Raw genomic sequence first — 109,516 nt, forward strand, 5'->3', positions numbered from 1 at the left:
GCAAGCTCGGTGATCCGCGCGGCGTGCTCGGGGGCGACGTCGTCGAAGAGTTCGATGTGGAAGGTGCCATTGGCGCCCTCGCCCTCAACCTGCACGTCAAGCCCCGCCGCAAGCGCGGGCGACGCGACAACCGAAAGCAGCAGTACCAGCTTACGCATCTGCGGCCACCTTCACCGAGATCATCCGGTCGGGCTCCGCAGGCGGCTCGCCGCGGGTGATCGCGTCCACATGCTCCATGCCTTCGACGACCCGGCCATACACGGTGTACTGGCCGTTGAGGAAGTGGTTGTCCTTGAAGTTGATGAAGAACTGCGAGTTCGCCGAGTTCGGGTTCATCGAGCGCGCCGCGCCCAGCGTGCCGCGGTCATGCGGCAGCTTCGAGAACTCCGCCGGCAGGTCGGGCAGCTGCGAACCGCCGGTGCCGGCGCGGCGCAGGTTGAAGCCGTCTTCCATGTCGCCGTGCTCGACGTCGCCGGTCTGCGCCATGAAGCCGTCGATCACCCGGTGAAAGCAGACGTTGTCATATTCGCCCGCGCGCGCCAGTTCCTTCATGCGCTCGGCGTGCTTCGGCGCCACGTCGGGCAGCAGTTCGATGGTGACGGTGCCGCCCTTCAACTCGATGAGGATGGTGTTTTCGGGGTCCTTGATCTCGGCCATGTCGATACTCCCTATGGCAAGTGCTGCGCGAGATTTAGTCCGCCCCGCCGCGAATGCCAAGCCGCGCGCCGCCCAGAATCCTGCAACGCACCGCGCAACTCCTTGTGCGGGCAGCCTTGTGCAGACAGTGCCGCATTGACCTCTGGCCCGGCACGGGGCAGACCTTTGGCCAAGAACGAGATCAGGAGGACCCAGATGGCCTGGAAGACACTCGACGACATGGACCTGAGCGGCAAACGCGTGCTGACCCGTGTCGACATCAACGTGCCGGTGGACGGCGGCGTGGTCACCGACGCAACCCGGATCGAGCGCGTGGCGCCCACCGTGCAAGACGTCCTGTCGCGCGGCGGCACGCCGGTTCTGCTGGCGCACTTCGGCCGTCCCAAGGGCAAGGTGGTGCCCGAGATGTCGCTGAAGACGCTGGTCCCGGCGCTCGAGGCCGCCTTCGGCACGACGGTCAATTTCGCCACGCTGGATGACGCCGCCGCGGTGATCGACGGCTGCGCCGAGGGCCAGATCGTGCTGCTGGAGAATACCCGTTTCGAGCCCGGCGAGGAAAAGAACGACGAGGCGCTGGCGCAGCGCTACGCCGCGCTTGGCGATGTCTACTGCAACGATGCCTTCTCGGCGGCGCACCGCGCCCACGCCTCCACCGCCGCGCTGGCGCATCTGCTGCCGGCCTGCGCCGGGCGTCTGATGCAGGCCGAGCTTGAAGCGCTCGAGGCCGCTTTGGGCAATCCCAAGCGCCCGGTGCTGGCGGTGGTCGGCGGCGCCAAGGTCTCGACCAAGCTCGACCTGCTCGGCAACCTCGTGGAAAAGGTCGACATGCTGGTGATCGGTGGCGGCATGGCCAACACCTTCCTCGCCGCGCAGGGTGTCGACGTGGGCAAATCGCTCTGCGAGCATGAGATGACCGGCACCGCCCAGCAGATCGCCGAGAAGGCCGCCGCGGCGGGCTGCGAGATCCTGCTGCCGCGCGACGTGGTGGTGGCCCGCGAGTTCCGCGAAAACGCGCCGTCGGAAGTGGTAGCCGCCGAAGCCTGCCCCGCCGACGCGATGATCCTCGACGCCGGCCCCGACAGCGTGGCGCATGTGGAGCAGGCCATTGGCCGCGCCGAGACGCTGATCTGGAACGGCCCGCTCGGCGCCTTCGAGATCGCCCCCTTCGATGCGGCCACCAATGCCGCGGCCAAGTTTGCCGCCAAGCGCACCGCGCAGGGCGAGCTGGTCTCGGTTGCCGGTGGCGGCGACACGGTGGCGGCACTCAACAAGGCCGGCGCTTCGGAGGATTTCACCTATATCTCCACCGCCGGCGGCGCGTTCCTCGAATGGATGGAAGGCAAGACCCTTCCCGGCGTCGCCGCCCTCGGCTGAGCGCCGCGGTAACCGGGCACCGCAACTGCGCTTTTCCCGGCACAGCCGCCGGGAAAATGCGAGTTTTTCGCGCCGAGCATCGCCATAGGCGGATCCGGGCATTCCCATGTCGATTCGCCTGTGGCATAGTTTTACAGCCCAACGGCCTCCACACACACGAGGGGTCGCGGCAGCAGACGGCACGATCATTGAGCAGGACCGAATTTTCATGACGGGCAGACGCAAACCGGCCATCGGCGGCCTGATCTTCGCGGCCATCGCGGTGAGCCTTGCCGGGTATTTCACCTTCGCCGCCGTTCAGGGCGATTATGGCGTTTTCCGCCGCGCCGAGATCGAGGTCGAAGGCGCCCGACTGAGCGCCGAGCTTGACCGCCTCAACAGCGAGGTGGCGCATCTGGAAAACCTCACCCGCCGGCTGTCGGACGATTATCTCGACCTCGACCTGCTCGACCAGCAGGCGCGCGATGTACTCGGGATGATCCGCTCGGACGAGATCGTCGTGCGCTGAGCCGGCGCGCTGGCTCTCAGATATCTCCTGACGGTGCCTTTCGCAGCCGACACGGCGCAGCCATCCATGGGTGAAAGTTTTGAGGGGGCTCTGCCCCCGCACGCCGCTGCGCGGCGCACTCCCCCGGCGTATTTTTGAAGAGAAGAAGGCCTGCGGGCGCTGCCTCTGCGCGCTTCTTCTCTTTGCAAATACGCACGGCGCGGCGGGCCGTCCGGGCGCCGCGATGGATGCGGCGCGCACCGGCGAGGTTCCGCCGCCCCCTTGCCTTGCACTGCCCCTGCGCCACTTTTTCCCCGAACACGGCCCGCCGCCCTTTGACACTGGCGTGTGAGGGCTTTACTGTGTGAGAAAGTTTAACACTAAACTAAGTTGGGAGGAGCGCTTATGGCCGCCCGGAAACCAGCCGCCAAGCCGAACGTCTCGCCCGAAGAGCTCAAGCAATACTACCGCGACATGCTGCTCATCCGCCGCTTCGAAGAGAAGGCGGGTCAGCTTTATGGCATGGGGCTCATCGGTGGGTTCTGTCACCTTTACATCGGTCAGGAAGCCGTTGTCGTCGGCCTCGAGGCCGCGGCAGAGGAAGGCGACAAGCGCGTCACCTCCTATCGCGACCATGGCCACATGCTCGCCTGCGGCATGGACCCGAACGGCGTCATGGCCGAGCTCACCGGCCGCGAAGGCGGGTATTCGAAGGGCAAAGGCGGCTCGATGCACATGTTCAGCCGTGAGAAGCACTTCTACGGCGGCCACGGCATCGTTGGCGCGCAGGTGCCGCTTGGCGCCGGCCTCGCCTTCGCCGACCGCTACCTCGAGAACAACCGGGTGACCTTCACCTACTTCGGCGACGGCGCCGCCAACCAGGGCCAGGTCTACGAGACCTTCAACATGGCCTCGATCTGGAAGCTGCCGGTGGTCTTCGTGATCGAGAACAACCAGTACGCCATGGGCACCTCGCAGAAGCGCTCGACCTCCACCGACGAGATCTACACCCGCGGCGCGCCCTTCGGCATCCCCGGCGAGCTGGTCGATGGCATGGACGTGCTGGCGATCAAAGAGGCCGGCGAGAAGGCGGTCGAGCACTGCCGCGCCGGCAAGGGTCCCTACATCCTCGAGATCAAGACCTACCGCTACCGCGGCCACTCGATGTCGGACCCGGCCAAATACCGGACCCGCGAGGAAGTGCAGAAAATGCGCGACGAGCGCGACCCGATCCAGAACGTGCGCGACCTGCTGCTGCAGGGCAAGCACGCCTCGGAAGATGACCTCAAGGCCATCGACAAGGAAATCAAGGACATCGTCAACGCCTCGGCAGAGTTCTCGAAAGAGAGCCCGGAGCCCGCTCTGGACGAGCTGTGGACCGACATCTACGCCGACGAAGTGCCGCAAGGCGACGCGGTAGAGGCCTGAGGCAGAAGGACTAGACGCATATGGCAACCGAAATTCTCATGCCCGCGCTCTCGCCGACCATGGAAGAGGGCACGCTGGCCAAATGGCTGGTCAAGGAAGGCGACACCGTCACCTCGGGCGACATTCTCGCCGAGATCGAGACCGACAAGGCGACGATGGAATTTGAGGCCGTCGATGAAGGCATCGTCGGCAAGATCCTCGTCGAGGAAGGCACCGAAGGCGTGAAGGTCAACACCCCGATCGCGGTGATGGTCGAAGAGGGCGAAGACGCCTCCGACATCGATGTGTCCTCCGGCGGCGACGACGCCTCCACGAGCGAAGAGACCGCCGAAGAGACCCCGGACGCACCGGTCGAGGCGGCCCCCGCCTCTGCCCCCGCGACCCCCAAGGCCAAGGCGGTCGAACCCGACTGGCCCGAAGGCACCGAGCTCAAGCAGCAGACCGTGCGCGAAGCGCTGCGCGACGCCATGGCCGAAGAAATGCGCTCGGATGCCAACGTCTTCGTCATGGGCGAGGAAGTGGCCGAGTATCAGGGGGCCTATAAGGTGACCCAAGGCCTTCTCGACGAGTTCGGCGACAAGCGGGTGATCGACACCCCGATCACCGAGCACGGCTTTGCCGGCATCGGCGTCGGCGCGGCCTTCGGCGGGCTCAAGCCCGTGGTCGAATTCATGACCTTCAACTTCGCCATGCAGGCGATTGACCAGATCATCAACTCGGCAGCGAAAACGCTCTACATGTCCGGCGGCCAGATGGGCGCCCCCATGGTCTTCCGCGGCCCGAACGGCGCGGCGGCCCGCGTCGGCGCGCAGCACAGCCAGGACTACGCGGCATGGTACGCGATGGTGCCCGGCCTGAAGGTGGCGATGCCCTACTCGGCTTCCGACGCCAAAGGTCTGCTGAAGAGCGCCATCCGCGACCCCAACCCGGTGATCTTCCTCGAGAACGAGATCCTCTACGGCCGCTCCTTCGACGTGCCGGTGATGGATGACTTCACCGTGCCCTTCGGCAAGGCCCGCATCTGGCGCGAGGGCGAGGACGTCACCATCGTGTCCTTCGGCATCGGCATGACCTACGCGCTCGAGGCGGCGGAAAAGCTGGCGGAAGACGGCATCTCGGCCGAGGTCATCGACCTGCGCACCCTGCGCCCGATCGACTATGGCACCGTCATCGAGTCGGTGAAGAAGACCAACCGCTGCGTGACCGTGGAAGAAGGCTGGCCCGTCGGCTCGATCGGCAACCACCTGTCGTCCTACATCATGCAGAACGCCTTCGACTGGCTCGACGCCCCGGTGATCAACTGCACCGGCAAGGACGTGCCCATGCCCTATGCGGCGAACCTCGAAAAGCACGCGCTGATCACCACCGCAGAGGTGGTCGACGCGGTCCGCCAAGTCACCTACCGGTAAGGAGAGCGCGTCATGCCCACAGAAATCCTGATGCCCGCGCTGTCGCCGACCATGGAGGAAGGCACGCTGGCCAAATGGCTGGTGAAAGAGGGCGATACGGTCAACTCGGGCGACATCCTCGCCGAGATCGAGACCGACAAGGCGACGATGGAGTTCGAAGCCGTCGACGAAGGCACCATCGGCAAGATCCTCATCGAGGAAGGCAGCGAAGGGGTGAAAGTGAACACCCCGATCGCCGTGCTGCTCGAAGAGGGGGAAAGCGCCGACGACATCGACACCAGCGCCTCCGCCAAGGAAGCGCCGGCCGAAAGCAAGGCCGAGGCCCCCGCGCCCAAGGACGAGGGTGCCAAGGCAGCCGCCGCCACCCCGGCGGCCGCATCGGCAACCCCTGCCCCGGCAGCGCCCAAGGGTGAGGATGGCAAGCGCATCTTCGCCTCGCCGCTGGCCCGTCGCATCGCGGCGGACAAGGGGCTGGATCTGGCGCAGGTCAAAGGCACCGGCCCGCACGGTCGCATCGTCAAGGCCGACGTCGAGGCTGCCAAGCCCGCCGAGAAGGCTGCCAAGTCCGAGGCTGCTCCCGCCGCCGAGAAGAAGGCCGCAGACGCCGCCGTCATGCCCGCCGGTCCGTCCACGGACGCGGTGCGCAAGATGTACGACGGGCGCGAGTTCGAAGAGGTCAAACTCGACGGCATGCGCAAGACCGTGGCCAGTCGCCTCACCGAGGCCAAGCAGACCATCCCGCACTTCTACCTGCGTCGCGACATCAAGCTCGACGCGCTGCTGAAGTTCCGCAGCCAGCTGAACAAGCAGCTTGAATCGCGCGGCGTGAAGCTGTCGGTCAACGACTTCATCATCAAGGCGAGCGCGCTGGCGCTGCAGTCGGTGCCCGACGCCAACGCCGTCTGGGCCGGCGACCGCATCTTCAAGCTCAAACCGTCCGACGTGGCGGTGGCCGTGGCGATCGAAGGTGGCCTGTTCACCCCGGTGCTGAAAGACGCCGAGATGAAGTCGCTGTCGGCGCTTTCGTCCGAGATGAAGGATCTTGCGGGCCGCGCCCGCAACAAGAAGCTCGCACCGCATGAATATGTCGGCGGCAGCTTCGCGATCTCCAACCTCGGCATGTATGGCATCGACAACTTCGACGCGGTGATCAACCCGCCGCACGGCGCGATCCTTGCCGTGGGCGCGGGCGTCAAGAAGCCGGTCGTCGGCGACGATGGCGAACTGACCGTGGCCACAGTGATGTCGGTGACGCTCTCGGTCGACCACCGGGTCATCGACGGCGCGCTTGGTGCCGAGCTGCTGTCGGCGATCGCCGACAACCTCGAGAACCCGATGGTGATGCTGGCCTGATCCGGCCAGCACGCCGAGGAAACAAGCGGCCCCTGCCTCGCGGCGGGGGTCGTTTTCTGTTTTGCGGCAGATCGTTACCGCGCGACAGCGCGCCTACCAGTGCCCTCCCGCGTCCCGCCGATCACCCTGATCCGCTGCCCGGCGAGATACCGCGCCGCCGGATTTCCCCGGCATGATTTCCCCGGCATGATTTCCCCAGCGTCATGCAACCGCTGCATGCCGAGCTTGCGCAGCCATCAGTTGTGAAGATGTACGTGTCGCGTAAGTTACGGGCATGCTGCGACGCGGCGGGTTTGGCATGTCTGCATGTTTGCCACCGCGCCAACGCTCCCCGACATTCGACGACCCACGTCCAACCCAACATCCGACCATCGGAGCTGTGACATGGCTACCCAAGACCGTCAGGCCGTTCTGACGATCCTCTCGCTGGCGCTTGGCGCCTTTGCAATCGGCGTCTCCGAGTTCGCCGCAATGGGGCTGCTGCCCTATTACGCCGCCGATCTTGCGGTCTCCGAGCCCGACGCCGGCCATGCGGTCAGCGCCTATGCGCTTGGCGTGGTGGTCGGCGCGCCGGTGCTGGCGGTGCTGGGCTCGATGATCCCGCGCAAGCTGCTGCTGATCCTGCTGATCGCATTCTTCGGCCTCGGCAACCTGCTCAGCGCCATGTCCACCGACCTTACCACTCTGATCATCGGCCGCTTCGCCTCGGGGCTGCCGCATGGTGCCTTCCTTGGCATCGCGATGCTGTTTGCCGCCGAGTTCTCGCCCGAGGGCCGCAAGGCGCGCGGCGTGGCGCAGGTGCTGATGGGGCTGACCATCGCCAATGTCATCGGCGTGCCGCTGGCCGGTGCCGCCGGTCAGGTGTTCGGCTGGCGTCTGTGCTTCGTGGTCACCGCCGCGCTCGCCGCCGCCTCGGCGCTGATGATCATCCGCGTCGCCCCCAACGCGCAGACCGGCCCGAGGCCAAGCCCCCTGCGCGAACTGGGTGCGCTGGCCAACCGCGCGGTCTGGAGCACGCTGCTGATCGGCGCCATCGGCTTCGGCGGGGTCTTCGCCGTCTATGCCTATTTCTCCGCTGCCATGCTCGATGCCACCACCGCGCCGGCTTGGGCGATCCCGGCGGCGCTGTCCGGGTTCGGCCTTGGCGGAGTTGTCGGCAACCTCATCGGCGGACGCCTCGCCGACTGGTCGCGGCTTGGCGGCGCGCTGCTGCTGCTGATCGGCATGGTCGCCATGTCGCTGCTCTACACCGTGGTGATCGGCGACTGGCTGATGATGAGCCTGTCGATCTTCCTGCTCGGCGCCACCGCCAGCCTCGCCATCCCGCTGCAAATGCGCCTGATGGACGTCGCCGGAGAAGCGCAGACGCTGGCCGCCGCGCTCAACCACGCGGCCTTCAACGCCGCCAACGCACTGGGACCGTTCCTTGCCGGGCGGGCGCTTGCCGCCGGTCATGGCTGGGGGTCGACGGGACAGGTCGGCGCGGCGCTGGCGGCGGGCGGCATCGTAATGCTGGCGCTGGCATGGCTGGAAAGCCGCAGCCGCGCCCGCCGCGTCATGCCCGCTGTCATGCCCGCGGAGTGACACGCACTCGCCGGAACAAGGCGCGCAGCGCCGCCGGCCAGCGGCCGACCGCCCCTTGGGCGGCCGCTTCGGTCAGCACAGCGCGCGCACGGGCGCAGGTCGGTGCGGCGCGATAAAGCGCAAGCCACGATCGCTGGAAGCGGCAGCCCGCGGTCGTCCACTGGCCTCTGTAGCGCTCTTGCGACTCCACCTATGGCGCTCTGCTCGATAGCAAAAAGGCGCGGACCCCGAGGTCCGCGCCTTTCTCTATTCCGCAATACTGAAGCCGCTCACTCGCTGCAGTTGCAGCCGGTCAGCTTCTGGTCCATCGAGCGCGACGGCTGATCGCAGCCCGCCTCGCCGACGATCTTCGCAGGCACCCCCGCAACCGTCTTGCACGGCGGCACCTCTGCCAGCACCACCGACCCGGCGGCGATGCGCGAGCCGCAGCCCACCTTGATATTGCCCAGCACCTTGGCGCCCGCGCCGATCAGCACGCCATTGCCGATCTTCGGGTGCCGGTCCTCATCCTCTTTGCCGGTGCCGCCCAGCGTCACCGAATGCAGGATCGACACGTCGTCGCCAACCACCGCCGTCTCGCCGATGACGATGGAATGGGCGTGGTCGATCATGATGCCCTGCCCGATCTTCGCCGCCGGGTGAATGTCGACGCCGAACACCTCGGACGAGCGCATCTGGAAGAAATACGACAGATCGCGCCGCCCCTGACGCCACAGCCAGTTGGCCACGCGCTGGCTCTGGATCGCCTGAAAGCCCTTGAAGTACAGCAGCGGCTGCAAAAAGCGATGGCAGGCCGGATCACGCTCAAAGGTGGCACGGATATCGGCCCGCGCCTTCAGCGCCAGCGCCGGGTCCGAGCTATAGGCCTCGTCGCAGATCTCGCGCAGGATTTGCTCGGACATCTCGCCATTGGCAAGCTTCAGCGAAATCCGGTAGGCCAGCGCCCGCTCTATGGTCGGGTGGTGCAGGATCGAGTAATGCACCGAGCCCCCAAGCAGCGGCTCGGCGGCCACGACCTCTTCGGCTTCGTGGATGATCCGGGCCCAGACAGGGTCGAGTTCGGCGATCTTGGCGCGGGTCTTGGCCATTGGAATCCTCCGTGCGGTTGCCCAGCAGTCTAGCAGATAGGCGCGATGCGTCGAAATGCAAAACCGTGATGTAGAGGATCGCAAACGCAGATGGAAGCGCCGAATGGCCCGCCCCTCAGGCGGTCAGTCAGGCGGTCAGTCAGGCGGTCAGTGCCAGCGCCGCAAAAGGCCCCGGCCCGTAACGCGCCGAAACCTGCGCAACGCGCAGCTCATAGCCGCCGGTCACGCCGTCCTGCGCCGGGTCGTACTGCCATGCCGGAACATCGGAAAACGCCTCGCGGATCAGGCTTTGCCCCTGAACCACCCGCAGCAGGTAACGCTCGCGCTCCTCGCCCAAGGGCACCTCTGGCAGATCCCAGCCATCGCCCTCGATCCGCGTGCGCCGGGTCCAGCTGATCGACAGACCGCCAACGCCGGGCACGGCGCGCAGATGCGCCGGGCGATAAGGCCGCAGCCCGTTGCCGTCGAAGGCCAGCACGCGGTGAACGTAGCTTGGATCGTCATAGGAGCGCCGCGCCGGGCCAATGCGGTAGTGCCGCGCCTGCCGCCGCTGCGCGGCGCTCAGCGCGATCTGCTGCGGCGCACCATCCAGAAGCACCACCCATGATCCGGCGGGCCAGACCGCGGGCATCAGCCCGTCGCTGCCCGCCTGTCCGCGCAACCGGTGTGACACGAACCAAACGCCCGGCTCGGCCATCTGCGCATCGCGGAACTGCAGCACCTCCCAATTGCCCGCGCTGCCGTCGCCAATGGCGATCAGGTTGCCGCCCGCCAGAAACGCCGCGTCGCCGATGGATTGCAGCGCGCCGGAACTGAGCCGCAACTGCAGTGGCGCACCGCGGTCGATCCGCCCGGCCGGCGCCGCGAAGAGCGCGGTTTCGGTCCGCCCCACGGTGGCCCGCGCCGCAAGCACCTCATTCAGCACGTAATCGGCGTCACTGGCGGCATCATAGACCGCCACGCTGCCCGGCCAGGGCTCGGCGGTCAGCGCCAGATGCGGCGCATGCGGCACTTCCTCGCCGTGCATCAGCGGCAGATCGAGGAACAGCGGCAGCACCGGCACCGGTGCAACGTACGGGCGCAGCAGCGGCGCATCCTCGGGTCCCGCGGTGGGCAGATAGGTATCGGGTTCGATCCGCACCGCCTCGATGCGCTGACGGCTGCCGATCTCGACCCGGTCGATGCGCGCCCGCATCTCGCCCGCTGGCGACGGCAGTGCCACGACGTCTCCTGCGCCCAGCCCGATCTGCGACGGCGGCAACGAAAACTCCAGCGTATCGCGGGCGATGCGCGCCTCGGCCAGCCAGCGTTCGAGGATCATCCGCGCCTCCGACCGGCTCAGCACCATCGGCAGTTCGCTTTCGGACACCGCATGGGTGCCTTCGTCGGGCAACACCACTTCCTCGGCGGCGACCGCGTGATCGCCCTCGGCCTCGACAAAGCGCAGGCGCAGGCGGCCCGAGATCTCGGCCTCCGCCGCCCGGATGTGCCGCAGATCGCCCGCGTCCTCATCGTCACGCACCAGCCCCGCCGGATCGAGCGGCACCGCCGCGCGCCCGCGCCGCGGTAGGAACTGCAGCACGCCGTCACGCTCGACGGCGTCGACGCCATGCGCCAGCAGCAGCGGCTGCAGCGCGCTGCGCGCGTCCGACACCCGGTCGATCTGGTAGCCGCGCACCCAGCCCCAGAGGCGGCTGACGTCGAACGCCTGCAGCCCCGCCCGGCGACAGACCTCGGCCACCACAGAGGCCAGCGTCCGCGCCGAACAGCGCCCGTTGAGCCAATGCCCGCGCCGGTAGTTGCCGCCATCACTCCACAGGTTCTCGAGCCCCGGAAACCACGGAAACGGCCGCGCGTCCCACGCCCAGACCAGCGCCTTGGACATGTCGAGCATTGGCCCGCCATAGACCTCGGACACCGGGTTGTTGCCCGGATCATTCCAATGCGCATGGATCGCGCGCAGGTATTGCCGCTGCATAAGATCATCGCGCAGCCCATTGGAATAATGAGGCAAAAGGCTTTCCGAGCTTTTCGGATCGAGGAACTTGTTGGGCTGGTTTGCCCCCTTGTCGATGGCGGCGCAGCCCAGTTCGGTGAACCAGATCGGCTTGCTCTGCGGCGCCCAGTCGGTGGGCATTTCCTGCCGCACGCCGCCGATCCGCTCGTGGTGCAGATTCGACCACCAGCCGCGCAGGTCCTTGTAGCGATAGACCCACGGCTCGCCATGCGCGCCATCGGTGATCGGCACCCGGCGCTGCGCGTCCCGCGCCTCGGCGCTTGGGTAATACCACGCAAAGCCTTCGCCGCCCTCGACGTTCGACATCAGGTAGTCCGGCGCGTAGATCGCGCCCCAAGCGGCATCCGCGTGATCGTCCCCCTCGCGCCAGTCGGCCAGCGGCATGTAGTTGTCGATGCCGATGAAATCGATCTGCGGATCGCTCCACAGCGGGTCGAGGTGGAAATACACATCGCCCGAGCCATCCTGCGGGTGATAGCCGAAATACTCGCTCCAGTCGGCGGCATAACCGATCTTCACCTCCGGCCCCAGCAGCGCGCGGCACTCAGCCGCCAGCGCGCGCAGCGCGGCCACCGCCGGAAACCCCGCCGCGCCGCGGATCTGCGTCAGCCCGCGCATCTCCGAGCCGATGCAAAACGCCGCCACACCGCCCGCCACGGCGCAGAGCGCCGCCTGATGCAGCACGAAGCGGCGGAACGACCATTCGTCCGGCCCGCTGTAGGTGACGCTGCCGTCACCAACGCTGAAATCCGCCGCCGACGCGCTGCCAAAGAATGCCGCCACCTCGGCCTCCGCCGCCGCGCTGCCATCGGGCGAGCCGTCGCGCCCCGGCGCCGCGCTGAGGGTGATCCGCCCGCGCCACGGCAGCGCCGGCTGCTCTGCGCCGCCAGTCCATGGGTCGGGCCGCGTGTTGCCGGCCATCTGCTCCATCAGGATGAACGGATAGTAGACCACCTCCAGACCGCGCCCCGCCATTTCGCGCAGCGCCTCGATCACAGAGGCATCCGCCGGGGTGCCGCCATAGACCGGGCGCCCGTCCACCTGCGGCACCAGCCCGGCGTCGCTGCGCGTCAGCCCCGAGACCTGCCATGGCATCTGTGCCGAGTCCCATTGCGCCTGCTCCAGCTTGGGCCGGATGGCGCAGTGCCCGCAGCGCAAATCATCCCCGAACCAGCTGACCACCAGCGAGGCCGCCCGGCAGTTCGGCAACTCGTCCGTCAGTTGATCGAGCGAGACAAGGAAATCCGGCATCTCGGCAGGGGTGTTGAGGTTCACCGCCCCCTGCGCGCCGCCGCCGTAGTCGAGATAGACCGGGCGCGTCGCCAAGGAATATTCGCCGGTGCCGGGGATCATCGCCACGCCGCGGATCGCCTGCGGCACGTCCTGCGCGTCCGACAGTTCGGGGCGCGTGACCTCGAAGCTTAGTTGCGGCACGCGGTTGCCGAAGCGCTCCAGCATCAGGTCCTCGATCACCACATAGGCGGTGCCGCGATACGCCGGGACCAGCCCGGCGCCCTCCACCGCCTCCATCTTGGGGTCGGGCATCTGATCGGCGCTGCCCGGATAGACGCGCATGTTGAGATCGCGCAGCGCGATCTCGGCGCCATCGGCCCAAACCCGGTTCACCCCGGTGATCTCTCCCTCGCAGAGCGCCAGCGCAAGGCTCACCGAATAGCTGTAGCGTTTCACCGTGGTCTCGCTGCGCGGGCTGCCCTTGCCACTGCCGTTTGACACCGTCTGGCGCTGCACATGCTCCTGAAACTCGCTGGCCCAGATCACCTGTCCCCCCAGCCGCATACGACCATAGACCTGCGCCACCGCCGCGCCTTCGCCCGCGCCGCTGAGGCGAAACCGCTCGATCCGGCCGGTTTCCACCGTCTCCGAGCCCGCGCCCATCAGCCGCTGATCCACCGCGCGCCCGAGCCCGGCCCCGATGAACCGGCCCACCGCCGTCATCGACAGCCCAAGAAACGAGCCGCCGACCGCGCTGCCAAGCGCCGCCCCGGCGGCAGAAAGAACGATTGTCGCCATCACGCGCACTCCATCGGAAAGGCAAAACGCGCCGCCACGCGGCGGCGCCAAGGCCGGCTCAGCGCGCTTTCGACCACGCCGTGCCCGCTGTAGGCATGCACAAAGCTCGGTGCGGCACCGATCTGCGCCTGCAGTCCCAGATGCTTGGCCACCGCGCCTTCCCGCATGCGGAACACCAGCACGTCACCGGGCGCGGCATCGGCGCGGTCCTTTGGCACCAGATGCCGCAGCGCCGCCGCCAGCACCGCCTCTTCGCCCTGCGGCTCGGCCCAATCCATGCTGTAGGGCGGCACCGTCTCCGGCTCGGGCCCGACGACCTCGCGCCAGACGCCGCGCAGCAGCCCAAGGCAATCGCATCCCGCGCCGCGCACCGACCCCTGATGCAGATAAGGCGTGCCGATCCAGCGCCGCGCCTCGGCCACGATGCGCGCGCTGGTCATCGCCGCGAGCCGCCGCTTGTGACCGTGGCACTGGCCGCATGCGCCATCAGCCAATCATCCTCCGGCACATCAGGAAAGCCGGAAAAGTTTCTGATATTGCTAAATTTCAAGCGGCACTCTTCAAACGTTTTGTCGCAGCCTGCGGTAAGCCGCACCCGGTCTCCGGCCGCCAGATCGGCGCGCAGCGGCTGCCACAGATCGATTAGCCGGGCCCCGTCGCGCGCCATATCCCGTTTGATCCCGGCAGTCAGGCCCGCGCCCTGACCGCTCAGCACTTCCAGCTTGCCGCGTGTGAACCATGAAGGCGCGAACCCGGCCATCTCGGCAAACCGGAAGTGACGCCCTTCGGTGACGGAAAGTATCGTCTCATCAGTGGAATAACCGGCATTCTTAAGATTGAACCGACAGGCTCCATCTCCCAGAACCGCGGCACAGGACTTGTGGTAGACGCGCCCCAGCGGGCGGTTCAGCCGCTCGGTCAGCCCGCGCAGCTCGGCATGGAAGGCAGACGGCCCACGGCGGATCTGCCCGAGCGTGCCGCGAAACAGGAGGCGGCGCTGGCGCACGTCGGACCAGTTGACCAGCCACGCCACCACCTCGGCATCGTCAAACCGTCCGGCCTCAATGTCCGCCTCCGAGATCGTCGCGTCCGAAAGCGCGCCCATGGCTTCGGAATTGTCGACCGAAAGCCCGGTGGCCTGCTGCAAGGCCATGGCGCTGAGACCACTGTCGGCGCGGAACTCCAGCCCGTCGAAGCGCAGCGCCCGGTCGTGGTCGGTAAAGCCAAGCCGCAGGCCGTCGCGCCGGGTGAGCGCCCAGCAGCGCACCACCGTGGTCAGCCCGCTGGCAAGATGCGTATGAAGCTTCTCCGCACCCATCAGACCCGCACCTCCACCACCGGCACGTCGGGCACCTGTCCGGCCTGAAAGCTGGCGACCGAGACGCTGATGCGGTCGGTGTCGAAGCGCACCGGCACATCGAACTCGAACCCGGCGCTGATCTCGGCCCCGGCGAGCGGCGGTTCGGCGAAGCTGATCCGCCCGGTGGTGGTGTCGATCTCAAAGTGGACGCCCTGACGCATCTCGACGTCCTGCACCGCGGCCAGCACCGTCCCCTCGACGGGCTTGGTGATCGGCCGCGCGTAGCTGGCCCCGCCCGAGCGGTAGGTTTTGGCAAGCTGGAACACCCGGGTCGCGCCATCGCCGCGTGCAATCACCTGATCCCCGGCCGAGACGGATTGCGACGGCAGGCAGGATCGGTCGTCGGCCCAATCCTTCCAGCGAAACCCATAAAGCTGCCCCCGCCGGGCCTCGAAAAACGCCAGCAGTTGCGAGATATGATCCAGCGAGCGCAAGCCGAGCCCCGCATCGAAACGCCGACGCGACTGTGCCCAGGGCGTGTTGCGCTCTTCGAACCCTGAACTCAACTCGACGACCTCGGTGCGGCGCTCGGGCCCGCCCATGGCGCCAAAGCTCAGGTCGGCGGGAAACCGTACTTCGTGAAAACTCATGCTCGCTCCTCCGTCAGCGGTTGCGCGCGCCCTGACCCAGCACGCGGCTCATCTGCGCGGCGATCTGCGCACGGCTGCGCTGAAAGCCCTGTACGTCCGGCGTCTGGATGTTGATCACCACAGAGACCGGCTGGCCGCCGCCCTCGCTGCGCACGCCAAGCCGGCCATCCGCCCCGCGCGACAGCGGCAGGATCGCCTCTGGCCCGGCCTCGCCCATCAGACCGGTGCCGCCGCGCATGGGAAAGCGCACCGGCCCGCTGACCACGCCGCCTTGCGCGAACGGCGTGACCCGGCCATCGGTGAAGGCACCGCCCCGCGCGAAGGGGGAAAACGCACCGAGGAGTTGCGTCAGCCCCGCAGACAGCGCACCGCCCAGATGATCGGTCACCGGCCGCACCGCCGCGCGGTAGGCACTGTCACGCACGCTGCGCGCCACCTGCTCGAGCGCGTCCGAGGCGCTGCGGCCGCCGAACACCACACCATCGAACGCCCGCGCCAACGACCGGCTCAGCGTGCCTTCCAGCTTCGCGGCGCTGCGGCCCGTGGCGGAAAACGTCTGATGGATGCGCTTGAGCTCGGCGTCGAACCCAGCCGCCATCGCACTGGCCCCGCCCAAGCTGCTCTCCAGCCCGTCAAGCGCCCGATCAAGATCATCGCTGTCGGTCATCGCCATCTCCCTCTTGCGCGTCCGGAAAGGCCGCGATCAATTCGTCGAGCCGCGCCCGGGCCATGGGGCGCGGTCCTTGTGCCTCGCCCAGCATCAGCCGCAGTTCCGCCGGGGTCAGCGCCCAGAATTCCGCCGGGCGCAGGCCCAGCCCGCGCAGGCCCGCGCGCAGCAGCGCCGGCCAGTCAAAGCCGCTCATCGTCACCTCCGGGCAAGGCGAAGGCGCGCGCCAGAAGCTCCGCCGCCGCCCGCGCCGCCACCAGCGGGCCGCCGCCGATTTCGGCGCGCACCAGATCCTGCGCGGTGCCCGTCCAACCGCCGCCGCGCAGCCCGGCCACGATCAGCGCCAACACGTCGCGGGTCGAGCAATCGCCCGCCTCGAAGCGGCGCACCAGATCGACCAGAGTGCCCTGCTCGAGCATCGCCTCAAGCTCGGCCAGCGCGCCCAGCGTCAGCCGCATCACCCGCCGCTCGCCATCCAGATCCAACGCCACCTCACCGCGCCACGGGTTGGCCATTTACGCCTCCACCGCGGGCATGAAGCTGATCGCCCCGGCCGAGGCCAGCGCGATCTCGAAGGTCGCCTCGCCGTCGTGGTTGCCCGCGTAGTCGATCGAGGTCAGCTGAAAGGGGCCGGCGATGGTGCCGAAACTGGGGATGATCACCTGAAAATCCGGCGTCTCGCCGTCAAAGAAGATCTGCCGCGCCCGCTCATCCGTGCTGGCGTCCTTGAAGACCCCCGAGCCCGACAGATTGGCCGATTTCACCCCGGCCCCGGCGAGCAGTTCGCGCCAGCCCCCGGCGCTTTCCAGCGAGGTCACATCGACGCTTTCGGCGTTGAAGCTCACCCGCGTGGCGCGCAGCCCCGCCATGGTCTCGAACTGGCCGTCGCCGGTCAGGTCGAGCTTGATCAGAAGGTCTTTGCCGTTCTGGGCAGCCATTGTCGCAACTCCTTGGTTTGGCGCGCTCACGCGTCTTCGACGCGGGCGCGGAAGGTCATCTCGATGCGGCGCAACCCGCCGGTCTCTCGGCGCGCGCGGGCGCGGCGGAAGCGCAAGCTGATCAGCCGCCCGCGGGCCAGTGTCAGATCGGCCTCGTGCAGCGCGTCCGACACCGCCGCCGCCACCGCCTTGGCCACCGCGAAACCCGCCGCTTCGGTCACCACCGCAACGGTCAGATCGTGCCACGCGCCGGATCCGCTCACGTCGGAGGCATCGCGCGCCGCCTCGGCGCCCAGCGTCACGTAGAGCGGCGGCAGGTTGCCCGCGGGCAGCGCGTCATAGATGCCGCCGCCCACCAAGCTGGTCAGCGCGGCATCGCCCTGAAGCGCGGCGAACACCGCCGTCTGCAGCGCCCCGGTCATCGCATAGCTCATGCGGCCACCTCCTCTTGCGCGTCGCACACCAGGTAGAGCCCCGCGCCGTCGCGCTCGGTCACCGCCTGGATGTCGAACACCCGCCCGCCCCGGCGAAAGCGCTGGCCCGGTACCGGACGGCGCGATGCGCCCTCGGGCGCGGCGCGCACGGTGATCCGAAAGCGTCCCCGCGCCAGCGGCCCGGCCTCGCCCTGCACCTCGCGCCCGGTGCGCGGCTGCAGATCGGCCCAGAGGGTACCAAGCGCCTGCCAGCCTTGCGTGAACCCGCCCATCCCGTCAGGCGCGCGCACCGGCGCTTCCAGCACGAGCCGCTGCGAAAGCCGCACCGCCCTCATGCCGATGCCCCGCTGCCGAAGCCCAGCCGCAACGGCCGGTAGCGCGCGATCAGCGACGTCACGCCAAACGGCATGCAGCCTTGGCTCAGCGCGGTTTCATCGCGGTATTCGTAGTAATGCGCCGCCAGCAGCAGCACCGCCTGCGCAAGATCGGGGGGAAGCGCGTCGAAACTGGCGGCGTAGCCTGCGGTGAACCGCACTTCTGCTGCCCCGCCCGCGGGCGGTTCCGGCAAGGCCGCGCCCTGTGGGCGCAGCCGCGGGGCGAGGCTGTCCACCTCCAGCCGGTAGCGATCGGGGGCCACCACCTGCGCCACGCCGTAACGATCGACCAGCGCCAGTTCCGACACCGCCTGCACCGGCGCCAGCGGGAACGCTTCGCCCAGCGCATCACGCCAGCCGTGCACCGTCCACAGAAAGCTCCGGGCCAGCAGCGCCTTGCCGGTACGCGCCTCGATCGCCGCCAGCGCCGCCCGCAGGAAGGCCTGCAGCACCGGCGTCTGCAGGTCGGCCTCGTCAAAGCCGCTGCCCATGCGCAACTGCGCCGTCAGCGCCTCGACCGGCAGCACCTCGTCGGTCACCTGCGTCTCTTCGATCACCATCATCTGACCTCTCCGCTTCTCGCCGCTGCCAGCCATGGCGACGCGCCCGCGCCGCCATGGCCTGTCACATTCAGCTGGTGGCGCAGCGCAGCAGCTTGATCGCGGCGAAATCGCTCACGTCGCCGCCGACACGCTTGGTGGCGTAGAACAGCACATGTGGCTTGGCGCTGAACGGATCGCGCAGCACCCGCAGATCGGGGCGTTCGGCAATCGTGTAGCCCGCGGCGAAGTCTCCGAAAGCGATCGGATAGGCGTCGGCCGCGATGTCGGGCATGTCTTCGGCGATCAGCACCGGGTAGCCCAGCAGACGCGCCGGCTGGCCGGCCGAAAGCCCGTCGCTCCACAGGTGCCGCCCGTCCGCGTCCTTGAGCTTGCGCAGCGCGCCCGCGGTCTTGGAGTTCATCACGAAGCTCGCCTTGGCGCGGTATTCCGCGCCCAGCGCGTAGACGAGATCAATGATCGTATCGCCATCCCCGATGCCTGACGGGTCGTCCGACGGCACATAGCCCAGATTGCCCCATTCCCAGATCTCATTGTCGACCATGTCGTGCGACAGGATGCCCATGGGCTTGTCGACACCGTCGCCCGAGACGAACGCCGCCGCCTCGGCGCGCGAGAACTTGTCGGCAATCCGCCCGGCCAGCCAAGCCTCAAGGTCGAAGGCGGCATCGTCCAGCAGCCGCTGCGAGGCCTTGGGCATGGCCGACAGTTCATGCAGCTTGATCTGGATGCGGTCGATGGTCGGCGTCTCGCTCTCGGAGCTTTCCGAAAGCTCATCGGCCCAGCCCGCGCCGGTGTCGCCCTGATCGACAAGCACGTCGAAAGACGCGGCCTCGACGCTTACCACCGACGCAATCGCACGGATCGACGCCGCGCCTTCAAGCACGCCCCGCACCGTCTCGGATGTCACCGGATCAACCAGATAGCCGCCATCGGCCGCCACAGCGGTGGACAGTGCCTTGCCCTCCAGCACCAGCCCGCGCAGCCCGTCGTCATCCCCGGTGCGCAGGTAGGCGTTGAAGGCCTTGCGATGCGGCAACTCCAGCGCCGCGGTGGTGGCCAGCGCCGGGCGCGCTGCGGCATGAGAGGTCTTGGTGTCCAGCATGGTCAGTCGCTCTTCGTGTTTGTCCAGTTTCGCGTGGAGATCGGCCTGCATGGCCCTGATATCCGCAGTCAGCCCCGACATCGCGGCGCTCACTCGGGCGACCGGGGACAGATCTTCCCCGGTCCGAGAATGGCTCTCGGTTGTGCTCATGTGCTCTGTCCCCTGTTGATGGCGCGCGTCAGCGGCACGCCAGATCGTGACGCGCGGCCTCGATGGCCAACGCCAGTTCGCGCAGAGTGTCACCCTCGGGAGGCTCCCCCTTGGCCGCCACCCGCGCACTGGGCAGCATCGGGAAGGTGACAAGCGACACCTCCCAAAGCTCCAGTTCCTTGAGGAGCCTGCGCCCCCCGTGATCCTCCACCGCCGTGACCGTGCGATAGCCGATGGACAGCCCGTCAATGGCGCCAGCGGTGATCAGCGCAGCCGCCTCGCGCCCCTTGGCAACCGTCTCAAGCAGACGCCCCTTCACATGCAGACCGCGTGCGTCCTCGCGCACCTCGTCCCAGATGCCGATGGGCTGGGCCGGGTCGTGCTGCCAGAGCATGCGCACCGCGCGCCCCTCGGCCTTCAACCGCTGTAGCGAGGCGTCATAGGCGCCGGGCATGACGATATCGCCGCCCTGATCGCGAGAACCAAACAGCGAAGCATAGCCCGCGATCCGTGTCCCATCGGCCTGCGTAACCTGCGCGGTGATCTCTGTCCCCAGCGGGCAGAACTTGTGCTCCAGTCGCATCGCCAGCATCCCTTCCATGTTCCTTCCTCAGGGGGCCATCGTGACAAAGCCTTGCAGCGCCTGCGCCAGCAGCCCCGCTGCCACACCGTAGACCGCCAGCCAAAGCCGCTTCTCCAGCCGCTCCAGCAGCAGTTCCAGCCGGGCAAGCCGCCCTTCCAGCGCCTCGATCTGCAGCTTGCTCACCCGCTCATGCGCCTCGAGCTTCAAGGCCGGGGCGCAGGCGAAGGGCTCATAGGCAAGATCGCGGTCACGCACCGCCATCGTCCTCCGGCGCGGGGCTCTCCTCTGGCAGCGGCGGCAGCCCCAGCATGCGGCGCTTTTCCGGCAGCGTGAGAAAGGCTGCCTCGGACACCCGGCGCCAATGGCTCTCGCGCTCGGCAGACAGCGCGGGCACCTGATCAAGATCGGGCATCAGTTCGATTTCTTCGCCGATGAAGCCAGCAAGCCACCTGCCCAGCGCCGCGCTTACCCTTTGCGCCAGCGGCAGCACGGTCAGCCGGTAGAAGGCGCGGTTGGCCTCTTGGTAATTGGCGTAGGTGGCGTCGCCGGGAATGCCCAGCAGCATCGGCGGCACCCCGAAGGCGACGGCAATCTCGCGCGCGGCGGCCTCCTTGGTCTGGCGGAACTCCATATCCGAGGGCGAGAACCCCATGGGCTTCCAGTCAAGCCCGCCTTCCAGCAGCATCGGACGCCCAGCGTTGCGCGCCCCCTGATGGTTCGCCTCCATCTCGGACACCAGACGCTCGTATTGGTCCTGCGCCAGCGTGCCCTGACCGTCAGAGCCGGTCCAAACGATGGCCCCCGAAGGCCGGGCGGCATTGTCCAGCAGCCCCTTGGACCAGCGCGAGGCGCTGTTGTGCACGTCCACCGCCTGCGCCGCCGGTTGCAGCGGGGACAGCCCATAGTGATCGTCCTGAGGGTGGAAGTTCTTCACATGGCAGATCGGGCTCGGCGTACCCGCAACGTCGAAGCGGTGCCGCCGCCCGTCCACCTGATACTCATAGGCCACCGGCCAGCCATCTTCGCCGGGCACCAGCCGCATCCGGTCCGAGCGCAGCACGTGCAGCTCGTCCGGCAGCCCAGACCCCATTCCCACCGCCTCGACATAGCCATCACCGGACAGCAGCAGCTGGCCATAGAGCGCTTCGAGCAGTTCGGCGCGCCCTTGCACCGGGTTCGGCGCGCCGAGCCTTTTCAGGAGGGGATGCGCGGTGTAGCGCATCTCGCTGTCCTGCAGAACCAACGGCAGCGCCGACGCCGCCTCGGTGATCAGCTTCACCGCCCGAAAGCCAACCGGGTTGCCCGCAAAGCCCTGCCGCGTCAGCGATCCCGCATCCCGCGGCGACCAGGCCACGCGCCCGACCGGCTGCAGGGCCACAAGGCGTCCGGCGGCCGAGGCCTTGGTCTCAGGCATCGTGTCACCCGCTCGCGCCCGCCGCAGAAAATCGAACACCATTGCACGCTCCTTGCTGGTCCCCGGCCCGAGGCCCGCATGGCCCCGGTGCCGTGTTGAAGACAAAGCTACGGACAAAGCGTTAACCATCGCCTCCCGCGGCGCGCGCTGCCTGTGCAACAGCGCCCGCCGTGGCGCTCTGCTGCGGTGGCAGCGCGGCCCCAAGCTTGGCGCCATGCGTATTTGGAAAGAGAAGAAGCGCAGCGGCGGGATTGCTGCGCACCAAGGTAGGCCTGCGGCACGCAGCCTTCCGTTACAGCACGCGCATACGTGGCCGCCGCCAACTTTCCGCGGGGCCAGTCACCAGGTCGGTCAGGGCCCAGACCAGCGCATCCACCCGGTCGGGAGAGCCCTGCCCGGCAAAGCCCGAGACGGTCATCAGGCCCATCTGCTCTTCGAGCGCGTCGAAGCGCCGCGCGTGGCCGATCCTTCCCTGCTCGTAAAGCGCCGCCACGGGCTCGGCCCGCAGCGCCTTGCCACGGGTCGCCGAAACCCTGCGCAGCGGCACGTTCGGCGCCACCTGCCGCAGCACCGCCTCGACCATCGCGCCGCCCTGATTGACCTCGGCCACGATCCGGTCGCCCTGCCACCTCTCGAGCGCCTCCACCGCGGCACGGGCCCAGCCCACCGGGCCCAGCCCCTGCACCGAGGCATCTTCGAGGACATAGGCGCGCCACGCCTGCGGCGGCCCGTCGCACACCACACCGCACACCACGATCCCGCAGGCGTCAGCCGCCTGACCGTCCCCGGCGGGCGGGTCCACCGCCACGACGATCCGCTCAAAACACCCGGGCACCTCGCACAGCCGCGCACGGTCCAACATGTCCTGCGTCCACAGCGTGCCGTCCACATCAACGACCATCTCGCCGTCAAGCTCCTGCCGCGCCAGCCGCGTCGCCCCGTAGCGCGCCCGCACCTCATCGAGGAACGACGCCGCGAGGTTGGCGCGGTTGGCCTCGGTCGGCGCCCGCGTCACCACGGTGCTCGGCAGGTCCAGCAGGTCCCTGAGCACCGCCACGTTGCGCGGCGTCGTGGTGACGCAAGCCCGCGGCTGGTCTCCGAGGCGCAGCGCGAACTGCAACATGTCCCACGTCTCGCGTGCCTTGCGCCATTTGGCCAGTTCGTCCGCCCAGGCGGCATCGAATTGCGGGCCGCGCAGCGCCTCGGGATCATGCGCCGAGAACACCATCGCCTCGGCGCCATTGGGCCATGTGAGACAGCGCCGCGTGGCGCTCCAGTCCGGGCGCCTGTCCGGCGGCGAGCAGGCGAGGAGCCCGCTGTCGCCGAACACCATCACCTCGCGCGCCTGATCCAGCGTTTCCCCGACCAGCGCGACCCGCATGCAGCGCCCCGGCGACAGCGGCAACGCGCCCTCGACCATCGACCGCACCCATTCGGCTCCGGCACGGGTCTTGCCCGCGCCGCGCCCGCCCAGGATGACCCAAGACCGCCAGTCGCCCTCGGGCGCCAGCTGGTGTTCCATCGCCCAGAACTCGAACAGAAAGGGGAGCGCCAGGCGCTCCCCTTCGGTCATCTCATTCAGAAAGCGCTCCTGCGCCGCAGCACCGGCGGAGGCGAGCCATGCGGCACCCGACCTCAAGCCTTGCCCGCTCGAGATCGAGCGCCCAGTCCCCGGCAATTCCCTTTTGCTTGCGTTTGACATTGCTGATCAGTGCCTCCGTTTCATGCGCGACCTTGAGCCAGTAGCGCAGGTCCGCCACCGCCTTGCTGGTCTCGGGTTTGTCCAACGTGCCGCTCGCCTCGTACTGCCCGCGCAGGCGCCGCATGTCGGCGCCCAGATGCCGCAGCATGTCGGCGATCATCTCCCGCTCTTCTTCAAGACGGGTCAGTTCCTCGTCGAGATGGATGAGAACCATGGCTCGATACCTTTCTTGCCTGTGGAAGTGCCTCTGCGCGGCCTGCCTTGGTTTTTTTCTGATGCAGGCCCGCCAAACGAAAAAACGGCCGCCGGGATCACCCCCGGGGCCGCCTGCTCAATTCGTCCAGCATGTCTGAAACCCTACGCCGGAGCGGACGCGAAGTCAAATTACCGGGCCGCGCGGAGAATCCTTATGTGGCTGTTAATAAATAATAGTAACCGCATACCGCAGCGTCCGCAGCGCCTCGCCAGAAGCGCCCTTGCCGGTGCCATGCGGCTCTGGCACAAAGTCATCACCAACCCCTCCCGGAGCCGCCCATGCCACGTCTTGCCAGCCGCATCACCTCGCTCAACGCCGGCGGTGGCGATGGCTGGGAGATCTTCTACAAGGCCCGCGCCATGGTGGCTGCCGGAGAGCCGGTGACCGAACTGACCATCGGCGAGCCCGACACCCGTACCGATCCGGCGATCCTCGCCGAAATGCACCGCGCGGCCAGCGCCGGGCACACGGGGTATGCGGTGGTACCCGGCACGCCCGCGCTGCGCGACGCCATCGCCGCACGGGTTGCAGCACGCAGCGGCGTGCCGACAACGCGCGACAACGTGCTGGTCACCCCCGGCGGGCAATCGGCGCTCTTCGCCGCGCACATGGCCGCCTGCACGCCGGGCGGGACCGCGCTGATGATCGAGCCGCACTACGTCACCTATCCCGGCACGATCCGCGCCGCCGGCGCCATCCCGCACAGCGTCGAGACCCGCCCCGAGCACAGCTTCTTTCCCGCCGAGGCCGATCTGCGCCATGCCGCTCAGGCTTCGGGGGCCAGCTCGCTTCTGGTCAACACTCCGAACAACCCCACCGGCGCGGTCTACCCGCGCGACACGCTCGACGGCATCGCTAAGGTGGCGCGCGAGGAAGACCTCTGGGTGATCTCCGACGAGGTCTATGACTCGCAGATTTGGCAAGGCGCGCATCTCAGCCCCCGCGCCCTGCCCGGCATGGCCGAGCGCACCATGGTGATCGGCTCGCTGTCGAAGAGCCATGCCATGACCGGAAGCCGCATCGGCTGGCTGATCGCGCCGCAAGAGGCGATCTCGGCGCTCATCGATCTGGCCACCAACACCACCTACGGCGTCCCCGGCTACATTCAGGACGCCGCGCTCTATGCGCTCACCGCTGATGCCACGCTTGAGCCGCGCGTCGCAGAGTCTTTCCGCCGCCGCCGCGCGCTGGCGCAGCGCATCCTCGCGGGCCAGAACACCGTCGGGCTGGTGCCGTCCGGCGGGGCCATGTACCTGTTTCTCGATGTGCGCGCCACCGGGCTGTCGGGCATCGCCTTTGCCGATGCGCTGCTCGATGCCCACCGCATCGCGGTGATGCCGGGCGAGAGTTTCGGTCCCTCGGCGGGCGGTTTCATCCGTGTCGCGCTCACCGTGCCGGACGCGCGCTTTTCCGAGGCGCTCTCGACCCTTGCAGGCTTCGCTGCCAGTCTCGCCAAGGCGGCCTGATTCATGTCGGGCACGCCGATCTCCAGCATCCGCAACCTTGGCCCGGCCATACAGCAGGCCTGCAATGACGCCGGTATCCCCGATGCCGAGACGCTGCGCGAGATCGGCGCGGATGCCGCCTACGCGCGGCTGCTCGCACATGGCACCCGGCCGCATTTCATCGGCTACTACGTGCTGCATATGGCGCTGCAAGGGCGCCCTTGGAACGACTGCCGCGGCAAGGAAAAGGAAGAGCTGCGGACGCGGTTCGACGCGCTGGTGGCAGCGCGATCAGATCCCGCGCCGCTGGCCGGGATCGAGGCGATCCTCGACGAGATCGGCGTTGTAGACCCCGCCAGGGCAAAGCGCTAAGGCCTCAAACTCCCCAAACAAAACAACGCGTTGAGGTGCATGCCGCCCACCTCCAAGGAACCTGCCGCCACCTCCATGTGTTTGGTCTGCAACGACGAACGCAACCGCATCGGAGACCGACATGGACCTGATCCGCATTATTCTTTCGATCCTTCTTCCCCCGCTTGGCGTTTTCCTGCAGGTGGGCCTCGGCAAGCATTTCTGGATCAACATCCTGCTGACCATCCTCGGCTATATCCCCGGCATCGTGCACGCCATCTGGATCATCGCGCGCACCGGCCCCAAGCAACAGCACGTGTAAGCAAACGGGAGGCTTGAGCCATGAGTACGCGCATTCCACAGCCTGATCTCGAGCGGCTGGACCGCATCGACCGCTGGGCACGGCGCATGGACCGGGCCTACCGCATTCCCTTCACCTCGATCCGCTTCGGCTGGGACGTGGTGCTGGGCCTCGTGCCCGGTGTTGGGGACACGCTCGCTCTCGCGCCCGCCGTCTGGATCGTCAAAGAGGCCCGCGACATGGGCGCCCCGGCGCCGCTGCTCGCGCAGATGGGCGGCAATATCGCCGTCGACTGGGTGATCGGCCTGCTGCCGCTTGTGGGTGACATCCTCGACATCGGCTACCGCGCCAATACGCGCAATGCCATGCTGCTGCGCGAATGGGCGCAGGGCCGTGCCGCCGCGCCGGGACGTGGGCCCGCAAGGCCCGCCTATACTGCCGCTTGATCGACGTCACCGCGGCGCGAGGCTGTCGCCGACCAATGCAGAGTCGCCGCCCAAATAGCAAAGGGCGCCCTACGGGGCGCCCTTTCTTCGTTCTCAAGGTGAGCGCGAGGCTCAGCCGACGAGCTCGAGGCCCGAGAAGAAGTAGGCGATCTCTTCCGCGGCGGTTTCCGGCGCGTCGGAGCCGTGCACCGAGTTCTCGCCGACCGACTCGGCGAATTCTGCGCGGATGGTGCCCTCTGCGGCGTCGGCCGGGTTGGTGGCGCCCATCACTTCGCGGTTCTTGGCGATTGCGCCTTCACCTTCCAGCACCTGCACGACAACCGGCTCGGACGCCATGAACTCGCACAGTTCGCCGTAGAACGGGCGCTCTGCGTGCACCTTGTAGAACTCGCCGGCCTGCGCCGGGGTCAGCTGGATGCGCTTCTGCGCGACGATGCGCAGGCCAGCTTCTTCGAACTTGGCGTTGATCTTGCCGGTCAGGTTGCGGCGGGTTGCGTCGGGCTTGATGATCGACAGGGTGCGTTCGACGGCCATTTTGGTCTCTCCAATATCGCAAGGCCGGGCGACGGCCCGGCCAGTATTCTCTGCGCAGGGCGTTACCATGGGGTTGAGGAATTGGGAAGACCCTGCTGCCCGGCGATGCCTCATTGCTAGGCGAAAAAGGGGCGCTGCCCCTCTTGGCCTGCGGCCAATTCACCCCGGCGTATTTTTTGAAGAGAAGAAGGCTAGACGCCTCCGTCTTCTTCTCTTTGTCAAATACGCACGGCGCGGCGGCACCGTCCGGCGCGTCGCCCGAACAATGGCGCTATGCGCGCAAAGGGGGATGTTGCCCGCCCGCGGCCTCTGCTATGGGCAGCCTCATGCTGAGTATTCGAGACATCTCCTATTCCGTCGAAGGCCGCCCTCTGCTCGAGGAAGCCTCTGCCGTGATTCCCGCTGGCCACAAGGTTGGCCTCGTCGGCCCCAATGGCGCTGGCAAGACCACGCTCTTTCGCCTGATCCGCGGCGAGCTGACGCTCGACGGCGGCGAGATCGAACTGCCCGCCCGCGCCAAGATCGGCGGCGTGGCGCAAGAGGCGCCGGCCTCGGATGTCTCGCTGATCGAGACGGTTCTGGCCAACGACCTCGAGCGCGCCGCGCTGATGGCCGAGGCCGAGACCGCCACCGACGCGCATCGCATCGCCGAAGTGCAGACCCGGCTGGCCGACATTGACGCGTGGTCGGCCGAGGCGCGGGCCGCCACCATCCTCAAGGGCCTTGGCTTTGACGAGGCGGCGCAGCAGCGCCCCTGCTCGGATTTCTCCGGCGGCTGGCGGATGCGGGTGGCGCTGGCCGGCGTGCTGTTTGCCGAGCCCGACCTGCTGCTGCTCGACGAGCCCACCAACTACCTCGATCTCGAGGGCGCGCTGTGGCTGGAAAGCTACCTGCAGAGCTACCCGCACACGGTGATCGTGATCTCTCACGACCGCGGCCTGCTGAACCGCGCGGTCGGCGCCATCCTGCATCTCGAAGAGCGCAAGCTGGTGCTCTATCAGGGCAATTACGACACGTTCGCCCGCACCCGCGCCGAGCGCCGCGCGGTGCAGGCGGCGCAGGCCAAGAAGCAGGACGAGCGCCGCGCGCACCTGCAGAAATTCGTCGACCGCTTCCGCGCCAAGGCGTCGAAGGCCCGGCAGGCACAGGCCCGCGTCAAGCAGCTGGAGAAGATGGAGCGGATCACCGCGCCCGAAGACATGGCCAAGCGCGTCTTCACCTTTCCGCAGCCCGACGAGCTGTCGCCGCCGATTCTGGCGCTGGAGGATGCCTCCACCGGCTATGGCGAGCATGTGGTGCTGCGCAAACTGTCGCTGCGCATCGATCAGGACGACCGCATCGCCCTGCTGGGGCGCAACGGTCAGGGCAAATCGACCCTGTCGAAACTGTTTGCCAGCCGGCTCGAGTTGATGGGCGGCAAGATGACCGCAAGCTCCAAGCTGCGCATCGGCTATTTCGCCCAGCACCAGGTGGACGAGCTGCACCTCGACGAGACGCCGCTGCAGCACCTGCAGCGCGAGCGCCCCGACACCGCGCCGCCGAAGCTGCGCGCACAACTGGCCGGTTTCGGGCTTGGCGCGGATCAAGCAGAGACGGAAGTGGGGCGGCTGTCGGGCGGCCAGAAGGCACGTCTGTCGCTGCTGCTGGCAACGCTGGATGCGCCGCATATGCTGATCCTCGACGAGCCGACCAACCACCTCGACATCGAAAGCCGCGAGGCGCTGGTCGAGGCGCTGACCGCCTATTCCGGCGCGGTGATCCTTGTGAGCCACGACATGCACCTTCTGGGGCTGGTCGCCGACCGGCTGTGGCTGGTGAAGGACGGCACGGTGAAGCCCTACGAGGAAGACCTCGAGGCCTACCGCAAGATGCTGCTGACGCAGGACAAGCCGGAGAAGCCCGCAAAGGCAGCCAAGGCTGCCGAGAAGGCCGCCGCCGCCAAGCCCAAGCGGCCCGGTCGCGACGAGATGCAGGCGCTGCGTTCGGAGGCCCGCAAATGCGAGGCGCGCGTGGCGAAGATCGAAGAGATGCGCGAAAAGCTGGCCAAGAAGCTGGCCGACCCGGCGCTCTACGAAACCGAGCGCGCTGGCGAGCTGGAGACCTGGAACCGCAAATACGCCGAGGTGATGGACGGTCTGCACCGCGCTGAGGCGCTGTGGGAGGCGGCGATGGAGAAGCTGGAGACCGCGGAAGCGAGCTGACCGGCGCGCTTTTTCTGGACAGCCGCGCGCCGAGCGCCTAGCCCTTTAGCATGGATCTGGCCTTTCTCATCAGCGCTTTTGCCACGCTCTTCGTGGTGATCGACCCGATCGGGCTGACCCCGGTGTTCATCGCGTTGACCCAAGGCGCCGATGCCGCACACCGTCGCGCGGTGGGCATAAGGGCCTGCGTGACCGCGCTGATCATCCTGATGCTGTTCGCCTTCTTCGGCGAGGCGGTGCTGGGATTCATCGGCATCTCCATGCCCGCCTTCCGCATCTCCGGCGGGCTGCTGCTGTTTCTCACCGCGCTCGACATGCTGTTCGAACGGCGCACCAAGCGCCGCGAGGACAAGGTCGAGGACGAGGTGATGCCCGACCCGTCGATCTTTCCCATCGCCATCCCGCTGATCTCGGGCCCCGGGGCGATCGCCTCGATCATCCTGCTGATGGGCCAGTCGCACGGGGCGCTTGAGACGGCCATGGTGCTGGGCGTTCTGGGCATCGTGCTGCTGATGGTACTGGGCTGTTTTCTGGTGGCGGGCCCGATGGAACGGGCGCTCGGCCATGTCGGGATCGTGGTGATCACCCGGCTCTTCGGCATGCTTCTGGCGGCGCTTTCGGTGCAATTCGTCATCGACGGCATCCGCGGGATCGACTGGTCCGGCGTTTTCTGACCGCCGATCCGTCCGCGCCGCAAGCACCATGGCGAGACGCAGGACTCGCAAGCGGGCAACAGACCCCTTACATTGAGAGGGTGTCGGAAGGAGCGCGCCGTGTCGGACTTTGAAATCGGACGTCTGGGATATCTCGGCCTGCTGCTGGCGGCGCTGGTGTTTTGGATGTTCGTGCAGCACCGCGGCCGCATCGGACAGAAGCTGCAGCAACTGGCCGCCTGGGGCCTGATCTTCATCGCGGTTCTGGCAGCGGTCGGCCTTTGGGGCGATATCCGTCAGACGGTGATGCCGCAGCAATCGGTGTTTGCCGAGAGTGGCCGCATCGAACTGCCGCGCGCACCTGATGGGCACTATTACCTGACGCTACAGGTGAACGACGCGCCGGTGCGCTTCGTCGTCGACACCGGCGCCAGCGGCGTGGTGCTCACCCGCCGCGACGCGGCGCGCGCCGGGCTCGATCCGGAGACGTTGCTCTTTCATTCCCGCGCCCGGACCGCGAACGGCGCAGTCGAGACCGCCCCGGTGCGTCTGGACCGTGTCACGCTGGGACAGATCGCCGACAGCAACCTGCCCGCCTATGTGAACGGCGGCGAGATGGACAATTCGCTGCTCGGGATGAGCTACCTGCAGCGCTTCGACCGGCTGGAAATCTCGGGCGGCAAGATGATCCTCGAACGCTGAGGCTCAGACCTCGATCTTCAGCCGCGCGCGATCCAGCACGATGATTGCGCCGCGCCGCAGTTCGATGATGCCCTCGCGCCGCAGATCGCCCAGCAGCTTGTTGATCGTCTGCCGCGAGCAGCCCACCATCGAGGCGAGGTAAGACTGGCTGAGCCGCGCCTCGCGGTGGGTTTCGGTGGTGAACTGGTGCAGGTAGATGCAAAGGCGCTCTTCGACCGAGAAGAACTGCGCAATGGCGCGCAGTTCGTTGTCGCGCGTCAGGCGGCTTTGCAGGATGGCGGCGGTGTTGCGCACGATCAGCCGCGGCGGCATGTGTTTGAACAGCAGCTCGTCGGTGGCTGACAGCACGATCGTATCGGGCAGCGTGCGGCAGGTCGACGCGCAGCGCGTTCCCGACAGCCCCTCGACCTCGCCCAGAACCTCGCCGGGATCGGCCACATGCACCACGGCGGCATTGCCATGCTTGTCGAGATAGATGACCTCGACCCGTCCGCGACCGATCAGGTAAAAAACCGGGGTTGGCTCGCCCTGCGACAAGATGTCCGTCGGCGCGTCAAAACGGTGCACCGTGCATTCGGCGATGAACGCTTCCTTCTGGGCCACAGTCAGCCCTTCAAGGAGAGGACAGCCAAGCAAAGCCTGGTGATCGATCAAAGATGTCATGAGATCAGTTCGATACCCGGATTACCGACCGACGCAAGATTAAAACGCGCATATTCCATGCGGACGCCTGCAACTGTGTGTCAAAGTCGTTCATCAAGTATGTCGTCTTCGTTAATATTTGTAGGGTAAATAGCCGTCCCAACCCGCCTGGCAATGCACAGTCCCGAAGACATCCGAAACAGCGACGATGACCAAGAGCGGAGTTGAAACGGCCGTTACTCGTATACCCTCACCCTCTTGCGGGTAAACCCGCGCAAGACACCGCCGTTTCCACACGAGTCGCGCAGCCCGGCGGCGTGGTTATGTCTAGGAGAATTATTGCCGACGCAGTGTAAGCAAGATGACATTTCGAGCTAAAAACATCGCGAAAAATGTATAATATTTCCCTGTTTTCTGAGTGTTGCAAAATTACAAGGATTTTTTCTCGCAAGGCGCGAGCAGGCAAACGCATACACACGCTATTTGGCCGATCTCGGGCGTGTACCGATCGCGGACCGCCTCAGGATTCGGCCTTCTTCTCCCACCGACCGCTTTCCTCGGACCAGTATTGCGCCTTGCACCCGGCGGCGGTCAGCGCCTTCCACTGGCCGCGCGCCTGCGTCAGCGCGCGCTCGTCCATGCCGTCGAACAGGATGCAAACACGTTCCATCTGGCGCACGTCCTCGGCCGAGACCTCGGCGCCGTCCACCGACATCAGACAGCTTGCGCCATTGGGCGCCTCCGCGCGGTCGGTCAGCAGCACCGGTTGCTGCGCATCATGCGCGCCCCCGGCCCGGCCGTGCGGCAAAAACCCATCCTCCGGCCCCAGCCACAGCCGCTCGTCCAGCCAGTCAAGCCGCCCCGGATCGGCGCCGCGCACCGCGACGCGCCAGCCTGCGGCCAGAGACTTCTCCAGCAGCATCGGCAAGGTCTCTTCCAGCGGTCGCCGGGTGAGATGGTAGAACATCGCAACGCCCATGGGTCAGGCTCCGTGATCGGCTTTCGCGTGGGTTTCGCCGCAGGCGCCGCCCCCCCTCCGCGGGCCAGCACAGCGCCGCGCGGGAGGGATCATCGCCTGCAGCCCTCAGTCCTCGGCGGTCTCGAAACGCTCGCGCACCAGACGGTCAAGCGACAGCACGCCCCAGCCAGTCGCGCCTGCCGGCGCCAGAAGCGTCGCCGCCTTCACCTTGGCGACCCCGGCGATATCGAGGTGGATCCACGGCATGTCGTCCCGCACGAAACGCTTGAGGAACTGCGCCGCGGTGATCGAGCCCGCCGGACGCCCGCCGATGTTCTTCATGTCGGCAAGCGGCGATTTGAGCATGTCGTCATAGGCCTGCGCCAACGGCATGCGCCATGCGCCCTCGCCCTCGGTCTCGGCGGCCTTGAGGAAATCGCGGGCAAAGCCGTCCTCATTGGCGTAGACAGCGGCGTTCTCGTGCCCCAGCGCGACGATGCAGGCCCCGGTGAGCGTGGCCAGATCGACCATCGCGGCGGGCTTCACGTGCTCCTGCGCGTACCAAAGCACATCGCACAGCACCAGCCGCCCCTCGGCGTCGGTGTTGAGGATCTCGATGGTGTCGCCTTTCATGGATGTCACGATGTCGCCCGGGCGCATCGCAGTGCCCGAAGGCATGTTCTCGACCAGCCCGACAAGGCCGACCACATGCGCCGGTGCCTTGCGCAGCGCCAGCGCCTTCATCACGCCCGCGACGGTGCCCGCGCCACCCATGTCCATGGTCATGTCTTCCATGCCCGCGCCCGGCTTCAGCGAGATGCCGCCGGTGTCAAACACCACGCCCTTGCCGACCAGCGCCAGCGGATCGCCCTCGGCGCCTTTCCAGCGCATCACCACCATCTTCGACGGCGCGGCAGATCCCTGCCCCACGGCCAACAGCGCGTTCATCCCAAGCTCGGCCATCCGGTCTTCGTCGAGCACCTCGACCTCGACACCAAGCTCGGTCAGCGCCTCGAGACGCGCGGCGAATTCTTCGGTGGTCAGCACATTGGCGGGCTCGCTCACCAGATCGCGGGTAAAGGCAACGCCTTCGGCCACCGCCAGAAGAGAGGCGGCTGCGGTCTCGGTCTGCTCGGGCTTGGCGCACAGGATGGTGGCAGGCGACGGAAGATCGCCGCTCTCGCTCTTGTGATTGACCACCGTGTGCCCGCGCAGCGCCAATGCCAGCGCCAACTGCGGCAAGCGCGCGGTGCTCTCGCCGACGATGGTCAGAGCCGTGGCGCCCGCCACGCGCGCCAACGCCGCCCCCGCCTTGCGCGCCTCCGCGACAGAGGGGCGGCGCTCCAGCTTCACGATATCCAGCGCCTCCGCTTCAAGCCCGGTCGGAAAGGCCAGCGAGATCACCTCTGCCGGTTTCGCCTTCTCCCAGCGGTCCGAGGCCAGCAGCCGCGCCACGGCGCCCTTGGTCAGACGGTTCAGACGGCGGGCACCGGGGCTCATCCGCCCTTCGGCGTTGATCAGCAGCACCACGCGGCCCTGCCGGTCCGCCAGCCCATCCAGATCCACCGCAGAAAATTCGAAATCGCGCAGCTTGCTCATCCGCCGTCCTTCCCGTTGTCGGTCGTCTCGTCTGTCGTCTTTGTGTTTGTCCCACAGTCCTAGTGGCCCGCAATCGGCTTGACCAGAGGCACCTTTTCCGACGATGACCGATCGTCTAGGGTCGAGACCAAAGGAAAGCCGGGGGAAATCGAGTGCAGAGATTCGACAGATACATGCTGTCGCAGCTCATGATCCTGTTCGGATTTTTCTCGCTGGTGCTGGTGATGGTCTATTGGGTGAACCGTGCGGTGAACCTCTTTGGCGACCTGATCGCCGACGGTCACACCGGCGGAATTTTTCTCGAGTTCACGCTGCTCAGCCTGCCCGCGGTGATCGCCATCGTGCTGCCAATCGCGGCCTTTGCCGCCGCCGTCTACGTCACCAACCGCGCCAGCAACGATTCGGAGCTTATCGTTGTGCAGGCCGCCGGCTTCTCGCCGTGGCGGCTTGCGCGCCCGGTGCTGGTGTTCGGGGTGATTATCGGTGCGATGATGGCGGTGCTGACCCATGCGCTGGTGCCGCTTTCCATCGCCCAACTGCGCGAACGCGAGGCCGAGATTTCGGGATCGGTTTCGGCCCGGCTGCTGCACGAAGGCACCTTCCTGCACCCCACCCGCGGCGTTACCTTCTACATCCGCGAGATCTCGCCCGAGGGGGAACTGCGCGACGTCTTTCTGTCGGACCGCCGTCAGGAGGGGCGCGAAGTGATCTATACCGCGCGCACCGCTTACATCCTGCGCGGCGACGGCGGCGATACCATGCTGACCATGGTCGAGGGTATCGCCGAGACCCTGCGCTTGGCAGACAACACGCTGTCGACCACCACCTTCACCGATCTGACCTACGACATTTCCGGCCTGATCACCCCCGACCGGCGGCCCGGTCGCCGCGCCCGGCAGATCGGCACGCTGGAGTTGCTGACTGACACCGAGGCGGTCGCCGAAGAGGTCAACGACTCGGTCGGCGAGGTGCTGGAAGAGGCCCATATGCGCTTCGAGCAGCCGCTGCTCTGCGTTGTTGCCGCGCTGATCGGCTATGCGGCGCTGATGACCGGCAGCTTCTCGCGCTTTGGTGTCACCCGACAGATCATCGGCGCAATCTTCCTGCTGGTGCTGATCAAGATCATCGAAAGCGCCGTCGCCACCCCGGTGCGCGGCAATGGCGCGCTCTGGCCGCTGATCTACCTGCCCAGTCTTACCGGCTTTGGCATCACCGGGCTGATGCTCTGGCGTGCCGCCCGCCCCCGTCGCCCCGGCGCCGCGCGGCGCCGTCAGGCCGCCTCCGGAGCCGCCGCATGATCCTGCATTTCTATTTCGCCCGCCGCTTCCTGAAGCTCTTTCTCGCGATCGGGCTGATCTTCGCGCTGTTTTTCTTCCTCGTCGATCTGGTCGAGCAACTGCGCAAGTTCGGCGAGGATCAGGGCTTTGGTCAGGTCGTCCATATTACCCTGCTGAAGCTGCCAGAGGGCGTCTACACCATCCTGCCGCTGGTGATGATCCTTGCCGCGATCTCGCTGTGCGTGTCGCTGGCGCGCAGCTCGGAACTGGTGGTCAGCCGTGCCGCGGGCCGCTCGGGGCTGGCCAGCCTGATGGGCCCGGCGGGCGTGGCGCTGGTGATCGGCGGCCTTGCCGTGGCCATGGTCAACCCGATCGTCGCCGCCACCTCGAAGCGCGCCGCCGACCTCGAACAGGAATGGGACAGCGACGGCGGTTCGGTGCTGTCGATCGGCGCAGAGGGTCTGTGGCTGCGTCAGGGCGATGCCAACGGCCAGACGGTGATCCGCGCCAGCCGCACCAACCCAGACGCCAGCGTGCTCTATGACGTAAGCTTCGTGTCATACGCGCCCGGCGGCGGGCCGGATCAGCGCATTGTCGCCGAGCGGGCCCGGCTCGAGGGCGGGGACTGGGTGCTGACCAATGCCAAGACATGGCCACTGCGCGGCGCGGTGAACCCCGAGGCCGCCGCGCTCAGCTACGACGAGATGCGCCTGCCGTCGAACCTTACCCAAGACGGCATCCGCGACCGCTTCGGCCAGCCCTCGGCGATCCCGATCTGGGAACTGCCCGCCTTCATCGACGGGCTGGAGGAGGCCGGTTTCTCGGCCCGGCGCCACATTGTTTGGCTGCAGTCGGAACTGGCGCAGCCGGTGTTTCTGGTGGCCATGGTGCTGGTCGCCGCGGGTTTCACCATGCGCCCGGCGCGGCTGGCCAATACCGGGCTTTCGGTGCTTGGCTCGGTGATGCTCGGCTTCGGGCTTTACTATGTCCGGAACTTCGCGCAGATCCTCGGCGAAAACGGGCAGCTGAACCCGCTGCTTGCCGCTTGGGTGCCGCCCGTCGCCGCCTTGCTGCTGGCGCTGGGTCTGGTGCTTCAGATGGAGGAAGGATGACCCCCCATACCCGCCTGCTTGCGGCGGCGCTGGCCCTCGGCCTGCCGCTGTGCGCGACCCTGCCAGAGCCGCTGCGCGCGCAGACCCCCCCACTGAGCACCGGCCAACCCAGCGCCGGTGAAGAGGCCGCGGCGCCCGCCCTTCTCGTGGCCGACAACGTCTATGTGCAAGGCGACAATCGACTGATCGCCGAAGGCAACGTCGAAGCGCTGCAGGACGGCACGCGGCTCACCGCCAACCGCATCGTCTACGACCAGCAGGCCGACAGCCTGCAAATCGACGGCCCGATCCGCATCACCGACGCTTCGGGCAACCTGATGCTGGCCGACAGCGCCGAGCTTGAAGAGGGCCTGCGCAACGGCATCCTGAGCGGCGCGCGCATGGTGATGGACGAGCAGTTGCAGCTTGCCGCGGTCGAAGCGCGCCGCGCCGAGGGCCGCTTCACCCAGCTCAGCCGCGTTGCGGTCACCTCCTGTCAGGTCTGCGGTCAGGAAGAAGTGCCGCTGTGGTCGATCCGCGCGCAGCGCGTCGTGCACGACGAGGAAGCCCGGCAGATCTACTTCGAGGGCGCACAGCTGCGCGTGCTCGACGTGCCGGTGTTCTGGGTGCCCAGCATGCGTCTGCCCGACCCGACGCTGGAGCGCACACGCGGCTTCCTGATCCCAACGGTGCGCAGTTCGACCCTGCTCGGCTTTGGGCTGAAACTGCCCTACTTCATCCCCATCGGAGATCATCAGGACGTCACGCTGACGCCCTATATCTCGCCGGTCACCAAGACGCTCGAAGCGCGCTACCGCCGCGCCTTCGCCCGCGGCGACGTCGAACTCAACGGCGCGCTCACCCGCGACACGCTGACCGATGACACCACCCGCGGCTATCTTTTTGCCGAGGGCAACTTCGGCCTGCGCAACGAATTTCAACTCGATTTCGACCTGAAGATGGTCAGCGACGAGGCCTACCTCAACGACTACGATTACGACGACTACGACCTCGACCGGCTCGACAGTTCGATCAAAGTCTCGCGCGCCCGCGCCGACGATCTGCTGCGCATCGGGCTGGTGCACTATCAGTCGCTGCGCGCCTCGGAGAAGGACGCCGAACTGCCGTCGTGGATCTTCGACACCACCTACGAGAAACGCTACTTCCCCGACCGCATCGGCGGCGAGCTGCGCCTCGGCACGGAACTGCACAGCCACTACCGCACGTCCAACGAGGACATCATCGGGCGCGACGTGGCGCGGCTGACCGCCGAAGCAAGCTGGCGCAGGCGCTGGACGCTGGCCGGCGGCATCCGCATGGGCTGGACCAACCACCTGTGGTTCGACCGCTACGACTACCGGCAGGACAGCAGCTCTGACAGCGACGTGTCGCGCGCCATGGCTGGCACCGCCGTCGAACTGCGCTGGCCGCTGATCCGTCACGGCGCCGATGGCGCCAGCACGCTGCTCGAGCCGGTCATGCAATACGGGCTGGTTGGCGGCACGCGGGTCGACATCGTTGCGGACGAAAGCACCCGCGTCGAGTTCGACGAGGGCAACCTGCTGGCGCTGTCGCGCTTCCCGGCCGCCGACCGGCGCGAACACGGGCAGACGCTGGCCACCGGCCTGCGCTGGCTGCACGAGGCGCCCGATGGCTGGCGCGCGGGGATGACCCTCGGCCGGGTCTGGCAAGACGAGGTGGACGAGGATTTCAGCCGCTCTTCGGGGCTCGACAGCCGGATGTCCGACTGGCTGGTCGCCGCGGGGTTCAGCAATGAGACCGGGCTGACGATCTCGGCGCGCGGCCTGATGGGCGGGATGACCGACTTCAACAAGGCCGAGGCGCGCGTCGATTGGTCCAATGCGCGGATCGATCTGGGCGCTTCGTACCTGCTGCTGGTGCAGGATCCCGACGAGGACCGGGACGAGACGCAGTCGGAATGGTCGCTCGATGGCAGCTACCGCTTCGCCCGCAACTGGACCACCTCGGCAGAATGGCGCTACGACCTTGCCGATCAACGGCTTGACCGCGCCGGTCTGGGCCTGCAATACCGCAATGAATGCGTCCAGGTGGATTTCTCGGCAACCCGCAAATACGCGTCGTCGAGCAACCTGGAACCGTCAACCGAATTCGGCCTTTCCGTCGCGCTGACAGGCTTCGGCACCGCGGACAGCGCCAAGGAGTATCGACGCACATGCAAGTGACCCCCGCACGTTTTCCGGCCCGCCTTCTTCGTTCCGTCGTCTGCGCGGTCGGTCTGGCGCTGGCCCCCGCCGCGCTGCCGGCGCAGGGCCTGTTCTCGCCCGCGATCACCGTCGATGAGATGGTCATCACCAACTACGAGATCCAGCAGCGCGCGCGGATGATCCAGGTGCTGAACTCCGGCCAGAACCCGCAGCAACTGGCGCGCGAGCAGTTGATCGACGACCGGCTGCGCCTGCAGGCCGCCACCGACGCCGGGATCGAGCCGAGCGAGGAAGAGATCAACGACGGCATGGCCGAGTTCGCGCAGCGCGGCAACCTCAGCCGCGAAGAGTTTGTCGCCCTGCTCGCCAGCAATGGCGTCGACGAAGAAACCTTCCGCCAGTTCGTCCGCGCGGGCTCGGCATGGCGCCGGCTGGTGCAGGCACGCTTTCAGGCGCGCGCGCAGGTCAGCGATGCCGAGGTCGACCGGGCGCTTTCGGGCACCGGCACCGGCTCCAACGTGCGCGTGCTGCTATCGGAGATCATTATTCCGATCCGCCCCGGCACCGAAGCGCAGGTGCAGAACCTCGCCGAACGCATCTCGGGCTACCGCTCGACGGCTGAGTTCTCTGCCGCCGCGCGCGAATATTCGGCCACCGCGACCCGTGGCGAAGGCGGCCGCCTGCCGTGGCAGGACCTCAACGAGCTGCCGCCGGTGCTGCGTCCGCTGGTGATCGGCCTGTCGCCGGGCGAGGTCACCGCGCCGATCCCGATCCAAGGCGCCGTGGCGCTGTTCCAGATGCGTCAGGTCGAAGAGAGCGGCTATTCCGAACCCGAGATCGCGTCGGTCGACTACGCCACCTACTACATGGCCGGGGGCCGCAGCGCCGAGACGCTGGCTCAGGCGCGTGTTCTGGCCAGCCAGATCGACCGCTGCGACGATCTCTATGGCATCGCCCAAGGCCAGCCCGCCGAGGTGCTGCAGCGCCACCAGCAGGCGCCGTCGGAGATCCCCACCGATATCGCCTATGAGCTGTCCAAGCTCGATCCCGGAGAGGTGTCGACGGCGCTCACCCGCTCAAATGGACAGACCCTGATGTTCCTGATGATGTGCGGCCGCACCCCCGAGGTCAGCGCCGACGCCGACCGCCAGCAGGTGACGCTCGGATTGCGCAACCAGCGCCTCAACCAGCTTGCCGAGGCCTATCTCGCGCAACTGCGCGCCAACGCCCGCATCGTCGAGAAATGAGCGTGCCCCGGCTGCCCGTCGCGCTTTCCTGCGGCGAGCCCTCGGGCATCGGACCGGAGCTTGCCGAGGCCGCGTGGAGCGCCCTCGGCGCGTCTCTGCCGTTCTTCTGGATCGGCGCACCGCAGCACCTGCCCGGCAGCGTGCCGCATGTGATCATCGACCACCCCGCCGAGGCCGCAGAGGCGTCCCGACGCGGCCTGCCCGTGCTGGCGCAGGAGATGCCCGGCCCGCGCGTGCCCGGCGCGCCGCAGGCGGCGCAGGCGGCGGGCGTCGTTGCGGCCATCGAACGCGGCGTGGCGCTGTGCCAGTCCGGCGAGGCGGCGGCGCTCTGCACGCTGCCTATCTCCAAGCAGGCGCTGGCCGAAGGCTGCGGTTTTGCCTTCCCCGGCCACACCGAGTTTCTTGCCCATCTCGGCGGCGTGCCAGAGGTCGTCATGATGCTGGCCTGCCCCGAGCTGAAGGTAGTGCCCGCCACCATCCATATCGCGCTAGAGGACGTGCCGCAGGCGCTGACCGAAGACCTGCTCGAAGCGCGGCTGCGGATCACCTACGCCGCCATGGCGGGCTTCGGCATCGCCCGACCGCGCATCGCCGTTTCGGGCCTCAACCCGCACGCTGGCGAAGGCGGGCGCATGGGGCGGCAGGAAATCGAGATGATCGCGCCGCTTCTGGAGCGCCTGCGGGCAGAGGGCATGGACCTGCTCGGCCCGCTGCCCGCCGACACCATGTTCCACGGTGCCGCCCGCGCCCGCTATGACGTGGCGGTGTGCATGTACCACGATCAGGCGCTGATCCCCGTAAAGACGCTGGGCTTCGACGAGGGCGTCAACGTCACGCTCGGCCTGCCCTTCGTGCGCACCTCGCCCGACCATGGCACCGCCTTCGACATCGCGGGCAAGGGGCTGGCGAACCCATCCTCGACACTGGCGGCCCTGCGCATGGCCGCCGAGCTTTCGGCTGGCACGGCGCGGGGGTAGAGGTATAGAGGGGCTCTGCCCCGTCCCACCGAGAGGAGGGGCTCTGCCCCTCGCCCTGCGGGCACACCCCGGAGTATTTAAGGAAAGATGAAAGCATGAGCGGGATTGACGGCCTTCCTCCGCTGCGCGAGGTGATCGCCACCCACCAGCTGAGCGCCAAGAAATCGCTCGGGCAGAATTTCCTGCTCGATCTCAACCTGACCGCCAAGATCGCGCGGGCGGCGGGCGATCTGTCGAACATGGACGTGCTGGAGATCGGCCCCGGCCCCGGCGGGCTGACCCGCGGGCTGCTCGCCGAAGGCGCGCGGCGGGTGCTGGCGGTGGAAAAGGACGCGCGCTGCCTGCCCGCGCTCGACGAGATCGTGCAGCACTACGATGGCCGGCTCGAGGTGATCAACGGCGACGCGCTGGAGATCGACCCGCTGGCAAAGCTGAGCCCGCCGATCGCGATCTGCGCCAACCTGCCCTACAACGTCGGCACCGAGTTGCTGGTGCGCTGGCTGACCCCGACCGACTGGCCGCCGTTCTGGTCGACCCTGACGCTGATGTTCCAGCGCGAGGTGGCCGAGCGCATCGTGGCGCAGCCGGGCACCAAGGCTTACGGGCGGCTGGCGCTGCTGGCGCAATGGCGCTGCGAGGCGCGCATCGTGCTCAGCCTGCCGCCCTCGGCCTTCACCCCGCCGCCAAAAGTGTCTTCGGCGGTGGTGCACCTCAAGGCCCTGCCAGAGCCGCGCTACCCCGCCGACGCCAAGACGCTGGAGCGGGTGGTCGCCATGGCCTTCAACCAGCGCCGCAAGATGCTGCGCGCCGCGCTCAAGGGTCTGGCGCCGGACATCGAGGACAAGCTGCTGGCGGCGGGCATCCAGCCCACAGACCGCGCCGAGCAGGTCTCGCTCGAGCAGTTCTGCGCGCTGGCGCGGGTGCTGAAGGGCTGAGCCACCGGCCGCGCGCGGGCCCGGTTCGCCGACGCCCATCCGAAAACGAAAAAGGCCGGGCATCATGCCCGGCCTTTCCTGTCTGAGACAAAGCGCGCTCAGTTCCCCGCGCGCTCGGCCTCGATCTCGCGCCATGCGGCGACGTTGCGGTTGTGCTCGGCCAGCGTCTCGGCGAAGGCATGGCCGCCCGTGCCGTCGGCCACGAAGTAGACGTACTCCGATTGCGCCGGGTTCAGCGCCGCCTCGATGCTGGCGCGACCCGGGTTGGCGATCGGGGTCGGCGGCAGGCCGTCGATGACATAGGTGTTGTAGGGCGTCTCGCCGCGCAACTCCGACTGCCGCAAGCCGCGGCCCAGCACACCCTCGCCATTGGTCAGCCCGTAGATCACCGTCGGGTCGGTCTGCAGGCGCATGCCGCGTTCGATGCGGTTGACGAAGACCGAGGCCACCATCGGACGCTCTTCGGCGACGCCGGTTTCCTTCTCGACGATCGATGCCATGATCAGCGCCTCTTCGGGGCTGTCATAGGGCAGGTCGTCGGCGCGGTTCTGCCACGCCTCGGCGAGAATCGCCTCCTGCGCCTGCGTCATCCGCGCGATAAGATCGGCACGGCTGTCGCCGGGGCTGATCTCGTAGCTGTCCGGCGCCAGCGATCCTTCGGCGGGACGTTCGGCGATCTCGCCTTCCAGCACGTCGATCTGGCCCAGTTCCTCGACCACCTTCCAGCTGGTCACGCCCTCGGCCAGCGCCACGCGGAAGCGCGTGCCGACCTCGGATTTGACCGCCTCATAGCCCTCGGGGCGCGGCGCGTCGCTGGCCGGATCGAACTCGATCCGCTCCACATAGCGACCGGTCTCGGGGTCAAGCTCGCGCACCTGCACCTCGGCGCTGTTCACGCCGACGCGGTAGACCACTTCGGTGCCGCAGGTCGAGGCGCCACCACGGGTGACGATCTCGGTGATCTGCGTCATCGAGGCGTGTTCCGGCACGAGATAGGACCCGGCCTTCAGCTGCGACGCCTTGTCGGTGTAATCGGCGCCGAGGCGGAAGATCACGTCGGAACTGATGGCGCCCTGCTCAACCAGGTCCTGCGACACGCGGTTGAAGTTGGAGCCGCGTTCGACCTGAAGGCACATCGGCTGCGCCAGCGGACCCTCGGCGCTGTACTCGTTCTGAGCCCAGAGCAGCAGCCCGCCAGCGAGAAACACCAGCACCACCAGAAAGGTCATCGCGTTGGAGGCGATGTTGCGCCACATGTTAGCTGACCTTCCCGAAGATCACGCTGGCGTTGGTGCCACCAAAGCCAAAGCTGTTGGACAGGGCATAATCGACCTTGCGCGCGCGCTTGGCGTTGGGGGCGAGATCGATGGGCGTCTCCACCGCCGGGTTGTCGAGGTTGATCGTCGGCGGTGCGACCTGATCGCGGATCGCGAGGATCGAGAAGATCGCCTCGATCGCGCCGGCAGCGCCAAGCAGGTGCCCTGTGGCCGATTTGGTCGACGACATGGTGACATTGCCCGCGTGATCGCCGAGCAGCTTCTCGACCGCGCCAAGCTCGATGGTGTCGGCCATGGTCGAGGTGCCGTGGGCGTTGATGTAGTCGATCTGGTTTGCCTCGAGGCCCGCCGACTTCAGCGCCGCGCCCATCGAGCGCAGGGCGCCGTCGCCATCTTCCGACGGGGCGGTGATGTGATAGGCGTCGCCTGACAGGCCGTAGCCGATCACCTCGGCGTAGATCTTCGCGCCGCGCGCCTTGGCGTGCTCGTACTCTTCCAGCACGACGATGCCCGCGCCCTCGCCCATGACAAAGCCGTCGCGATCGGCGTCATAGGGGCGGCTCGCCTTCTGAGGATCGTCCGCGCGCTTGGTGCTGAGCGCCTTGCAGGCGTTGAAACCGGCGATGCCGATCTTGCAGATCGCCGCCTCGGCGCCGCCCGCGACCATTACGTCGGCGTCGCCGTATTTGATCAGGCGCATCGCGTCGCCGATGGCGTGCGCGCCGGTCGAACAGGCGGTGACCACCGAGTGGTTCGGGCCGCGGAAGCCGTATTTGATCGACACCTGACCGGAGATCAGGTTGATCAGCGCGCCGGGCACAAAGAACGGCGACACGCGGCGCGGGCCCTTCTGCTCCATCATCACGGCGGTGTTGGCGATGGAGTTGAGACCACCGATGCCCGAGCCGATCAGAACGCCGGTACGCTCGAGGTCTTCTTTGTCTTCGGGCATCCAGCCGGAATCTTCCACCGCCTGCTGCGCCGCCGCCATGCCGAAGAGAATGAAGGTGTCGACCTTGCGCTGTTCTTTCGGCTCCATATAGGCGTCGGCGTTGAACGTGCCGTCCGACCCGTCGCCCAGCGGCACTTCGCACGCGTAGGTGGTGGTCAGGCCTTCGGTATCGAAGCCGGTGATCGGGCCAGCGCCCGACTTGCCGTCCAGAATACGCTCCCAGCTTTTTTCAACGCCATCCGCCAGCGGCGTGACAAGCCCCAGCCCGGTAACCACAACGCGACGCATTGCTCTGCCTCTCTCTCAAGTTTCTAACGTTGACGCCGCTCTTACCGCGCGGGCGGCGTATTCGGCAAGCATAACGGTTAATCTTGCCGCCCGCTCAGGCCCAATCTTGGCCAAGATCCGCGCGTGCCCGCTCGATCCAGTGCTCGCGCAGCCAGTCGCAGGGCTTGGAATGGCGGATCAGGCTGCCGTTGTAGCCCTCCAGCGCCTCGGACATCTTGGGGTGGCCGTGGAAACACACCACGCGGGCCTCGTCCGGCAGCCGCGGCGCGTGCAGCCAGTTGCCCGGGAACGGGTTGCAGTCGTACTTGAACGACACAACCCAAGGGTCTGGAATGTAAGTGAAAACCTCGTTATCCATCGCCTTATGAGAGGTGTAGCGCTGCTCGGACCCACGGGCCTTCTCGACCTCGGCGTAGGGGTTGGCCGCAAGGTCCTCATAGAGAAACATGTGCTGCGCCGGATCGAAGCGGAACACCGAGCCATGCCCGGTGGGCCGGCCCTTGCGCTTCTCGGTCCAGTCGTGGCGCATGGCGATGGTGCCGGGCGCGAGATCGTGAATTTCTCCCAGCGGCCCGGTGATCACGACGTCGAGATCAAAGCCCAGAACCGGGCCATCCAGATCGGGCACAAGCCCCGGGCGGAACAGCGAAACCTTGCGCATCGCGCCCTGCCGGTTGGCCACCGCCAGCGCAGCCGCCATCGGCTCGGCGAAGGGTTCGGTGGGCAGATCGATGATCTCGATGTCCGGATGCAGCCCCTCGGCGTGTTCGGTCATGCAAAAGAAGCGCACCGGGCGATCCATGTGCCGCCGCACACCGGAATACAGCCGGTTGACGTATTCCGGGCCGAAAGCCGTGCCCCATTTGATGCAGAAGATATTGGCGCGCATGCTGCTCTCCGAACGGTCTTTCCCGCGCTTTAGCTGAAGGCGCGGGAAAGTGCCAACCTTTCGGACAAAATCGCCGCGCGGCCCGCGGGCGCTAGTGCCCTTCCATCTTGTGGCGGATGCGGTGAATGCCCAGCCAGACCAGCACCACCACCGGCAGCACCGCAAGCGCGGTGAGCATGCCCTTCGAGATGCCGATGGCATCCGCCATCGGGTACAGAAGATAGCCCACCAGCGAGACCGCGTAGTAAGAAATCGCCACCACCGACAGCCCCTCGACCGTGGTCTGCAACTGCAGCTGCTGGTCCGCGCGCTTGTCCATGCTGGCCAGAATATCCTGGTTCTGGGCTGAGCGTTTGACCTCCACACTCGTCCGAAGAAGTTCGGCGGCGCGCATGGCGCGGGCGGACATGTCCGAAAGCTGCTTTTCACTGCTTTTCACCGTGCGCATGGCGGGATCGAAACGCCGCGCCATGAACTCGCGAAAGGTCTGCCGCCCCTCGAACCGCTCTTCGCGCAGCACCGCGATGCGCTGGCTTACCAGCGCCTCATAGGCCGCCGTTGCCGAAAGCCGGAAGGCGCTCTGCGCCGCCACCGTCTCAAGCTCTGACGACACCCGAAGCAGCGCGCGCAGCGTATCTTCCTCGGGCGTGTCGCCATGGGTCATTTCAGTGGAGAGGCGCGTCAGATCTTCGTCGATGCGAATGAGATCCGAGCGGATGGCGCTGACGCGGGTGAACCCGAGCATCGCCATGGTCTTGTAGACCTCGATCTCGCAGATCCGCTGCACCACGCGGCCCACCCGGCGCTCGCCCACGCCGGGGCTGACGAAGATGGCGAACCGCTGGTGCCCGGCCGGGTCGATGCGGAAGTCTCCGCCCACCACCAGCGCGTCGTCCAGCATCCGGCTCACCGCAACGCTGTCGGCGACGAACCAATCTGTGAACGCCGCGTTCATCTGGTCCGGATCGGCAGGACGCGGCGCGATGCGGATGCTCGCCGAGGTCATCCTGACGCCCGGCGCCTTGGCCAGCCAATCCTCGGGGAACACACCGAAATCGCGCGGATCGAAGGGCGTGTCCCCCAGCCCCGGCAGAAAGGCGGTGTAGGTGACGAACTCGGTGTGCAGTTCCCACTTGATCTCGGCCTTGCCGATCCGGCCCGAGTAATGCTTGGCGTCGGGCTGCGGGTGTGGCGCGCCATGCCGGTCGAGCAGGTCGATCAGATGCGCCAGATCGGCACCGCGATCGCGCGAGGCGGCATCATTTGGCCGCTTGATCGCCAGATAAATCGCCCGGCACGGTGCCTCGAGCGCCGGAAAAGGCCGGGCATGCAGCTCGTTGGCAAGCTGATAGCGCAGCGGATGGTCTTCGATGGGCGGCATTCATGTGGCTCCGTGCGTCTTTTTCCCGACAGTAGCCAGACACCGCGCGATGTAAAGAAATTACACCAGCAATTTCAGCATATTAGGTGAATACTTTTGTATACCGCGCGAAGCGGGAGCCCGGCCACAGGACCGCCGAAGCCCTTACTCAGCCAGCAATACGCACCAGATGGTTGTCCCAAGCCACATCGGCGCGGCGCAGCGGTTTCGGCGCGGCGCCGCGCACCTCGATCAGCCCGCCCAGCCCGTCGCTGGCAAGATAGCCGCCCGCATGCGTCGCCAGACCGCAGACATCGCTGCGCGACACCGCACCAAGGAAGTCGCCTGCGTCCGAGAAGCGATGGATACGCCCGCCGCGCGGCGAGGTGATGGCGATCTCACGCCCGCCGCCCGCAAAGGCGACGCTGCCCGCATAGCCGTTCATCGCCAGTTCATCACCCAGCGGCGCGCCGCAGAGCACCGGCACCGCGCCCCGCCGGTGAAGGCCCAGCAGCGGCGTCGCCGCCCCCGGCGCGCCCTGCCATTGCATGCAAAACCCCACCAGCCCGTCGTCGCGCAGCGCAAGATGGCGGATCGAGTTCTGATGCAGGTCTGCCTCAAGCTCCACCATCTCCAGCAGCGCGCCATCGAGGCCGACATAGGCAAGGTTCGGCGCCATCGTGTCGATGTTGAGCTTGGTGCGGTCCCATGCGTCGGTCTGGATGCCGCCATTGGCCACCACGAGGCTCTGCCCGTCCGGCATCAGCCGCAGCTCGTGCGGGCCCAAGCCATGCGTCGGAAAATCCGATACCCGCTTGTAGCCCACCTCGACGTCCCAGACGCCGATCCGCCCGGCGCTGCCCTCGGCCTGCTGTTCGGAGGTAAACAGCACCGTGCCATCGGCGGAAAACGCGCCGTGGCCGTTGAAGCTGTGGCCCTCGGGCGCGCTGAGCTCGTGCAGCACCTCGCCGGTGAGACAGTCGATGACCAGAGCGTAGGTGCCGGGACGACGGGCAAAGCCCACGGCCTCGGCGCGGCTGGGATGGGCGCAGGCGGCATGGCCGCGCGCGGGAAGCGGCACGCGAAAGGCCTCGGCCCCGTCTTCGCGCAGGCCGATCAGCGCAAAACTGCCATCTGCCTGTTTCGCGGCGGCCAGATAGGCCGGATCACCCACCGCCGCCCAGCCCGTGGCGGGCGCGGCCGAAACGGCCAGCAGGCTGGCGAGAAAGCTGCGGCGGGTGGTCATGGCCTCAGTCTCCGTCTGCGGAATTGAAGCCCGCGGCGATGCCCAGCGGCGCACCAAGCTCGGCCTCGATGGCATCCGACAGCGTCCGCACCTGCTGCTGCACGATCTCGACGCGCAGCCGCTCCGACGGATCATCCACCTGCTGGAAAGACGGGTCCTCGACCCTGCCCGCGACCTCGCGCAATTGCGCCATGGCGGCGTCGGTCACCGGCATCTCCCAATCGGCGAGCGCCTTGGCCAGATCATAGGCGCCTTCGGCGTCGCGCAGCACGTTGCGCAGGCTGCGCCCCGAGCGCCATGCCTCGGCGCGGGTCGGGCGCGGACGCTCAAACGTTCCAAGCGGGCGGCCAAGGCGGGTGTCGGCGGTGAACTCGAGCCCGGAGACCACCTGCGTGAACAGCGCGCGCATCGCCTCGTCGTCGGCAAGATACGTGGCGTTGCCCTCTTCGCCGGCGGTCAGCAGCACATCCGCGAAGCTCTCGCTCCAGCCGGTTTCCAGCGCCGCCGCCTGCCGCGCCAGATCGCGGGTGATGGTCTGCACCAGCGTGCAGGCGTAGCTGTCCTGCGCATAGCCGGAGAAGTCGTCGTCGTAGAACATGAACTCCAGCGCGTAGAGCCCCCGCACCGCGATCGAGGCCTCGGCAAAGGCCGTCGGATCGGTGCCCATCGGGTCTTCGGACGAGATGAAGCGCGACAGTGTCTTGGGGGTAAAGCCGCGGCTGTCGGGCCAGAAGGCCACCGGCAGCGCCCCGGTTTCCGACGGGCCGATGCGTATGTCAGCCACCGCGTTCCATTGATCGAAGGCATGGTTCCACGGATCGCGCAGCGCGTCGGCGGTGCAATCACGCTCTGCGGCCTCGGCCAGCGTGGCGGTGGCCACGGTAAAGTCAGCGTAGCTCGGCAGAACATGCTCGGAAAGCGCCCCGGGCACCCCGGCGTGGAGCGGCCCGTGCAGCGCGAGTGCGGCCAGCGCAGCGCAGAAGGTCAGGCGGTGTTTCATTCACAAACTCTCCAGATATCGGATCAGCGCCGCGCGGTCCGGCGGCGCCATCGAGACCACCCGCGCGCGCTGCGTATCGGCCTCGCCGCCATGCCAGAGGATCGCCTCCAGCAGACTGCGCGCCCGTCCGTCGTGCAAAAAGGTGGTGTGACCGCTCACCCGTTCGGTCAGGCCAATGCCCCAAAGCGGCGCGGTGCGCCACTCGCGCCCCGTAGCGCGGCCTTCGGGACGGTGGTCGGCCAGCCCCTCGCCCATGTCGTGCAGCAACATGTCCGAATAGGGCCAGATCAGCTGAAAACTCTGCTCGGGCTGGGCATCGAGCCGGTGGGTGACGAATTTCGGCGTGTGGCAGGCCGGGCAGCCGGTCTCGTAAAACACCTGCTTGCCGCGCAGCACCTGTGGGTCGTCGGTATCGCGCCGCGCAGGCACGGCAAGGTTGCGGCTGTAGAAGGTGACCAGATCAAGCGCCTGCGCGTCGGCCTCAAAGCCGTCGTGCGCCGCGCTGTCGCCACCGGGGGCGGCGCGGCAGTCGGTTTGCGCTTCGGTGCAATCGCCCCAGACATCGGGAAACAGCGGGGTCGAGATGCCGATATCATGCGCAAAGGCCGAGGCGGATTGCTCGCGCAGCGTCGCCATGCCCGCCTTGTGGCCGAAGCGGCCCAGCATCGGCGCATCGTATTCGCGCGACCAGACGATGGCCGGGCGGCCGGAGATACCGTCGCCATCGGCGTCCTCGGGATCGGCCAGCGCAAGGATGTCCTCCGCCGGGATCGCCTCAAGCAGACCAAGGCCGATCATCTGCGGCGCAACGCGCGGGCTGAGCATCGCGCCATCGGCCAAGGGGCCATAGGCAAGGTCTTCGGCAGCGTAGCTGGGCGCGCGCAGCGATGCGGTTTCGCCGCCCGACAGCGGCACCTCGATCTCGTCGTAGCTGACCGAGAACCGCGCCTCGGCGCCCTGCCCGACGGTGCCGAAATCCTGCAGCTGACCGCCATAGACCGGGTCCGGCTCGGTGGCGATCCACTCCTCGATCTGCGGCATCTCCGCTTCGGGCGAGGCTGGCACCGACACCCGCAGGAAGATCGAGACAGCGCCATCATTCGGGCCCTCTGGCGCGTGGCCCCGGCCGTCCTTCAGGTGGCAGTTCTGGCAGCCGCGCGCATTGTAAAGCGGGCCAAGCCCGTCCGAGGCCAGCGTCGACGAAGGCGAGGACACCCAGAGCTTGCGGAAAAGGCCGTTGCCGACCTTGAAGTCGAGCTCGCGGTCGAACTCCATGTTCCCCGAGGGCTGCGAAAAGGCATCGGCATTGCGGCGCGACCGCACGGTGGCGGCGCCGCCGGGCAGATCCTCGAACTGCTCGGGCGCGGTGAACTCCCGCGGCGGTGCCGTGACGGCGGCGATGCGCGCCGTTTCAGCCTCGGTGCGGGGAATGATGTTCAGATGCAGATCGCGCAGATCTGGCCCGGAGGCGGCACCGACGGCAGAGGATGCGCCGCCCCAGAGGGCGACGCAGAGCACGAGATCACTCGGCTTCATCCATCGGCATGGCGTTGATGACCGCATAGCGTTCGGCACCGACCCGGTCGTAGAGTTCCAGTTGCGTCTCGAGGAAGTCGATATGACCTTCTTCGTCGGTCATCAGTTCCTCAAACAGGTTCTTGCTGACGTAGTCGCCCACGGATTCGCAATGCTCGCGGGCTTCTTTGTAGAGCGCCCGTGCCTCATGCTCGGCTGCAAGATCGCATTCAAGCGTTTCTTTGGGGTCCTGACCAATGCGCAGCGGATCGAGCTTTTGCAGGTTCGGGTGACCGCCAAGGAAAATGATCCGGGTGATCAGCTTGTCGGCGTGGTGCATCTCTTCGATGCTTTCCTCACGGCTCTTCTTGGCCATGTGGCCAAGGCCCCAGTCTTCTTGCAGCCGGTAATGCAGCCAGTACTGGCTGACCGCCGTCAGTTCAGACCTGAGTGCCTTGTTGAGATACTCGATGACCTTCTCGTCGCCCTTCATGTGCCTCTTCCTGTGGTTGCGCGCGGCGCCGGAGGCCGCGCAGGTGCGTGGGGACCTCCAGATTGTCGTTCCCGCGCATGGTTTGCAAGAAGAGCGGCATGCAACCCCCGCAATCGGCTGCTTTTCCCAAGGCATGATAGATTTTGCCGGGGGTGATGATCGTCTGCGGGTCGGCTTGCCGCATCCAGTCGATCGCAGCGTGAATGTCGCGGTCGGAGATACCCATGCACTGGCAGACGATCATCGGTTCGGTCCTTCTTACTGGAAGACGGCGTTGGGGTTGTCGAGGCTGTCGGAGCCTTCGAACTCCATGTCCTCAAGCTCGAGCGCGGTGACGATACGCTCGATGGTGCGGGTCTGGTCGATGAGACCGTCGACGCCGCCCATGATCAGCGCCTCGCCCTTCTCGTTGCCGGCTTCGAGCATCTGGTCGTAGCTGAACCCACCCTCGGCAGCGGATTTGATCTCGCCAAGCGCCGCCATCGTGGCGTCAAGCTTGCTCTTCATCTCGGTGTCGAGATCGGCCGAGGTTTCGGCCACCAGATCGCTCAGCGACGGGCCGGAAACGGTGGAGCCGTCAACCCGTGTGTATTCGCCGAGATAGACGTTCTGGATGCCCTTGCCGTCGTAGAAATGCGAGTTGTGGGTGTTGTCCGAGAAGCAGTCGTGCTCTTCCTCGGGATCGTTGAGCATCAGGCCCAGACGCATCCGCTCGCCCGCCTGCTCGCCATAGGACAGCGAGCCCATGCCGGTCAGCATCATCACGATGCCCTGATCGGCGTTTTCGGAAACCGCCTCGCGCGCGGCGCCGCCCTCGGCCCAGTTCGCGGCCATTTCCTCAAGGTCCGAGACCAGCAGATCGGTCGCCGCTGTCAGGTAGTCCGCGCGGCGGTCGCAGTTGCCGCCGGTGCAGGCCTCGCCGGTGACGTAGTCGGTATAGGGGCGCTCGCCCGCACCATGATCGGTGCCGTTGAGGTCCTGTCCCCAGAGCAGAAACTCGATGGCGTGATAGCCGCGCGCCACGTTGGTCTCGATGCCGTCGGCCTCGTTCAGCGTGTCGGCGATCAGCTCGGGCGTGATGTCGGACGCGTCCACCTCGGTGCCAGCCAGTTCCAGAGTGGGGTTGGCGATCACGTTGGAGGCGGCAAAGGGGTTTTCGTCGGTGGCCCCGCCGTAGGTTTCGTCGACGTAGTCGATGAGACCCTCATCAAGCGGCCATGCGTTCACCTTGCCTTCCCAATCGTCGACGATCGGGTTGCCGAAGCGGAACACCTCGGTCTGCTGGTACGGGTCGCGGGCGGCAAGCCATGCCGTGCGGGCAGCGGCAAGCGTCTCTGCCGACGGGTCCGCCACGAGCGCCTCGACAGCCTCCTGCAGCGCCTTGGCGGTGGTCAGACTGTCCTCATATCCCGCCTGAGCGATGTCGGCGTAGGTATCGATCACTTCGGCCTTGTCGGTGGCGGCCAGCGCCGGTGCGGCAATGGTCAGGGCCAATACGGATGTGGTCAGGAACTTCATCTTGGTCTCTTCCCTCGTGGCTTGTTATCGTTGAGACGGCTGGCGGGGGTAGATCACTTGGTGAGGATCAGCTTGCCGGCCTTGGTGATGCGCAGCGTGTAAACCTGCCCATCCAACTCGATCTCTGCCAGATTGCCGGTGTCGGTCAGTTGACGTGCGTCGTGACGCGGGATGGCCGGTTGCGCGGCGTCGGCTTTGAACCTGTCGATCATCATTATCTCACTCCTCGTGCGGTGCGTGCGCTGTCCCCGTCGTGGGGTGTCTCAACCCGGTCCATGAGCGCCTCGAAGGCCGAGTCGATCGGCCAGAGACCGCAAAAAACCATGTCCAGAAGCTCTGCCCGCATGCCGCGTGCCGATGCCGGAGTGGCATGTCGCATGTCGCTGTTCATTTCGACGTTCTCGTCCCTGCGTTCCGGGTGTCGGCTCCCCCAAACGTTGCGTCGGGGTGGCTGGCTTGGGGTTAAAACTGAGCAAATGAATCGGATTTGTCAATCCGACAAATTCCGTCAGAATTCACAAACCCGCGCAACACCGTGCGGATTCCCGCCCTGTTCGCGTTGCGTTCGCCCGGCAGATGCGCGATCATTTGCGCAAAGGGGAGACAATGGCCGAATTCCGCTTCATTCACAGCTCGGACCTTCACTTGGGCCGGCGCTTCGCCGCCATGCCCGAAGAGATCCGCCCGCATCTCGCCGAGGCGCGGCACGGTGCCATCGCCCGGCTCGCCGAGGCTGCGCGCACCCATGGCGCGGCGCATGTGTTGCTGGCCGGCGATGTCTTCGACACCCCCACCCCCAGCCCACGCGTTCTGGTGCAGGCGCTGAACGCCATCGGCGCCGAAGACGCGCTGACATGGTGGGTGCTGCCCGGCAACCACGACAGCCTCGGCGCCGAGGCGCTCTGGGCCGAAGTGGCGGCGCGCGCCCCGGCGAATCTGCGCCTTCTGGCCAGCGCCGAGCCGGTGCAGATGGCCGAGGACGTCTGGCTGCTGCCCGCGCCGCTGCCGCGCAAGTTCCCCGGCTATGATCTGACCGCCTGGATGAGCGACGCCGCCACGCCCGACGGCGCGCTGCGCATCGGTCTTGCGCACGGCGCGGTGCGCAGCTTTGACGCGGAAGACGCACGTGTCGACGAGGTGATCCCGCCCGACCGCGCCGAAACCGCGCGGCTCGACTATCTCGCGCTTGGCGACTGGCACGGGCAGATGTCTCTGGGCGCGCGCACGTGGTACTCGGGCACGCCGGAGCGCGACGGCTTCCGCCACGCGGGCCGCGGCGCCTGTCTTGCGGTCACCCTGCCCGGCCCCGGCGCCGCGCCGCAGGTCGCGCCGGTCGAGACCGGCAGCTACCACTGGGCCGAACGCGCGCTGTCGCTGCTGCCCGGGCAGGACACCGCGCAGGCGCTTGCCGAAGCCATGCCCGAAGACCGCGCCGCACGCCGCGATCACCTGCTGCGCCTGCGGGCCGAGGGCCGCGTGACGCTGGCCGGTCGCGCCGCGCTCGAGGCTGCGGCGGCGCAGGCGGCACCGGATTTTGGCTATTTTGAACTCGACACCTCGGCGCTCGGCACCGAGCACCAACTGTCGGACCTCGATGCCATCGACCGCGCCGGGGCGCTGCGCCTCGCCGCCGAAAGACTGGCCGAGGCGGCGCAGGACGGCGACGCTGCAGCCCGCGACCGCGACGTCGCCAGCGCCGCGCTCAACCGCCTATACGGGCTGCTGCAGGAGGGCGAGGCATGAGGCTGCGCTCGGTCACCCTCTCGGACATCCGCCGGTTCTCACGTCCGGTCATCCTCGACGGCTTTGGCCCCGGCCTCAACGTGCTGGCCGCGCCCAACGAGGAAGGCAAGTCAACGCTCTTCGACGCGCTGCAGGCGCTGTTCTTCACCCCACACCGCAGCCGCGCCAAAGAGATCACCGCCCTGCGCCCGCATGCTGGCGGCGCGCCGGTGGTCTCGGCCGAGATCGAGGATGACGGCAAGCTCTACCGGCTGACCAAACGCTGGATGTCGCGCCCCATGGCCGAGGTGCACGACGGCACCCGGCTGATCGCCAAGGGCGAGGCCGCCGAAGAGTGGATTGCCGCGCTCACCGCAGCGCCCGAACAAGGCGGCCCGGCGGGCCTGCTCTGGGTGCGACAGGGGCTGGTGGCGCTCGATCAGGGCGAGAAGCGCGAACAAGATCATGCCCACAAGGCCCGGCGCGACCTTCTGGCCTCGGTCGCCGGCGAGGTCGAGGCGCTGACCGGCGGGCGCCGGATGGATCGCGCACTTGCCGCCGCCGAGACCGCACTGGCCGAACTGGTCACCGCCTCGGGCAAGTCCAAGGCTGGCGGGCCGCTGAAGGCGGCAGAGGACGAACTCACCGAACTGAGCGCCCGGCGCGACGACCTCGCGGGCACCGCGCAGGCTCTGGAACGGGCCATCGAAGACCGCCGCCGCGTCCGCGCCGAACTGGCCGATCTGCAGGACCCCGAGGCGCAGACCGCGCGCGAAGCCCGGCTGGCCGAAACCCGCGAGGCCGCCGAAGCCGCCCGCGCCTTCGCCGAGCGCCAACGCCGTGCCGCCGAGCAGGTGGCCGCGCAGCAGGCCCGGCGAGATGGCGCCGTGGAAAAGGCCGCCGCCCTCATCCGCAGCCGCACCGCCGCGCAGCAGGCCGAGCGCCGCCTCGCCGAACGCCGGGATGAAGAGACCACCTGCACCGGCGCCGCGCAGCAGGCCAAGCAGAAGCTCGACAGCGCCCGCGCCGCCCGCGAGGCCGCCCGAACCGCGTTGCAAACCGCGCAAAAGGATCAGGCCGCCGCACAGGAGGCCACGCAGCAGGCCAAGGCCAAGGCCGACCGCGCCGCGCTCGAAAAGCGCCTCACCGAAGCGCGGGCGCTGGCCAAGGTCGAGACCGAGGCACTCGCCGCCGCGCGCAAGGGGCCGGACGAGCGGCAGATCGAAGCGCTGGATCACGCCGCCTCGGAACTGCGCGTGCAGCAGGAACTGCACGCCCGCAGCGCGCCGCATCTGCGGCTCGACTACGCGCCCGGCGCGGCCGCACTCAAAATGGGCGGCACACCGCTCGTGGATGGCGAAGAGCGCCCGCTGCACGGCCCGGCAACGCTCGATCTTCCGGGCATCGGCACGCTGCATCTGTCTCCGGGCGCGGCGCAGCAGGATGACGCGCTGGCGCAGGCGCAGGACGCCTACGCGGCGGCGCTAAGCGCCACGGGCTGCGACACCGCCGAGGCCGCCCGCGCCGGCGCCCGCGCCCGCCGCAAGGCCGAGGCGACGTTGCAGGAAACCCGCGCCCAGCTGCGCGGGGTCGCGCCGGACGGGCTGCGCGCGCTGGAAAACGCCCTCGCCGCCCTGCCCGCCCCGCGCGAGATCACCAAAGCGCCCGACCCCGAGGTCGCCGCCGACGCGCTGCGCAAGGCCGAAGCGGCGCTGACCGCGGCGGAGAGCGCGCTGGAAACCGCGCGCAGCGCCGACGAGCAGGCGCGTTTGGCCGAGGTCCGCGCCCTCACCGCCCGCGAAGGCGCCGAAACCCGGCTGACCGAGGCGCGCGACGCGCTGCCCGAGGACCCGGAGGCCGCCGCGCAGGCACTGGCCGAGGCGCAGTCAGAGGCCGAAACCGCGCTGGCGCAGGCCCGTGCCACTGCCGAGGCGCTGCAGGGCGAGGCGCCCGATTTGGAAACCGCAGAGGCGGCGCTCGCCCGCGCGCAAACCGTGCTCGAGCAAGCGGCCATGCGGCAGCGCGAACTGGCCGAGCGCAAGGCCGCGCTGGACACCGAGATCAGCCTGCGCGCCGGCGAAGGTGTCGAAGAGGAACTGGCTGCCACCGAAGAAGAACTGGCCCGCGCACAGGAGCGGGTCGCGCGCTACGCCTTTGAACGCGACACGCTGCAACTGCTGAAAGAGACGCTGGAGACCGCGCGTTCCGAGGCCCGCGAGCATTACTTCGAGCCGGTCACCCGCGAATTGGCGCCGCTGCTGCGGCTGCTCTGGCCCGAAGCGGAACTGGTGTTCGACGAGGACAGCGCCCTGCCCCGCGGCCTTGCCCGCGACGGCATGGAAGAGCCGATGGACGTGCTGTCGGGCGGCACCCGTGAACAGATCGCGCTGCTGGTCCGGCTGGCCTTTGCGCGGTTGCTGGCGCGCAGCGGGCGGCACGCGCCGGTGATCCTCGATGATGCGCTGGTCTATACCGACGATGCGCGGATCGAGCGGATGTTCGACGCGCTGCACCGGCAGGCGGGCGATCTGCAGATCCTCGTGCTCACCTGCCGCCAGCGGGCATTCCGCGATCTGGGCGGGCAGATGCTGCGCTATGCGCCCGGCGAGTTGCCGGAAGAAGCGCGCTAGGCACGGCCTATGCCGGGGCCCATTTCGGGGCCCATTTCAGGGTCGGTGTCAGGCCGCCTCTCGGCGCAGCGCCTCGCGCATGAACTCGATCTGGTCCTGCCCGTAATAGCGCACGCCCTGCAGCGTGTAGGTGGGAGAGCCGAAGATGCCGATCTCGATCGCCGCGTCGGTCACCGCCGCCACCGCGTCGCGCATGTCCTCGCTGTGCGCCCGCGCAAGAAGGCGACCGCCGGGCAGATCGGCGCTTTCGAAGGCTTCCTGCAGATCGCCCGGATCAGCGATGTTGCGATGTTCGGCCCAGACCCCGCGCAGGCAGGCGAAACTCACCGCGTCCTGATCGAGCCCCAAAGCATCGGCAGCAAGAATGCAGCGGCAAGCAAGCCGCGGATCGGTGGGCCAGCTCGGCGGCGTCGGCGCCATCCGCAGACCGCGCAGCCGCGCCCAGCGGGCTTGGTTCTCGATACGATAGCTGCGCCGCGCCTCGCCGTGCTCATAGGGCGGCGTCACCCCGGCGGCGGCATAGACCCGCGCGATATCGAGCGGATGATAGCGCACCCGCGCGCCGCTCTGCCGGGCCAGCGTGATCAGCGCCCGGTGCCCAAGATAGGCATATCCCGACATGGGCGCGAAGTAATAGTCGATGACGGGCTCAGCACTCATTCGGGACTCTCCGGGCGGCACCGCGGCGGCGGTCAGGCAGACCAAGGGCCACGGCGGATGCAGGGAACTTGCACGGGGAGGCGCCGGGCCGGGCGCGGCTATGGCAAAAATTGTATACGAATGAGCGCAAATCCCGGCACCTCGGTCAACGCGACGAAAGTGTTAGCGCCTCGTCGATCCTGCGCGACCGGCAAATTCCCGCCATCCCGCGCCGCCAATCGCCCGGATTATCCGCAATTTCGAAACAACGCGCGCAGGGCCCGCGCGCGCCGCCTCTGGCCCGACCTGCCAGTCGCTGCCAGTTTACTCCGTGCTGCCGCCCGGAGTATCGGCAGTATCGGCCTGAATATCCGCCAGCGCCCCGCGCAATTCGGCGATCCGTTCGGCCACCGCGTCGCTGTGCTGACCGGCACGATCCGACCATGCGCTGAACCGGTCGAGAAGCGGCAGGAACAGCGCGATCTCCTCGGCGTCCCAATCCTTGAGGAAACTGCCGAGAACCAGAAACTTGTAGCTGCGCACCGCCGAGACAATCTCGCTCCCCGCGCCGGTGAGTTCCAGCACAGTGCGGCGCGCATCCTTCTGGCTGACCGCCCGGCGCACAAGCCCCATGCGGATCAGGTCCGAGGCGATGCGGCTGGCGCGCGAGGGATCGATGCGCAGCCGCGCCGCGACGGTCGAGACCATGATCTCCGCGCCCTGCCTGTCCTCGAACTCGCCCTCGGGGGCGCGCACCGCCAGCAGCACGTCCAGCTGCGGCAGATCGATGGACAGGCCAAGATCGGCCAACGCCCGTTCGCCCAGTTCGCGCTTCATCACACGCCGCCGCCATTTCTGCAGCGCCACGTCGATGTCGATCGCCGCCTGCGCCGAGGCGTCGTCGATGCCGGCGCGGCGAAGATGGTCCCTGATGCGGGCGTCCTTGTCGGGCAAAGTCCGGCCCTCCGAATTACGTGCTGTTGACATGTATTTGCTCTTGGCACATATATGCCCCTATCAGCTTTCAATCGCAAGGTGCCCCGTCGGGCTCGGCCCTCGGCCGGATCGGCGCGCGGCGCCTTCCGTTTGCTCGCACCTCGCCCGCGCCACTACCCGCTGCCCGAGAAGGAGCCTTTGCATGACCCATCGCGCCGATCCGCTGGACAGCCCAGAGCCCGTGGCCCCGGCCCGCTCCGAGACCGATCCGGCGGTGATCCGGCTGGCGCTGATCGCGGTGGCGGCGACGCTGCTCTTCGCCTCGCTGGGGCAGACCATCGTGTCGACGGCGATGCCCACGATGGTGGCCGATCTGGGCGGCATGGAGCATATCACCTGGGTCATCACCGCGTATCTTATGGCCTCGACCATTGGCGCACCTATTGCTGGCAAGCTGTCGGATCTGTTCGGGCGCAAGGCGGTGCTGCAGGCGGGGATCGGCGTGTTTCTTGTCGGCGCGGTGCTCTGCGGCTTTGCCACCAGCATGGGCATGGTGATCGCCGGGCGGCTGGTGCAGGGGTTCGGCGCGGGTACGCTGATTGTGACCTCGATGGCGGTTGTCGGCGATCTGGTGCCGGCGCGGCAGCGCGGACAGGCGCAGGGGATGATGGGCGCGGCTTTCGGCATCTCGACGGTGGTTGGCCCGCTGCTCGGCGGGTTCCTCGTGCAGCACTGGTCGTGGCACTGGATTTTCTTCGTCAACTTCCCCGTCGGCGCGCTGGCCTTTGTAGTGCTGGGCATCGCGCTGCCAAGCCGCACCGACAGCGGCCATAAGCCCATCGACTACATTGGCGCGCTGCTGCTGACCACGCTGCTGGCCAGCGCCGTGCTGATCTCCAACGTGGGCGGCAGCGTGCTGGCCTGGAGCCATCCGGGCGTGCTGACACTGGCGGCGCTCTGCCTTGCCGCGCTGGCCGGCTTCGTGACGGTCGAGCGGCGGGCGCGCGAGCCGATCCTGCCGCTCTCGCTGTTTCGCAACAACGCCTTTCTGGTGGTCAACGCCATGGGCTTTCTGGTCGGCATGGCGATGTTCGGCACGATCACCTTTCTGCCGCTCTTCCTGCAGGTGGCCAAGGGCATCTCTCCTACGGAGTCGGGGCTGTTTCTGGTGCCGATGATGGGCGGGCTGCTGGCCGCCTCGATCGGCTCCGGGCGGGTGATGTCGAAGACCGGGCGCTACAAGGCGCTGCCGGTCGCCTCTACCGCGCTTCTGGCGCTGTCCATGCTGACCATGACGCAGGTTTCGGGCGAGACACCGCTGTGGCGCATCGCGCTGAGCATGGTCGGCGTCGGGCTGGGTCTGGGGCCGGTGTTCAGCGTCGGTGTCGCGGCGATCCAGAACTCGATCCCGCGCAGCATGATCGGCATCGGCACCGCAAGCGCCAACATGTTCCGGCTGATCGGCGGCTCGATCGGCACTGCCGCCTTTGGCGCGATCTTCGGCCTTGGCCTGTCGCGCAACCTCGAAGGCGCCCTGCCCGACGGTGCCGCGGGCGGCATCCGCAGCATGAGCGCCGAGATGATCGCGGGGCTGCCCGCGGCGCAGCAAGCGCAGATCATCGACGGCTTCAGCGCCGCGCTGCATCCGGTGTTCTGGATTGCCGCCTGCGGCGGCGTACTGGCCTGCGTCATCGGCTTGAAGCTGCACGAGCGCCCGCTCGACGACTGAGGCCCGAGACCGGCGACACTCAGGAGGCGATATCGCGCGTCTGCGGCACCTCGGCCGCGTCGGGTCGCGGCGCAGGGCCCTCGCCGCTATGGCTGCCAGTACTTCCGGTGCTGTCGAGCCGCGAGCGCAGATACTCCGAGGCCTGCACCGGCGGATAGACCGGCGTGCCGGTGCCGGGCAGCGCCGCAATCAGGCTGTCGGGGTTGGGATCGAGAAAAAACGCCACCGATTGCCGCCGCCGCGCCGGCGGCAGAACCCGGTGCGTGGTCGACACGTAAATGTCGTTGGTCCAGCGCATCAGGCAATCGCCGATATTGACGATCAGCGCGCCCGGCAATTGCGGCACATCGGTCCAATGCCCGCCGCGCGGCAGCACCTGCAGCCCCGGCTCGCCATCCGTCGCCAGCAGTGTCAGCGCCCCGTAATCGGTATGCGCCGCCGCGCCATGCTCGTCGGCGGCGCCGGTGCCCGGCGGATAGCTCAGCAACCGCAGCGTCGCCATCGGCTGGGTGAAATGCGGTGCAAAGAAATCCGGCGGCTGCCCGAGGTCCATGGCGATCGCCTCGTGCAGCTTTACGCCCAGCGACAGCATATGCCCGTAGCAGGCCAGCATCGCCTCGCGAAAGCCCGGCAGATCGGGCCAGACGTTGGCACCGCGGAACGGCTCGCCGGCGCGTACCCGCGGGTCATCCTCCGGCAGATCGAGCCCGACGTTGAACGCCTCCTTGCGGTCGGGCTGGCCAGCGCCTCCGGCCTGCTCGGAGCCGAGCCGCGCCCAGCCCCGGTTGTGCGGATTGCCGGTGATCGACAGCGGTGCCTTCCTCGCCTCGGGCCATTCGAAGAATGTGCCCGCCCGGTCAAAGACCGCAGGCAGCAGTTCCGGCGGCAGTGGCGGATTGGCCAGCAAAAAGAACCCGTCCTCGCGGCAGGCCTGCCCGAGCGCAAAGGCAAAGCCCTCGGGGTCGTCTTCCAGATCGTCGAAATCAAGCACGGGGATCATCGCTGCATTCCCTCCGTGGATCGGCTCACCAGACAGTGCAGGTCGCAAACCTGCACGGTTCAGGCAATTCTCCACCATCTTCGAGGGTACGCAAGCGGTTTGACCGCCCTGCCGGCCGCCAATGGCACGGAACCGCGCATGCGGCGGCCCCAGAGCCGCTTCAGGGGCGCAGGCGGCGCGCCAACTGTGCCAGAGCGCCATTCGGCGCGGGCAGAAAGAAACAGGACAGCACGAAGCGCAGAGGATCTATAACCATCATGAGGTGACTTCCCCGGTTTGCAGCAGCACCGGCCCGTCCCTCGAACCGGTTGCCGCAACCCTGCCGCACCCCCATCACGGCCGCGTGACGCCGCCGTGACAATGCCATGACGGGCGCGGCACCGGCCCAGAGCCGTCCGCGCCTTGGCGCGCGCCCGCTCAGCCTTTCACCAGCACCGCGCGGAAGTCATTCACATTGGTTCCCGTCGGGCCCGGCACAAAAAGATCGCTCAGCAGGTCGAAAGCCCCCCATGCGTCGTTGCGCGACAGTGAGGCCATCGCATCGCCCCCCGCAGCGCGCAGCCGCGCCGCGCTGCCGCCATCGGCAAAGGCCCCGGCGTTGTCTTCGCTGCCGTCTATGCCGTCGGTGTCGGCGGCCAGCGCATGCACCCCCGGCAGGCCGTCGATCGCATGCGCGAACGCCAGCAGAAACTCGGTATTGCGCCCGCCGCGCCCGCCGCCGTTGCGCAGCGTCACCGTGGTCTCGCCGCCCGACAACATGACCACCGGCGCGGCAAAGGGCCGCCCCTGCAGCGCCACCTCGCGGGCAATGGCCGCATGCACCCTGCCGACGTCGCGCGCCTCGCCTTCCATGGCGTCCGACAGGATCACCGCCGGTACGCCCTCGGCACCCGCCCGCGCCGCTGCCGCTTCCAGCGACAGCCGCGCCGAGGCGACCACATGCACCTCGTTGCGCTCAAAGCAGGCGTCGCCGGGATGTGGCGCCGCAGAGGCCGCGCTGCGGATATGCGCGAGGATGTTCTGCGGCAGCGCGATGCTCCATGCCTCGATCATCGACAGCGCCGCCGCCGCATCCACCGCGTCGGGCACCGTCGGCCCCGAGGCCACCTGCGCCGGATCGTCGCCCGGCACGTCAGACACGATCAGGCTGACCACCTTCGCCGGGGCGCAGGCCGCCGCCAGCCGCCCGCCCTTGATCCCGCTGGCGTGCTTGCGGATGGCGTTCATCACCCCGATCGGCGCCCCGGAGGCCAGCAGCGCCCGGTTCAGAGCCTGTTCATCCTCCAACGTCAGCCCCTCGGGCGGAGACGGCAGCAGCGCCGATCCGCCGCCGCAGACCAAGGCCACCACGAGATCCTTCTCGGTCAGCCCTTCGACCGCCGCGAAGAGCGCCGCGCTGGCCTCGAGCCCCGCCGCGTCCGGCACCGGATGCGCGGCCTCCATCACCTTGATCTGCGCACAGGGCGCGGCATAGCCGTAGCGGGTGACGACAACGCCTTCGAGCGGGCCATCCCAGAGCGCTTCGAACGCCTGAGCCAGCTGCGCCGCGCCTTTGCCAAGGCCGATCACCACCGTGCGGCCCTCGGGTTTGGCAGGCAATGCGGTGCGCAGCGCCTGCTCGGGATCCGCCGCTGCAACGGCGGCGTCGAACAGGCTGCTTAGAAAGCGCGTCTCTTCAGTCATTCCGGGCTCCTCCTCCGTGTCTCGTCACGCGTCGGCCAAGCGCTGATCTTCACCGTCCGCGCCTGCGGTGCGTCGCTGCCGCCCAGCATGAACTCCGCCTCCATGCCGGCCACGGCGCCGCGCGCGGCGGCCACGTGATCCTGCACCGCGCCAAGCGCGCTGACCAGCGCCGCCTGTGCCGCCGCGTCCAGCCCCAGCCGCGCGCCAAGATCGCCACGGGCGCGCGGCGACAGCGGCAGCAGCGCGCTGACGCGCGGCCCCTCGGCAACGGTGAGCAGCGCCAGATAGCCAAAGGACGGATGCGCGCGCAGCTCAAAGCGCAGCGCCGGGCCCGCGCTGTCGCCCTCACCGGCTGCCGCGACGCCCAGAACGGCGCGCGCCGATGGGCCTTCAGCGGTCACCGGCGCCCCCGGCCCCGGCACCGGCAGCAGCAGCGGATCACCGCCGGGCCGCTGGGTGCCGATCTCGATCACCGCGTGCAGCGCCTCCAGCGCCGGTTTCAGCCCGGCCAGCGGGATCACCCCGTCTTCCATCAAGGCCACCGCCCGCTCGCGGGTCATCTCGGCGCGGTTCAGCGCCACCAGCGCCAGCGGCATGCCGATGCGCTGGCGCGCCTGCGCCGCCGCAAGGCCCGCGCGCCCCCAGGCGCCACCGGCGCCGTGGCGGATCACCGCCAGCGACAGCACCGCCTCCCCGGCCATCATCTCGGTGAAGACCCGGGCCAGCCGGCCATCTTCGCTGTTCAGCAGCCCGGCGCAATCGAGCGGGTTCGACGGCGCGACATCGGCCTGCAGATCGGCCGCCAATGCCTCGCGCTGCAGCGGGCTCAGCGCCGCAAACCGCAGCCCGCGGCGCTCTGCCACGGTCGCGATCTGCCCCGCAAGCCCCGGCCCGCAGGCCATTGCCGACAGCGCGTTGGCCGGCAGCGGCCCGACCATATGAAGGATCCACAGCGCCTCGACCAAAGCCTTGGGCCGCCCCACATGCGCCGCTCCGGCGCGGCGCAGCAACGCCGCGCGGCCCGGCCCAAGGCCGGTGCTGAGAAAGATCAACGCCTTGCCGTGCTGTTGCGCGATCCGGCCAAGCTCTATCAGCGCGCGCGGCTCGCCCAGCGTATCGGCCTGCACCGCCAGCGCGGTCACCCGCTCGTCCGCCAAGAGCTGCGCGCCCAGAGCGTGCACGCCCGCCGCTCCCCGTCCCGAAAACGGCAGCACATAGCACATCGGCAGGCCACGCGCGTGCGAAAGCACCCGCAGCGCCTGCTCGGGCGCTTCGCACAGCAGGGCCACGCCACGGCGCGCCGGCGCCAGCGGCCCGGCGCCGGGCCAGAGCGGCAAACGCTGCGCCGGCGACAGCAGCCCGCCGGGAAAAATTGGCAGGCGCTCCGGCGCCCAGTCCGGCACGGCCGCAAGATGCGGGCAGACCGCCGCGCCCGCGCCACGTTCCGCAAGCTCCCGCAAAGACGCCTCCAAGGCCTCGCCGCGCAGCGCGACAAAGGCAAGATCCGGCGGCTGCGGCAGCGCGCCCACACCGGAAAAGCCTTTCACACCGGCCACCGGCTGCGGGACGTCTTGAGAGTCGGCGGCAACCGGCCAGATCTGCCACGGGTAGCCCTGCGCCCGCAGCGCCTCGACCACCGGAGCGATCTCTGCGGCGGGTCCGATCACCGCGATCGAGCGCGGATCAACTATACGGCTGTCAGTGTCGGTCATACGGCCCTTACCGGTCTTTATTCGCCCCCAATTTCATATGAAAACGCAGCGGGTTGCGAGCGGAAAACGACGTAAGGTAACGCCTTGGTCATCGCGGCAGGGTGTTTCGGTCACATTCGCGACAACCGCGGCGCGCGGCTCAGCGCCCCGCCATGCGCGAAAGGTCGTAGCCATACCACTGTAGGATGTGGCGCGCCGCCGCGCGGCGCTCGCCCGGCGCCCCGCTGCGATCCATGATCCACACCCGCGCGCCGCCCGGCTCGCCAAGCGCGGCGGTCCGGTTGTCGGCGTCGAGCCAATGCACCCAGATGGTTTCGGAGCCGATCTGCAGCCGACCCGCCGCCTCTTCGCTGAGCGGCAGCGTCACACCGTCGATCCGCATCTGCCCTGCACCGATCTCGATACGCGCGCCCGGCGCGATGCCGGCCCCCTCGATCACCTGCCAACTGCCCTGCAACCGGGACAGGCCCGCATCCGCCTGCGACCCCACAGGCGCGGTGGGGTTGCGCAGCGGAATATCGACCGAAGTGAGCGGCGTTTCAGCGGCACAGCCGGCCAGAAAGGCCCCCAGCAGCACGGCTGGCAAGGCCCGGCGACCCCCCGCGGTGCGCCCCAAGGTCATCCGCCGCGCCACTCAGCCCCGAAAGCCGGTCGCGACGACGAATTTCTCGGACGAATCCGACCGGCTTGCGGGCGGCTTCACGTTGGCCACCTTGTCGAAGCGCTGCTTGAGCAATTGCTGCAACGAGCCCTCGGCCCCGCCGGCCAGAACCTTGGCGACGAAGGTGCCGCCCTCGTCGAGCACATCAAAGGCCAGATAGGCCGCGGCTTCGCACAGCGAGATGATCCGCAGGTGGTCGGTCTGCTTGTGCCCCGAAGACGCCGCCGCCATGTCGGACATGACCACATCGGCCTTGCCGCCGAGCCATTCCTTGACCTTGTCGTCGGCGCCATCCTCCATGAAATCCAGCTGATGGATCTCGGCGCCGGCGATCGGCGTCACCTCCTGCAGATCGACGCCCAGCACCGAGCCAATGGCCTTGCCCTTTTTCTCGCCAAGCGCATTGACCCGCGGCACCGCGACCTGACACCAGCCACCGGGCGCGCAGCCCAGATCGACCACCCGCGCACCGGGCACAAGGAAGCGGTACTTCTCATCGAGCTCGAGGATCTTGAACGCCGCGCGCCCGCGGTACCCCTCGGCCTGCGCGCGTTTCACATATGGGTCGTTGAGCTGGCGCTGCAGCCAGCGGGTCGAGCTGAGCTTGCGCCCGCGCGCCGACTTCACCTTGACCTTCAGATCGCGCTGCCCGCGTCCCGAAGTGTTCTTGCCGTCAGGTTTCTTCGCCATCGTCCCGCTCTTCGTCTAGATGCAAATATCCCGGGGGAGTCCGCCTCTGGCGGACGGGGGCAGCGCCCCCTCTTTTCCGGGTTCAGCCGCCCCTATAACGGCCCGTCTTCGAGAACGCCATCCACCGACATCTGCGCATAGAGCAGCCCCTCGCGCAGCCCGCGGTCAGCCACGGAAAGCCGGTCGGTCGGCCAGATCCGGAGCAGCGCCTGCAGGATCGCCGCGCCCGACATGATCAGCGCCTGCCGGTCCTGCCCGATGCGCGGATCGCGCCGCCGACCTGCGGGGCCAAGCTCCAGATAGCGCCGGATCACCGCCTCGATCTGGTCCGAGGACATGCGCAGCCCGTCGACCTTGGTGCGGTCGTAGCGCCGCAGCCCGAGATGCGAGGCCGCCACGGTGGTCACCGTGCCCGAGGTGCCGATGATCTGAAAGCCCTCGCGGCTCTGCGCGTCCTTGTAGGGCGCGAATTCCGAAAGGTTTTCCTCGAAGAACCAGCTCATCAGCGCATAGCGCGCCGCGTCGTCCTGCACGTCGTTGAACTGGTCACGCAGTGTCGCGACGCCCAGCGGCACCGAGATCCAGTCGACCACCTTGGCCGCCGGAAACGGGCTTTCAGGCGGGTGAAACCCCGAGTGCAGGCGCATGATCGCGCGCGGCCGGTCGCGGTGCGGCACCGACGACAGATCGATCCACACCAGTTCGGTCGAGCCGCCCCCGATGTCCACCACCAGAAGCTGCTCGGTCCGCGTGGAGACCAGCGGCGCGCAGGAGATTACCGCCAGACGCGCTTCTTCCTCGGGCTGGATGATCTCCATCTCAAGGCCCGTCTCGCGCTTGATCTGGCGGATGAACTCGCGCGAGTTCTTCGCCCGTCGACAGGCCTCTGTGGCCACCAGCCGCATGCGCGACACCTCGTGCCGACGAATCTTTTGCTGGCAGACCCGAAGGGCCGCCACCGTGCGCCCCATCGAGGCGCGCGACAAACGCCCGCTCCGCTCGAGCCCATGCCCAAGCTGAACGGATTTGGAAAACGAGTCGACCACATGAAACTGGCTGCCCTTGGGTTGGGCAATCAGCATGCGACAACTGTTCGTACCCAGATCCAACGCTGCATAGAGCGCATTCGGATCGGGTTTGTTCGGCGCGGGGCTCTCGACCGGTTTCGGGAAAGCGCCCGCACCTCTGGGACGCCTTGGCGCCATGTTCTGCGCCTTTCCGTATATGTAGTTGCCTTCAGGATACGCGGCGCAAACAGGAGGCGCAAGAGAACCTTCCGCCGGGTTTGAGCGGGTTGGGATGGAAGGCGTTCAAAAGTTCGTATTCCTCTTCAAGAAAAATGCCCAGAGCCTGCAGCGTCACGGGCTGCAGGCGTTCGGGGTCGCGCGACCTGCGGCTCTGGTTCCGCGGCGGCATCTGCACCGGCTGCCCGCAGCGCGGCGCAAGGTCGGCAGCGCCAGATAGGCGATCTTGTTGGCCTCCAGCGTGATGACCATGGCACGCCGCCTCACCTTTCGAACAAACGCGGGTCGAACAAACGCGGGCAAGCCAAGCACGGGCAAGCCAAGCACGGGCAAGCCAAGCGCCGCGCGTCCAATGCGGCACTGCGGCATCGGGGCGATCCCGCAGCAAGGCGTCGCTCAATGGCGCTGCGCAGTCGAAAACCGACCATGGCATCGGCCTGCCCCGGCCTAGACTGAAGGCAGGACCAGAGGCAGGCAGACAGGACGCAGCGCGCATGACCGACCTCACCATCCTTTACTGGCGCGACATCCCCGCGCAGGTCATCGCTGGCAAGGGCCGGCGGGCCGAGAAGCTGCTTCTGCCGCAGCGCTTCGAGGCGGCGATCGACCGCGCCGCGATGAAGAGCGGTGCCAGCGGCACCGACGCCTATCTTGCCGCGTGGCGCCGCAGCGCCGCGCCGACACCCGAAGAGGCCACCCCGCAGAGCGCCGCAGCGCTGGCCGCGCGGCTCGACCATGACTATGACCCCGAGCGCCTACGCGCGCTCGTCGAGCGCGGCGGCTGGGCCGCTGATGTGAAAGGACCCTGATGACCCTGCTGAGCTTCCGCAAATCCCGCGCCCCCGCCCCCGTGCAGCCGCTGTCGGCGCTTGCCGGCTACTCGATCGAGGTGATGCCGCGCACCGCCGCCGCGATCCCCGATTTCCGCGCGCTGCTGCCCGAGGGCACGCGCGTCTACATCGCCCATATCGACGGCACCCCGATCGACGACATGGTGGCCACCGCGGCGCGGCTTGCGGCGGACGGGTTCGCGGTCATGCCGCATTTTCCCGCCCGCTCGATCCCCGATGCCGCCACGCTTGGCGATTGGATCGCGCGCTATCAGGGTGAGGCGGGGGTGACCGAAGGGCTGATCCTCGCCGGGGGCATTTCCGAGCCGCGCGGCCCCTTCGACAGCTCGATGCAATTGCTCGAAACCGGGGTCTTCGACCGCGCCGGGTTCACCCGGCTGCACGTCGCGGGCCACCCCGAAGGCAACCGCGATATCGATCCCGACGGCTCGGACCATGCGGTGATGCAGGCGCTGCGCTGGAAGCAGGGCTTCGCGCAGCGCAGCGATGCGCAGATGGCGCTGGTCACGCAGTTTGCCTTCGACGCCGCGCCGATCCTGTCGTGGGCCCGCCGCCTGCGCGACGAGGGCATCGGCCTGCCGGTGCATCTGGGCATCGCCGGGCCTGCGAAGCTGCAGACGCTGATACGCTTTGCCGTCACCTGCGGCGTCGGCCCCTCGCTCAAAGTGCTGCAAAAGCGCGCCCGCGACGTCAGCAAGCTGATGCTGCCCTACGAGCCCAGCGAGTTGATCGCCGAGATCACCCGCGCCCGCAGCGCCGAGCCCGACCTGCCGATCGCGCAGTTGCATCTCTTCCCGCTCGGGGGCATCCCTGCGGCTGCGGATTGGGCGGCCCGGCATGGGGGCGCCGCCGCGCAACCGGCCGCGCGGGCAGTCTGAGCCAGCGGCCCCCACCGCTGGCAAAGGGCACATACAGGTATGATCCGCGCACTCCTCTTCGATCTCGACGGCACGTTGCTGCACTCCGATCCGCTGCATTTCGAGGTCTTCGCCGATCTCTATGCCGAACGCGGCCGCGAACTGACCGAGGATGGCTACCTGTCGGACATCCATGGGCGGCACAATCTCGAGAGTTTCCCCGAGATTTTCCCCGGCGAAGACGCGCAGGCGCTGTCTGACCACAAGGAAGCGCGGTTTCGCGACAAGCTCGGCGCCGGGCATGCGGCGATGCCGGGGGCCGAGGCGCTGATGCAGCGGGCGCGCGCGAACGGCTGGCGCATTGCCGTGGTGACCAACGCGCCGCGCGACAATGCCGAGGCGATGCTCGGTGCCACCGGGCTGCGCAGCTTCGCCGAAACGCTGATCATCGGCGATGAATGCGCCCGCGCCAAGCCCGATCCGGAACCCTATGCCGCCGCCATGCGGGCCTTTGGCGTGACGCCGCAGGAGTGCATCGCCTTCGAGGACAGCCCCTCGGGCATGCGCGCCGCCGCCGCATCCGGCGCGCATACGGTGGGCATCCTGTCGTCTGGCCTGAGGGCCGAGCAGCTGCGCGCCGCCGGCGCGCAGACCGTCATCCGCGACTACACCGACCCGGCCCTCGAGGAGATGCTCGCACGGCTGGAATAACATTCTAAGAGGGAGGAGGCCCCCCATGACCCGCACGATGACCCGCACCGTTCTGGAATCCCGGACCCGCGCCGTGACCATCGGTTTCGACGAGCCGTTCTGCGTCATCGGCGAGAGGATCAACCCCACCGGCCGCAAGAAGCTGGCAGCGGAACTGGAGGCCGGGGACTTCTCCACCGTCGAGGCGGATGCACTGGCGCAGGTGGCAGCAGGGGCGATGGTGCTCGATGTGAACGCGGGCGTGGTCTACAACTCCAACCCCGATCCCAATGTCACCGAGCCGCCGCTAATGCGCAGCCTGATCGAACTGGTGCAGGATCTGGTCGACGTGCCGCTGTGCATCGACAGCTCAGTGCCCGGCGCGCTGGAAGCCGGGCTCGCCGCCGCGCAGGGCCGGCCCTTGCTGAACTCGGTGACCGGCGAGGAAGAGCGGCTCGAACGGGTGCTGCCTTTGGTCAAGAAATACAACGTGCCGGTGGTCGCCATCTCCAACGACGACACCGGCATCTCCGAAGACCCAGAGGTGCGTTTCGCGGTGGCCAAGAAGATTGTCGAACGCGCGGCGGACTACGGAATTCCGGCGCATGACATCGTGGTCGATCCGCTGGTCATGCCCGTGGGCGCCATGGCCACGGCGGGGCGGCAGGTGTTCGCCTTGGTGCGGCAACTGCGCGACGAACTGGGGGTGAACACCACCTGCGGCGCGTCGAACATCTCGTTCGGCCTGCCCAACCGGCACGGCATCAACACCGCCTTCCTGCCCATGGCGATCGGCGCGGGCATGACCTCGGCCATCATGAACCCGGTGGCGCTGCCGGTGACGCAAACCAAGATCGCGGCAAAGAAGGCCGAGTTGGAGGCCGCCGGAGTGATCCTGCCGCCGATGGAGGACGCGCTGTTCGTGCGGCTGTTCGGGCTGGGGTCGATGGCCCCCGGTCCGGGCGCCGAGATGATGGCGATCCGCGCGGCGAACTTTCTGATGAACCACGATGCGCATGGCACGGCTTGGATCGCGATGAACAAGGGCGAAGACAGCGGTGCCGAGGCCCGAGGCGGGCGGCGCGGCGGACGGCGGCGGCGGGCCTAGCGCAGCACGCGCCGGGCGATACATCGAACGGCCATGCCGCCCCTCACGGCCACGCCGCATAAGACGTGGGTGGCGCGCTGCGCCGCGCCGCGCGGCGCCGGAACCGGCTTGGAGGAATACCCTCCATCCGTTTGAAAAACCTGTTGAAATATGCGGGGTCGGAGAACCCCAGCCGAAACCCCACCTGCGCCACCTGAAGGCCTGAGTTGGTCAGCAATTCCGCCGCCTCTCGGTGCAGCGCCTCGTGCAGCCAGACCTGCGGTGCGCGCCCGGTGGCCCGGCGCACCGCATCCGACAGCCGATCGCGCGAGACCCCAAGCGCGGCGGCGTAATCGCCCACCTGCCAGTGCTCGCGCAGGTGCAGCCCCGCCAGTTGCACAAACCCCTGCACCAAGCCACCCGTGGCCACATCGGGCCGCGTCCGCCCCGCCTTCACCCCGCGCCAAAGCTGGATCATCAGCTGCGACAGGATGTGCCCGGCCATCATTTCGAACCCCGGCGCGCCGCCGGTCAGTTCCTCGCGCAGGTCTGCCAGACGGCGCACCACCTGCGCGCGCTCCTCGCCCAGCGGCACCGACAGGTCGGCGCGCAGAACTTGGCTCAACTCGTCGCCGAAGGCCGAGGCAGGCAGCACCCGCGCCAGCGCGCCTTTCGACAGTTGCAGGAACTCGCCCCGGCTGCCCGGCGACAGCCGCAGCGCGCCCGCCTGCCCCGGCGCCAGCCAGACAAAGCGCGGCGATTCCACCGCCATGTCACGCCCCGCGCCCTGCACCTGCGCCCGCCCGGCCTCGAGCAATAGCAAGCAGGCGGTTTCGGCGCGCAGGCCATAGGTGGTTTCCGCCAGCGGGCTGCGGATTTCGTGCGCGGTGATGCCATGGTGCGCGGCCTGCCGCGGCGGGAATGTTTTCAGCATGCTCATGATTTGGGCGCGAACTCCTCCGTACACGTGCAATTCTTCCCCGCATGAGTGCATTTTTTCAACCCTTATTTCGGGTACCCTGCTCGGCACTCGCCACATGGCGTCTCGAAGAGGGGCACGCCTGCGGCGCAATGGGATGCCCGAAAGGCATCAACGGGAGGACTGCATGTTACACAATTCGAGGCGCGCCCTGCTGCGCGCGCTGCCGCTTGCCATGGTCTCGGCGCTGGCGCTTGGCGCGCCGCTCGCGGCACAGGAAGAACCGGTCACCATCGGCTATGCCGTGTCGAAATCCGGCCCCAGCGCCACCGGCGCGGGCATCACGACGATCCCCAATTACGAACTGTGGGTGAGCGAAGTGAACGCCGCGGGCGGGCTCGAAATGCCCGACGGCACCCGACGCCCGATCGAAGTGGTGGAATACGACGACCGCTCCAGCGCCGAGGACCTCGTGCGCGCCATCGAACGGCTCGCCACCCAAGACGAGGTCGACCTGATCCTGCCGCCATGGGGCACCGGCGGGAATCTCGCCATCGCGCCGCTGATGGACCGTTTCGGCTATCCGCAGTTGGCCGTCACCTCGGTGACCGACAAGGCCCCGGAATTTGCCGAACGTTGGGAGCGCTCGTTCTGGATGCTCGGCGGCGGGCATGACTACGCCACCGCGCTGGTCGAGACGCTGGCCGCCGCCAAGGAAGCCGGCACGATCAACGACAAGGTGGCAATGATCTCGGTGGCCGACGGCTTTGGCATCGATCTGGTGAAAGCCGCCCGCCCTGCCTTCGAAGAGGCCGGGTTCGAGTTGGTCTATGACGAAAGCTATCCGCTGGGCACCTCGGACTTCGCCGCGATCCTCAACGAAGTGCAGGGCTCGGGCGCCGACAGTTTCGTCGCCTTTTCTTACCCGCCCGGCAGTTTCGGCGTGACCAAGCAGGCGATGACCGTGGGCTTCAACCCCAAGGTGTTCTACATCGGCGTCGGCGGCGCGTTTCCGGTCTATGGCCAAATCACCGAAGGCAGGCAGGAGGGCGTGATGTCGATCGGCGGCGTCGACGCCTCCAGCCCCGCCATCGAGGCGTATTTCGCCAAGCACACCGAGGCCACAGGCGCCGCGCCCGACAGCTGGGCCAGCGCCATCACCTATGCCTCGCTGGAGATGCTGGAAGAGGCGGTGAAGCGCGTCGGTCTCGACCACGCGGCGCTGGCGGACGAGCTGTCGACCGGCACCTTCGAGACGGTGATCGGCGAGGTGACGCTGGAGGACAACCAACTGCGGCAACTGTGGTGGGTCGGCCAATGGCAGGGCGAGGATTTCGTCGCTGTCAGCCCGGCGGACCGCGACGGCGCGGCCGATCCGGTCATCCCGAAACCCGAATGGTGATCGGCGGTGGCGGGCCTTGCGCCCGCCTCGTCTGAGGATTTCAGATGTTTCTCTCCACTCTCTTTCTTGGGCTGGTGCTGGGCGGCACCTACGCGCTGCTGGCGCTGGGACTGTCGCTGCAATACGGCATCGCGCGGATCATGAACCTTGCTTACGGCGAGTTCATGCTGCTGGCCTGTTTCGCGGTGACCATGATGTTCACCAGCTGGGGCCTCGGCCCGCTCTGGGGGCTGCTGATTGTCGTGCCGCTGGGCTACGCGCTTGGCTGGATCATCCACACTGTCATGATGCGCCCACTGATCAAGCGATCCGGCGGCGGCGGGCGGCTGGAGGTCGACACCATTCTGGCCACCTTCGGCCTGCTGTTCGTCGTGCAGGGGCTGATGCTGGTGACCTTCGGCAGCGACTTCACTTCCTACAGCTATCTCGACCGCGGCATCGGCATCCTTGGCACCACCATCGCCGCCAATCGGCTGATCGCCTTCGTGGTGTCGCTGACCCTCGGCTTCGGGCTCTACGCTGTGCTGATCCGCACCCGCTGGGGCCGCGCGCTGCGCGCCGTGGCGCTGGCGCCGGGCTCGGCCTACCTCGTCGGCATCGACGTGGGCAAGCTGGGACGTCAGGGCTTTGCCTTGGGCGGCGCTCTGGCCGCCGCCGGCGGTGCGCTGGTCTCGATGTTCCAGACCTTTTCGGCCACCGATGGCGTGGTCTTCACCATGAAGGCGCTGATCGTGGTGATCATGGGCGGCGTCGGCAATATCCTCGGCGCGCTGATCGCGGGGCTGCTGCTGGGGCTGGCCGAGACCTTCGTTGCCGCCTTCATCGATCCGGGGCTGACCATGGCCGCCACCTACACGATGTTCCTTGCGGTGCTGCTCTGGCGGCCGACGGGGCTGTTCGGCAAGGCGGGGGGTTGAGACCATGATGTACATCCTTGCCGCCCTCGGCCTTGCGGCCCTCGCGACCCTGCCGCTGGTCTTTGGCGACTATGGCACCGGCATGCTGGTGGGCCTCGCGGGCTACGTGACGCTGGCCACCGCTTGGGCGATGTTCTCGGGGCCGACGCGCTACATCTCTCTGGCCACGGTCGCCTTCTTCGGCGTCGGTGCCTACACGGTGGCGGTGCTGAACGAGGTGCTGCCCTACCCGCTGGTGCTGCTCTGCGCCGCCGGGATCGGCGCCACGATGGCGCTGCTGGTGGGCCTGTCGACGCTGCGCCTTGCGGGCATCTACTTCGTGATTTTCACCTTCGGCCTCGCCGAACTGGTGCGCCAGTTGATCACTTGGTTCGAGGTCAATGTGACCGGCACGCTGGGCCGCTACATCTTCCTCGATCTGGAGGCCAAGCACATCTACTGGCAGCTGCTCGCGCTCGGCGCGGCAACGCTGGCGCTCTCGGCATGGATCCGGCGCTCGCGGCTTGGCCTCGCGCTGCGGGTGATCGGCGATGACGAGACTGTGGCGGCGCATTCGGGGATCAACCTCGCCCGCACCAAGCTGGTGCTCTTCGTCGCCTCCTCGGTGGTCATCACGCTGGTCGGCGCGATCCAGGCCCCGCGCTGGGTCTATGTGGAGCCGTCGATCGTCTTCAATCCGACGGTCAGCTTCCTGACGGTGATCATGGCGCTGCTTGGCGGAGCCACGCGGCTCTGGGGGCCGCTCTGTGGCGCGGTGCCGCTGTTCCTGCTCTTCGAATGGCTCTCGGCGCGCTTCCCGGATCACTTCTCGATCCTGCTGGGGCTGATGTTCATGGCGGTGGTCTACGCCCTGCCCGACGGCGTGCTGGCGGCGCTGGAGCGCTTCCGCCACCGCGGCAAGGAAGGCAACGGCACTGCGCCGCCCAAACCGGCAAAGGAGGCAAGCGCATGAGCGTGCTTCTGGAAACCCAAGGGCTGACCAAGCGGTTCGGCGGGCTGACGGCGGTGAATGGCGTATCGCTCACCGTCAGGCGTGGCGAGGTTCTGGGGCTGCTGGGGCCGAACGGCTCGGGCAAGACCACTCTGATGAACCTCATTTCCGGGGCGCTGAAACCTTCGGACGGGGCGCTGCTCATCGGTGGAAAGGAGATGACCGGCGCCCCGCCCCATCGCATCGCGAGAGCGGGGGTGGCACGGACCTTCCAACTGGTGAAGATCCTGCCGTCGCTGACGCTCGAAGAGAACGTCATGGTGCCCGCCGCCTTCGGCCCCGAGCGGCTCTGGGGCCGCGCGCTGAAGACGCAGGTGGCCGAGTGCCTCGACATGGTGGGGCTCAACGCCCGCGCCGGGCAGCAGGCTTCGGAACTGACCTACATCGACCAGAAACGGCTGGAACTGGCGCGCGCGCTGGCCGCCGCGCCAAAGCTGCTGCTCCTCGACGAGTGGCTGGCCGGGCTCAACCCGACCGAGCTGCACGAGGGCATAAGGCTCATCCGCGAACTGGAACAGACCGGCATCACCATCATCATGGTCGAGCACATCATGGACGCGGTGCGCGCGCTCTGCCCGCGCTGCGCGGTGATGAACTCGGGCACGCTGATCGCCGACGGCGCCACAAACGAGGTCCTGTCGGACCCGCATGTGGTCGCCGCCTATCTGGGAGAAGAGGATGCTTGAGATCAACGACTTGCGCCTCACCTACGGCAAGCACACGGCGCTCGACGGCGTGAGCATGATGGTGGACAAGGGCGAATGCGTGGTGATCCTCGGCGCCAACGGCGCGGGCAAATCCTCGCTGCTGAAGGCGGTGGGCGGCACGGTCCGCCCCGCCTCGGGCAGCATCAGCCACGAGGGGCAGGATCTGGCACAGGTGCCCGCGCATGAGATCGTCGAGCGCGGCATCGCACTGGTGCCCGAGGGCCGCGGCATCTTTGCCCGCATGAGCGTGGCCGACAACCTCGCGCTCGGCTGTCACCCGGCCCGCGCGCGCGGTGGCGCCGACAAACGAAGCCGCGAGGTGCTGGACCTCTTCCCGCGCCTTGCCGAGCGGCAGAAGCAGCTGGTCGGCACCATGTCGGGCGGCGAGCAGCAGATGGTCGCCATCGCCCGCGCGCTGATGTCGAACCCCGATCTTCTGTTGCTCGACGAGCCGAGCCTCGGCCTTGCGCCGATCGTGACAAAGGAGGTGTTTGCCGCCCTTGGCCGCATCCGCGAGACCGGGCTCACATTGCTGATCGTGGAACAGAACGTGCGCGCCAGCCTTGCGCTCGCCAGCCGCGGCTACCTGCTGGAAGCCGGGCGCGTGGTGGGCGGCGGCAGCGCCGCCGACCTGCAGACCGACGCAGCGGTGCAACGCGCCTTTCTGGGCGGCACGACCGAGCCGCTCGACACTGAAATCACCTAACCAGGAGACGGACAGGCATGGACAGCCTCAACCTCTTTATCGATGGCGAACACGTCGCCGCCGAAGACACCCGCGAATTCGAACGCGCCAACCCGGTCACCGGCGAGGTGGCCACCCGCGCCGCCGCCGCCAGCAAGGCCGATGCCATCCGCGCGGTGGATGCCGCCGCTGCGGCTTTCCCCGAGTGGGCCGGCGTGGCCCCCGGCCTGCGCCGCAAGCTGCTGATCAAAGCCTCGGAGGCGCTGGCCGCGCGCGGCGACGACATCGTCGCCGCAATGAAGGCCGAGATCGGCGCGACCGAGGCATGGGCCCGGTTCAACGTCATGCTCGCCGCCGACATGCTGCTCGAAGCCGCCAGCCTGACCACCCAGATCAAGGGCGAGATCGTGCCCTCGAACCGGCCCGGCTCCACCGCCTACGCCGTGCGCCAGCCGGCGGGCGTGGTGCTGGCCATGGCGCCATGGAACGCGCCGGTGATCCTTGGCGTGCGCTCGATCGCAACGCCGCTGGCCTGCGGCAACACCGTGGTGATGAAGACCTCGGAGCTGTGCCCGCGCACCCATGCGCTGATCCTCGAGGCGGTCTCGGAGGCGGGGCTGCCCAAGGGCGTGGTCAACGCCATCTCCAACGCCCCAGAGGATGCGCCGGAGTTGGTCGAGACGCTGATCGCCCATCCCGCCGTGCGCCGGGTCAATTTCACCGGCTCGACCCGCGTGGGCCGCATCGTCGCCGAACTGTCGGCGCGGCATCTGAAGCCTTCGCTGCTGGAGTTGGGCGGCAAGGCGCCGTTCATCGTTCTCGATGACGCCGACATCCCCGCCGCCGTCGCGGCTGCCGGTTTTGGCGCCTACATGAACCAAGGCCAGATCTGCATGTCGACCGAGCGCATCATCGTCATGGATGAGATCGCCGACGCCTTCGTCGCCGCTTTTGCCGAGAAGGTCGAAAGCCTCACCGCGGGCGATCCGCGCGAGGGCAAGGCGCCGCTCGGCAGCCTTGTGAACATGGGCGCCGCCGACCGCATCCGCGACCTCATCGAGGACGCCGTGCAGAAGGGCGCGCGGCTGATCGGCGGCGGCGGCTCGGGCACCATCCTCAACGCTGCGGCGCTGGATGGCGTGACGCCGCAGATGCGGCTCTACGCCGAGGAAAGCTTCGGCCCGGTGTCCTCGATCATCCGCGTGGGCAGCGTCGACGAGGCGGTGCGCGTGGCCAATGAAAGCGAGTTCGGCCTGTCGGCGGCGGTCTTCGGCCAAGACCAAGCCCGCGCCATGGCCGTCGCCCGCCGCATCGAGAGTGGTATTTGCCACGTCAACGGCCCTACCGTGCACGACGAGGCGCAAATGCCCTTCGGCGGGGTGAAGGATTCAGGTTACGGTCGCTTTGGCGGCACCTGGGGGATCGCCGAGTTCACCGAACTGCGCTGGCTGACCACGCAGGACGGCGATCTGCACTACCCGATCTGATCCGGGGAGGGATCATGTCGGAATTTTTCTGGGAGGAGAAAACATGAAACTCAATCTGGCAAGAACCGCAGTCGCGGCCCTCGCCCTCAGCGCAGCGGCAAGCGGCGCATGGGCGCAGGAGCACGTCTTCAAGCTGCACCATTTCCTCGGCGCCAAGTCGCCGGCGCAGACCGACATGCTCGAGCCGTGGGCCCGCGCGGTCGAGGAGAACTCGGGCGGCAGCGTGAAGATCGAGATCTACCCCTCGATGACGCTCGGCGGGCGTCCGCCGGAACTGATCAATCAGGTGCGTGACGGCGTGGTGGATCTGATCTGGACGGTGAACGGCTACACCCCGGGCCTGTTCCCGCGCACCGAGGTGATGGAACTGCCTTTCGTCTACACCAATGATCCGGTGGCGGCGAACCTCGCCCTCGCCGATATGTACGACGCGCATCTCGCCGAGGATTACAAGGGCGTCGAGCCAATGTTCATCCACGTCCACGCTGGGCAGGCGATCCACACCGTGGACACCGAGGTGCGCAGCCCCTCCGACCTCGAAGGGCTGAAGCTGCGCATTCCCACCCGCACCGGCGCATGGGTGATCGAGGCGCTTGGCGCGTCGCCGGTGTCGATGCCGGTGCCGGACCTGCCGCAGGCGCTGTCGAAGAAGGTCGTCGACGGTGCCTTCATCCCGTGGGAGATCATCCCGGCGCTGAAGATTCAAGACCAGACGCAATACCAGATCGAGGGCGCCGACAAGACCCGCTTTGGCACCACCACCTTTCAGGTGTCGATGAACAAGGCGCGCTGGGACAGCCTGCCCGAAGACGTGCAGCAGGCCTTCCAAGACGCTTCGGGGCGCGAGTGGCTGGCCGAGGTTGGCAGGATCTGGCGCGACATCGACGAGCGGGGCATCAAGGTGGCGACCGACGCGGGCAACACCCACGTCACGCTCACCGAAGAAGAGACCGCGGCCTTCGAAGAGGCGCTGACCCCGGTGGTCGATCGCTGGATCGAAGACGTCACGGGCAAGGGCATCGACGGTGCCGCGATGGTCGAGACCGCGCGTGAGCTGATCGAGAAGAACGCCGACGCGGGCATGAGCAACTGATGTTCGCGACAGAAGTAGAGGGCCGCAGCGGAGTTTCCGCTGCGGTCGCGCGCATTGTCACCCTCTGGGCGCTGCTCGGCGGCGTGCTGCTGTTGGCGATCGTGCTGGTCAACGTCGCCTCGGTGGTCGGCGCGGTGGTGGCCAAACCCTTTCCCGGCGATTTCGAACTGACCGAGATGGGCGTCGCCGTCGCGGTCTTTGCCTTCCTGCCCTACTGCCAACTGACGGACGCCAATGTGACCGCCGATATCTTCACCGCGAACGCCCCCGGCCCCGTGCTGGCCGTGCTGCGCGCGCTCGCCTCGCTGATCGCCTTCGGGTTCGCCTGCATCCTTGTGTGGCGGATGTATCTCGGCATGCTCGACCAGAAGGCCTATAGCTATACCACGACGATCCTTCAGCTGCCGATCTGGTGGGCCTTCGTGCCGATCCTCGTGTCGCTGGTGCTGCTAATCGCCGCCGCCGCCGTTACCTTCCGCGAAAGCCTGTCGGAGGTGCGCAGATGAGCGATCCCATCACCCTCGGCATCCTGTCGCTGGTCATCCTCGTGGTGCTGATCGCGATCCGCATTCCTATCGCCTACGGCATGATCCTTGTCGGCGGCGTCGGCATCGCGCTGGTCAACGGCCCGATGCTGCTGATGAGCCAGCTGAAGACCCTCGCCTACGGGCAGTTCTCGATCTACGACCTTTCGGTCGTGCCGATGTTCGTGCTGATGGGCGAGCTGGCCACCGTTGCCGGGCTGAGCCACGCGCTGTTCCGCGGCGCCAATGCATGGCTGGGCTGGATGCGCGGCGGCACCGCCATGGCCGCCATCGCCGGCTGTGCGGGCTTTGGCGCGGTCTGCGGCTCGTCGCTGGCCACCGCCTCGACCATGGGCAAGGTCGCCCTGCCCGAACTCAAGCGCTACAATTACGCCGGATCGCTGGCCACCGGCTCGCTCGCCGCGGGCGGCGTGCTGGGGATCCTGATCCCGCCCTCGGTGGTGCTGATCGTCTACGCGGTGATCGTCGAGGCCAATATCGTCACCATGTTCGCCGCGGCGATGCTGCCCGGCATCCTCGCGGTGATCTTCTTCATCCTGACGATCGCGCTCTACGTGCTGATCCGCCCCGAGGCGGGCCCGCCGGGCGGCGCCTCGACCCGTTCCGAGTTCATCTCGGCGACCCTCGGGTTGCTGCCCGTCATGGTGATCTTCGGGCTGGTGCTGGGCGGCATCTACGCCGGGTTCTTCAACCCCACCCCGGCAGCGGCGGTGGGCGTGTTCCTCGTCTGGGTCTACGGCATGGCCAAGCGCAAGCTGAGCCTTGCGCAAATGGTCATCGCGCTGAAATCCACCGCCCGCACCTCGGGGATGATCTATGTGATCCTGCTCGGTGCCGAACTGATGAAGATCTTCATGTCGCGCATCGGCCTGCCGCAGCAGGCGGCCCTGTGGATCGCCGAAAGCGGCATGGCGCCGATGACGGTGATGGTGCTGATCCTCGTGGCGCTGATCCTGCTTGGCTGCCTGATGGACAGCATGTCGATGATCCTGCTGGTGATCCCGTTCTTCTGGCCGATGCTGGTGGAGATCAACGGCGGGCTTTACGCCACCGCCGACGGCGCCGGCTTTGCCATGAGCACCGAGGATCTCAAGGTCTGGTTTGGCATCCTTGCGCTCATCGTCGCCGAACTGGGGCTGATCACCCCGCCGGTGGGGATGAACGTGTTCATCATCTCGGCGCTGGCCAAGGACACGCCGATGATCGAAACCTTCAAGGGCGTCGCGCCCTTCTTCTGTGCCGAGCTCGTGCGGGTGGCGCTGCTGCTGGCCTTCCCCGCGCTGACGCTCTGGCTGCCATCGCTGCTGGGAGGCTGAGATGAAAGACAAGGCAACCGTCACCGCGGGGGGGGCGATCTTCCCCCGGCTGAAAGCGCTTGGCGTAGACTATGTCTTCGCCAATTCCGGCACAGACTTTCCGCCGATCATCGAGGGGCTGGCGCAGGCCGCCGCCGAAGGCATCGATCTGCCGAAAGCGCTGGTCATGCCGCATGAGCACGCCGCCATGGGCATGGCCCATGGCTACACGCTGATGACCGGCAAGCCGCAGGCGGTGATGCTGCACACCAATGTGGGGCTCGCCAATGGCGCCATTGGCGCGATCAACGCCGCCTGCGAGCACATCCCGATGATCCTCATGTCGGGCCGTACCCCGGTCACCGAGCAAGGCCGCTTCGGCGCCCGCACCGTGCCCATCGGCTGGGGGCAGGAGATGCGCGATCAGGCGGCATTGGTGCGCGAGGCCTGCAAGTGGGAGTACGAGCTGAAATTCCCCGAGCAGGTCGGCGGCCTGCTGGACCGCGCCCACGCCATCGCCAGGTCCACGCCCAAGGGCCCGGTCTACCTGTCGATCCCGCGTGAGGTGCTCTGCGAGGAGGTCGCCACCGAAGGACTGGAGGCCCCCGCGTCCATGGCGCCGTCGCAGGCGGCGCCGGACCCCGAGGCGATCGCCACGCTGGCGCGCTGGCTGGCCGAGGCCGAGCATCCGCTGATCATCGCGCAGCGCGGCGCCGGAGACGCCGAGAGCTTCGCCGCCTTTGCGGATTGGGCCGAGGACTGGGGCATCGCGGTCTGTTCGTGGTGGGCCACCCATCTGGCGATCGCCACCGACCATCCCTGCCACGTCGGCGCCGACCCCGGCCCGTGGCTGGAGCAGGCCGATGTGGTGCTGATCCTCGATTGCCTCGCGCCATGGATGCCCGACGCCCATACGCCGCGTCCGGGCGCCAAGATCGTCAACATGGGGCCCGACCCGATCTTCTCTCGGTTCCCGGTGCGCAACTTCCGCTCGGACCTGTCGATCACCGGCGAAAATGCCCGCACGATCCCGGCGCTGATCGCCGCCATGGCGGCGTTGCCCAAGGGTGATCACATCGCCCCTCGCCGTGCCCGGCTGGCGGACACCACCGCCCGCGCCCGGCTGGCCCTAACCGACGCGGCGCGACCGAAGGGAGATCTCCTCACCAAGCCCGCGGTCAGCCGAATCCTCGGCGAAGCCCTCGACGTGCAGGACGCCCCAACGTCGGTCTTCTCCGAGCTCGGAACCATGCTCGGCCCGCTGCCGCGGCGCGCGCACCGCTCGTGGTTTCAGGAGCCGCATTCCGGCGGGCTCGGCTGGTCCTTCCCCGCGGCCCTCGGCGCGCAGCTGGCCGAGCCAGAGCGGCTCTGCGTCGCCACGCTCGGCGACGGCAGCTACATGTTCGCCAACCCCGTGGCCTGCCACCAGATCGCCGAGGCGCTGGCCTTGCCGATCCTGCTGGTGATCCTCAACAACGCCGAATGGGGCGCGGTGCGCGCGTCCGTCACCGGGCTCTACCCCGATGGCGCCGCGGGGCGGGCCAACCAAATGCCGCTCACCGGTCTTTCGCCCTCGCCCGACTTCTGCAAAGTCGCCGAGGCGAGCAATGCATGGGCACGCGCTGTGGCCACGCCCGACGCGCTGCGCCCGGCGCTCGACGCCGCGCTGAAGGTGGTCCGGGAGGAGCGCCGCTGCGCCCTGCTCAACGTGCGCATCACGGGCTGAGGCCTCGCGCTGACACCCCGACCCGGCGCTGGCCCCGGCGCCGGGTTTGCGTATTTGGAAAAGAGAAGAAGCGGCGGGCCTCGCTTCCGGGCGGTCTTCTTCTCTTTAAAAATACGCCGGGGGTGAGCCGCGCAGCGGCGAGGGGGCAGCGCCCCCTTTTACGCGGGTCCGCCTTACGCGAACCTTCAGAGGTCCAAACGCGAAACGGCGCCCCAAGGGGCGCCGTTTGCAACTCCGTTTACGGAGTCGGAAAAGCTCAGGAGGCTTCCTTGATGAACTTCACCGCGTCGCCGAACGTCTGGATGGTTTCGGCTGCGTCGTCGGGAATCTCGATGCCGAACTCTTCTTCGAAGGCCATCACCAGTTCCACGGTGTCGAGGCTGTCCGCGCCGAGATCATCGATGAAGGAGGCGCTCTCGGTCACCTTGTCTTCTTCAACGCCCAGGTGCTCAACCACGATCTTGCGCACGCGATCAGGAATATCGCTCATTCTTCTGTCCTCACAATGTCCTTGGGCCATTTGACCCATCTCTTGCCCTCGCCCCAGCGGGGTGGCTGCTCAATCCGCCCGGAACCGGGCAGCGTAACCCCGGCAGACCGGGAGCGACCGGCAAGCGCAGAGCCCTCCCCGGTCAAAGTTCCTGCGCGCCTATAGCATACGCGCGCAGGATGGCAAACGCTTTCCGAGATGCCCGAAGGCACCCGGTCAGAGCATTGCCATACCGCCGTTCACATGCAGCGTCGCGCCTGTGACATAACCAGCTTCTGCGCTCGAAAGATAGAGCACCGCTGCGGCAATTTCATCGGCGGTGCCCATGCGGCCCGCGGGCACCTGGCTCAGGATACCCGACTTCTGGTCCTCGTTGAGCTTGTCGGTCATCGCCGTCTCGATGAAGCCCGGCGCCACGGCGTTGGCGGTGATGCCGCGCGAGGCGACCTCATAGGCCAGCGATTTGGTCATGCCGACGAGGCCCGCCTTGGCCGCCGAATAGTTCGCCTGCCCCGGGTTGCCGGTGGCGCCGACGATCGACGAGATATTGATGATCCGGCCCCAGCGCGCCTTCATCATGCCGCGCATCACGCCCTTGCAGAGCTTGAAGTTGGCGGTGAGGTTGACGTCGAGCACCGACTGCCACTCTTCGTCCGACATGCGCATGAACAGGTTGTCGCGGGTGATGCCGGCGTTGTTGACCAGAATATCGACCGCGCCCATGGCGTCGGCCGCCTGCTTGGGCAGCGCCGCCACCGCTTCGGGGTCCGACAGGTTGCAGGGCAGCACGAAGGCGCGCTCGCCCAGCTCATCCGCCAGTGCCTGCAGCGGCGCCTCGCGGGTGCCGGACAGCCCCACCGTGGCGCCCGCCCCGTGCAGCGCCTTGGCGATGGCGCCGCCGATGCCGCCCGATGCGCCGGTGATCAGCGCGCATTTTCCCGTCAGATCGAACATAAGGCCCGTGCCCCTCTCGTTTTGCCGTAAGTCGTTCCGGGCGATATGGCATTCCCGCCGCCATCGGGCAAGGGCAAGCACCCGTCGCCCGGCGCAGGCTTGCCGCCGCGGCGCCACGGTTTTGTGCTATCCTGCCTGCAAGCCAGGCAGATCGGAGGAGGACGGCATGGCCAAGGCAACCGCATTCCCGCGCGAGGACGGGCTGCTTTATCTCACCGAGGGCGGCACCGAGACCGAGATCCTCTATCGCCACGGCCACGCACTGCGTGACTTCGCGATGTTCGAACTGATGGACAAGCCCGCCGCCGTGACCGATCTGCGCGACATGTACCGCCGCTATCTCGACGCGGCGGCGGAGCATGGGTTCGCCGCGCTGATGGCGGGCTTCGACTATCGCGCGAGCCCCGACTGGGGAGAGAAGCTGGGGTACTCTGCCGAAGGCCTGCGCGAGATGCAGCACAAATGCATCGACTTCCTGCGCGAGGTCGCCCGCCCCTACGCAGGCCAGCTGCCGCGCATCGCCATCGCGGGCTGCGCCGGGCCGCGCGGCGATGCCTATGCGCTCGACCAGACCATCACCGCCGAAGACGCCGAAACCTATCACGCGGTGCAGATGCAAACGCTGAAGGAGTGCGAGGTCGATCTGGTCTGGGCGGCGACGATCAACAATGTGCCCGAGGCCGTCGGGCTGGCCCGTGCCGCTGCCGGGGCGGGTCTGGCGATCAACCTGTCGTTCACCCTCGACAGCACGCACAGGCTGCGCTCGGGGCCAAGCCTGCGCGACGCGATCGAGGCCACCGACGCCGAAGCCGGCGATGCGCGGCCCGACAGCTATGGCATCAACTGCTCGCACCCGCTGGAATTTCAGCCTGCACTCGAGCCGGGGGCATGGTCGGAACGATTGCGCTCGCTGCGGCCCAATGCCGTTAAGATGGACAAGGTCTCGCTGTGCAAGCTGGGCCATATCGAGGAAGGCGATCCGGAGGATCTGGCGCATATGATGGCCGCGCTGGCGCGGCACTATCCCGACATTGATATCTGGGGCGGCTGCTGCGGCACGTGGGACACGCATCTGCGTCTGATTGCCCGCGAGGTACATGCCGCGAGGGAAGGCGCGATACCTGCCTGAAATTGCACGCATTTGCGCTTGGCAGGAAATCCGATTAAATCACTCAACTAATTGTTTTTGTACGATTTTTCCGGCTCCCCTCTTGCGCCGGGATGGCGGGGCGGTTAGTTGATGTCTCAAGACAGCGAGCCAGCCGAAACGCCAGCCAGCCATCCACCTCCCGCAAGCCAGACCACGCCGCGCCCCAGCTTCCCCGTGAACGCCAGGCAGCCACGCAGGTCGACGCCAGCTTCCGGAGACACCTCCTCCCCGCACGGATCGCAGCTGTTCCCCGCGAACGCGCCACGCCCCCGTCTGCGGGTTGAGAGCATTGGCCCCTCATCCTTTCTTGCACGCAGTCAACGGGCCGCACTTGGCCCCGCGCCGCGTGGGGGCCACGAAGACTGCGGCCCCCGATGGCTGTACCAGCCCAACAAAAAACCCCGCGACCGTTTCCGGCCGCGGGGCTTTGCTTTGCCTCAGACGTGCGCCTGATCAGGCGGCTTCATCCGCCAGACGCGGCACCAGCGCGCGCATCACATCGGCCATCTCGATCACGCCCACCGGCTTGTCGCCGCGCAGCACGCGGAAACGCCGGTCCATTTCGCCGCCGGCGGCGGCGATCACGCTTTCAAGGTTGTCGGTGTGCTGCACGTCGCCCGAGAAGACCTCGCCCGCGGGCACATCCTTGTGCATCACCGAGCGCACGCGCAACACGCGGGCGCGGTTGATGTCAGCGACGAACTCTTCGATGTAAGGGTCCGACGGGTTGAGCAGGATGTGCTGCGGCTCGCCCTGCTGCACCACCGCGCCATCCTTCAGGATCACAAGATGGTCGGCCAGCTTCAGCGCCTCGTCGAGATCGTGGGTGATGAAGATGATCGTCTTGTGCAGCTCTTCCTGTAGCTCCAGCAGCAGGTCCTGCATGTCGGTGCGGATCAGCGGATCGAGCGCCGAAAAGGCCTCGTCCATCAGCATGATGTCCGAGTTCGACGCCAGCGCCCGGGCGATGCCCACGCGCTGCTGCATCCCGCCCGACAGCTGGTGCGGGTATTGCTCGCCGTTGCCCGCGAGCCCCACGCGGTCGAGCCACTTTTGCGCCTCGGCCTCGTAGTCGCCGCGCTTCACGCCGCGCGTCGCCAGCGCCATGCCGGCGTTTTCCAGCACGGTGCGGTGCGGCAGCAGCGCGAACTTCTGGAACACCATCGACATGTTCTCGCGGCGGAACTTGCGCAGACGGGTCTCATTGAACGACAAGATGTCCTCGCCGTTCACGATGACCTCGCCCGCGGTGGGTTCGATCAGCCGGTTGAGGTGGCGGATCAGCGTCGATTTGCCCGAGCCCGACAGGCCCATGATGACGGTGATCCGACCCTCGTGCATGTCGACGTTGATGTCGTCGAGGCCCAGAACGTGGCTGCTGTCGTCCAGCAGCTGCGCCTTCGACTTGCCCGCCTTCACCTCGGCGAGCGCGCCCTGCGGGTCCTCGCCGAAGATCTTGTAAAGATTGCGGATCGAGACTTTCACAGTGTCTGTCATGTCACTCTCCTTCAGCGGCTGGATTGGCTGGCGTCGATACGCGCGAGCGAAGCCTTGGTCACACGGTCAAGCGCAATGGCCAGCACCACGATGCCAAAGCCCGCGACAAGCCCGGTGCCCAGTTCGAGGTTGCGGATGCCGCGCAGCACGAGAATGCCCAGACCCGGCGCCGAGACCATCGAGGCGATGACCACCATGGCAAGGCTCATCATGATCGTCTGGTTCACACCAGCCATGATGTTGGGCAGCGCCAGCGGGATCTGCACCCCGAACAGCTTCTGGCTCTTGGTCATGCCAAAGGCGTCGGCGGCCTCGATCACGTCCTTGTCGACGAGGCGGATGCCGAGGTCGGTCAGGCGCACCACCGGCACAATGGCGTAGAGGATCACCGCGATGCCGTAGAGCTTCGGCTCGGTCACCGAGAACAGGAAGATCAGCGGGATCAGGTAGACGAAGGGCGGCAGCGTCTGCAGCATGTCGAGCACCGGGATCGCCACGCGCTGCAGCTTGTCGCTGCGCGACATGGCGATACCTATGGGCACGCCGAACAGCACGCATATGAAGGCGCAGACGAAGATGATCGCGAGGGTCTGCATCGCCACCGTGTAATGGTCCACAAAGGCCAGCAGACCGATCACGACGGCCACGAGGCCAACGATCTTCCACGACCGCGTCACGGCCCAGCAGATCAGCAGCAGGATCGGCACCATGATCCACCACGGCGTCTCGGTCATCAGCCACAGCGACTCGCGCAGCATCCAGCTGAGCGGCTGGGTGATCGGGTCGACCACCACGCGCAGCGCGTCGCGGATGCCGAGAAAGCCCTGTTCGAGCCCTTCGGTCAGATCACGGGTTTCGGGAATCGCGCCGCAGGCGTCGTGCAGCGCATCAAGCGAAGGAAAGGGAAGATCCCACAGCGACGTTGCTGCGGCGGCATCGTCCCCGCTGGTCTTGGCCAGCAGGTCGGCCATGGACATCGGGCCGTCGCTGGCCCCGCCATCGCACCAATCCCGCAGCCCCAACGTGTCGAAAAGACCGTCATAAGTTGCCATGTATCGATGTCCGGACCCTCAGCGGGCCCGCCCTGAATTGTGAAACGAAAAGAACGGGACCGCACCCTGCGGCCCCGTTCGAACGGGCGCAGTGCGCCCTTGGGTCATACGATTACTGCAGCAGCTGCGACAGCTTTTCCTGCGCGGCCTCGTTCAGCCAGCCCTGCCACTCGCCGGAGTTGGCGGTGATGAAGTGCACGGCGGTCTCTTCAGCCGAGGCGTTGTTCTCGTCCTGCCATGCCAGCAGGCCGCTCATGGTCGAGGTTTCGAACTTCATGTTGCGGAAGAACTCGGTCACGGCCGGGTTCTCTTCGGCGAAGTCCGCGGTCACGGCGGTGAGGATCGGCGCGGCCGGGAATTCCGAGACCTGCGGATCCGGCGTGTCGGGGTTCTGCAGGTTGTTGAAGGCGGCCTCGTCATAGTCGCCCAGTTCGACCTGCGTCATGTCGTATTTGCCCATCGGCACGGTCGGGCCCCAGTAGTAGCCGAACCACGGCTCACCATCGGTGACCGCCGCGCCCATCGAGGTCGCCAGCGTCTCGCCCGAGCCATGGTTGAACACGTCGATTCCCGCGCCTTCGAGGTCGAGCGCGCGCACAAGGTTGTCCGAAACCACCCGGCAGCCCCAGCCGTCAGGGCAGTTGTTGAAACGGCCGCCAACCAGCTCGGGGTTTGCCATCACGCCCTCGATGGTGGTCAGTTCCGGGTGCTCTTCGGCCAGCGCGGTGGGGATCCACCAGCCTTCGACGCCGCCCGGCTCCAGTACCGAGGTCAGTTCGACCAGCGAGCCGCCCTCTTTGAGCTTCTTGTAGGCGTCGCCCGCCGAGTTCATCCACAGGTTGGTGATCACGTCCGGCTCGCCGTTTTCGGCCACCGAGGTCATTGCCGGCACGGTGTCGGACTGCACGAGGCTCACGTCGCAGCCGTAGCCCTGCTCGAGCATGAATTTCGCGACATTGGTGGTCACCTCGGCGGCGGCCCAGCCCATCTGCGCGATGGAAACTTCGCCGCACTGGCCAGCCTCATCCTGTGCCTGCGCCGCGAGGGGCAGCATCAGCGAGCTTGCGAGAGCGGTGGAAACGAGTGTCAGCTTACGCATGGGTAAACTCCTTTGTAGTCTTCGGGAGGGTTCGACCACGACGCCGGGCCACCATCGGTGCCCGGGGGTTCGGATGCACACGCAGAGGCGCGGCGCAAACAGACCACTTTTTGTCGTTTTTGGTCATTGAGGCGACCCCTAACCCGGCGCGGCGCGAGGTGCAAACACTTGCCCTGTTGACGCGAGCGAAGCGCTATGTGCTTGCGCGCACGTTGATTTCGAAAGCGCATCGATCGCTGCAGCGAGCGAAATTGCGCTGCAAAATTGCCCCCCCCTGTTCGCGGGACCGGTCTCTCCGCGCCCAAACCGTTGAGACGGCGCAACAGAACTTCATACGCCTCACTGGCCCCCTTGGCTGCCGCGAAAAAGTCAAAATACTTGCGAAGGATCAGGTCCTTATGCCGCCCTCGGACAGCTAAGACCAAACAGGCGCAGAAAAGCAGAGCAAATGATACGAACAACACCGGCGTTCCGATTTTTCGTCTTCGGGGTCCTCTATGCGGCGGCGTCGCTGGCGTTCGCCCTGCTCACGCGCGAGGGCGTGTTCGACAACTTGCAAGGCTCGCTGGCCGTCGTTGCGCGCTTGCCGCTGCAGATGTTCACCCTGTTCTGCATTGTGCTGATCTTGGCTTTGCTGAACGCCATGCGCCGCAAGCAAGAGACTGTGCCGATGGTCGCACTGCAGATCACCCTGGCCTATCTCGGTGTGGCGGCGATGCACGCCGGCTTCACCCTGTTCAAAACGGGTATGCCTACGCTGCTGCCCTATTTCGCCGATCCGCTGCTCGCCGATCTCGACGTATGGCTCCACGGAGGCACCGACGCGTGGCGGGTGGTGGATGACACGCTGGGCTCGGACGTGGCGCGGAAGCTCTTGCCAGTCTATCAACTGCCCTGGCTGATGATCGCGTTCCTTTTCCCAGTGCTGCTGGTGGCGACCGACAATGACAGCGCGCGCGTGAGCCGTTTTCTCACGCTCTACGGCGCGGCATGGCTGCTGATCGGCAACATTCTGGCGCTGGCCGGGCTTTCGGTGGGACCGATCTACTATGACCGCCTGCTCGGCACCGCACGTTTCGCCGAGCTGCGGCAAGTGCTGGGCACGCAGGGCGTCGATCAAATCTTCATCGGCCAGGTGCAGGAATTTCTCTGGTCGATGTACATCAGCGGCAAACACGCGCTGGGAACCGGCATCTCGGCCTTCCCTTCCGTACATGTCTCGGTGGCCTTCACCGTCACGCTGTACTGTCTCGAACGCTCGGCCCTGCTGGTGCTGCCCGGTCTCGCTTTCGCCGCCGCAATCCTGCTGCTGTCGGTTTGGAGCGGCTATCACTATGCGATCGACGGCTATGTCTCGATCCTTGCCATGCTCGGGCTCTGGGGCTGGCAGCGCCTGCGCGCCCGCAGCCCGCGCCACGTCCCGCAAGACACCGTGGCTGCCCCCGCAGCCTGCGAGGCACAGGGCAGCTGACGTTGCGCAACCGTGGACACGTCGCCGCCGCCCCTTGGGCGCCGGCCGGGGCGACTCAGGATTTCTGAAAGAGATCAAAGTGGTGCGGGTGAAGGGACTCGAACCCCCACGCCAAAGGCGCCAGAACCTAAATCTGGTGCGTCTACCAATTCCGCCACACCCGCACTCGGGCGCCTGCGCGCCCGGATCGGCGGATCTCTAGCAAAGAGCCACAGAGGAGGCGAGAGGAAAAATCACCTTCGAGAAAAGCCGCGACTTTAAGGCGCCATTGACGTAACGTCTGTCAAAACGAGGCAGTGATAAAGCAGGACAGCGCCCATGGAACCGAAAACGGTCCGGCGCGACGACGGGAGCCTTCCCGCGCGCCATATCGATTCTTCGTGCACGATGAACGCCCTCTTGGCTGGCACCTCGGTGCTTACCCTCGATGGCGCTCTGCCGGTGGAATATCTGTCTCCGGGCGACCGGGTGATCACCCGCGACAGCGGTGTCGCGGTGCTGCGCCGGGTGCGCCAGTTTCGAAGCACGCTCGCGATGACGGCGATCCGCGCCGGGTCGTTGGGCCATTCGCGCCCCGACGGAGACACGCTGCTTCCCGCCGACCAACAGATCCTGCTGCGCGGTTGGCGGGCCTCGGCGCTTTTTGGTGCAAGGCAGGCGCTGGTCCCGCTGCGCCGGATCGAGGATGGACACTTCGTCCGCGCCCTTGGCCCGCGCCGCGCATTGCTGATCGCCCTCAGCTTCGCGCGGCCACATATTCTCTATGCAGACGGGCTGGAACTGGCGGCGGCCGCCCCGATGCCCCTGCCCGCCTGACACCAAAAGCCGAGAGCCAAGCCGGCCGCGCCGTTAAAGCGGCGTGACCTCCCGAAGAACCTGCGGCAGCGCCTCGGGCAGATCCTCGGCGATGAGGCCGGGCCCAAATCTACGGGCCGCTTCCACATGGAGATAGGCCGCGGATTCGGCGGCCTGCATCGGCCTCGCGCCACGCGCCAAGAGGCCGCAAATCAGCCCGGACAGCACATCCCCCGCGCCAGCCGTGGCCAGCCATGGCGCGGCGCGCTGGTAAACCGCGGCATGCACCGAAGCCGTACCGTCCGGCGCCGCGATCACCGTGTCGGCGCCTTTCAGCAGCACCGTGCAGCCGGCTCGCGCGGCCGCCGCGCGCACGGCATCGATGCGCGATGGTGCCGGCCCTTTTGCCGCGGGCGCAGAGAGGCGCTCGGCCAGATCGGGAAAGACGCGCGCAAACTCCCCGCCGTGCGGGGTGAGCACGCAGCGTTTGTGGAGACATGAAAAGAGAACATCCGGCGCCTCGGCAAAGGCGCTGAGCGCGTCGGCGTCAAGCACCGTTGCCCGCTCGGCCATCAGCGCCGCCGGAACCAACGCCCGCGCTCTGTCGATCCCAAGGCCGGGGCCGAGGCAGAGCGCGTTCAGCCGCGCGTCTTCAAGCAGCGTGGTCAGATCTTCAGCCTCTTCCACACGGCGCAGCATGAGCGCGGTAATCTGCGAGGCGACCTCCATCTGCGCGCCGCCCGGCGCGCCCAGCGTGACCAGCCCCGCGCCGACCCGCAGCGCCGCCCGCGCCGCCAACCGGGCCGCGCCGGTGCGGCCGAAGCCGCCGCTGAGCACCAGCGCATGCCCATAGCCGAACTTGTGGCCAGAGCGCTTGTCCAGCGGCAGGCTCGGCGCGGTGACCAAACGCGCGGCGCCCGGCACCGGTGCGGCGCCAAGGCCGATCGACGCAACCTCGAGCGCGCCGCAAAACTCAGGCCCGTCTGCCAGCACATGTCCCGGCTTCGCGCTGTGGAAGGTCACCGTGAGATCGGCGCGAAACACCGCGCCCGCATCGCCTTCGGCGTCAAACACCCGCCCCGAATCTGCGCAGAGCCCGGACGGCAGATCGACCGCCACATGCTGCCAGTCCGCAAAGTCCGCGCCGCTGAAACGGTCCAGACAGGCGGCAATTTCGGCCCCGAGGCCGCGCGTCAGGCCCGTGCCGAACAGCGCGTCGATGAGCACACCCTGACCGCCGCTCAGACGTGGCGCGACGTCGGGCGTCAGCGGGGTCACCGCTCCCAATTCGTGCCAGCGCTGGTGGTTGAGCGCCGCGTCAGGCGGCAGACGCTCTGCCTCCCCAAGAAGAAAGACCTCAACCTCCCAGCCCTTCTGCTGCAACAGCCGCGCGATGACGAAACCGTCGCCGCCGTTGTTGCCCGGCCCGCACAAGACGATCGCCCGCCCCGCGCCCGCCAGAAGCTGTGGCCAGCGGTGCGCCATTGCCGCCACGACGCCCGCCCCGGCGCGCTCCATGAGATCCGCACCGCGCAAGGCACCGCTGTCGATCGCGCTCCGCTCCACCTCGCGCATTTGCACACTGGTCAGAAGCTCTGACATTGCTTGGTTTTGCAAGTTTTCAAACTGCCCATACAAACGGCGACTTGCGCAAAATGTAACCACATGCCAAAAATCGCCTCATATTTCCCTGCCGCAGCAGCCTATCCGATTGTCGACGCCGATGAGAAGTGTTCTGGCAGGGTCCGACACGGGATCACGAGGAGACAGCCATGAAGAAGGTCGAGGCGATCATCAAGCCGTTCAAGCTCGACGAGGTGAAGGAAGCCTTGCAGGATGCAGGCATTCAGGGCCTGTCTGTGCTCGAAGTCAAAGGCTTCGGTCGTCAGAAAGGCCACACCGAGCTCTACCGGGGCGCGGAGTATGTGGTTGATTTTCTTCCTAAGGTGAAAATCGAAGTGGTTCTCGATGACGATCAGGTGGATGCCGCGGTCGAGGCGATCATCGCAGCCGCCAAAACCGACAAGATCGGCGACGGCAAGATTTTCGTCAGCCCTGTCGAACAGGCGATCCGCATCCGCACCGGCGAATCTGGTTCCGACGCTCTCTGAGCGCCGAACCTGACCGACCGCGCTCCGCGTGCCCTAGCGGCGCCCGGAGCAGCCAATCACCCGAAAAATTCGGACCCAAGTACAGAAAGGGAAGAAGGGAATGAGCAAGGACGCAGTTCTCAAGCTGATGAAGGATGAGGACGTCGCATACGTCGACATCCGATTCACCGACCCGCGCGGCAAACTTCAGCACGTGACCGTCATGGCCGACCAGGTCGACGAGGACTTCCTCGAAGAAGGCTTCATGTTCGACGGCTCCTCGATCGCCGGCTGGAAGTCGATCGAAGCTTCCGACATGAAGCTCATGCCCGACCTCGAGAGCGGCTATATCGACCCGTTCTACGCAGAAAAAACGCTCTGCCTGCACTGCTCGGTCGTCGAACCCGACACCGGCGAAGCCTATGACCGCGACCCGCGCGGCACCGCAGCCAAAGCAGAAGCCTACCTGAAGTCCTCGGGCATCGGCGACGCGGCGTTCTTCGGCCCGGAAGCTGAATTCTTCCTGTTCGACGATGTGAAATACTCGGTCGCACCGAACAAGATCTCGGCAGAGGTCGACGCGGACCACGGCGCGTGGAACACCGACGCAGACTTCGAGATGGGCAACTTGGGCCACCGTCCGACCTACAAAGGCGGCTACTTCCCGGTGAACCCGATGGACGACGGCCAGGACATCCGTTCCGAGATGCTGTCGACCATGAAGCGCCTCGGCATGAAGGTCGACAAGCACCACCACGAAGTTGCGACCTCGCAGCACGAGCTGGGCCTGATCTTCGACAGCCTGACCAAACAGGCCGACGAGCTGCAGAAGTACAAGTACATCATCCACAACGTGGCACAGGCCTATGGCCGTTCGGCAACCTTCATGCCGAAGCCGATCAAGGGTGACAACGGCTCGGGCATGCACGTGAACATGTCGATCTGGAAGGACGGCAAGCCGCTCTTCGCAGGCGACAAATACGCGGACCTGTCGCAGGAAGCGCTGTACTTCATCGGCGGCATCCTGAAGCACGCGAAGGCCCTCAACGCCTTCACCAACCCGGCGACCAACTCCTACAAGCGTCTGGTTCCGGGCTTCGAAGCCCCCGTTCTGCGCGCCTACTCGGCCCGCAACCGCTCGGGCTGCGTGCGTATCCCGTGGACCGAATCGCCGAAGGCAAAGCGTGTGGAAGCTCGCTTCCCCGACCCCTCGGCCAACCCCTACCTGTGCTTCGCAGCGCTCCTGATGGCCGGCCTCGACGGCATCAAGAACAAGATCGATCCGGGCGAAGCGATGGACAAGAACCTCTACGACCTTCCGCCGGAAGAGCTCGCAGAGATCCCGACCGTCTGCGGCTCGCTGCGTGAAGCGCTCGAAGAGCTGGAAGCCGACATGGACTTCCTGCTGGCCGGCGACGTGTTCACCAAGAGCCAAGTCGAAGGCTATATCGCTCTGAAGATGGAAGAGCTGGAAGCCTACGAAATGACCCCGCACCCCGTGGAATTCGCGCTGTACTACAGCTGCTGATCCCGCCCTGCGGAAAGATCGGAAAAGGCGCCCCGACGGGCGCCTTTTTCATGCCTTCATCCCGCCCTTCAAAATCCAGATTGCCATTTGAAGCTGGCGGACGAGGGAATTACGACCTCGCACCTCAGAGGAATTTCAGAATGAACGAAAATTACACCGACCGCTTCGACCGTTTCGCAAGCCATAGCGACGCGCAGGAGCTTGCAGCCCTGACCGGCGCTGCATCGGCCTCCGAAACCCCGCAAGAGCGCCGTCGCAGGTTGCAGCGCAACACCATGCTTGGCCTCGCGGTTGCCGCCCTGCTCGTGCTCGTCGCGATGATCATCACCCGGGCCATGGAAATCGCCTCGCTCTGAGGCCTCCGCCATCTGGCTGGCTTTGCGGCACAGCATCAACCCAAGGGCCCGGCGGATCTGGCCGCGAGGCCAACAGCGGACTCCCGCCGCGCAGAGCGGTCGGACAGCTCCTCCCTTTCCGAACCCCGGGCCGCGAACTACCTATTTTCATCAAAGACGTTTGTTCGGAGTCCCAAGATGCGCCGCACCTTTCTGAAATTCCTCGCCGCAGCCACGCTGTCGCTCTCCGCAGGCTCGGCCATGGCCGCCAGCTGCGGCAACACCGCCTCCGGGTTTGATGCCTGGAAACGCGAATTTGCTGCCGAGGCACAACGCGCCGGTGTCGGCCAGCGCGGAATCGACGCGCTGATGCGCGCCCCCTATTCCAGCTACACGATCAAAGTGGACCGTAGCCAGAAGGGCGTGAAATACCCGCTCGACGAGTTCATTCGCATTCGCCTCGGCTCGCTCGACGGCTTTGCCGCGCAGGTTCGCAAGCGCCGCGACCAGAACCCGCAGTTTTTCCGCTCGCTCGAACAGCGCTACGGCGTGCCCGCGGGCATCCTGCTGGCAATCCACGGAATGGAGACGGGCTTTGGCCGCACCATGGGCAACGTGCCGGTGGTCTCGTCGATCAGTACCGTGGCCTATGACTGCCGCCGCGCATCGTTCTTCACGCCGCATGCGATCGCCGCACTGCAGATGGTCGATCGCGGCATGCTCTCGCCCAACCAGAAAGGCGCCGCGCATGGCGAGCTTGGGCACACCCAGTTCCTGCCGGGCAACGCGCTGCGCTACGGCGTCGATGGCAATGGCGATGGCCGCGTCGACTTCTACAACCAGTTCGACGCGCTGGCCTCGACCGCCAACTTCCTGCGACAGAAAGGCTGGCAGCCGGGTCAGCCATTCAGCGAAGGCACCGCGAACTTCCGCGTCCTGAACGAGTGGAACGCCGCGACGGTCTACCAGCAGGCGATCTCGCTCGTGGCGCAAAGAGTCGGCTAACTTACATTTATGCAACTGCGGGTTGGGCAAAACTTTTGAAGATTTGCCCGACCCTGGGCATTATCGCGCCCGAATTCTTCCCCAATTGCCGCGCAAATTTTCCGTCAAAGGCGTTCCAGAAGGAAGACGATCATGACGGGCAAAGCCCCCTACGCAGCACTGCACCTCCCGGCTCATTCCGGCACCCCTGATCTTTTCGAACTTCTCAAGGCTGCCGGCAAGGCCCTGCTTCAACACGACAATGGCTCTGGCCGCCCGCTGCGCATCTCGCGCCGCCGCATGGCACTGATGGGTGATCGGCTGGGCCTGTGCCTGACCCACTTCAAGCAAAAAGGCGAGCAACGGCCCCGCATCGTGCTGCGCGTGCTCAGCCGCGACGGCGGCATCGCCCAAGGCGCGCGCGCCATTGCCCTGCTGCTCGAGGCTGTGCGCAGTCTCTCGACGCTCAGCGGTGCGACCGAGATCGAGTGGCTGTCGCCGCGCACCCGCCTCGCCCCCGAAGCCCTGCCCGAGCAATCCCAGCGTGCGCCGCGCAAGCGCCTCGCCCCGATCGACGCCGCCGAAGAGCGTGCGCTTAGCGAGGGAATCCGCGCCGCCATGGCCGCCTCGATAGCGCCCGAGCCTGAGGCCACGCGCCCCGCGCCGCGCATCGCCTCAGCCGAGGCCAAGATCCCCGCCCTCGTTGCCCCGAACGGTCCCGTCGCCCGCATCCTCAGCATGCTCTCGGGCACCCGCGGCGGCGATCTGCGCACCGCGCCGCAATAAGCGGCTCCCGCGCAGCACGCGCCTTGCGGAGTTACGCGGTGTCCGGCCCTCGCCGGATCACGTAGGAGTGGATAGAGAACACAACGGCGCGCGTTGCCGGCAAGCGCAGCAGGCACTGCCGTTCCGAGCGCAGATAGGGCGCTGTCTGGGGCGCGGCCCGGTCGTCATTGCTGCGCCGGGGCACCGGCTGATGCAGCGTTGGGTCGTCATGGAAGAGGCGGTTCACCCGCACCAGTGGCCGACCCGGCTGCACGCCGTCAAACAGCCGCTGCACCCGCCGCCCGATGTTGTCGTCATACTCGGGGATCGGCACGTGGATCACGCTGAGCGGGCGCGAGATCTTTTCCGCCAGCCGCCAGCCCGCAGGGAAACATAGAACCGCCGCGGTCAGCACATGTTCGTCGCCGCGTTTTTGCAGCAGGCACAGGTCCTCCTGCACCAGAACCCCCAGCGTGCCCAGCGGATCCATCCGGTCTAGAACAACCTCGACGCCATCCGGACGCGTCAGCCGCTCCCCGTCTCGGGCGTACCCCGTGGGCAACTGTGCGAGAACCATCTCCAGCAACTCCTGCGCCGCCGTCAGCGCCTCCGGTTCGATGGCCAGAACGGTCTCCCGCGTCTCCCGCAGAAGCCGCTCCCGCTCTGCCATCTGCGCCGCAAAGGCGTCGTCCACCTGTAGCCAGTCCGCCGGATCGAGCGGCGCGATCCCCGGCAATGGCTTCATCTGGCTCACGTCATAGGGAATCTGCGCCTGCAGGATCATCTCCGTCAGTCTCCGCTTTCAGCCCTCCACAGGGGCAGCTTGTCTCGCAGCACGCAGACCGACGACTGCGGTGCGTAGCGCGGAAGCTCCTCCAGCGCCACCCAGCGAAGATCATGCGATTCCTCGTTGCCTCGCAAGGGGATCGCCGGGTCAGCTTCGAAGAGGAAGCGCAGATCGTAGTGAAAATGGGCAGGCTCCGCGCCACGCGCCGGAATCCGGTGGATGTCGACGTCGAACAGATCGGGCGACAGCAGGCGCGCGGCCACCCCCGTCTCCTCGCGAATCTCGCGTGCCGCGACGGACGCCACGTCGGGCTCGCCATCGCAATGGCCGCCCGGCTGCAGCCACCGATCCAGCTTGGCGTGATGGATCAGCAGCGTGCGCGTGCGGCACGGCGAGACGACAAACCCCGAGCCCGTGATATGATCCCGCGCCGGGTCCGAGCCCGTGATATGATCCCGCGCCGGGTCACGCCCGAAGGGATCGGGGACCTCCACCAGCAATCGTTTCAGCGCCGCAAGCGTCTCTCGGTCGCGCGCATCGCGCACCGCCATGGTCCAAGGAAGGTTGGTCATCGGTCCCTTTCGGTAAAAGAAAACGCGGCGCAGAGGACTGCGCCGCGTTCCTTCAATTCGCTTCGGGCGTGGCTCAGCCGCGGGCGCGGCCCACCAGCTTCCACAGCGCCGGCAGCAGCAGCGCCGCCAGAGCCAGCTTCACCGCATCACCGAACAGGAACGGCGTCAGGCCCCATTCGAGGATCGGCTTGTCCCAGCCATAGAGCATGCCGAGCCAGATCAGGCCGGGCACGTAGAGCACGATGTTGCCAAAGAGCATGGCCGCAGCCATCTTCGGCGCGGTCCGGTCCCAGCCGCGGCGCGCCAGCGTGCCCAGCAGCACGGTCGCCATCAGGTAGCCGACGAGATAACCGCCGGTGCTGCCCATCATGTACTCGATGCCGTTGAGATCGGCCGAGGAGCTCTGGAACACGTCGAAGCCCAGCATGCCGATGATCATCCAGCCCAGCATGGTCACAAGGCCCAGACGCGCGCCATAAGCCGCGCCCACGGTGAGCACGGCGAAGGTGCCCATGCTGATCGCCACCGGCGAGCCCGGCACCGGCACTTTGATCTTCGCGGCGAGCGCCAGAAGCGCGATACCGGCGATGACCAGCGCCGCCTGCTTGGCGCGCAGCGCAAGGCCTTCACGGGCGCCGAAAGTGTCCACCAGAACGGACCGGTTCATTGCGAGATTCATCGGGTGCGTCCCCTCTTCCTGTCAAAAGACTTTCAAGCGTTGTGCCCCAAGCGCCGCCGCCTCGCAAGCCTTCATCCAAGCCACCGCACACCTCCTGCAAGGCGCCGCCCCCGGCTTTCAGCGTTCTGCAAATACGCAAATCCGCAGCCTGTCCGCATCCCGCCGCGCGTGGCATGGGCCGGGCGCCTTCGGCCGGAGTATTTTCGGAAAGCTGAAAGGCGACGCGCCGCCACGCACTGCAAAATTGCAAATCCGCTTCTGCTAAGCGTGGTCGCGGCGCTTTTCTCTTTCGCAAAATGCGCGATGTCCCACGCCGCGGTTCGCACAGGGGTCAGGGCTCGAGATCGCGCCCCGTCGCCGCTTCCAGTGCAGGCATGAAATCTTCGGTATACAGGGTGCCGACCAGCGGCCCGACGTGCTTGTGCAGAACCGTGCCCTCGCCATCGACGATGAAGGTCTCGGGCGGGCCGGTCACCCCCCATTCGATCGCCGCGCGCCCCTGAGGATCGAAGGGCACGCCGATAAAGGGCGAGCCGTCGTCGGTCAGGTAGCCCGAGGCGGCGCCGACCTTGTCCTTGTAGTTGACCCCGATGATACGCACGCCCTGCTCGGCCAGACGAAGCAGCACCGGGTGTTCGGCCCGGCACGGCGGGCACCAACTGGCCCAGAAGTTCACCACCGTCACCTCGCCCGAGCGCAAAGCCGCATCGGTAACCTCAGGGAAGCCCTCGAGCGTCTGTGCGGGCAGTGGCGGCGCGTCTTTACCTAGGAAGGTCGAGGGCAGCGTATTGGGATCGCCGCGCTGCATGCCGAAATAGGCCATCACCGCGAAACCGGCGAAGATCAGCGGAGGGATCACCATGAGCGGCGAGACCTTAGCCATGACGCTTCACCCGCTGTTCAATCTTTTCCAGTTCTGCCCGCACCTTACGCGCGCGTGCGACGCTCAGCGCCACGACCAGCACAATGAGCCCAAGGCTGACGCCGTAGGACGCCAGCACCGCGAAGGCGTATTTTCCCAGATCGGGCATCATGCGCGCCCCTCCCGTGCCAGGAGCGCGCGCGAACGGCGGGCGCGGATTTCGGTTTGTGTGCGCAGAAAGACCAGCGCCACGAACAGCAGCACAAAGCCCGCGATGCACACCAGCAGCGGATACCAGAAGACATCGGCCACGTTCTCTTCCTTGTCGAGCGACAGCGACGCGCCCTGATGCAGCCCCTGATTCCAGAACAGCACCGCGTAGCGCGACAGCAACGCGAAGACCGAGCCCACGAGGCAGAGAATCGAGGTGAGATCGGCGGCGGTGTCGTCGTTTTCGATCGCCGACCACAGCGCCATGTAGCCAAGGTAGAACAGGAACAGGATCAGGAAGGAGGTCAGCCGCGGGTCCCACGCCCACCACGTGCCCCACATCGGCTGCCCCCAGAGCGCGCCGGTGGCCAGCGCGATCACCGTGAAGATCGCCCCCACCGGGGCCGCAGCCCGCGCCGCCAGTGCCGAAACGTGGTGGCGCCGGATGATCCAGATCAGCGAGGCGACCAGCATCATGATCCACGCGTTGATCGCCATCAGCGCCGCGGGCACATGCAGGTAGATGATCTTGACGGTCGCGCCCTGCCGGTAATCGTCGGGCGTAAAGAAATAGCCCCACACCAACCCCAGAGCGAGGCAGAGCACCGCCCCGGCCGACACCCATGGCAGGATACGGTCCGTGGTACGGATGAATTTTACCGGATTGGCGTATTCCCAGATCGACATGGGCCTCCCCTAGCGCAGCTCACGCCTCGTTACACTTCAAATATTCGGCAAGCGCAATCTCTGGCGCCCGCCGCAGGTTCGCGCAAATCAGCGCAGGTTGATGCGCAGCACCGCGGCGCTGGCAAAGGGCAGCAGGGCCAGCGTGCCGAAACTGATCCCCGCCAGCATCAGCAGCGGCGTCTGCACCGCCAACCCTTCGGCCCCGCGCCGCGCCACTTCGGCGCCGAAGATCAACGTCGGCACGTAAAGCGGCAGCACGAGGATCGACAGCAGCAGCCCGCCACGCTTCAGCCCCACGGTCAGCGCCGCGCCGAAGGTGCCGATCACCGACAGCGCCGGCGTGCCGAGCGCCAGCGACACCAGCACCCAAAGATAGCCCGAGGGCGGCAGGCTCAGCAGCACGCCGAGGGCGGGCGCGGCCAGCACCAGCGGCAGGCCCGTGGTGATCCAATGCGCCAGAGCCTTGATGGTGACGATGCCCTCCATCGGCAGCGGCGCGGTGGCCAACAGATCGAGCGAGCCATCCTCCCAATCGAGCGCGAAGATGCGGTCGAGCGACAGCAGGCAGGCCAGCAGCGCGCCGATCCACAGCACGCCCGGCGCGATGCGCGACAGCAGCCCGGTCTCTGGCCCGACGCCAAAAGGAATGAGCACGGTGACGATGAGGAAGAACGCAAGGCCAAGGCCGAAGCCGCCCCCGGCCCGCACCGCCAAGCGCAGGTCTCGAAGAAGCAGCGCGATCACAGGAAAGCCTCGTCCTGAATGGACACACGGGGCACCGCCTTGAACGGGCTGACGTCGAGGATCTCGGCCTCGTCCAGCCCCAGATCGATATGCGTCGCCATCAGCGCCGAGCCGCCGCGTGCCAGATGCGCCCGCACCGCGTCGGCAAATCGCGCCACCGAGGCGGTGTCGAGCGACACGGTCGGTTCGTCCAGCACCCAGACCGGGCGCCCGGTGACCATCAGCCGCGCCAGCCCCAGCCGACGCTTTTGCCCGGCCGAAAGCGTGCCCGCCAACCGCTCTTCGAGCCCGCGTAAATCAAACGCGTCCAGCGCCGGCTCGATGTCCGATTGCGCAAAGACCTGCGCCCAAAAGCGCAGGTTCTCAGCCGCCGACAGCATGGATTTCAAGCCGTCGGAATGCGCGGCATAGGCAATGCGCTCCCCTGCGCCCTCGATCTCTCCGGCAAAGGCGGGCTGCAGCCCGGCGATGCTGCGCAGCAGCGTCGTCTTGCCCGAGCCGTTGGGACCGCGCAGGACCAAGGCGCGTCCGGGGGCAAGCGCAAAGCTCAGCCCCTCAAGCACCGGCACCCCTCCGCGGGCCACCGCCAGATCGCGAACTGTCAAAGAAATCGGCTGCTCCATGCTTTCGCTTACCCCAGCACGGAGGCTCGGAAAAGCGCGAAAGCCGCGCCGCGACAAGCTGTTGCAGGAAAATGGCTGGTCCGGGTCAAGCGCGCCATCAAGGATGGGGCGGCCGGACTGGCTGGTCTGTTACGGTCTCAGACGGGCAGCGCGGCCAGCGCAACCCGGCGCCCTTCCCCCAGCAGCACGTTGTAGGTGCGGCAGGCAGAAGGCGAGTTCATCACTTCGACACCGACGCCGGCTTGTTCAAGCCGCGCCGACAGGGCCTTGGGCAGCAAGGCGATATCACCGCCGGTGCCGACGAAGATCACATCGACCTCGCCCGCGAGCGCGACCAGCGTCTCCTCATCCGACAGACCGCCCCAGGGCTGCATGCCCTGCGGCGAGATGCAGACCCCGCCATCGACCGGCTTGCCGCCGATGCGAAAGAATCCGGGGCCGTAGCCCTCGACAGGCATGGCATCGCTAAAATTGATTTCATTCATCCGCATGGTTCTTCCCCTAGTCCCACACAGGCGACCCGACACGGATCGCGCTTTCATGAACGCGCAGACCAAGTCGCGGTACACCCCTCCCACGTCAACATACGACGCCTGGTCCAGCCGCGTGGCTGCACTTTATGACACATCGGTGAAGAATCAAACGGATTTTGCCGCACAGCAGCATGGGCGCGCTCACCGCGGTGGCAGGCGCCCTTGTGTATGGGATTTGACACTACACCGGCTATGCGAAGGACCCAATGGCCTACTCGAAAGCCTAGGCCCGCAACACAGCGTTTCCCGCGCGGCTGCACAAAGCGTGATCATCCCCCTGCCGCGGAATGAAAAAAGGGGGCCGGTCATGCGGCCCCCTCCATACCAGAATGGCATTCAGCGCCTCAGACGCTGCTTCCGGATTTCTTCGCTTCGCCCTCGGCCTCGGGCTTCGACCAGTCGCGTTTGACGCCAAGCCACATCAACAATGCCGATGCCACGAAGACCGACGAATAGGTGCCGACGAAGACGCCCCAGATCATCGCGAAGACGAATCCGCGGATCACATCACCGCCCAGCACGAACAGCGCGAAGAGCGCCAGAAGCGTGGTGAAGGAGGTCATGAAGGTCCGGCTGAGCGTCTCGTTGATCGACAGGTTCAGCACGTCCTTGATGTCGGTCTTCTTGTATTTGATCAGGTTCTCGCGCACCCGGTCGAAGACCACCACAGTATCGTTGAGCGAATAGCCGACGATGGTCAGCAGCGCCGCGATGGTGGTGAGGTCGAACCTGATCTGAAGCTCCGAGAAGACGCCGATCGTCAGCACGACGTCGTGCACCAGCGCCAGAACCGCGCCGAGTGCGAACTGCCACTCGAACCGCAGCCAGATGTAGATCAGCACCGCGCCGATCGCCAGCGCGACGGCTTGCACGGCGGTCCAGATCAGTTCGCCCGACACTTTCGGGCCGACCGATTCCACCGAGACGAACTGGATGTCCGGCGAGACCTCCTGCAGCGCCGCCTCGACGGTGGCGATGGTTTCGGGGGTGACCGATTCAACTTCGTCCTGCGCCTGAATGCGCACCATGGCGACGTTCTGATCCGGCCCGAAGGACGGATCAAAGACCTCAGAGATCACCACATCGCCCAGCCCCAGTGTGCTGAGCGCGTCGCGGTAGGCCCCCACGTCCACCTGCTCGGCGCTCTGCGTCCGGATGGTGGTGCCGCCGCGGAAGTCGATGCCGTAGTTCAGCCCCCGCGCGCCGAAGCTGACCAGCGCCAGCACGATCATCAGGGCCGAGATGCCGAACCACAGCTTCCAGCGTTTGAAGAAGTCAAAGCTCGTATTGTCGGGAATGACACGAAGACGCATGGCTCAGACCTCGATGGTTTTGGGACGGCGGCGTTCGAACCACATCGCGATCAGCAGCCGGGTGACGAAGATCGCGGTGAAGACCGAGGTGACGATGCCGAGGCCAAGGGTGATGGCGAAGCCGCGCACCGGACCCGAGCCCATGACATAAAGGATGATCGCCGTGATGATGGTGGTGATATTGGCGTCGACGATGGCCGACAGCGCCTTTTCATAGCCAAGCTCGATGGCGCGGGCCGGGCCGCGTGCGGTCTTCAGTTCCTCGCGGATACGCTCGAAGATCAGCACGTTGGCGTCCACCGCCATACCGACGGTCAGCACGATGCCGGCGATGCCGGGCAGCGTCAGCGTGGCGCCGATGGTCGACAGCAGGCCGAAGATCAGGCCGATATTGATGATCAGCGCGATATTGGCGAAGAAGCCGAAAAGACCGTAGCTGATCCACATGAAGCCAAGCACCGCGACAAAGGCCACCATGGTCGCCAGCTTGCCGGCTTCGATGCTGTCTTGCCCCAGTTCCGGCCCGATGGTCCGCTCTTCGAGGAAGTCGAGCCCCGCGGGCAGCGCACCGGCGCGCAGAAGCACCGCCAGTTGCGTGCTTTCCTCGACCGAGAACTGCCCGGTGATGATGCCCGAGCCGCCGGGAATGTGGCTCTGAATCACCGGCGCCGAGATCACCTCGTCGTCGAGCACGATGGCGAAGGGCGAGCCGATGTTGGCGGCAGTGTAATCGCCGAACTTGCGCGCGCCGCCGGGGTTGAAGCGGAAGGTCACCGCCGGACGGCCGTTCTGGTCAAAGCTCGGCTGGCTGTCGGTCAGTTCCTCGCCGGTGACGACGGGGGCCTGCTCGAGCACGTAGAAAACGCCCTCTTCGTCCATCGACGGCAGCAGCTCGTTGCCCACGCCCGGCGACGTGTCGGCATTGGTGGTGCGGTTGACCACCGGCTGGAAGGTCAGCTGTGCTGTGGTGCCGATGATCTCTTTGAGTTCCGCCGCAGAGCCCACGCCCGGCACCTGGATCAGGATGCGATCGTTGCCCTGTCGCTGGATCGTCGGCTCACGCGTGCCGACCTCGTCGATGCGGCGGCGGATGATCTCCAGCGACTGCTGCATGGTGCGCTCGTCGGTGGCCTGCTTCTCGGCGTCCGAGAGGGTCACCACAAGCTCGTTGCCGTCGCCGGCCACCTGCAGATCGTTGGCCCCGGCGCCGGTGAGCGAGGTCACCGGACGCGCAAGACCGCGCACCAGTTCCAGAGCGCGGGCCATGCCGTCGGGGTTGGAGATACGCACGCGCAGCTCGCCCGGATCGGACGGCTGCAGGCGGATGGTGCCGACTGTGTCGCGCTCGGGGCGCAGGATGTCCCGCACGTCCGGCCAGAGCGTCTCGAGCCGCGAGGCATAGACCTCACCAAGCTTCACCTCGGCCAGCAGATGCGCACCGCCGCGCAGGTCGAGCCCGAGGTTCACCAGCCCCGAAGGCAGGAAGTCGGGCCAGCCGGCGGCGGCCTCCTCGCGCTCGGGCGTGGCGCCAGAGGTTTCGATCGCGGCAACTGCGTCGTTATGAGATTCTACCCTGTTGTAGAACAGGTTAGGGCTGGCCAAGGCCAGCCCTACGATCACGAGCGCCCAGATTGTCAGGCGTTTCCAAAGATCGATCTGAAGCATGTTCGTGGGCGCTTTCGCGTTGGGATCAGGATTCGGCGGGCTCGGTCTTCGACAGGACCTGAGCGACGGTGCTCTGCACCACGCGGACCTTCACACCCTCGGCGATCTCGACCTCGACCTCGCCACCTTCCTTGACCTTGGCGACCTTGCCGATGAGGCCACCCTGAGTGACGATCTGGTCGCCGCGGCGCAGGGCGTTCACCATCTTCTGGTGTTCTTTGACCTTCTTCTGCTGCGGACGGATCAGCAGGAAGTACATGATACCGAAGATCAGGATCAGGGGGACGAACTGGGCGACTGCGCTGCCATCCATGGGCGGGCTCCTCTTGGTGTATGTTGGGGGACACCCCCCGCAAAATTTGGCCGGAACCTATGTGCGATCCTCCGCCGATGCAAGGCGCGATGGCCGGGGGCACACTACATGCACAAGCGATGCACAGGCCATGCGCACACGTGTGCGTGATGGACGCTAAGGAATGGCGGACCTAGGTTGGAAACGGATGGGTAAGGGGAGCCACGAAGAAATGCGTATCGCGACATTTGCAAAGTGTGCTCTGCCGCTTCTCTCGCTCTTCGCCCTCAATCTTTCCACCCTGCCCGCCGCGGCGCAGGACCTTCCCCCGCTGCCGCCGGAGGACCACGCCGACTGGCAGGCGATCGGGCGGGTGAACACCAAGGGCTACAACCGGCGCGGCATGTGTTCGGGCACGCTCGTGGCGCCCGATCTGGTGCTCACCGCCGCGCATTGCGTCGCCGGGCCTGAAGGCGATCCGGTGCGGCCGGAGCGGCTGCATTTCGTCGCGGGATGGCTTGGCGGGGACTACGCCGATCACGCCGCCGTCGCCTCTTATGACATCCACCCGCAAGCCTATGAGAGCCGGCAGCTCGATATCGAGCATGACCTTGCGCTGCTGACACTGGCGCATCCTCTGGAGGTGACCCCGCGGGCGCTCGGGCGCGAGGCCACCGCGCCGCTCGCGGTGATCGGCTATCACGACACGCAGCCCAACCGGCTCTCGGCACGGTTCGACTGCACCGGCGCGCCGCATCATGCGCTGCTGCGCCTGTCGTGCCCGGTGCGGCGCGGCAATTCCGGCGGGCCGGTGCTGGCGAAAACCGGCGATGCGTGGCGCGTTGTCGCGGTCGTGAGCGCCACCAATGCGCAAACCAGCCTCGCGGTGCCCTTGGATGCGTGGATCCGCGCTCGCCTTCCGCGCAGCGCCCCCTACACTCCCTGAGCGATTCAGGGCATAACCCGCGCGAGTCGCAGACAAAGAGGATAAGACCGATGCACGACATCCGCGCCATTCGCGAAAACCCCGCCGCCTTCGATGCGGCGCTCTCGCGCCGGGGTGTGGAGAATGCCTCGGCCCCCGTGCTGGCGCTGGATGAAGAGCGCCGCGCCGCGATCCACGCCGCCGAAACCGCTCAGGCCGCGCAGAAGGCCGCCTCCAAGGACGTCGGCAAGGCCAAGGCCAGCGGCGATGAGGCCGAGTTCGAGCGCCTGCGCGCGCTGGTCGCCGAGAAAAAGGCCGAAGTGGCCGAGATGCAGACCAAGGCCAAGGATCTCGACGCGCAGCTGACCGACATGCTGATGGGCATCCCCAACCTGCCCTTCGACGACACGCCCGACGGCGAAGACGAGGACGACAACGTCGAGATCCACCGTTGGGGCGAGCCGAAGGCGCTTGGCTTCGCGGCCAAGGAGCATTTCGACCTGCCAAGCGTGATCCCCGGCATGGACTTTGAAACCGCCGCCAAGCTCAGCGGCTCGCGCTTCGTGGTGCTCTCGGGTGCGATCGCCCGCCTGCACCGCGCGCTGGCGCAGTTTATGCTGGACACCCATACCGAAGAGAATGGGCTCACCGAGACCTGGACCCCGGTGCTGGTGCGCGAAGAGATGATGTATGGCACCGGCCAACTGCCGAAGTTCGGCGAAGACAGCTACCAGACCCGCGAAGGCTGGTGGCTGGTGCCCACCGCCGAAGTGACGCTGACCAATATCGTCAACGGGCTGACGGTGGATGAAGGCTACCTGCCGCGCCGCTACGTGGCGCACACCCAATGCTTCCGCTCCGAGGCGGGCTCGGCGGGCCGCGACACCGCTGGCATGCTGCGCCAGCACCAGTTCGAGAAGGTCGAAATGGTCTCGGTCACGCACCCGGAAAAGAGCCGCGAGGAGCTTGACCGGATGACCAAATGCGCCGAGGGCATCCTCGAGAAGCTCGGCCTGCCCTATCGCACGGTGGCGCTGTGCACCGGCGACATGGGCTTTGGCGCGCGCCGCACGCATGACATCGAGGTCTGGCTGCCCGGTCAGAACCAGTACCGCGAGATCAGCTCTGTCTCGGTTTGCGGTGATTTTCAGGCGCGCCGGATGAACGCCCGCTTCAAGCCCGAAGGTGGCGGCAAGCCGGAGTTCCTGCACACGCTGAACGGCTCGGGCCTCGCCGTCGGGCGCTGCCTGATCGCGGTGCTGGAGAACGGCCAGCAGGAAGACGGCTCGGTCGATCTGCCCGAGGCGCTGCACCCGTGGCTGCGCGGCAAGACCCGCATCGCCGCCGACGGCACGCTGGTTTGAAGGATCGGGGACTGAGATGATCTGGGTTCGACCGCTCCTGCTGTTTCTCGCGGCGGTCGCCTTTGCGGCCTCGCCGCTGGTGTTTCCCGGGTTCAACGGGTTCGCCCCGGATGCCTTTCCGATCCCGCAGGACGACCCGCCGGTGCAGCCGGCGGGCTATGCCTTCGCGATCTGGGGGCTGATCTATCTCTGGCTGATCGCCGGCACCGGCTTCGGCCTGCTGCGCCGCGCCGATGATTTCGACTGGATGGACCACCGCGATCCGCTGCTGATCAGCCTCGCCGTGGGCATCTTCTGGCTGCCGGTGGCACAGATCTCGCCGATCGCCGCAACGGCAATGATCTGGGTGATGCTGGTCACCGCGCTGCTGGCCCTATTCCGCGCCGGCGACATGGACCGCTGGTGGCAGATCGCCCCCATCGCGATTTACGCCGGCTGGCTGTCGGCGGCGTCCTGCGTCTCGGTCGGGCTGCTGCTGGCGGGCTATGGGCTGCTGGCACAGACCCCGGCGGCGCTTGTCGCCTTGGCCTTGGCGCTGGCGCTGTCGGTGACCATCCAGTATCGGCTGCACCGCGCACCGCTTTACGGCATCACGGTGATCTGGGCGCTGGTGGCGGTGATCGTCGCCAATGCCAGCCCCTTCAACTTTGCCGTTGCCGCCCTCGCCGCCGCCGGCATCGTCGCGATCCTTGCCCTGCGGGGCACGGATACCGAGTGACCTGAGGGGTCTTCACACCTTTCCCCCAGACGTGAAATCCAGACGTGAAATCACCCCCGCAGAGCCTCTGCGGGGGTGACAGAGATGACGAAAATCAGCGGCGCGACGCCACCTTTTCCACGTCTTTGAGGCCGAAAGACGATCCCGTCAGTCGGCGGTCGGGTAGAGCACCACCGTCGTCTGGATTTCATACGGCAGGATGGTGATGTTGTGCACTTCGGGGTCGTCATCGGGCATGTCGAGCTGCATCGCAGCCTCGCAGATATTCGACTCTGCTTCCGTCATGGAGCCCGCGCGCTCTTCGGCCGCCATGGCAATCTCGGTGGCGACGGCGACGATGAACCCGTCACACTTCACCTGCTTGACGTTTGCGAATGCCGCCCCCGAGGACATGACGAGGACGAGCGAAATCGCAGAAAGGTTACTCAACTTCATTTCAAATTCTCCGGTTAAATGTGAATCGAAGGTTAACCAGAGGCCTTTAATCTTGCAACCTTCTGTTGCGCTTACGGAGATCAGGCTCTTCTTTGCTGCGAGTGCACACGGCCCAAGACGCCCCCTTGGCACACGCAAGAGACGCCAATACGGAATCGGCAACGCGCTTGAGTTGTCCTGCTTTTCGCAACAGTGGGCTCAGATCGCGGCTGTCATGTCTCATACCGCAACCCGAAAGTGCGAAATGGCCCCTTCAATTGCGAACAAATCAGAGTAGACGTTCCAACGATCTACCACATTATCGCGACAGTGATTTGCCGCTATCTCTTCGTCATCACACAGGACGCTGCATCAAGCGCCCCCCGAAAACGGAGAGAAATCATGACCAACCTACTGCAATCATTTGGTTTCGGATCGACAACTGCGATCCTGACGGCCGCCCTTCTGCTGCGTGTCTCGCTTGGCGCGCTGTTCCTCGCCCACGCCTGGTTGAAGGTTTACGTCTTCACCCCCAGCGGCGCGGCGCAATATTTCGCCTCGCTCGGCGTGCCCGGGTTCATGGCCTACCTCACGATCGCCGCCGAGGTCTTGGGCGGTTTTGCGCTCATCGTCGGTTTCCAGACCAGCCTCGTCGCGCTGCTGTTGATCCCGGTGCTGCTGGGCGCGGCTATTCTTGCCCACGGGCCGAACGGGTTCTGGTTCACCAATGAAGGCGGCGGCTGGGAATATCCCGCCTTCTGGGCGCTCGCCCTGCTGGTGCAATCGCTGCTCGGTGGCGGGCTGCTGGCGATCACCAAAGGCTGAGCCACATTGAGCCACATCGCGAAACGAAAAGCGCCGGAGCGGTCGCTCCGGCGCTTTTGCGGTCTTCCGAGGCCAGCGCGCCCAGCGTCAGCCCTTTTGCTTGGGCAGCTTGCCAAGGTGCTTGCGCAGCGCGCCGGCGTTTTTCTCGCGCTTGCCCTTCCACGGGTTCTTGTCGCCCTGCCCGCGCAGCGTCAGGCGGATCGGCGTGCCGGGCATGTCGAAGGCCTCGCGCAGCCCGTTGACCAGATATCGTGTGTAGCTGTCGGGCATGTCCTGCGGTCGCGAGCACATCACCACAAACCCCGGCGGACGCGTCTTGGCCTGCGTCATGTAGCGCAGCTTGATCCGGCGGCCCTGCGGCGCGGGCGGCGGGTGGCTCGACACCATCCCCTCGAGCCAGCGGTTGAGCTGGCCGGTCGAGACGCGGCGATTCCACGTGGTCCACGCCTTCATGATCGCCGCGTTGAGCCGGTCGAGCCCGCGCCCGGTCTTGGCCGAAACGGTGATCAGCGGCGCGCCGCGCAGCTGCGGCAGCAGCCGGTCGAAGGCTT

At 67.1% G+C, this 109,516-nt stretch carries 112 protein-coding genes and 1 tRNA gene (2 of these 113 only partly in view); 48 read left to right on the forward strand and 65 right to left on the reverse strand.

What is annotated here, in order from left to right:
• Window positions 1-158 carry the 5' end (the start) of a peptidylprolyl isomerase gene (locus ACXAJT_RS02145; RefSeq protein ID WP_475232500.1) on the reverse strand. The gene continues 391 nt to the left of window position 1, outside the view, so the window shows 158 of its 549 coding nt (coding positions 1-158); it begins with the start codon at window positions 156-158; the stop codon falls past the left edge of the window.
• Window positions 151-657, reverse strand: coding sequence for a peptidylprolyl isomerase (locus tag ACXAJT_RS02150; RefSeq protein WP_475232502.1), 507 nt, complete (start codon window positions 655-657; stop codon window positions 151-153). Before ACXAJT_RS02150 ends, ACXAJT_RS02145 begins: the two co-directional genes overlap by 8 nt.
• 195 nt (window positions 658-852) lie before the next feature.
• Between ACXAJT_RS02150 and ACXAJT_RS02155 the strand changes: the two genes are divergently transcribed.
• The 6 genes from ACXAJT_RS02155 (at window position 853) to ACXAJT_RS02180 (ending at window position 8,292) form a co-directional block, all read left to right on the forward strand.
• On the forward strand, window positions 853-2,031 hold the full coding sequence (locus tag ACXAJT_RS02155) for a phosphoglycerate kinase (RefSeq protein ID WP_475232504.1): 1,179 nt from the start codon (window positions 853-855) through the stop codon (window positions 2,029-2,031).
• A 208-nt stretch (window positions 2,032-2,239) separates the two neighbouring features.
• Window positions 2,240-2,539, forward strand: coding sequence for an FtsB family cell division protein (locus ACXAJT_RS02160; RefSeq protein ID WP_475232506.1), 300 nt, complete (start codon window positions 2,240-2,242; stop codon window positions 2,537-2,539).
• 384 nt (window positions 2,540-2,923) lie between these two features.
• Window positions 2,924-3,946 (forward strand): pyruvate dehydrogenase (acetyl-transferring) E1 component subunit alpha, encoded by a 1,023-nt coding sequence (gene pdhA / locus ACXAJT_RS02165; RefSeq protein WP_475232508.1) that lies wholly within the window; start codon window positions 2,924-2,926, stop codon window positions 3,944-3,946.
• A gap of 20 nt (window positions 3,947-3,966) precedes the next feature.
• On the forward strand, window positions 3,967-5,355 hold the full coding sequence (locus ACXAJT_RS02170; protein ID WP_475232510.1) for a pyruvate dehydrogenase complex E1 component subunit beta: 1,389 nt from the start codon (window positions 3,967-3,969) through the stop codon (window positions 5,353-5,355).
• A 12-nt stretch (window positions 5,356-5,367) separates the two neighbouring features.
• Window positions 5,368-6,708, forward strand: coding sequence for a pyruvate dehydrogenase complex dihydrolipoamide acetyltransferase (locus ACXAJT_RS02175; RefSeq protein WP_475232512.1), 1,341 nt, complete (start codon window positions 5,368-5,370; stop codon window positions 6,706-6,708).
• Window positions 6,709-7,092: 384 nt separating this feature from the next.
• On the forward strand, window positions 7,093-8,292 hold the full coding sequence (locus ACXAJT_RS02180) for an MFS transporter (RefSeq protein WP_475232514.1): 1,200 nt from the start codon (window positions 7,093-7,095) through the stop codon (window positions 8,290-8,292).
• 269 nt (window positions 8,293-8,561) lie between these two features.
• Here ACXAJT_RS02180 and cysE read toward each other — a convergent pair whose 3' ends face one another.
• From cysE to ACXAJT_RS02270, 18 genes are all read right to left on the reverse strand, one after another.
• Window positions 8,562-9,380, reverse strand: coding sequence for a serine O-acetyltransferase (gene cysE, locus ACXAJT_RS02185; RefSeq protein WP_475232516.1), 819 nt, complete (start codon window positions 9,378-9,380; stop codon window positions 8,562-8,564).
• Between the two features lie 139 nt (window positions 9,381-9,519).
• Window positions 9,520-13,428 (reverse strand): baseplate multidomain protein megatron, encoded by a 3,909-nt coding sequence (locus tag ACXAJT_RS02190; protein WP_475232518.1) that lies wholly within the window; start codon window positions 13,426-13,428, stop codon window positions 9,520-9,522.
• The gene (locus ACXAJT_RS02195; protein ID WP_475232520.1) at window positions 13,428-13,868 is read right to left on the reverse strand and encodes an NlpC/P60 family protein; all 441 of its coding nucleotides are present in this window, start codon (window positions 13,866-13,868) and stop codon (window positions 13,428-13,430) included. Before ACXAJT_RS02195 ends, ACXAJT_RS02190 begins: the two co-directional genes overlap by 1 nt.
• Entirely contained in the window at window positions 13,865-14,746 is an 882-nt protein-coding gene (locus ACXAJT_RS02200; protein WP_475232523.1) for a DUF2163 domain-containing protein, read from the reverse strand. The genes ACXAJT_RS02195 and ACXAJT_RS02200 overlap by 4 nt, the downstream gene beginning before the upstream one ends.
• Complete coding sequence (locus tag ACXAJT_RS02205) at window positions 14,746-15,378, reverse strand: phage distal tail protein, Rcc01695 family (RefSeq protein ID WP_475232525.1); 633 nt, start codon at window positions 15,376-15,378, stop codon at window positions 14,746-14,748. The genes ACXAJT_RS02200 and ACXAJT_RS02205 overlap by 1 nt, the downstream gene beginning before the upstream one ends.
• A gap of 13 nt (window positions 15,379-15,391) precedes the next feature.
• Window positions 15,392-16,045, reverse strand: coding sequence for a phage tail tape measure protein (locus ACXAJT_RS02210; RefSeq protein ID WP_475232527.1), 654 nt, complete (start codon window positions 16,043-16,045; stop codon window positions 15,392-15,394).
• Complete coding sequence (locus tag ACXAJT_RS02215; RefSeq protein ID WP_475232529.1) at window positions 16,029-16,241, reverse strand: rcc01693 family protein; 213 nt, start codon at window positions 16,239-16,241, stop codon at window positions 16,029-16,031. The genes ACXAJT_RS02210 and ACXAJT_RS02215 overlap by 17 nt, the downstream gene beginning before the upstream one ends.
• Window positions 16,228-16,560: a gene transfer agent family protein gene (locus ACXAJT_RS02220; RefSeq protein ID WP_475232531.1), complete on the reverse strand. Its 333-nt coding sequence runs from the start codon at window positions 16,558-16,560 to the stop codon at window positions 16,228-16,230. Before ACXAJT_RS02220 ends, ACXAJT_RS02215 begins: the two co-directional genes overlap by 14 nt.
• A complete protein-coding gene (locus ACXAJT_RS02225; protein WP_475232533.1) occupies window positions 16,561-16,983 on the reverse strand; it encodes a phage major tail protein, TP901-1 family in 423 nt (140 codons plus the stop codon).
• Between the two features lie 26 nt (window positions 16,984-17,009).
• Window positions 17,010-17,417, reverse strand: coding sequence for a DUF3168 domain-containing protein (locus tag ACXAJT_RS02230; protein ID WP_475232535.1), 408 nt, complete (start codon window positions 17,415-17,417; stop codon window positions 17,010-17,012).
• Window positions 17,414-17,752: a head-tail adaptor protein gene (locus tag ACXAJT_RS02235; protein ID WP_475232537.1), complete on the reverse strand. Its 339-nt coding sequence runs from the start codon at window positions 17,750-17,752 to the stop codon at window positions 17,414-17,416. Before ACXAJT_RS02235 ends, ACXAJT_RS02230 begins: the two co-directional genes overlap by 4 nt.
• Window positions 17,749-18,354: a head-tail connector protein gene (locus tag ACXAJT_RS02240; RefSeq protein ID WP_475232539.1), complete on the reverse strand. Its 606-nt coding sequence runs from the start codon at window positions 18,352-18,354 to the stop codon at window positions 17,749-17,751. Before ACXAJT_RS02240 ends, ACXAJT_RS02235 begins: the two co-directional genes overlap by 4 nt.
• 67 nt (window positions 18,355-18,421) lie before the next feature.
• Window positions 18,422-19,606 (reverse strand): phage major capsid protein, encoded by a 1,185-nt coding sequence (locus ACXAJT_RS02245; RefSeq protein ID WP_475232541.1) that lies wholly within the window; start codon window positions 19,604-19,606, stop codon window positions 18,422-18,424.
• Between the two features lie 28 nt (window positions 19,607-19,634).
• Window positions 19,635-20,189: an HK97 family phage prohead protease gene (locus ACXAJT_RS02250; RefSeq protein ID WP_475232772.1), complete on the reverse strand. Its 555-nt coding sequence runs from the start codon at window positions 20,187-20,189 to the stop codon at window positions 19,635-19,637.
• A gap of 27 nt (window positions 20,190-20,216) precedes the next feature.
• The gene (locus ACXAJT_RS02255; protein WP_475232543.1) at window positions 20,217-20,450 is read right to left on the reverse strand and encodes a GTA head formation protein, RCAP_rcc01685 family; all 234 of its coding nucleotides are present in this window, start codon (window positions 20,448-20,450) and stop codon (window positions 20,217-20,219) included.
• Entirely contained in the window at window positions 20,437-21,645 is a 1,209-nt protein-coding gene (locus tag ACXAJT_RS02260) for a phage portal protein (RefSeq protein WP_475232545.1), read from the reverse strand. The genes ACXAJT_RS02255 and ACXAJT_RS02260 overlap by 14 nt, the downstream gene beginning before the upstream one ends.
• 250 nt (window positions 21,646-21,895) lie before the next feature.
• On the reverse strand, window positions 21,896-23,242 hold the full coding sequence (locus tag ACXAJT_RS02265; RefSeq protein WP_475232547.1) for a DNA-packaging protein: 1,347 nt from the start codon (window positions 23,240-23,242) through the stop codon (window positions 21,896-21,898).
• Complete coding sequence (locus ACXAJT_RS02270) at window positions 23,178-23,519, reverse strand: hypothetical protein (RefSeq protein WP_475232549.1); 342 nt, start codon at window positions 23,517-23,519, stop codon at window positions 23,178-23,180. Before ACXAJT_RS02270 ends, ACXAJT_RS02265 begins: the two co-directional genes overlap by 65 nt.
• A gap of 320 nt (window positions 23,520-23,839) precedes the next feature.
• Between ACXAJT_RS02270 and ACXAJT_RS02275 the strand changes: the two genes are divergently transcribed.
• The 4 genes from ACXAJT_RS02275 to ACXAJT_RS02290 all read left to right on the forward strand — a co-directional run bounded on the left by ACXAJT_RS02275 (window position 23,840) and on the right by ACXAJT_RS02290 (window position 26,104).
• Entirely contained in the window at window positions 23,840-25,027 is a 1,188-nt protein-coding gene (locus ACXAJT_RS02275) for a pyridoxal phosphate-dependent aminotransferase (RefSeq protein ID WP_475232551.1), read from the forward strand.
• Between the two features lie 3 nt (window positions 25,028-25,030).
• Window positions 25,031-25,378 carry a TfoX/Sxy family protein gene (locus ACXAJT_RS02280; RefSeq protein ID WP_475232552.1) on the forward strand — a complete coding sequence of 116 codons (348 nt, stop codon included), beginning with the start codon at window positions 25,031-25,033 and terminating at the stop codon, window positions 25,376-25,378.
• 121 nt (window positions 25,379-25,499) lie between these two features.
• Window positions 25,500-25,679, forward strand: coding sequence for a YqaE/Pmp3 family membrane protein (locus ACXAJT_RS02285; RefSeq protein ID WP_475232554.1), 180 nt, complete (start codon window positions 25,500-25,502; stop codon window positions 25,677-25,679).
• 20 nt (window positions 25,680-25,699) lie between these two features.
• Entirely contained in the window at window positions 25,700-26,104 is a 405-nt protein-coding gene (locus tag ACXAJT_RS02290; RefSeq protein WP_475232556.1) for a DUF4112 domain-containing protein, read from the forward strand.
• A 111-nt stretch (window positions 26,105-26,215) separates the two neighbouring features.
• Here ACXAJT_RS02290 and ndk read toward each other — a convergent pair whose 3' ends face one another.
• Window positions 26,216-26,638: a nucleoside-diphosphate kinase gene (gene ndk, locus ACXAJT_RS02295; protein WP_066106256.1), complete on the reverse strand. Its 423-nt coding sequence runs from the start codon at window positions 26,636-26,638 to the stop codon at window positions 26,216-26,218.
• A gap of 326 nt (window positions 26,639-26,964) precedes the next feature.
• Here ndk and ACXAJT_RS02300 point away from each other — a divergent pair, with 326 nt between their 5' ends.
• From ACXAJT_RS02300 to ACXAJT_RS02310, 3 genes are all read left to right on the forward strand, one after another.
• Entirely contained in the window at window positions 26,965-28,839 is a 1,875-nt protein-coding gene (locus ACXAJT_RS02300; protein ID WP_475232557.1) for an ABC-F family ATP-binding cassette domain-containing protein, read from the forward strand.
• Window positions 28,840-28,889: 50 nt separating this feature from the next.
• On the forward strand, window positions 28,890-29,513 hold the full coding sequence (locus ACXAJT_RS02305; protein WP_475232559.1) for a MarC family protein: 624 nt from the start codon (window positions 28,890-28,892) through the stop codon (window positions 29,511-29,513).
• A 99-nt stretch (window positions 29,514-29,612) separates the two neighbouring features.
• On the forward strand, window positions 29,613-30,194 hold the full coding sequence (locus tag ACXAJT_RS02310) for a retropepsin-like aspartic protease family protein (RefSeq protein ID WP_475232560.1): 582 nt from the start codon (window positions 29,613-29,615) through the stop codon (window positions 30,192-30,194).
• Window positions 30,195-30,197: 3 nt separating this feature from the next.
• Here the strand turns inward: ACXAJT_RS02310 and ACXAJT_RS02315 are convergent, their stop codons facing one another.
• The 3 genes from ACXAJT_RS02315 to ACXAJT_RS02325 form a co-directional block, all read right to left on the reverse strand.
• Entirely contained in the window at window positions 30,198-30,797 is a 600-nt protein-coding gene (locus ACXAJT_RS02315; RefSeq protein ID WP_475232562.1) for a Crp/Fnr family transcriptional regulator, read from the reverse strand.
• Between the two features lie 559 nt (window positions 30,798-31,356).
• Window positions 31,357-31,815, reverse strand: a complete 459-nt coding sequence (locus ACXAJT_RS02320; RefSeq protein ID WP_475232565.1) for a DNA polymerase III subunit chi — start codon at window positions 31,813-31,815, stop codon at window positions 31,357-31,359.
• A 105-nt stretch (window positions 31,816-31,920) separates the two neighbouring features.
• Window positions 31,921-33,393, reverse strand: a complete 1,473-nt coding sequence (locus ACXAJT_RS02325; protein ID WP_475232567.1) for a leucyl aminopeptidase — start codon at window positions 33,391-33,393, stop codon at window positions 31,921-31,923.
• 173 nt (window positions 33,394-33,566) lie between these two features.
• On the opposite strand from ACXAJT_RS02325, the gene lptF reads away from it, so the two are divergent.
• From lptF to rsmA, 6 genes are all read left to right on the forward strand, one after another.
• Window positions 33,567-34,691 (forward strand): LPS export ABC transporter permease LptF, encoded by a 1,125-nt coding sequence (gene lptF / locus ACXAJT_RS02330; protein WP_475232569.1) that lies wholly within the window; start codon window positions 33,567-33,569, stop codon window positions 34,689-34,691.
• Window positions 34,688-35,782 (forward strand): LPS export ABC transporter permease LptG, encoded by a 1,095-nt coding sequence (lptG, locus tag ACXAJT_RS02335; RefSeq protein WP_475232571.1) that lies wholly within the window; start codon window positions 34,688-34,690, stop codon window positions 35,780-35,782. The genes lptF and lptG overlap by 4 nt, the downstream gene beginning before the upstream one ends.
• Entirely contained in the window at window positions 35,779-37,965 is a 2,187-nt protein-coding gene (locus ACXAJT_RS02340) for an LPS-assembly protein LptD (protein ID WP_475232573.1), read from the forward strand. Before lptG ends, ACXAJT_RS02340 begins: the two co-directional genes overlap by 4 nt.
• The gene (locus ACXAJT_RS02345) at window positions 37,956-39,194 is read left to right on the forward strand and encodes a peptidylprolyl isomerase (RefSeq protein WP_475232574.1); all 1,239 of its coding nucleotides are present in this window, start codon (window positions 37,956-37,958) and stop codon (window positions 39,192-39,194) included. The genes ACXAJT_RS02340 and ACXAJT_RS02345 overlap by 10 nt, the downstream gene beginning before the upstream one ends.
• On the forward strand, window positions 39,191-40,171 hold the full coding sequence (gene pdxA, locus ACXAJT_RS02350) for a 4-hydroxythreonine-4-phosphate dehydrogenase PdxA (RefSeq protein WP_475232576.1): 981 nt from the start codon (window positions 39,191-39,193) through the stop codon (window positions 40,169-40,171). The genes ACXAJT_RS02345 and pdxA overlap by 4 nt, the downstream gene beginning before the upstream one ends.
• Before the next feature lie 95 nt (window positions 40,172-40,266).
• The gene (gene rsmA / locus ACXAJT_RS02355) at window positions 40,267-41,106 is read left to right on the forward strand and encodes a 16S rRNA (adenine(1518)-N(6)/adenine(1519)-N(6))-dimethyltransferase RsmA (RefSeq protein ID WP_475232578.1); all 840 of its coding nucleotides are present in this window, start codon (window positions 40,267-40,269) and stop codon (window positions 41,104-41,106) included.
• 98 nt (window positions 41,107-41,204) lie between these two features.
• Here the strand turns inward: rsmA and mltG are convergent, their stop codons facing one another.
• The 11 genes from mltG to hemP form a co-directional block, all read right to left on the reverse strand.
• On the reverse strand, window positions 41,205-42,362 hold the full coding sequence (gene mltG / locus ACXAJT_RS02360) for an endolytic transglycosylase MltG (protein WP_475232580.1): 1,158 nt from the start codon (window positions 42,360-42,362) through the stop codon (window positions 41,205-41,207).
• A gap of 1 nt (window position 42,363) precedes the next feature.
• Window positions 42,364-43,623, reverse strand: a complete 1,260-nt coding sequence (fabF, locus tag ACXAJT_RS02365) for a beta-ketoacyl-ACP synthase II (RefSeq protein WP_475232582.1) — start codon at window positions 43,621-43,623, stop codon at window positions 42,364-42,366.
• A 94-nt stretch (window positions 43,624-43,717) separates the two neighbouring features.
• Complete coding sequence (locus ACXAJT_RS02370) at window positions 43,718-44,512, reverse strand: glycosyl transferase (RefSeq protein ID WP_475232584.1); 795 nt, start codon at window positions 44,510-44,512, stop codon at window positions 43,718-43,720.
• 91 nt (window positions 44,513-44,603) lie between these two features.
• A complete protein-coding gene (locus ACXAJT_RS02375; RefSeq protein ID WP_475232586.1) occupies window positions 44,604-45,893 on the reverse strand; it encodes a DUF3422 family protein in 1,290 nt (429 codons plus the stop codon).
• A 148-nt stretch (window positions 45,894-46,041) separates the two neighbouring features.
• The gene (locus ACXAJT_RS02380) at window positions 46,042-47,118 is read right to left on the reverse strand and encodes a DUF1513 domain-containing protein (protein WP_475232588.1); all 1,077 of its coding nucleotides are present in this window, start codon (window positions 47,116-47,118) and stop codon (window positions 46,042-46,044) included.
• A gap of 4 nt (window positions 47,119-47,122) precedes the next feature.
• Window positions 47,123-48,118: an imelysin family protein gene (locus tag ACXAJT_RS02385; protein WP_475232590.1), complete on the reverse strand. Its 996-nt coding sequence runs from the start codon at window positions 48,116-48,118 to the stop codon at window positions 47,123-47,125.
• Window positions 48,119-49,654, reverse strand: a complete 1,536-nt coding sequence (locus tag ACXAJT_RS02390; protein WP_475232592.1) for a di-heme oxidoreductase family protein — start codon at window positions 49,652-49,654, stop codon at window positions 48,119-48,121.
• Window positions 49,641-50,126, reverse strand: coding sequence for a bacterioferritin (bfr, locus tag ACXAJT_RS02395; RefSeq protein WP_475232594.1), 486 nt, complete (start codon window positions 50,124-50,126; stop codon window positions 49,641-49,643). Before bfr ends, ACXAJT_RS02390 begins: the two co-directional genes overlap by 14 nt.
• Entirely contained in the window at window positions 50,074-50,370 is a 297-nt protein-coding gene (locus ACXAJT_RS02400) for a (2Fe-2S)-binding protein (protein ID WP_475232596.1), read from the reverse strand. The genes bfr and ACXAJT_RS02400 overlap by 53 nt, the downstream gene beginning before the upstream one ends.
• Window positions 50,371-50,384: 14 nt before the next feature.
• Window positions 50,385-51,644, reverse strand: a complete 1,260-nt coding sequence (locus tag ACXAJT_RS02405; RefSeq protein WP_475232598.1) for an imelysin family protein — start codon at window positions 51,642-51,644, stop codon at window positions 50,385-50,387.
• Window positions 51,645-51,697: 53 nt separating this feature from the next.
• Entirely contained in the window at window positions 51,698-51,859 is a 162-nt protein-coding gene (hemP, locus tag ACXAJT_RS02410) for a hemin uptake protein HemP (RefSeq protein WP_475232600.1), read from the reverse strand.
• Between the two features lie 391 nt (window positions 51,860-52,250).
• Here hemP and ACXAJT_RS02415 point away from each other — a divergent pair, with 391 nt between their 5' ends.
• Both ACXAJT_RS02415 and ACXAJT_RS02420 read left to right on the forward strand, forming a co-directional pair.
• A complete protein-coding gene (locus tag ACXAJT_RS02415; RefSeq protein WP_475232602.1) occupies window positions 52,251-53,387 on the forward strand; it encodes a metallophosphoesterase family protein in 1,137 nt (378 codons plus the stop codon).
• A complete protein-coding gene (locus ACXAJT_RS02420) occupies window positions 53,384-55,996 on the forward strand; it encodes an AAA family ATPase (protein WP_475232604.1) in 2,613 nt (870 codons plus the stop codon). The genes ACXAJT_RS02415 and ACXAJT_RS02420 overlap by 4 nt, the downstream gene beginning before the upstream one ends.
• 48 nt (window positions 55,997-56,044) lie before the next feature.
• On the opposite strand, the gene ACXAJT_RS02425 is transcribed toward ACXAJT_RS02420, so the two are convergent.
• Together ACXAJT_RS02425 and ACXAJT_RS02430 are read right to left on the reverse strand one after the other, a co-directional pair.
• Window positions 56,045-56,656 carry a DsbA family protein gene (locus ACXAJT_RS02425; RefSeq protein WP_475232606.1) on the reverse strand — a complete coding sequence of 204 codons (612 nt, stop codon included), beginning with the start codon at window positions 56,654-56,656 and terminating at the stop codon, window positions 56,045-56,047.
• Between the two features lie 303 nt (window positions 56,657-56,959).
• Window positions 56,960-57,622 (reverse strand): MarR family winged helix-turn-helix transcriptional regulator, encoded by a 663-nt coding sequence (locus tag ACXAJT_RS02430; protein WP_475232607.1) that lies wholly within the window; start codon window positions 57,620-57,622, stop codon window positions 56,960-56,962.
• 151 nt (window positions 57,623-57,773) lie between these two features.
• Between ACXAJT_RS02430 and ACXAJT_RS02435 the strand changes: the two genes are divergently transcribed.
• Window positions 57,774-59,300, forward strand: coding sequence for an MDR family MFS transporter (locus ACXAJT_RS02435; protein ID WP_475232609.1), 1,527 nt, complete (start codon window positions 57,774-57,776; stop codon window positions 59,298-59,300).
• A gap of 19 nt (window positions 59,301-59,319) precedes the next feature.
• On the opposite strand, the gene ACXAJT_RS02440 is transcribed toward ACXAJT_RS02435, so the two are convergent.
• The 6 genes from ACXAJT_RS02440 to ACXAJT_RS02465 all read right to left on the reverse strand — a co-directional run bounded on the left by ACXAJT_RS02440 (window position 59,320) and on the right by ACXAJT_RS02465 (window position 66,251).
• On the reverse strand, window positions 59,320-60,300 hold the full coding sequence (locus tag ACXAJT_RS02440) for an isopenicillin N synthase family dioxygenase (protein ID WP_475232611.1): 981 nt from the start codon (window positions 60,298-60,300) through the stop codon (window positions 59,320-59,322).
• A 417-nt stretch (window positions 60,301-60,717) separates the two neighbouring features.
• The gene (locus tag ACXAJT_RS02445; RefSeq protein ID WP_475232613.1) at window positions 60,718-61,983 is read right to left on the reverse strand and encodes a glycerate kinase type-2 family protein; all 1,266 of its coding nucleotides are present in this window, start codon (window positions 61,981-61,983) and stop codon (window positions 60,718-60,720) included.
• Window positions 61,980-63,695, reverse strand: a complete 1,716-nt coding sequence (locus tag ACXAJT_RS02450) for a hypothetical protein (RefSeq protein WP_475232615.1) — start codon at window positions 63,693-63,695, stop codon at window positions 61,980-61,982. The genes ACXAJT_RS02445 and ACXAJT_RS02450 overlap by 4 nt, the downstream gene beginning before the upstream one ends.
• A gap of 139 nt (window positions 63,696-63,834) precedes the next feature.
• Window positions 63,835-64,272 carry a lipocalin/fatty acid-binding family protein gene (locus ACXAJT_RS02455; RefSeq protein WP_475232774.1) on the reverse strand — a complete coding sequence of 146 codons (438 nt, stop codon included), beginning with the start codon at window positions 64,270-64,272 and terminating at the stop codon, window positions 63,835-63,837.
• A gap of 57 nt (window positions 64,273-64,329) precedes the next feature.
• Entirely contained in the window at window positions 64,330-65,046 is a 717-nt protein-coding gene (locus ACXAJT_RS02460) for an RlmE family RNA methyltransferase (RefSeq protein ID WP_475232617.1), read from the reverse strand.
• Between the two features lie 92 nt (window positions 65,047-65,138).
• Complete coding sequence (locus ACXAJT_RS02465) at window positions 65,139-66,251, reverse strand: Ppx/GppA phosphatase family protein (protein ID WP_475232619.1); 1,113 nt, start codon at window positions 66,249-66,251, stop codon at window positions 65,139-65,141.
• Window positions 66,252-66,784: 533 nt separating this feature from the next.
• Here ACXAJT_RS02465 and ACXAJT_RS02470 point away from each other — a divergent pair.
• The 4 genes from ACXAJT_RS02470 to ACXAJT_RS02485 are packed head-to-tail and all read left to right on the forward strand — an operon-like array spanning window position 66,785 to window position 69,796.
• On the forward strand, window positions 66,785-67,099 hold the full coding sequence (locus ACXAJT_RS02470; RefSeq protein ID WP_475232621.1) for a virulence factor: 315 nt from the start codon (window positions 66,785-66,787) through the stop codon (window positions 67,097-67,099).
• Complete coding sequence (locus ACXAJT_RS02475; protein WP_475232623.1) at window positions 67,099-68,019, forward strand: methylenetetrahydrofolate reductase; 921 nt, start codon at window positions 67,099-67,101, stop codon at window positions 68,017-68,019. The genes ACXAJT_RS02470 and ACXAJT_RS02475 overlap by 1 nt, the downstream gene beginning before the upstream one ends.
• 39 nt (window positions 68,020-68,058) lie before the next feature.
• Window positions 68,059-68,709, forward strand: coding sequence for an HAD family hydrolase (locus tag ACXAJT_RS02480; RefSeq protein WP_475232625.1), 651 nt, complete (start codon window positions 68,059-68,061; stop codon window positions 68,707-68,709).
• 37 nt (window positions 68,710-68,746) lie between these two features.
• Window positions 68,747-69,796: a dihydropteroate synthase gene (locus tag ACXAJT_RS02485; RefSeq protein ID WP_475232776.1), complete on the forward strand. Its 1,050-nt coding sequence runs from the start codon at window positions 68,747-68,749 to the stop codon at window positions 69,794-69,796.
• Between the two features lie 43 nt (window positions 69,797-69,839).
• Here ACXAJT_RS02485 and ACXAJT_RS02490 read toward each other — a convergent pair whose 3' ends face one another.
• Window positions 69,840-70,715, reverse strand: a complete 876-nt coding sequence (locus ACXAJT_RS02490; RefSeq protein WP_475232627.1) for a helix-turn-helix domain-containing protein — start codon at window positions 70,713-70,715, stop codon at window positions 69,840-69,842.
• A gap of 166 nt (window positions 70,716-70,881) precedes the next feature.
• On the opposite strand from ACXAJT_RS02490, the gene ACXAJT_RS02495 reads away from it, so the two are divergent.
• Genes ACXAJT_RS02495 through ACXAJT_RS02540 form a run of 10 tightly spaced genes read left to right on the forward strand, consistent with a single transcriptional unit; the run spans window position 70,882 to window position 81,542 of the window.
• On the forward strand, window positions 70,882-72,096 hold the full coding sequence (locus ACXAJT_RS02495) for an amino acid ABC transporter substrate-binding protein (protein WP_475232629.1): 1,215 nt from the start codon (window positions 70,882-70,884) through the stop codon (window positions 72,094-72,096).
• A 44-nt stretch (window positions 72,097-72,140) separates the two neighbouring features.
• On the forward strand, window positions 72,141-73,013 hold the full coding sequence (locus ACXAJT_RS02500) for a branched-chain amino acid ABC transporter permease (protein ID WP_475232632.1): 873 nt from the start codon (window positions 72,141-72,143) through the stop codon (window positions 73,011-73,013).
• Window positions 73,014-73,017: 4 nt separating this feature from the next.
• Complete coding sequence (locus ACXAJT_RS02505; protein WP_475232634.1) at window positions 73,018-73,965, forward strand: branched-chain amino acid ABC transporter permease; 948 nt, start codon at window positions 73,018-73,020, stop codon at window positions 73,963-73,965.
• Complete coding sequence (locus tag ACXAJT_RS02510; protein ID WP_475232636.1) at window positions 73,962-74,690, forward strand: ABC transporter ATP-binding protein; 729 nt, start codon at window positions 73,962-73,964, stop codon at window positions 74,688-74,690. Before ACXAJT_RS02505 ends, ACXAJT_RS02510 begins: the two co-directional genes overlap by 4 nt.
• On the forward strand, window positions 74,683-75,417 hold the full coding sequence (locus ACXAJT_RS02515) for an ABC transporter ATP-binding protein (RefSeq protein ID WP_475232638.1): 735 nt from the start codon (window positions 74,683-74,685) through the stop codon (window positions 75,415-75,417). The genes ACXAJT_RS02510 and ACXAJT_RS02515 overlap by 8 nt, the downstream gene beginning before the upstream one ends.
• A 17-nt stretch (window positions 75,418-75,434) precedes the next feature.
• Window positions 75,435-76,883, forward strand: a complete 1,449-nt coding sequence (locus ACXAJT_RS02520; protein WP_475232640.1) for an aldehyde dehydrogenase — start codon at window positions 75,435-75,437, stop codon at window positions 76,881-76,883.
• A gap of 43 nt (window positions 76,884-76,926) precedes the next feature.
• On the forward strand, window positions 76,927-77,976 hold the full coding sequence (locus ACXAJT_RS02525; RefSeq protein ID WP_475232642.1) for a TRAP transporter substrate-binding protein: 1,050 nt from the start codon (window positions 76,927-76,929) through the stop codon (window positions 77,974-77,976).
• On the forward strand, window positions 77,976-78,482 hold the full coding sequence (locus ACXAJT_RS02530; RefSeq protein WP_475232644.1) for a TRAP transporter small permease: 507 nt from the start codon (window positions 77,976-77,978) through the stop codon (window positions 78,480-78,482). Before ACXAJT_RS02525 ends, ACXAJT_RS02530 begins: the two co-directional genes overlap by 1 nt.
• Entirely contained in the window at window positions 78,479-79,837 is a 1,359-nt protein-coding gene (locus ACXAJT_RS02535; RefSeq protein ID WP_475232646.1) for a TRAP transporter large permease, read from the forward strand. The genes ACXAJT_RS02530 and ACXAJT_RS02535 overlap by 4 nt, the downstream gene beginning before the upstream one ends.
• Before the next feature lies 1 nt (window position 79,838).
• Window positions 79,839-81,542 (forward strand): thiamine pyrophosphate-requiring protein, encoded by a 1,704-nt coding sequence (locus ACXAJT_RS02540; protein ID WP_475232648.1) that lies wholly within the window; start codon window positions 79,839-79,841, stop codon window positions 81,540-81,542.
• A 256-nt stretch (window positions 81,543-81,798) separates the two neighbouring features.
• Here ACXAJT_RS02540 and ACXAJT_RS02545 read toward each other — a convergent pair whose 3' ends face one another.
• Both ACXAJT_RS02545 and fabG read right to left on the reverse strand, forming a co-directional pair.
• Window positions 81,799-82,032, reverse strand: coding sequence for an acyl carrier protein (locus ACXAJT_RS02545; RefSeq protein WP_007800270.1), 234 nt, complete (start codon window positions 82,030-82,032; stop codon window positions 81,799-81,801).
• A 216-nt stretch (window positions 82,033-82,248) separates the two neighbouring features.
• Entirely contained in the window at window positions 82,249-82,986 is a 738-nt protein-coding gene (fabG, locus tag ACXAJT_RS02550; protein ID WP_475232650.1) for a 3-oxoacyl-[acyl-carrier-protein] reductase, read from the reverse strand.
• A 166-nt stretch (window positions 82,987-83,152) separates the two neighbouring features.
• Here fabG and ACXAJT_RS02555 point away from each other — a divergent pair, with 166 nt between their 5' ends.
• Window positions 83,153-84,115, forward strand: a complete 963-nt coding sequence (locus ACXAJT_RS02555) for a homocysteine S-methyltransferase family protein (RefSeq protein ID WP_475232652.1) — start codon at window positions 83,153-83,155, stop codon at window positions 84,113-84,115.
• A 474-nt stretch (window positions 84,116-84,589) separates the two neighbouring features.
• On the opposite strand, the gene ACXAJT_RS02560 is transcribed toward ACXAJT_RS02555, so the two are convergent.
• The 3 genes from ACXAJT_RS02560 to ACXAJT_RS02570 form a co-directional block, all read right to left on the reverse strand.
• On the reverse strand, window positions 84,590-85,633 hold the full coding sequence (locus tag ACXAJT_RS02560; protein ID WP_475232654.1) for a quaternary amine ABC transporter ATP-binding protein: 1,044 nt from the start codon (window positions 85,631-85,633) through the stop codon (window positions 84,590-84,592).
• An 11-nt stretch (window positions 85,634-85,644) separates the two neighbouring features.
• Window positions 85,645-86,685: an ABC transporter permease gene (locus ACXAJT_RS02565; RefSeq protein WP_475232656.1), complete on the reverse strand. Its 1,041-nt coding sequence runs from the start codon at window positions 86,683-86,685 to the stop codon at window positions 85,645-85,647.
• Window positions 86,686-86,797: 112 nt separating this feature from the next.
• Window positions 86,798-87,784, reverse strand: a complete 987-nt coding sequence (locus ACXAJT_RS02570; protein WP_475232659.1) for an ABC transporter substrate-binding protein — start codon at window positions 87,782-87,784, stop codon at window positions 86,798-86,800.
• Window positions 87,785-88,232: 448 nt separating this feature from the next.
• Here ACXAJT_RS02570 and ACXAJT_RS02575 point away from each other — a divergent pair, with 448 nt between their 5' ends.
• On the forward strand, window positions 88,233-89,255 hold the full coding sequence (locus ACXAJT_RS02575; protein ID WP_475232661.1) for a phosphatase PAP2 family protein: 1,023 nt from the start codon (window positions 88,233-88,235) through the stop codon (window positions 89,253-89,255).
• A gap of 80 nt (window positions 89,256-89,335) precedes the next feature.
• Here ACXAJT_RS02575 and ACXAJT_RS02580 read toward each other — a convergent pair.
• Window positions 89,336-89,419 (reverse strand) — tRNA-Leu (locus tag ACXAJT_RS02580).
• 154 nt (window positions 89,420-89,573) lie between these two features.
• On the opposite strand from ACXAJT_RS02580, the gene ACXAJT_RS02585 reads away from it, so the two are divergent.
• Entirely contained in the window at window positions 89,574-90,071 is a 498-nt protein-coding gene (locus tag ACXAJT_RS02585) for a Hint domain-containing protein (RefSeq protein ID WP_475232664.1), read from the forward strand.
• 33 nt (window positions 90,072-90,104) lie between these two features.
• Here ACXAJT_RS02585 and ACXAJT_RS02590 read toward each other — a convergent pair whose 3' ends face one another.
• Window positions 90,105-91,652: an NAD(P)H-hydrate dehydratase gene (locus ACXAJT_RS02590; protein WP_475232666.1), complete on the reverse strand. Its 1,548-nt coding sequence runs from the start codon at window positions 91,650-91,652 to the stop codon at window positions 90,105-90,107.
• A 170-nt stretch (window positions 91,653-91,822) separates the two neighbouring features.
• Between ACXAJT_RS02590 and ACXAJT_RS02595 the strand changes: the two genes are divergently transcribed.
• From ACXAJT_RS02595 to ACXAJT_RS02615, 5 genes are all read left to right on the forward strand, one after another.
• Entirely contained in the window at window positions 91,823-92,161 is a 339-nt protein-coding gene (locus tag ACXAJT_RS02595; RefSeq protein WP_475232668.1) for a P-II family nitrogen regulator, read from the forward strand.
• Window positions 92,162-92,261: 100 nt separating this feature from the next.
• The gene (glnA, locus tag ACXAJT_RS02600; RefSeq protein ID WP_475232670.1) at window positions 92,262-93,668 is read left to right on the forward strand and encodes a type I glutamate--ammonia ligase; all 1,407 of its coding nucleotides are present in this window, start codon (window positions 92,262-92,264) and stop codon (window positions 93,666-93,668) included.
• A 140-nt stretch (window positions 93,669-93,808) separates the two neighbouring features.
• On the forward strand, window positions 93,809-94,024 hold the full coding sequence (locus tag ACXAJT_RS02605; RefSeq protein ID WP_475232672.1) for a hypothetical protein: 216 nt from the start codon (window positions 93,809-93,811) through the stop codon (window positions 94,022-94,024).
• A 177-nt stretch (window positions 94,025-94,201) separates the two neighbouring features.
• On the forward strand, window positions 94,202-95,008 hold the full coding sequence (locus ACXAJT_RS02610) for a lytic murein transglycosylase (protein WP_475232674.1): 807 nt from the start codon (window positions 94,202-94,204) through the stop codon (window positions 95,006-95,008).
• A gap of 132 nt (window positions 95,009-95,140) precedes the next feature.
• On the forward strand, window positions 95,141-95,773 hold the full coding sequence (locus tag ACXAJT_RS02615) for a hypothetical protein (RefSeq protein WP_475232676.1): 633 nt from the start codon (window positions 95,141-95,143) through the stop codon (window positions 95,771-95,773).
• Window positions 95,774-95,804: 31 nt separating this feature from the next.
• Here ACXAJT_RS02615 and ACXAJT_RS02620 read toward each other — a convergent pair whose 3' ends face one another.
• The 12 genes from ACXAJT_RS02620 to yajC form a co-directional block, all read right to left on the reverse strand.
• Window positions 95,805-96,536: a heme-dependent oxidative N-demethylase family protein gene (locus ACXAJT_RS02620; protein ID WP_475232678.1), complete on the reverse strand. Its 732-nt coding sequence runs from the start codon at window positions 96,534-96,536 to the stop codon at window positions 95,805-95,807.
• Window positions 96,537-96,541: 5 nt separating this feature from the next.
• Entirely contained in the window at window positions 96,542-97,111 is a 570-nt protein-coding gene (locus ACXAJT_RS02625; protein WP_475232680.1) for an NUDIX hydrolase, read from the reverse strand.
• Window positions 97,112-97,184: 73 nt separating this feature from the next.
• Complete coding sequence (locus ACXAJT_RS02630; protein ID WP_475232682.1) at window positions 97,185-97,790, reverse strand: biotin transporter BioY; 606 nt, start codon at window positions 97,788-97,790, stop codon at window positions 97,185-97,187.
• 331 nt (window positions 97,791-98,121) lie between these two features.
• The gene (locus tag ACXAJT_RS02635; protein WP_475232684.1) at window positions 98,122-98,673 is read right to left on the reverse strand and encodes a DsbE family thiol:disulfide interchange protein; all 552 of its coding nucleotides are present in this window, start codon (window positions 98,671-98,673) and stop codon (window positions 98,122-98,124) included.
• The gene (ccmD, locus tag ACXAJT_RS02640; RefSeq protein WP_475232685.1) at window positions 98,666-98,824 is read right to left on the reverse strand and encodes a heme exporter protein CcmD; all 159 of its coding nucleotides are present in this window, start codon (window positions 98,822-98,824) and stop codon (window positions 98,666-98,668) included. The genes ACXAJT_RS02635 and ccmD overlap by 8 nt, the downstream gene beginning before the upstream one ends.
• Window positions 98,821-99,549 carry a heme ABC transporter permease gene (locus tag ACXAJT_RS02645; protein WP_475232686.1) on the reverse strand — a complete coding sequence of 243 codons (729 nt, stop codon included), beginning with the start codon at window positions 99,547-99,549 and terminating at the stop codon, window positions 98,821-98,823. The genes ccmD and ACXAJT_RS02645 overlap by 4 nt, the downstream gene beginning before the upstream one ends.
• Window positions 99,550-99,636: 87 nt before the next feature.
• Window positions 99,637-100,293: a heme exporter protein CcmB gene (ccmB, locus tag ACXAJT_RS02650; protein ID WP_066105998.1), complete on the reverse strand. Its 657-nt coding sequence runs from the start codon at window positions 100,291-100,293 to the stop codon at window positions 99,637-99,639.
• A complete protein-coding gene (gene ccmA / locus ACXAJT_RS02655; RefSeq protein WP_475232778.1) occupies window positions 100,290-100,904 on the reverse strand; it encodes a heme ABC exporter ATP-binding protein CcmA in 615 nt (204 codons plus the stop codon). Before ccmA ends, ccmB begins: the two co-directional genes overlap by 4 nt.
• A gap of 149 nt (window positions 100,905-101,053) precedes the next feature.
• Entirely contained in the window at window positions 101,054-101,407 is a 354-nt protein-coding gene (locus ACXAJT_RS02660) for an Mth938-like domain-containing protein (RefSeq protein ID WP_475232688.1), read from the reverse strand.
• A gap of 386 nt (window positions 101,408-101,793) precedes the next feature.
• Entirely contained in the window at window positions 101,794-102,762 is a 969-nt protein-coding gene (gene secF, locus ACXAJT_RS02665; RefSeq protein WP_475232689.1) for a protein translocase subunit SecF, read from the reverse strand.
• A gap of 3 nt (window positions 102,763-102,765) precedes the next feature.
• Entirely contained in the window at window positions 102,766-104,427 is a 1,662-nt protein-coding gene (gene secD / locus ACXAJT_RS02670) for a protein translocase subunit SecD (RefSeq protein ID WP_475232690.1), read from the reverse strand.
• 25 nt (window positions 104,428-104,452) lie between these two features.
• On the reverse strand, window positions 104,453-104,740 hold the full coding sequence (yajC, locus tag ACXAJT_RS02675; RefSeq protein ID WP_475232692.1) for a preprotein translocase subunit YajC: 288 nt from the start codon (window positions 104,738-104,740) through the stop codon (window positions 104,453-104,455).
• A 211-nt stretch (window positions 104,741-104,951) separates the two neighbouring features.
• Between yajC and ACXAJT_RS02680 the strand changes: the two genes are divergently transcribed.
• Genes ACXAJT_RS02680 through ACXAJT_RS02690 form a run of 3 tightly spaced genes read left to right on the forward strand, consistent with a single transcriptional unit; the run spans window position 104,952 to window position 107,726 of the window.
• The gene (locus ACXAJT_RS02680) at window positions 104,952-105,665 is read left to right on the forward strand and encodes a trypsin-like serine peptidase (RefSeq protein WP_475232694.1); all 714 of its coding nucleotides are present in this window, start codon (window positions 104,952-104,954) and stop codon (window positions 105,663-105,665) included.
• A 50-nt stretch (window positions 105,666-105,715) separates the two neighbouring features.
• Entirely contained in the window at window positions 105,716-107,008 is a 1,293-nt protein-coding gene (gene serS / locus ACXAJT_RS02685; RefSeq protein WP_475232696.1) for a serine--tRNA ligase, read from the forward strand.
• Window positions 107,009-107,024: 16 nt separating this feature from the next.
• The gene (locus ACXAJT_RS02690) at window positions 107,025-107,726 is read left to right on the forward strand and encodes a hypothetical protein (protein ID WP_475232698.1); all 702 of its coding nucleotides are present in this window, start codon (window positions 107,025-107,027) and stop codon (window positions 107,724-107,726) included.
• Between the two features lie 147 nt (window positions 107,727-107,873).
• On the opposite strand, the gene ACXAJT_RS02695 is transcribed toward ACXAJT_RS02690, so the two are convergent.
• A complete protein-coding gene (locus tag ACXAJT_RS02695) occupies window positions 107,874-108,161 on the reverse strand; it encodes a hypothetical protein (protein WP_475232700.1) in 288 nt (95 codons plus the stop codon).
• Window positions 108,162-108,542: 381 nt separating this feature from the next.
• Between ACXAJT_RS02695 and ACXAJT_RS02700 the strand changes: the two genes are divergently transcribed.
• Window positions 108,543-108,965, forward strand: coding sequence for a DoxX family protein (locus tag ACXAJT_RS02700; protein WP_475232702.1), 423 nt, complete (start codon window positions 108,543-108,545; stop codon window positions 108,963-108,965).
• An 87-nt stretch (window positions 108,966-109,052) separates the two neighbouring features.
• Here ACXAJT_RS02700 and der read toward each other — a convergent pair whose 3' ends face one another.
• Window positions 109,053-109,516 carry the final stretch of a ribosome biogenesis GTPase Der gene (gene der / locus ACXAJT_RS02705; RefSeq protein ID WP_475232704.1) on the reverse strand. The gene runs 1,015 nt beyond the window's last position, so the window shows 464 of its 1,479 coding nt (coding positions 1,016-1,479); the start codon falls outside the window, past its right edge; it ends in the stop codon at window positions 109,053-109,055.

The sequence above is a fragment of the Salipiger sp. ABF4_146 genome, from assembly GCF_056161345.1.

Excerpts from the sequence above, each read along its gene's own strand:
- ACXAJT_RS02390 (WP_475232592.1), bottom strand. The coding sequence starts at position 49,654 with ATGAAGCCGAGTGATCTCGTGCTCTGCGTCGCCCTCTGGGGCGGCGCA.
- ACXAJT_RS02205 (WP_475232525.1), bottom strand. The coding sequence starts at position 15,378 with ATGAGTTTTCACGAAGTACGGTTTCCCGCCGACCTGAGCTTTGGCGCC.
- ndk (WP_066106256.1), bottom strand. The coding sequence starts at position 26,638 with ATGGCCGTCGAACGCACCCTGTCGATCATCAAGCCCGACGCAACCCGC.
- ACXAJT_RS02445 (WP_475232613.1), bottom strand. The coding sequence starts at position 61,983 with ATGACTGAAGAGACGCGCTTTCTAAGCAGCCTGTTCGACGCCGCCGTT.
- ACXAJT_RS02250 (WP_475232772.1), bottom strand. The coding sequence starts at position 20,189 with ATGCGACTGGAGCACAAGTTCTGCCCGCTGGGGACAGAGATCACCGCG.
- ACXAJT_RS02565 (WP_475232656.1), bottom strand. The coding sequence starts at position 86,685 with ATGGCAACTTATGACGGTCTTTTCGACACGTTGGGGCTGCGGGATTGG.
- ACXAJT_RS02465 (WP_475232619.1), bottom strand. The coding sequence starts at position 66,251 with ATGGCGCCAAGGCGTCCCAGAGGTGCGGGCGCTTTCCCGAAACCGGTC.
- ACXAJT_RS02380 (WP_475232588.1), bottom strand. The coding sequence starts at position 47,118 with ATGACCACCCGCCGCAGCTTTCTCGCCAGCCTGCTGGCCGTTTCGGCC.
- ACXAJT_RS02195 (WP_475232520.1), bottom strand. The coding sequence starts at position 13,868 with ATGACCAGCGCGCGCATCGTGGCCGAGGCGCGGCGCTGGATCGGCACG.
- ACXAJT_RS02415 (WP_475232602.1), top strand. The coding sequence starts at position 52,251 with ATGGCCGAATTCCGCTTCATTCACAGCTCGGACCTTCACTTGGGCCGG.
- ACXAJT_RS02560 (WP_475232654.1), bottom strand. The coding sequence starts at position 85,633 with ATGACAGACACTGTGAAAGTCTCGATCCGCAATCTTTACAAGATCTTC.
- ACXAJT_RS02625 (WP_475232680.1), bottom strand. The coding sequence starts at position 97,111 with ATGACCAACCTTCCTTGGACCATGGCGGTGCGCGATGCGCGCGACCGA.
- ACXAJT_RS02595 (WP_475232668.1), top strand. The coding sequence starts at position 91,823 with ATGAAGAAGGTCGAGGCGATCATCAAGCCGTTCAAGCTCGACGAGGTG.
- ACXAJT_RS02435 (WP_475232609.1), top strand. The coding sequence starts at position 57,774 with ATGACCCATCGCGCCGATCCGCTGGACAGCCCAGAGCCCGTGGCCCCG.
- serS (WP_475232696.1), top strand. The coding sequence starts at position 105,716 with ATGCACGACATCCGCGCCATTCGCGAAAACCCCGCCGCCTTCGATGCG.
- ACXAJT_RS02570 (WP_475232659.1), bottom strand. The coding sequence starts at position 87,784 with ATGCGTAAGCTGACACTCGTTTCCACCGCTCTCGCAAGCTCGCTGATG.
- ACXAJT_RS02430 (WP_475232607.1), bottom strand. The coding sequence starts at position 57,622 with ATGTCAACAGCACGTAATTCGGAGGGCCGGACTTTGCCCGACAAGGAC.
- ccmD (WP_475232685.1), bottom strand. The coding sequence starts at position 98,824 with ATGATGCCCGATCTGGGAAAATACGCCTTCGCGGTGCTGGCGTCCTAC.
- pdxA (WP_475232576.1), top strand. The coding sequence starts at position 39,191 with ATGAGCGTGCCCCGGCTGCCCGTCGCGCTTTCCTGCGGCGAGCCCTCG.
- ACXAJT_RS02405 (WP_475232598.1), bottom strand. The coding sequence starts at position 51,644 with ATGAAGTTCCTGACCACATCCGTATTGGCCCTGACCATTGCCGCACCG.
- ACXAJT_RS02475 (WP_475232623.1), top strand. The coding sequence starts at position 67,099 with ATGACCCTGCTGAGCTTCCGCAAATCCCGCGCCCCCGCCCCCGTGCAG.
- ACXAJT_RS02400 (WP_475232596.1), bottom strand. The coding sequence starts at position 50,370 with ATGATCGTCTGCCAGTGCATGGGTATCTCCGACCGCGACATTCACGCT.
- ACXAJT_RS02300 (WP_475232557.1), top strand. The coding sequence starts at position 26,965 with ATGCTGAGTATTCGAGACATCTCCTATTCCGTCGAAGGCCGCCCTCTG.
- ACXAJT_RS02385 (WP_475232590.1), bottom strand. The coding sequence starts at position 48,118 with ATGAAACACCGCCTGACCTTCTGCGCTGCGCTGGCCGCACTCGCGCTG.
- ACXAJT_RS02635 (WP_475232684.1), bottom strand. The coding sequence starts at position 98,673 with ATGGCTAAGGTCTCGCCGCTCATGGTGATCCCTCCGCTGATCTTCGCC.
- ACXAJT_RS02305 (WP_475232559.1), top strand. The coding sequence starts at position 28,890 with ATGGATCTGGCCTTTCTCATCAGCGCTTTTGCCACGCTCTTCGTGGTG.
- ACXAJT_RS02620 (WP_475232678.1), bottom strand. The coding sequence starts at position 96,536 with ATGATCCTGCAGGCGCAGATTCCCTATGACGTGAGCCAGATGAAGCCA.
- ACXAJT_RS02555 (WP_475232652.1), top strand. The coding sequence starts at position 83,153 with ATGGCCAAGGCAACCGCATTCCCGCGCGAGGACGGGCTGCTTTATCTC.
- ACXAJT_RS02240 (WP_475232539.1), bottom strand. The coding sequence starts at position 18,354 with ATGATGGTGATCGAAGAGACGCAGGTGACCGACGAGGTGCTGCCGGTC.
- ACXAJT_RS02660 (WP_475232688.1), bottom strand. The coding sequence starts at position 101,407 with ATGCGGATGAATGAAATCAATTTTAGCGATGCCATGCCTGTCGAGGGC.
- ACXAJT_RS02535 (WP_475232646.1), top strand. The coding sequence starts at position 78,479 with ATGAGCGATCCCATCACCCTCGGCATCCTGTCGCTGGTCATCCTCGTG.
- ACXAJT_RS02575 (WP_475232661.1), top strand. The coding sequence starts at position 88,233 with ATGATACGAACAACACCGGCGTTCCGATTTTTCGTCTTCGGGGTCCTC.
- ACXAJT_RS02530 (WP_475232644.1), top strand. The coding sequence starts at position 77,976 with ATGTTCGCGACAGAAGTAGAGGGCCGCAGCGGAGTTTCCGCTGCGGTC.
- ACXAJT_RS02545 (WP_007800270.1), bottom strand. The coding sequence starts at position 82,032 with ATGAGCGATATTCCTGATCGCGTGCGCAAGATCGTGGTTGAGCACCTG.
- ACXAJT_RS02290 (WP_475232556.1), top strand. The coding sequence starts at position 25,700 with ATGAGTACGCGCATTCCACAGCCTGATCTCGAGCGGCTGGACCGCATC.
- ACXAJT_RS02270 (WP_475232549.1), bottom strand. The coding sequence starts at position 23,519 with ATGGTTCTCATCCATCTCGACGAGGAACTGACCCGTCTTGAAGAAGAG.
- ACXAJT_RS02245 (WP_475232541.1), bottom strand. The coding sequence starts at position 19,606 with ATGAGCACAACCGAGAGCCATTCTCGGACCGGGGAAGATCTGTCCCCG.
- yajC (WP_475232692.1), bottom strand. The coding sequence starts at position 104,740 with ATGGATGGCAGCGCAGTCGCCCAGTTCGTCCCCCTGATCCTGATCTTC.
- ACXAJT_RS02420 (WP_475232604.1), top strand. The coding sequence starts at position 53,384 with ATGAGGCTGCGCTCGGTCACCCTCTCGGACATCCGCCGGTTCTCACGT.
- ACXAJT_RS02695 (WP_475232700.1), bottom strand. The coding sequence starts at position 108,161 with ATGAAGTTGAGTAACCTTTCTGCGATTTCGCTCGTCCTCGTCATGTCC.
- ACXAJT_RS02450 (WP_475232615.1), bottom strand. The coding sequence starts at position 63,695 with ATGACCGACACTGACAGCCGTATAGTTGATCCGCGCTCGATCGCGGTG.
- ACXAJT_RS02320 (WP_475232565.1), bottom strand. The coding sequence starts at position 31,815 with ATGGGCGTTGCGATGTTCTACCATCTCACCCGGCGACCGCTGGAAGAG.
- ACXAJT_RS02700 (WP_475232702.1), top strand. The coding sequence starts at position 108,543 with ATGACCAACCTACTGCAATCATTTGGTTTCGGATCGACAACTGCGATC.
- ACXAJT_RS02255 (WP_475232543.1), bottom strand. The coding sequence starts at position 20,450 with ATGGCGGTGCGTGACCGCGATCTTGCCTATGAGCCCTTCGCCTGCGCC.
- ACXAJT_RS02490 (WP_475232627.1), bottom strand. The coding sequence starts at position 70,715 with ATGAGCATGCTGAAAACATTCCCGCCGCGGCAGGCCGCGCACCATGGC.
- ACXAJT_RS02610 (WP_475232674.1), top strand. The coding sequence starts at position 94,202 with ATGCGCCGCACCTTTCTGAAATTCCTCGCCGCAGCCACGCTGTCGCTC.
- ACXAJT_RS02275 (WP_475232551.1), top strand. The coding sequence starts at position 23,840 with ATGCCACGTCTTGCCAGCCGCATCACCTCGCTCAACGCCGGCGGTGGC.
- ACXAJT_RS02230 (WP_475232535.1), bottom strand. The coding sequence starts at position 17,417 with ATGAGCTATGCGATGACCGGGGCGCTGCAGACGGCGGTGTTCGCCGCG.
- secD (WP_475232690.1), bottom strand. The coding sequence starts at position 104,427 with ATGCTTCAGATCGATCTTTGGAAACGCCTGACAATCTGGGCGCTCGTG.
- ACXAJT_RS02630 (WP_475232682.1), bottom strand. The coding sequence starts at position 97,790 with ATGAATCTCGCAATGAACCGGTCCGTTCTGGTGGACACTTTCGGCGCC.
- rsmA (WP_475232578.1), top strand. The coding sequence starts at position 40,267 with ATGAGCGGGATTGACGGCCTTCCTCCGCTGCGCGAGGTGATCGCCACC.
- ACXAJT_RS02425 (WP_475232606.1), bottom strand. The coding sequence starts at position 56,656 with ATGAGTGCTGAGCCCGTCATCGACTATTACTTCGCGCCCATGTCGGGA.
- ACXAJT_RS02500 (WP_475232632.1), top strand. The coding sequence starts at position 72,141 with ATGTTTCTCTCCACTCTCTTTCTTGGGCTGGTGCTGGGCGGCACCTAC.
- ACXAJT_RS02155 (WP_475232504.1), top strand. The coding sequence starts at position 853 with ATGGCCTGGAAGACACTCGACGACATGGACCTGAGCGGCAAACGCGTG.
- ACXAJT_RS02225 (WP_475232533.1), bottom strand. The coding sequence starts at position 16,983 with ATGGCTGCCCAGAACGGCAAAGACCTTCTGATCAAGCTCGACCTGACC.
- ACXAJT_RS02150 (WP_475232502.1), bottom strand. The coding sequence starts at position 657 with ATGGCCGAGATCAAGGACCCCGAAAACACCATCCTCATCGAGTTGAAG.
- ACXAJT_RS02280 (WP_475232552.1), top strand. The coding sequence starts at position 25,031 with ATGTCGGGCACGCCGATCTCCAGCATCCGCAACCTTGGCCCGGCCATA.
- ACXAJT_RS02680 (WP_475232694.1), top strand. The coding sequence starts at position 104,952 with ATGCGTATCGCGACATTTGCAAAGTGTGCTCTGCCGCTTCTCTCGCTC.
- ACXAJT_RS02585 (WP_475232664.1), top strand. The coding sequence starts at position 89,574 with ATGGAACCGAAAACGGTCCGGCGCGACGACGGGAGCCTTCCCGCGCGC.
- ACXAJT_RS02470 (WP_475232621.1), top strand. The coding sequence starts at position 66,785 with ATGACCGACCTCACCATCCTTTACTGGCGCGACATCCCCGCGCAGGTC.
- ACXAJT_RS02220 (WP_475232531.1), bottom strand. The coding sequence starts at position 16,560 with ATGGCCAACCCGTGGCGCGGTGAGGTGGCGTTGGATCTGGATGGCGAG.
- ACXAJT_RS02370 (WP_475232584.1), bottom strand. The coding sequence starts at position 44,512 with ATGCGCGCCAATATCTTCTGCATCAAATGGGGCACGGCTTTCGGCCCG.
- lptF (WP_475232569.1), top strand. The coding sequence starts at position 33,567 with ATGCTGTCGCAGCTCATGATCCTGTTCGGATTTTTCTCGCTGGTGCTG.
- ACXAJT_RS02260 (WP_475232545.1), bottom strand. The coding sequence starts at position 21,645 with ATGGTGTTCGATTTTCTGCGGCGGGCGCGAGCGGGTGACACGATGCCT.
- ACXAJT_RS02485 (WP_475232776.1), top strand. The coding sequence starts at position 68,747 with ATGACCCGCACCGTTCTGGAATCCCGGACCCGCGCCGTGACCATCGGT.
- ACXAJT_RS02690 (WP_475232698.1), top strand. The coding sequence starts at position 107,025 with ATGATCTGGGTTCGACCGCTCCTGCTGTTTCTCGCGGCGGTCGCCTTT.
- hemP (WP_475232600.1), bottom strand. The coding sequence starts at position 51,859 with ATGATGATCGACAGGTTCAAAGCCGACGCCGCGCAACCGGCCATCCCG.
- ACXAJT_RS02615 (WP_475232676.1), top strand. The coding sequence starts at position 95,141 with ATGACGGGCAAAGCCCCCTACGCAGCACTGCACCTCCCGGCTCATTCC.
- glnA (WP_475232670.1), top strand. The coding sequence starts at position 92,262 with ATGAGCAAGGACGCAGTTCTCAAGCTGATGAAGGATGAGGACGTCGCA.
- ACXAJT_RS02495 (WP_475232629.1), top strand. The coding sequence starts at position 70,882 with ATGTTACACAATTCGAGGCGCGCCCTGCTGCGCGCGCTGCCGCTTGCC.
- cysE (WP_475232516.1), bottom strand. The coding sequence starts at position 9,380 with ATGGCCAAGACCCGCGCCAAGATCGCCGAACTCGACCCTGTCTGGGCC.
- mltG (WP_475232580.1), bottom strand. The coding sequence starts at position 42,362 with ATGTGGCGCAACATCGCCTCCAACGCGATGACCTTTCTGGTGGTGCTG.
- ACXAJT_RS02515 (WP_475232638.1), top strand. The coding sequence starts at position 74,683 with ATGCTTGAGATCAACGACTTGCGCCTCACCTACGGCAAGCACACGGCG.
- ACXAJT_RS02235 (WP_475232537.1), bottom strand. The coding sequence starts at position 17,752 with ATGAGGGCGGTGCGGCTTTCGCAGCGGCTCGTGCTGGAAGCGCCGGTG.
- ACXAJT_RS02590 (WP_475232666.1), bottom strand. The coding sequence starts at position 91,652 with ATGTCAGAGCTTCTGACCAGTGTGCAAATGCGCGAGGTGGAGCGGAGC.
- ACXAJT_RS02175 (WP_475232512.1), top strand. The coding sequence starts at position 5,368 with ATGCCCACAGAAATCCTGATGCCCGCGCTGTCGCCGACCATGGAGGAA.
- ACXAJT_RS02520 (WP_475232640.1), top strand. The coding sequence starts at position 75,435 with ATGGACAGCCTCAACCTCTTTATCGATGGCGAACACGTCGCCGCCGAA.
- ACXAJT_RS02325 (WP_475232567.1), bottom strand. The coding sequence starts at position 33,393 with ATGAGCAAGCTGCGCGATTTCGAATTTTCTGCGGTGGATCTGGATGGG.
- ACXAJT_RS02510 (WP_475232636.1), top strand. The coding sequence starts at position 73,962 with ATGAGCGTGCTTCTGGAAACCCAAGGGCTGACCAAGCGGTTCGGCGGG.
- ACXAJT_RS02440 (WP_475232611.1), bottom strand. The coding sequence starts at position 60,300 with ATGATCCCCGTGCTTGATTTCGACGATCTGGAAGACGACCCCGAGGGC.
- ACXAJT_RS02210 (WP_475232527.1), bottom strand. The coding sequence starts at position 16,045 with ATGACCGACAGCGATGATCTTGATCGGGCGCTTGACGGGCTGGAGAGC.
- ACXAJT_RS02645 (WP_475232686.1), bottom strand. The coding sequence starts at position 99,549 with ATGTCGATCTGGGAATACGCCAATCCGGTAAAATTCATCCGTACCACG.
- ACXAJT_RS02215 (WP_475232529.1), bottom strand. The coding sequence starts at position 16,241 with ATGAGCGGCTTTGACTGGCCGGCGCTGCTGCGCGCGGGCCTGCGCGGG.
- ACXAJT_RS02375 (WP_475232586.1), bottom strand. The coding sequence starts at position 45,893 with ATGCCGCCCATCGAAGACCATCCGCTGCGCTATCAGCTTGCCAACGAG.
- ACXAJT_RS02460 (WP_475232617.1), bottom strand. The coding sequence starts at position 65,046 with ATGGCGAAGAAACCTGACGGCAAGAACACTTCGGGACGCGGGCAGCGC.
- ACXAJT_RS02180 (WP_475232514.1), top strand. The coding sequence starts at position 7,093 with ATGGCTACCCAAGACCGTCAGGCCGTTCTGACGATCCTCTCGCTGGCG.
- fabG (WP_475232650.1), bottom strand. The coding sequence starts at position 82,986 with ATGTTCGATCTGACGGGAAAATGCGCGCTGATCACCGGCGCATCGGGC.
- ACXAJT_RS02340 (WP_475232573.1), top strand. The coding sequence starts at position 35,779 with ATGACCCCCCATACCCGCCTGCTTGCGGCGGCGCTGGCCCTCGGCCTG.
- fabF (WP_475232582.1), bottom strand. The coding sequence starts at position 43,623 with ATGCGTCGCGTTGTGGTTACCGGGCTGGGGCTTGTCACGCCGCTGGCG.
- bfr (WP_475232594.1), bottom strand. The coding sequence starts at position 50,126 with ATGAAGGGCGACGAGAAGGTCATCGAGTATCTCAACAAGGCACTCAGG.
- ACXAJT_RS02345 (WP_475232574.1), top strand. The coding sequence starts at position 37,956 with ATGCAAGTGACCCCCGCACGTTTTCCGGCCCGCCTTCTTCGTTCCGTC.
- ACXAJT_RS02525 (WP_475232642.1), top strand. The coding sequence starts at position 76,927 with ATGAAACTCAATCTGGCAAGAACCGCAGTCGCGGCCCTCGCCCTCAGC.
- ACXAJT_RS02505 (WP_475232634.1), top strand. The coding sequence starts at position 73,018 with ATGATGTACATCCTTGCCGCCCTCGGCCTTGCGGCCCTCGCGACCCTG.
- ACXAJT_RS02190 (WP_475232518.1), bottom strand. The coding sequence starts at position 13,428 with ATGGCGACAATCGTTCTTTCTGCCGCCGGGGCGGCGCTTGGCAGCGCG.
- ACXAJT_RS02605 (WP_475232672.1), top strand. The coding sequence starts at position 93,809 with ATGAACGAAAATTACACCGACCGCTTCGACCGTTTCGCAAGCCATAGC.
- ACXAJT_RS02200 (WP_475232523.1), bottom strand. The coding sequence starts at position 14,746 with ATGGGTGCGGAGAAGCTTCATACGCATCTTGCCAGCGGGCTGACCACG.
- ACXAJT_RS02285 (WP_475232554.1), top strand. The coding sequence starts at position 25,500 with ATGGACCTGATCCGCATTATTCTTTCGATCCTTCTTCCCCCGCTTGGC.
- ACXAJT_RS02160 (WP_475232506.1), top strand. The coding sequence starts at position 2,240 with ATGACGGGCAGACGCAAACCGGCCATCGGCGGCCTGATCTTCGCGGCC.
- ACXAJT_RS02170 (WP_475232510.1), top strand. The coding sequence starts at position 3,967 with ATGGCAACCGAAATTCTCATGCCCGCGCTCTCGCCGACCATGGAAGAG.
- pdhA (WP_475232508.1), top strand. The coding sequence starts at position 2,924 with ATGGCCGCCCGGAAACCAGCCGCCAAGCCGAACGTCTCGCCCGAAGAG.
- secF (WP_475232689.1), bottom strand. The coding sequence starts at position 102,762 with ATGCGTCTTCGTGTCATTCCCGACAATACGAGCTTTGACTTCTTCAAA.
- lptG (WP_475232571.1), top strand. The coding sequence starts at position 34,688 with ATGATCCTGCATTTCTATTTCGCCCGCCGCTTCCTGAAGCTCTTTCTC.
- ACXAJT_RS02540 (WP_475232648.1), top strand. The coding sequence starts at position 79,839 with ATGAAAGACAAGGCAACCGTCACCGCGGGGGGGGCGATCTTCCCCCGG.
- ACXAJT_RS02480 (WP_475232625.1), top strand. The coding sequence starts at position 68,059 with ATGATCCGCGCACTCCTCTTCGATCTCGACGGCACGTTGCTGCACTCC.